This window comes from Sphingomonas sp. NFR04 (assembly GCF_900114095.1).
Lineage (GTDB): Bacteria > Pseudomonadota > Alphaproteobacteria > Sphingomonadales > Sphingomonadaceae > Sphingomonas.
Window position 1 is genome coordinate 1 of record NZ_FORV01000003.1, and the last position, 115,343, is coordinate 115,343.

Sequence of the window (115,343 nt, forward strand, 5' to 3'; positions counted from 1 at the left end):
CTTCGGTAATCACATCATCGGCTGTGCCGATGGTCTGCTGCCGATACGCACCATCCCCTTCGTAGCTGCGTACCAGCCATCGCCCGCCCCGCTTCGCCTTGCGGTAGCCAAGATGCGTGTCCGGATCGAGCAGGCGCCAGTGTACACCCGGCGTCAAATTCGCCCGCGATGCTCGAGTGGTGATTGGCGTTTCTCTCAGGTTTTTCGGCATGTTGGACCTGAAAACTTGTCAAATATACGTCAAATATACGTCAAATATACGTCAAATATACGTCAAATATACGTCAAATATACCCCTCCGGATCGCTCTGCACAAGCGCGCACTTATTTCGTTAACATATTGATATACATGGATGTAGTTGGATGGCCATGGACGTCAAAATACCTGAATTTGTCTCTCCGAAGGCAGAGTCCACAGGTTCGAATCCTGTCGGGTGCGCCATCTTTTCAATGACTTAGCGAAGCATCGCGACGGCCGTACGGAAAATGTACGGAAAACATCGTCGGATGAATTCGTTCGTCATGAAACCATACATGATTCCTTCACTGGCAAGTAAGCTCCTGATTCGCCTTCGCGGCGGGACATTAGCGTACGTACACAGAGCGGGTCGCTGGCCCCGCGCGTTGGGCTGCGTCGATCAGCATCCTGTTGTGAGCCAGTCGACTTCGGCGGGGCGGTCGGCGCGCAGTTCAAGGCATTCGCCGATCGGCCGGGGCTGCTCCGCGCCGCCGACAAGGGGATGCTGTTCCTCGACGAGATCGGCGAGCTCGGCGTGGACGAGCAGGCGATGATCCTGCGCGCGATCGAGGACAAGCGCTTCCTGCCCGTCGGGTCGGACAAGGAAGTCGCCTCGGACTTCCAGCTGATCGCCGGCACCAACCGCGACCTCGGCCGCGCCGTGGCCGCGGGCACCTTCCGCGACGATCTCTATGCGCGGCTCAACCTGTGGACCTTCCAGCTGCCCGGCCTCGCCGAACGCCGCGAGGATATAGAGCCCAATCTCGACTATGAACTCGATCGCCACGCCGAGCGCGAAGGGGCCCGGGTCAGTTTCAACAAGGAAGCCCGCCAGCGCTACTTGGCCTACGCCACCGGCCCAGACGCGCGCTGGCCCGGCAGTTTCCGCGACCTGGCCGCCAGCGTCACCCGCATGGCGACGCTGAGCCCGAAGGGGCGGATCGACGGTGCGTGCGTGGATGCGGAGATCGCCCGGCTGACGCGGCTCTGGTCGGGGCAGCGCGACAAGGAAGGCGACGTTCTGACGGGCTTGTTGTCGCCCGAAGCGCTGGCGGAGATCGATGCCTTTGATCGGGTACAGCTCGCAGCCGTCGTCCAGACCCGCCGAAGCAGCCGCTCGCTTTCGGAGGCCGGACGCGCGCTGTTCGCCGCCTCGCGGTCGCGCCGCAGCTCGGCCAATGATGCCGATCGGCTGCGCAAATATCTGGCGCGGTTCGGCCTGGAGTGGTCGGCCGTCGCGGGGTGATGGTGCGTCGGGTACAGTCCCCCGGAGACGAATCCCCGGGGGAATGCAGCAGCTTCGTTACAGGCGCAGCGAGACGCCCGCGACGAGCTGGCGGCCCAGCAGGTCGTAGCCCATGATCGTGTTGCCGCGCAGCAGGCCGATGCGGCTGCGGCTGTCCGGCACGATCGGCGGGTCGCGATCGAACAGGTTGTTCGCCGAGAGGCGGAAGGTCATGCGCTTGTTGATGTCGAAGGTCAGTGCCAGGTCGAACCAGTCATAGGCCTTGATGCCCGGATAGGCATCGCGCTTGTCGCCTTCGGGCAGCGCCGGGATGCCGGTGCTGGCCGGGGCATAGGCCGTCATCGGCATGCCGCTGCGATGCCGCCAGTTGAGCGACACGCTGGCGACGCGACCCGGCGCCATCCAGGTGGTGCGGAATTGGTGGGCCCAGGTAGGCATGCTCTCGCCGCAACCGCTGCCGAAATAGCCGGTGCAGTCGCGCGGCGTGATATCCGGCGCGCCCTGGCTGCCGACCAGCGTCATCAGCGTGCCGTTGAAGCTCATGTCGAGCGAACCGACACTGCCCAGGCCGACATTATACTGGCCCTGGAAATCCCAGCCGTGCGACTTGGACTTGTAGCCGTTGGTCGAACCGCGCGAGACCCAGCCGGCTGCCGGGTTGCCGGCCGGCGAACTCGACAGCGTGCCGTCGGCGTTGCGCTTGATGCCGCGGCAATAATAGTCGTTGCCGGTGGTGAGGCAGCCGTTGAGCCAGTCGAGCGGGTTGAAGAACTCGAGCTGGTCCTGCAGGTCGATCAGCCAGCGATCGACCGACACGGTGAGGCCCGGCACGAAGCGCGGGCGCAGCACCACGCCGAAGGTCTTGCTGTAGGCCGTCTCGGGGCGCAGCGCGAAACCGCCCTCGCGGACCGTGCAGGCATCGTTCGGGCAGATCAGCGTCGTGCTGTTGTAGAGGTTGGTCGCGAGGCCGGTGCGGGCGCACTGCTGCGGCGACCAGGACGGCGCGACGCGCGGGCCGTTCGGGTTCGACGCATCGATCTGCGGCGCACAGGGATCGGCGTAGAAGCCTTGGTTGAACGAGATGTTCGACGCATTGGCAGCCGCGCCGACGCCGGGTGCCGCCTGCGACTTGTTGATCGACGCGCGGAAGGTGATGTCCTCGATGGGCGCCCAGATGCCCTCGATCTTCCAGGTGCCGAACTTGTCGTTCAGGCGGTTGTACTTGGACAGACGGTAGCCGCCGTTCAGCTGCAACAGGTTGGTCCAGGACTGGTGCTCGACCAGCGGCGCCTGGATCTCGATATTGCCTTCGAGGATGTTCTGGGTGGCCCGAACGTTGTCCCCGCTGCTGTTGTTTTCGCGGAAGATGTCGTTGTAGTCGGTGCGATCCATCTCGTCGCGATATTCGGCGCCGATCGCGACCGCCACGCCCTGCTCGGCGAGCGGCGAGGTGATGCCATATTTGCCGAGATCGCCGCTCACCGTGCCGACGAACTGCAGCAGGCGCGGGATGCGCTTGGCGATGCCGCCGGTTGCGCCGCCGAACAGATAGTTGTTCAGCGCCGAATCATTGTTGAACGGCGCGAAGGCATTGAACGGCACGCAGGACGGATCGCTGCCGTCGATCACCGAGCGGCAGGTCGGGCGACCGTTGACGTTCACCACGTTGAGCGAACGATTGATGTTGTCGAAGCGTGCAAACGGCACGTCGATCGTGTCGAGCTGCGCGCGCGACAGCATGCCCGCGACGTCATAGGACCAGACATTGTCGAGCACCCGCCCGCGCACGCCCGCGGTGACGCGGTAGCCGGCGTTGATGAATTCCTGGCGGACCAGCGGCTGCGAATCGAAGCGATAGCGCACGTCGAGGGGCGCAAACTGCCCTGCCACACCCGCGTTTGCGCCGCACAGCGTCTGCGCCTGCGAGGCGGAGAGGAAGGGGTTGTCGCAGTTCACCTGGAACGGGACCGTCCCATCGCCATAGGCGGAGTAGGAATAGTTGCGGTTGAGCTGGGTGTTGTACGACTTGTCGCGATACCAAAGCACGTTGCTGTAGAGCTCGATGTGGTCGCTGATCTGCGCGGTGAGGAAGCCACCGGCATTGACGCGGTGGAATGGCCGCTGGAATGCCCAGTCGTCATATGGGTTGGCCGAGCTGCCGGGACCGCCGCTGTTGATCGGGATGAAGGTCCCGTTGCCGTTGGGGTTGTTGACGTACTGCGTACCGTTGATCCCGCCCGGGATGATCGTGCCCGCCGGCGTGTAGCTGGCGCGCGAGCAGGCGAGCGGCGAGGTGCGGCTGCTGGTGATCACTTCGCAGACCGCGTTCGAGCGGTCGCGCAGGCGGACCAGGCTCGACTGGCGATAATCGGCGAAGGCCGAGATGTTGACCTTGCCGTCGAACAGGTTGGTGCCCGCGGCGATGCTGACGTCGGCGCGGCCGCCATCGTTCTTCATGCCCAGCGGCGCGGCGAAGCCGGCGCGCTCCGCCGCATCGGTCACGGCGCTGCTGCGGTTGTCATGGTTGAAGAAGCTGTAGTTGCCGTCGATGCGGATGCCGGTGAAGTTCTTCTTCAGCACGAAGTTGACCACGCCCGCGACCGCGTCCGACCCGTAGACGGACGAGGCGCCGCCGGTCAGCACGTCGATGCGATCGACCAGCGCGTTCGGGATGATGCCGACGTCGACCGAGTTGGGCAGGCCGATGCGCAGGCCGTCGATCAGCATCAGCGTGCGCTCATAGCCCAGGCTGCGCAGCTTGATGCGCTGACGGCCTTCGGAGTCGCTGAAATTCTGCTCGGAATTGACCTGCACCTGCGGCAGGCGGTTGGTCACTTCCTCGATCGTGGTCGCGCCCTGCGCGGCGATCTCGGCGGCAGTGGTGGTGACGATCGGCGCGGCCGAGCGGTTGTTCGGCCGGACGATGCGCGTGCCGGTGACGACGATCGGGCCGCCCGCGGCGTCCTGGTCGGGTGCGTCGGCCAGCTTGGCCGACGCGACCGGATCACCGATCGAGACCGGCGGATTGTCATTGGTCTGTGCGGCGGCAGGCACCGCCATCAGCGCGGCCACGCAACAACTGCTGGCCCAAACTCCCCGTAGCATCATGAACAAGTCCCCTCTTGCTGGCCAAGGCTCCGGAGACATCCGGCCGATCGGGACCGCCATGCTCTCGGGAGCGCGGCTGCGCGGTGTTCGCGTCTGGGGTCCCAAGCGGCCTTACCGGGCTTGGTTCCAAGAAGGTGTCATGCTGGTTTCATCTGGGCAACAACCAGGTTACCTAAAAACGCAATTTGATTGCGATAATTCGCAAAGCGTTGCCGAAAGGTTACATTCTGGTTTCTATGCAAACGATTACGGGGCGTCGCACGGACGCCCCGTGGCTTCGTCAGCGCGCCAAGCGGCCATAGGATGGGGGTCGATCCGCCTTGGCGGCGCCGAAGCGGGAGGGCTTGGCGCCCATGGTGAAGACCAGTTCGCCACCTTGTGCCAAATCGGCATGACCGATCCAGTTCCGGCTCCAGGGCTTTCCGTTCCAGGTCACTGATTGGACATAAGGCCGGTCCGCCGCATTGCCGACCGCGCGGATGCGCAGGGTACGCCCGCCGCCCAGCTGCATCTCGGCACGATCGAACAGCGGCGAGCCGAACACATAGATCCCGCTCACCGGATCGACCGGATAGAAGCCGAGCGCGCTGAGGATGAACCAGGCGCTGGTCTGACCGCAATCGTCATTGCCGATCACGCCGTCCGGATCGGCCTTGTACATCTCGTTGCACAGGCGGCGGACCATCGCCTGGGTCTTCCACGGCGCGCCGGCATAGGCATAGAGATAGGCGACGTGCTGGTTGGGCTCGTTGCCATGGGCATATTGCCCGACCAGGCCGGAAATGTCCGGCGGCGCGTTCCTGGGCAGCGTCGAGGGCGCGGTGAACAGCGCATCGAGCTTGGCCTCGAACTTCTGGTCGCCACCGAACAGGTCGATCAGGCCGTACACGTCGTGCTGGTTGAGGAAGGTCGCCTGCCAGCCGTTCGCCTCGGTGTAATCGCGCTGCTTGTCGGGGTTGTGGCCGAGCTGGATCGGATCATAGTCCTTCCACCAGCTGCCGTCGGCGAAGCGGGGTCGCGCAAAGCCGATCTCGGTGCTGATCACGTTGCGATAGTTCTGCGCGCGCTTGCGCAGTGCCGCCGCATCGTCGTGCGCGCCGGCCGCTTCGGCGAGCACCGCCATCGCCCAATCGTCATAGGCATATTCCTGGGTGCGGCTGACCGATTCCCAGATCTTGTCGGCGGGCACATAGCCGAGATCGTAATAGAAGCCGCGGCCCAGCGTGCTGTCGATGTCCGGGAAATTGCGATCGAAGGCGCGCGCGCGGATCTTCGGCCAGGCCGCGGCATAGTCCGCCTGGATCCCCTTGTTGCGCGCTTCCGCCAGCACCGACACGGCGTGCCAGCCGATCATGCACGCGGTCTCCACCCCCTGGAGCGGCCACACCGGTGGGCCATAGGGGCTCTGCTGCGTCTGGCGGACGAGGTCCCGGGTGAAGCGCGCCGCCATGTCCGGGCGGATCAGGGTGAGCAGCGGGTGCAGCGCGCGGTAGGTGTCCCACAGCGAATAGGTGCTGTAGGCGGGCGCGTCACCGGTCGTCTGGTGGACCTGCCGGTCGAGCCCGACATAGCGGCCGTCGCGATCGGTGAAGAGCGTCGGCGAGAGCGAGGCATGATAGAGAGCGCTCGCCATGATCGTGCGATGTTCGGGGGTGCCGCCCTCGACGCGGATGCTGTCCAGCTCGCGCGCCCAGGTCCGCGCCGCCGCCGCGCGGGTGGCGTCGAACGCCCAGCCGGGCGCTTCGGCCGCGAGCGCCGCCTTGGCGCCGGCCACATCGACCGCGGAGATGCCGGTCTTGATCTCGATCGGCGTGGCACCGGCATCGTCAAAGAAGAAGGCTACCTTGAGCCGCTTGCCGGTGACGCCGGTCGCGCCCGCCGGCGCGGGTGCGTCGTCGTCGCCGAAGAACTGCACCCGGCTCGGCTTGCGCGACAGCTGCAGTGCGAAGTGGATGTGCCGTCCCTTGGCCCAGCGATTGACCTTGCGGCTGCCGGTGAGCAGCCCGTCCGGCGAGAGCGCCAGCGACGCGTCCTCGACGAGCGTGCCCTTGTCCCAGCTGTCGATGATCGCATGCGCGAAATCGATCAGGATATGCCCTTCGCCCTTGGGGAAGGTATAGCGATGCTGGCCGGTGCGCTCGGTGACGGTCAGCTCGGCGAGCACCCCCGATTCCAGCCGGACGCGGTAATAGCCGGGCTCGGCATGCTCGTCCGAATAACGCTGGCGATAGCTGCCCTCGGGCTTTTCCAGCGTGCCCGGCGCGAGCTTGAGCGGCCCGCGGCTCGGCACCACCAGCACGTCGAGCATGTCGCCGATTCCGGTGCCGGACAGGTGGGTGTGCGAGAAGCCCAGCAGCGTCGCATCGTCCTTGTGGTAGCCCGAACAGGCGTCCCAGCGGCTGTTGTCGGTATCCGGCCCCAGCTGAACCATGCCGAAGGGCAGCGCCGGGCCGGGGAAGGTATGGCCGTGCCCGCCGGTGCCGATGAACAGATCGGGCCGCGCGGCCTCAAAGGCGGCGGACCAGGCGGTGCGCGGCAATGCTGCAGCGATCGCGGCGGTACCGCTGCCCAGCAGGAGTTGGCGGCGTGTGGCGATGGTCATCGTCATCGGCTCCGAATGCGAGGAATTAATAGCGGCGGGCGAGCAGCGCGGGGCGGCGGCGCTCGAGATCGAGGATCAGGTCGCCGAACAGCCCGTTGGTCCAGGCGAACCAGGCGCGGGTGAACTTGGTCGGATCGTCCTTGTTGAAGCTCTCGTGCATGAAGCCGGTGCCGCCATGCGTGGTCTTCAGCCAGGTGAGGCACTGGGCGATCACGGCATCGTCATCGCTGTTCAGCGCATGGGTGATGATCGACATCGGCCAGATCATGTCGAGCCCGATATGCGGCCCGCCGATGCCCTTCGCCGCCTTGCCCTCGAAATAATAGGGATTGCGATCGCTCCACGTGAGATCGGCGGTGCGGCGGAACAAGGGATCGTCGCGGCGCGCCGCGTCGATCATCGCCAGGCCCGAGAGGCTGGGGACATTGGCGTCGTCCATGAAGATCCAGTTGCCGAAGCCGTCGATCTCATAGGCCCAGACCTTGCCGCCCTTGCCGTCGGGCACCAGCGCGTGTTCGTGCAGCGCCTTCTCGACCTCGTCCGCGAGCGCTTCCGCATCCTTCGCCGCCGCTTCGTCGCCGCGCGTCTCGCGGTGCAGTTGCGCGACCTTGCGCAGCGCCGAGACCGCGAAGAGGTTGGACGGGATCAGGAACGGGTAGACGCAGGCATCGTCCGAGGGGCGGAACATCGAGTGGATCAGCCCGATCTTGCGCGTCGGCGCGCCGTATCCGCCCATCGGCACGCTGTCGGTCGGCGCAACCGCCTGGCGCTGGAAGTGGTACGGCCCCGGGCCCTCCTTCCGCTGCTGCACGCGGAAGGTGGCGACCGCCAGCTTGGCGCCCTGCGACCAGAGATCGTCGAATGGCGTCTTGTCGCGGGTGTGCGTCCAATAGGCATGCGCGATACGCATCGTGTAGCAGAGCGAATCGATTTCCCATTTCCGCTCGGCGACGCCCGGCTTCATGTCGGTCACGTCGACCTGCGACCATTCTAGGCTCGACTTGGCCTTGGGGTCCTTCTCGAACGCATTGGCATAGGGGTCGACCAGGATGCAGCGCGCCTGGCGCTGGATCAGCCCGACGAACAGCCGGCGCAGCGCCGGATCTTGGCCCGCGAGATGAACATAGGTCTGCGCCTGGGCCGAGCTGTCGCGCAGCCACATCGCGTCGATGTCGCCGGTGATGATGAAGGTGTCGGGCCGGCCGTCGAGCGTGCCGATCTCCACCGTGGTGTCCAGCGTGTTCGGGTAGCAATTCTCGAACAGCCAGGCGAGTTCGGGATCGGCGATGCGCGCCTTCACCCGCGCGATCTCCGCCTCCACCGCCTTGCTGACGAAGCGGCGCTTGGCCACCGGCGGGCGCTTGCTGACGAACCCGGCGGCGGCGCGCGCGGCACCCGGCAATGCGGCGGCGGCACCCAGCGCCGCAGCGCCTGCCATCAGGGAACGTCGATCGAAGTGCATCTTGTTCTCCCCCGCGCTCACTTGGGCGCGCTCATCGAGAAGGGCGCATCGGCCTTGCGCGCGCCCCAGTTTTTGTTCGGTGTCGGCCCCATCACGAAGCGCAGCCTGCCGCCCGCCTGCAGCGCCTCGCGTGACAGCCAGGGCTTGGTGTAGGCGCGGCCGTTGAGCGTGGCGGACTGGATGTAGACATTCTCGGCGCTGTTGTTGGTCGCCTCGATCGTCAGGACCTTGCCGCCCGGCATGGTGAGCCGGACATTGCGGAACAGCGGGCTGCCGACGGCATATTGCCCCACGGTCGGCGTCACCGGATAGAAGCCGAGTGCCGAGAAGACGTACCAGGCCGAGGTCTGGCCATTGTCCTCGTCGCCGGGATAGCCGTCCGGCGTCGCGGCATAGAGCTTGCGCATCACGTCGCGGACATGGGCCTGCGTCTTCCACGGCGCGCCGGCCCAGTCGTACAGATAGATCATGTGCTGGATCGGCTGGTTGCCATGGGCGTACTGGCCCATGTCGACGATCTGCATCTCGCGGATCTCGTGGATCACCTGGCCGTAATAGCTGTCGTCGAAGATCGGCGCGGTGGCGAAGACTGAGTCCAGCCGGTCGACGAACTTGGCGTCGCCGCCCATGAGGTCGATCAGGCCCTGCACGTCCTGCATCACCGACCAGCTGTAATGGAGCGCATTGCCCTCGGTGAAGGCGTCGCCCCATTTGTACGGATTGAACGGCGTCTCCCACGACCCGTCCTTGTTGCGGCCGCGCATCCAGCCGCTCTCGGGATCGTAGAGCTTCCGGAAATTCTGCGCGCGCTCGGCATAGAGGCGGGCATCGTCCTTCTTGCCCAGCGCCGCGGCGAGGCGCGACAGCGAGAAGTCGGCGGTGGCATATTCCAGCGTGCGCGCGGCATTCTCGTTGATGCCGACGTCATAGGGCACATAGCCGAGCTGGTTGTAATATTCGACGCCCTCGCGACCGACCGCGCCGACGACATTGCCGTTCTTGTCCTTGGGGCGGCCCTGGCTGGTCGTCGCGTTCTTGACCATCGCCTCGTAGAGCGGCTCGATGTCGAACCCGCGCACGCCGTTGAGGTACGCGTCGGCGATCAGGTTCGCCGAGTTGGAGCCGATCATCACGTCGCGGTAGCCCGGGCTCGCCCATTCAGGCAACCAGCCGCCTTCCTTATAGGTGTTGACCAGGCCCTGCATGATCTCGCCGTCACGCTCGCGGTACATCAGCGCGAACCAGGGGAAGACCGCGCGCCACGTGTCCCAGAAGCCGTTGTCGGTGTACATCGGGCCCGGATGCACCTGCCCGTCATAGGGGCTGTAGTGCACTTGGCGGCCTTGCGCATCGATCTCGTAGAACATGCGCGGGAACTGCAGCATGCGGTAGAGCGCCGAATAGAAGGTGCGGCGGTTGTCGAGATTGGGATCGGTGACGCGGACGCGGCCGAGCTCCTTTTCCCATGCCGCCTTGGCCTTGGCCTTGGTCTGCTCGAAGCCGTCGCCGCCGATCTCGCTGGCGAGGTTCCGCTCGGCCTGCTCCGGGCTGATGAAGGACGAGGCGACCTTCACATGGACCTGCTCGCCGGCGCGGGTGGCGAAGCTCACCACCGCGCCGACATGGTTGCCCTCGCGTTGCGCGTCGGCGGTCAGCTGCCAATTGTCGTCCCAGCTGCGGCTGACCGCGAAGTCATGGTCGAACTCGGCGACGAAATAGTTGCGGAAATTGCCCGGCACGCCGCCATGATTGTTGCGCACCCAGCCGCTGATCCGCCGCCGCGCCCGATCGATGGTGACGCTCGATCCGCCGGCGAACGCGTCGAGCACGATGTGCGCGTCATCCGCCTTGGGGAAGGTGAAGCGGAACTGCGCGGCGCGCGCGGTGGGCGCGGCTTCCGCGGTCACGTCATAGTCGGCGAGATAAACGCGGTAGCTATACGGGTGACTTTCCTCGGCCTTGTGGCTGTACCAGGAGGCGCGCTCGGCCTCGCGGATCCGCACCGGGCCGGTTTCCGCCATCAGCGAGAAGGCGGCATAGTCGTTCATCCACGGGCTGGGCTGGTGGGTCTGCTTGATGCCGTTGATCTTGTTGTCATGGTACATATACCCCCAGCCGCTGCCGGGCTTGCCGGTGACCGGGGTCCAGAAGTTCATCCCCCAGGGCACGGCCACCGCGGGATAGGTGTTGCCGTAGGACAGCTCATAGGTGGAATCGGTGCCCATCAGCGGGTTCACCAGATCGACCAGTGCCTCGCTGCGATCGGATTGCTGCGCAACGGCAGGCAGCGTGGTGACGCTGGCGAGGAGCGCGAAGGCGGCGGCGCGGAGCGGCTTGGCGGAGAAAAGGGGCACGAAGGTTCCTTTGGCTGGGCGCGGCGTCAATGGGTGCGGGTGCGGCGAAGCGGCTCGGGCGCCACGCCTTGGTTGGTGAGCGTGACCGGCTGGATGGTGCCGTCCGGGTTGAAGGTCATGCGGTCGATGGCGAGTTCGCGATGCTCGCCCTGCTGGTCGGCAAGCGGGCGGCGGTGATAGGCAATGTACCAGCGATCGGTGCCGGGCACATTGACCACCGAATGATGCCCCGCCCCGCGCGCGATCTTCGGATCTTCCTGGAGGATGGTGCCGCGCGGCGTGAACGGACCCGTCGGGCTGGGTCCGGTCGCATAGGCGACGCGGTAATCGGAGCCGGTCCATTCGCCTTCGGACCACATCAGATAATAGACCCCCTTGCGCTGGATGACGAAGGAGCCCTCGACATAGCCCGGCGGCGTGATCTCCTTCCAGGTCGAACCGTCGGGATAGGAGAGCACGCGGCGCAGGTCCTTGCTCAGCCGCACCACGTTGCAGTGCCGCCAGCCGCCATAATAGAGATAGACCTGCCCGTCGGTATCGCGGAACACGAAGGGGTCGATCGGCTGCGCGCCATTGTGGAATCCGCCGATCAGCGGCTTGCCGAGCGCATCGCGGAAGGGCCCGCCGGGCTTGTCGCTGACCGCGAGGCCGATGCCGCCCAGTTCCTGGTCGCTCTGGATGTCGTTGGCGGAGAAGAACATGTAGTAGCGCCCCTGCGCCTCGATCACCGAGGGCGCCCAGATCGCATAGGCCGCCCAGGAAATCCGCGTCACGTCGAGGACATGGGAGTGCTTGGTCCAGTGGACGAGATCGGGCGAGGAAAAGGCGTTGAAGAAGGTCTGGTAGGCGTAGGACGGGCGCACCGTCTTGCGCTTGCGGGCCTCTTCCTGTGCGGGGGTGAAGCGCCGGGTCCGATCGGGCGCGCCGTCATCGGCGGAATAGGTGGGGTAGATCCAGTATTGGCCGTCGAACACGCGGATCTCGGGATCGGCATACCAGCCGCGCACGATCGGGTTGGACGCGGCGGCGGCGAGCGGCGCCATCAGGGCCAGAAGGGCAAACGCCCGGCGGAGCTTCGATCGCATGAGCCTCTCCTTGGCCGATCCGCAGGGTGAAAAGCGGATAAAAAAGGTGGCGGGGCGGCACATGGCCGCCCCGCCAGAGGGGGGTTTGATCAGAACTTGTAGGCGAGGCCCAGATAGGCGCGGCGCCCGGTATATTGGTTGCTGATGAAGCGCGCGTCGGTGTCGTTGCCGAGATGCGCCCGCTCCTCCGACTTGGTGAGGTTGATCACCGAGGCGGTCAGCTGGAGGTTCTCGAAGAAGCTGTACGAGGCGTTGAGGTCGATCTGCTCGTACGGATCCGAATAGACGTTCAAGCCCGACTGGATGCCGCCGACCCGCGTACCGCGACGGTTGTACGAGGCGCGCAGCAGCAGCTTCTTGTTTTCGTAGAAGATCGAGCCGTTGATCTGCGTCTTGGCGCTGCCCACCAGCGGGGAATCGCCCACCTTCTTGCCGTCCAGCGTGATCTCGGCGACCGAGGTGTCGTTATAGGTGAAGTTCACCTGCGCGCCGAGACCGAAGGGCAGCGTGTGCTGCGCATAGAGTTCGACGCCCTGCGACACGGCGTTGGAGCCGTTCGCCTGGGTCGAATATTGCTGCACGGTCACGTTCTGGCCGGCGACTTCGCTCTGGATGTCGAGCACCAGCGGCACGATGAAGTCCGACACGTCCTTGCGGAACAGCGTGCCGCCCAGCACCGAGCCACGGTGGAAATACCATTCCACGCCGACGTCATACTGCCAGGCCTTGAACGGCTTCAGGTTGAAGTTCCCGCCGCCGCCGAACCAGCCGGGCAGCGCGCCGAACTGGGCACGGTCATAGACGAACGCGTCCGAGTTGAAGGTCAGCGAGCGGGCGCCGGCGAGATCGCCATAGCCCGGCCGCGCGATCACCTTCGATGCCGCGCCGCGGATCAGCAGGTTGGGGGTGACGTCCCACGAGATGTTGAAGCTCGGCAGGAAGTCCGTGTAGCGCTTCGATTCGTCGTTCGGGCTGAACACCTTCACTTCGCGCTGGGACTGCGGCAGCACCAGGCAGTTGCCGTCGGGGCCGACCGGCGGCGGGGTGAACGGATTGCCGTTGGTGTTCTGGCAGTAATCATTCTCGTAATAGATCACGTCGGTCGAGACACCCGACTGCTTGGTGTTCACCACGCGCAGGCCGATGTTGCCGCGCACATTGTTCATCTTGAAGTTCGCCTGGGCGTAGCCCGCCCAGATCCGCTCCTTGATGTCGTAGCGGTTCTCCGGCTCGGGCACGCGGACGGGGCCGTTATAGGTCTTGTTCAGATAGGCCAGGTAGTTGTCCATGTTGAACGCCGGGAAGACGCTCGTCGAGAAACCGCCGGCGATGTTGCCGATCGGCTGGCTCTGGAAGAAGGCCGGCTGGGTCACTGCGGCGCCGGCGGTATCCTGGTAGCGCAGCGTGCCCGCCGCATCCGAATACCATTCGAACCGCCCGGTCTGGCGCTCCACCTTGGCATCGCGCCACTTGGCGCCGACCTGGATCGAGTCGATGAAGCTGTCGAAGCGGCGAGTGAGGTCGATCTGGGCATATTTCTGCTCGATCGCGCTGTTGGTGTAGCCCGAGCCGGTCGAGCCGAGATCGACCTGCGAGATGCCTTTCATCAGATTCTGCTGGAGCTCGGGCGAGAACTGCATCGCCACCGATTGGTCGGTGAAGCCCCATTGGCTCAGCATGTTGCCGTTGACGCGATTGACGAGGCCGTCGCCGACCACCAGCCGCGGCTTGGCCTGGGCGTAGAACTGGAAGGAGGGGCCGCCGGTGGCGCGGGTCTTGCCGCCGGTGAACGACACGGTCAGCCGATCGCGGGTGAAGTCGCCGTGCAGGTCATAGGTGTTGGAAACGGTCTTCTGGCGCGCATAATAGCTCTGCATCGCCGGCGTTTCCATCGTGCAGGGCGAGGTACCGGTACGGCAGGCGGTGCCGTCCTGCGGCACCTGAAAGGTCGCCGAAGTGAGGATCGTGCCGCTCTTGTCGAACTTGCCGCCGGTGAAGAAGTCACCATAGCCCCATTCCGGAATCTTGATGAGGTTGGAGACGTTGTCGCCGTTGAGCTGGAAACGGAAATAATTGGCGGTGAGGTTGAAGCCCTCGAACGGCTGCCACTGCGCCGTCGCCTGGATGCCCAGACGCTTGCGCTTTTCGATCAGCACCGTCTCGTCGACCGACTGCGGCGCCCAATAGCCGTTGTAATGCGTTCCGCCCTGGGTGGTCACGCCGTCGTTCCAGTAGGAGATGGCGTCGTCATTGGCGTAGGTCTTGCCGTTGACGTCGGTCGCCTGCTTGGTGTTGTTCGCGTCGGTCCACCAGTGCCAGCTTTCGGTGGCGGCGCTCAGCGTACGATTGGTGCGCACCTGGTAGGTCGCCCCGAGCAGGAAGCCGATGGTCTTGTCTTCATTATGCCACGAGAGCAGGCCGGAGACGCTCGGCTCGACCTTCTTGGTCACGTCCGAATAGGTGCCCTCGACCTGGACGTTGCCGGACCAGGGCTTGAGGTCGAACGGGCGCCGCGTGTGGTTGATGATTACGCCGCCGACGCCGCCTTCGTCGAGCCGGGCCTCGGAGGATTTGAACACCTCGACGCTGCCGATCAGGTTCGCCGGGAGCAGCAGATAGTTGAAGCTGCGCGACGGATCGCCGGAATCGGCGGAGGCGATGAAGTTGCCGTTGAGTTCGGTCAGCGTCAGGTCGGAGCTGAGGCCGCGGATGCTCACCCGGCTGCCTTCGCCACCGTCGCGCTCGATCACCACGCCCGGCACGCGCTGCAGCGCGTCGGCGACGTTCTTGTCGGGGAACTTGCCGACGTCCTCGGCGGTGATCACGTCGACGAACGCGTTGGCATCGCGCTTCTGCGCCAGGCTGGTCTCGATCGAGGCGCGATAGCCGGTGACGACGATATCGCCGTCGCTGTCGCCGGGCGCGGCGTTCTGCGGTGCCGACGTGTTGCCGGCCTGCGGCTGCGTCGTCGCAGCCTGGGCAAGGGCCAGCCCCGGCAGCGCGGCGCACAGGCTGGTGCCGAGCATCAGCTGGGCGAGCAACCGCTGGCGCGCAGACGCCGACGTACGAAACAGATTCCCGTAGGACACAATCCTTCTCCCTCTTTCACCGATGGCCCCAGGCCCCAGTCGGTTCTTTGTGACCGCGCTGTCAGTTTCTGGTCCGCGGTTCTTGCAGAGGGTTTCGCAATAGAAAAACAAATTGTCAATTAAATGCGGATGCGCCGTTGTGGCTTTTCAGCAACGGCCAGCAACAAACTGTGTTTGCTGTGCAAACGTTGTCATTAGACGCATGAAGCGGTGAAGCAGCGGGAAGTAGAAGGCGCCGATGTGCGCACATATCCTCCCCCGCCAGGGGGAGGTGGCAGGCCGCAGGCCTGACGGAGGGGGAGGCAGCACGCTGGTCGAGAGGTTCTGGCATCCTCCCCCTCCGTCGCCTGCGGCGCCACCTCCCCCTGGCGGGGGAGGATAAGGAGGAGTGCTAGCCCGCCACCAGCCGGTAGCCGACTCCCGGCTCGTTGAGGATCAGCTGCGGCCGGCTGGGGTCCGCCTCCAGCTTCTGGCGCAGGTTGCGCACCACGATCCGCAAATAGTCGAGCTGCTGGACATGCGCCGGGCCCCATACCTCGCGCAGCAGCTGGCCATGGGCGATCACCCGGTCGGGATGCGCCGCGAGCAGCGCCAGCACGCCATATTCCTTGGGTGCGAGGTGCACCGGCGCGCCATCGCGGCGGACGCGGCGGTGGAGGAGGTCGATTTCCACCGCCCCGATCGTCAGCTGCTCGCGCTCGGCCGATCCGGCGACGCGGTGGCGGAGCGCCGTGCGCAGGCGGGCGAGCAGTTCCTCGGTATCGAACGGCTTGGTGCAGTAATCGTCGGCGCCGAGGTCGAGCGCGGCGACCTTCTCGCTCGTATCCGTCCGCGCAGAAACGACGATCACCGCCGCCCCGCCCGCCTTGGCCTGCTGGATCAGCTCGATGCCGTCGCGATCGGGCAGGCCGAGGTCGAGCAACACGGCGTCAGGCTTGTCGATGCCGAAGGCGGCGATCGCCTCGCGCGCCGTCGCCGCCTCGATCACCTGGTGTTCTGCGCGGGTAAGCGCCCCGCGCAGCAGCCGCCGGATATGGCTGTCGTCCTCGACGATCAGGACCTTGGTTGCGCTCGCCATGGCTTCGCTTAGCGAGCGCCGCCCTGCCGGTCGAGCGCGAGATTGAGCGCAAACACGTTGACCCGCGGCTCGCCGATAATGCCGAACAGGCGGCCCTGCACGCTGGCCTCGACCAGCTGCGCGACGCGATCGGGCGCGATGCCCCGCGCCTTGGCGACGCGCGCGACCTGGAAGCGCGCGGCCGCCGGGCTGATCTCGGGATCGAGGCCCGAGCCCGATGCCTGGAGCAGGTCGGCCGGGACGTCGGCGCCCAGGCGCTTCTGGTCGGCGGTCACCCGGTCGATCAGCTTCTTCGAGGCCGGGCCGAGATTGGAGCCGCCGGAGGCAAGCGAGTCATAGCCATTGCCTGCCGCCGAGGGCCGGCCCTGGAAATAGCCGGGCCCGGCGAAGCTCTGCCCCAGCAGCATCGAACCGCGCAGCTTGCCCACATCGTCGCGCACCAGCGAGCCATTGGCCTGGGCCGGGAAGAGCAGCTGCCCGGCGCCGGTCACCACCAGCGGATAGACGATCCCCAGCAGCGCGGCGAAGATCAAGGTGAACAGAAGCGTGGGACGGAGGCCGGAAACGAGATCGGAACGCATGGCGATATCCTCCTCAGAAGCGGGTGGAGACGCCCAGATAGACCTGGGCATCGGGGGTGGTCTGGTTCAGGCCGAAATTGGCACCGAGATCGAGCTGTAGCGTCGGGCGCAGCAGATAGCTGGCGGCGACGTCGGCAGAGGTCTGGGTGACATGGCCGGCGGGGTCGAAGTTCCGGGCAACCCAGAACTCGCCGATCAGCGTGAACCTGGAGGTGACCGCCTTGCCGAGATTGGCGGTACCGACCAGCTGGGCATGATGGCCATGCCCATCGCTGTCGGCGAGCACGTCGCCTTCGGGGCCGAAAGTCAGCGTGAAGCCGTTGGGCAGCGCGATATTGATTGGCACCGCGAAGCCGCCCTCGGTTTCGCCATTGCCGATCCCGGTCTTCGCGGTGGGGATCTTCACGAAGGGCAGCAGCGCGATCTGCACCTGCCCCGCCGGATTGGTGAGCCGCTGCTTCAGCCGCAGCGTGAGGTCGCCGACGCCGTGGAGCGTCTGGGCGCCCTCGGCGGTGCGGGTGCGGACGGTTGCATAGGGCGCGATGCTCGCCTCGATGTCGGTCGAGCCGGTCAGGCCGTATTTGAGCGTCGGGTTGGTGTAGAGGATCGTGTCGACGCGGGTGTCGCCGGCATCGGTGCGGGTCCAGTTGCCGAGATCGGTCTCCAGCTGGACCATTCCCTGCGGCACGGTGCAGGCGAAGTTCGACTTGGTCGGGCGGTCGGTGCACAGCGGCGGCGCCGTCGTCGCCAAGGCGGCAGGCACGCTGTCCTGCGCGAAGGCCGGTGCGGCCATGACGGTCAGCGCCGCGAACGAGAGAAAACTACGGAACATGGTGGTTGAAGTCCTCAGGCGAGGTGAAGGCCGGCGACGGCCAGATCGATGAGCTTGATGCCGATGAACGGTGCGACGAGGCCGCCCAGGCCGTAGATGGCGAGGTTGCGGGCGAGCAGTTGGCCCGCCCCCATCGGCTTGTACGCCACGCCCTTGAGCGCCAGCGGCACCAGGAACGGGATGATGATCGCGTTGAAGATCACCGCCGAGAGGATCGCGCTGTTCGGGCTCGACAGGCCCATCACGTTGAGCACGCCAAGGCCGGGATAGAGCGCGACGAACATCGCCGGGATGATCGCGAAATATTTCGCGACGTCGTTGGCGATCGAGAAGGTGGTCAGCGCGCCACGCGTCATCAGCAGCTGCTTGCCGAGGCCGACGATCTCGATCAGCTTGGTCGGATCGCTGTCGAGATCGACCATGTTGCCCGCCTCGCGCGCAGCCTGGGTGCCGGTGTTCATCGCCACGCCGACATCTGCCTGGGCGAGTGCGGGTGCGTCGTTGGTGCCGTCGCCACACATCGCGACGAGCTTGCCGCCCTGTTGTTCCTGGCGGATCAGTGCGAGCTTGTCCTCGGGGGTGGCTTCCGCAAGGAAGTCGTCCACGCCCGCCTCGGCGGCGATGGCGGCTGCGGTGAGCGGGTTGTCGCCGGTGATCATCACCGTGCGGATGCCCATCCGGCGCAGCTCGGCGAAACGCTCGCGCACCCCTGCTTTCACCACGTCCTTCAGCGCCACCGCGCCGAGCAGGCGACCGTTGCGAGCCACCGCCAGCGGGGTCATGCCGCCGCGGGCAATGCAGTCGGTGATGCGCTTGAGTTCGGCGGCACCGGCAGCGTCCGGATCCATCTTGAGGATGGAGTCGACCGCGCCCTTCAGGATCACCGTCTCGCCCTGGCGCACGCCCGAGCTGCGCGTCTGCGCGGTGAAGGGAATGACCTCGGCCGCGGCATCGAGCCTGGTGTCGAACGCGAACTTCTCGCGACCCAGCGTCACGATCGAGCGGCCCTCGGGCGTCTCGTCGGCGAGGCTGGCGGTGAGCGCGGCCTCGGCCAGCGTGCGTTCTTCCACGCCGGTCAGCGGATGGAAGGCGCTCGCCTGGCGGTCGCCGATGGTGATCGTGCCGGTCTTGTCGAGCAGCAGCACGTCGACGTCGCCCGCTGCCTCCACCGCGCGGCCCGACTTGGCGAGCACGTTGAAGCGCACCAGCCGGTCCATGCCCGCAATGCCGATGGCCGAGAGCAAAGCCGCGATGGTCGTCGGGATCAGCGTGATCAGCAGCGCCGCCAGCACCGCCACCGGGATCACCCCGCCGGCATAGGTGGCGAAGGCCGGGATCGTGCCCACCGCGATCAGGAAGATGATCGTCAGGCCGACGAGCAGGATGGTCAGCGCGATCTCGTTGGGCGTCTTCTGCCGCTCGGCGCCTTCGACCAGCGCGATCATCCGGTCGAGGAAGCCCTTGCCGGGGTCTTGCGTCACGCGAAGGATGATCTTGTCCGAGATGACGCGCGTGCCCGCAGTAACCGCCGAGCGGTCGCCGCCCGCCTCGCGGATCACCGGCGCGCTTTCACCGGTGATCGCGGCCTCATTGACCGAGGCGACGCCCTCGACGACTTCGCCGTCGGCCGGGATCAGGTCACCGGCCTCGACCAGCACGAGATCGTCCCGCTGGAGCAGATGCGCCTCGACCTTGCGCCAGGTCTCGCCGACGCCGGTGAGCTTCTTGGCCTCCAGTTCGGACTTGGTGGCGCGCAGCGACGCCGCCTGGGCGCGGCCGCGGCCCTCGGCCAAGGCCTCGGCGAAGGTGCCGAACAGCACGGTGAGCCACAGCCAGACGATCAGCTGGACCTGGAATCCCACCGGCAGCGGCTCGCCGCCGAGCGCCAGCAGGACCGTGAGCAACAGTGCCGCGACGGCCGTGGTGAACAGGATGGGATTGCGGATCAGTTCGCGCGGGGAAAGCTTGCGGAACGCGTCCCCGATGGCCGGGCCGATCAGCTCGGCCGCGAAGATGGACTTGGGTGCAGACATTGCTTGTCGTCCTCAGAAGAGCTGGCCGCGGAGCAGCGTCACGTGATCGGCGATCGGCCCCAGCGCCAGGCTCGGCAGGAAGGTGAGCCCGCCCAGGATCAGGATGATGCCGACGAGCAGCCCCACCCACAGCGGCCCCGTGGTCGGGAAGGCGCCGACGCCACCGGCCACCTGCTTCTTGGCGGCAAGGCTGCCGGCGATCGCCAGCACCGGCACGATCACGAAGAAGCGGCCGAGCCACATCGCGATGCCCAGCATGGCGTTGTAGAAGGGCGTGTTCGCCGAGAGACCCGCAAAGGCCGAGCCGTTGTTGCCGGTCGCGGAGGTGAAGGCGTAGAGGATCTCCGAGAAGCCGTGCGGGCCGTTGTTGGCGATCCCGGCCAGCCCGGCCGGCAGCACCGAGGCCAGCGCAGCGCCGCCCAGGATGCACAGCGGCAGCACCGCGACGGCGAGCACCGCCAGCTTCACTTCGCGCGCCTCGATCTTCTTGCCGACATATTCCGGCGTGCGCCCCACCATCAGCCCGGCGACGAACACCGAGAGGATGGCGAACAGCAGGAAGCCGTAGATGCCCGCGCCGACGCCGCCGACGACGATCTCGCCGAGCTGGATGTTGAACAGCGGAATCAGCCCGCCCAGCGCCGTGAAGCTGTCGTGCATCGCGTTGACCGCGCCGCAGGAGGCTGCCGTGGTGACGACCGCGAACAGCGCGCTGCCGACCACGCCGAAGCGGGTTTCCTTCCCCTCCAGATTGCCGCCGGCGACATGGAGCGCGTGGAGTGCCGGGTTGCCGGCAGACTCCGCCGCATAGGTTACCGCGACGCCGCCGAGGAACAGCACCGCCATCGCGGCGAGGATCGCCCAGCCCTGGCGGGTGTTGCCCACCGCCTTGCCGAAGGTCCAGGTGAGGCCGACGCCGACAAGAAAGATCGACAGCATCTGCACCAGGTTGGTCAGCGCGGTCGGGTTCTCGAACGGGTGCGCCGAGTTAGCGTTGAAGAAGCCGCCACCGTTGGTGCCGAGCATCTTGATCGCTTCCTGGCTGGCGACCGGGCCGAGCACGATGGTCTGGCGCGCGCCTTCCAGCGTGGTCGCGTCGACGCTGCTGGCCAGCGTCTGCGGCACGCCGCACGCGACGAGGAACAGCGCATAGACGAGGCAGGCCGGGATCAGCAGGTAGAGCGTCACGCGGGTGAAGTCGGCCCAGAAATTGCCGATCCCGCGCGACTCCTTTCGGGCGAAGCCGCGGAACAGCGCGAACGCAATGGCGATCCCGGTCGCGGCCGAGGTGAAGTTGTGGACCGCCAGCCCCAGCGCCTGCGACAGGTTGGAGAGCGTCGATTCGCCCGCATAGCCCTGCCAGTTGGTGTTGGTGGCGAAGCTGATCGCGGTGTTGAACGCGCCGTCCGCGCCCATGCCCACAAGACCGCGCGGGTTCCACGGCAGCACCGCCTGCAGGCGCAGCACCGCGTAGGTGAGCAGCGCGAGCGCAAGGTTGAACAGGATCAGATGCAGCGCATAGGTGCGCCAGCCCTGCTCGGCATTCGGATCGATGCCGCCGATGCGGTAGATGCCGCGCTCGACGGGACCGAGCACGCGGTGCAGCGGCGTACGGCGGCCTTCGTAGAGCGCGAAGAGCCACAGGCCCATCGGCTTGGCGGCGGCCGCCAGGATGGCGACGAACAGGGCGATGAAGCCCCAGCCTTGGAGTGTCATGCGGCCCTCAGAAACGCTCGGGCCGCAGCAGCACCGCGACCAGGTAGAGGAGAAGCGCGAGTGCGGTCGCGCCGGCGAGCATCAGGTGCAGGCCCATCGCTCAGGCCTTCACGCACAGCTGGACGAAGGCCAGCGTCAGCAGGAACAGCCCGCCGAGCGCGGCGAGCCAGAGGATGTCGGACATGGGGTTGGCCCTTGTTGCATGCCGCCGGGTGGCGGTGTGGCACGCGATCTAGGTCCGGGGCGCGTTAAGCTTCGACGGCGAATGCCGGGGCCGGGCATTAAGATTCCATATAGTCGGGCGGTCCGCCGTGGCGTTCGGCCGCAGGTTCGGCGTATCGGGAGGGCCATGTTCCTCCTCGGATAGGATGATCGCGAATGGATTGCGGGTCGCCGCCAGCCACACACCACCGTCATTCCCGCGAAGGCGGGAATCCATTCGCCTGTGCGCTGGAGGCAGGAACCGCGGCATCAGCGCCAATGGATCCCCGCCTTCGCGAGGGTTTACCCATCCGACCAAGGCTCGACCATTGAACGACCGCCCCAATCCCGATGCGCTGCTGCGCGAAGCCCGGCGCGAGGCGCGCGGACGGCTGAAGATCTTCCTCGGCGCGGCCCCCGGCGTGGGCAAGACCTTCGAGATGCTGCGCGAGGGCGCCGAGCGGCTGCACGGCGGCAAGGATGTCGTCATCGGCGTGGTCGAAACGCATGGCCGCGCCGAGACCGAGGCGCTCGTCGCGCCCTTCGAAGTCCTTCCCCGCAAGGCCGTCGAGCATCAGAGCCACCGGCTGGACGAGATGAATCTCGACGCGATCCTCGCCCGCCGCCCGGCGCTGGTGCTGGTCGACGAACTCGCGCACACCAACGCCCCCAGCTGCCGCCACCCCAAGCGCTGGCAGGACGTGGAGGAGCTGCGCGACGCCGGCATCCATGTCTACACCACGCTCAACGTCCAGCATGTCGAAAGCCTCAACGACGTGGTGGCGAGCGTCACCCGGGTGCGGGTGCGCGAGACGGTGCCCGACGCGATCTTCGACGATGCCGAGATCGAGCTGGTAGATCTGCCGCCCGACGAGCTCATCGACCGGCTGAAGGAAGGAAAGGTCTATGTGCCCGCCGAGGCGAGCCGCGCGCTCGCGCATTTCTTCTCCAAGGCGAACCTGTCGGCCCTGCGCGAAATGGCGCTGCGCCGCGCCGCGCTCAGCGTCGACCGGGCAATGCTCGATCATCTCGATGCGCTGGCGATGCCCGGCACCTTTGCGGCCGGCGAGCGCGTGCTGGTGGCGGTCAGCGAACTCCCCGGCGGCGACGGGCTGGTCCGCGCGGGCAAGCGACTGTCCGACGCATTGAAGGCGCCGTGGCAGGTCGTCTTCATCGAAACCCCGCGCGCCGAACGCTTTCGTCCCGAACAGCGCCACCGCGTCGCCGAGACGCTGCAGCTGGCCGGAAGCCTGGGCGCCACCGTCGCCACGGTGCCCGCCGCCACCGTGATCGACGGGCTGCGCACCCATCTCACCGGCATGCGCGCGACTCAGCTGGTGATCGGCCGCTCGCGCCGCAGCTGGTGGTTCGAGCTGCGCCATGGATCGGTAGTGGAGTCGATGCTGCGCGCCAGCCAGGGCGTGGCGGTCCATGTGCTACCTTCGACCGAGGAAGGGGCGCGGGAGCGCCGCGCCCCGGCCCTCCCCGCGCTCGGTCGGTGGCAGGAGCATCTGGTCGGTATATTCGCGGTAGCGTTGACCGTGGTGCTCGGCCGGGTGACGCTGCCGCTGATCGGCGCAGGCGGCACCGACCTCCTCTTCCTGCTGCCGGTGATCCTGATCGCCTTCCGCTCCGGTTTCGGGCCGGGCGTGTCGACCGCGATGATCGGAGGCCTCGCCTACAACTTCTTCTTCCTGCCGCCGCTCTACACCTTCACCATCGGCGAGCCGCAAAGCGTGCTCACCTTCTTCGTGCTGACCGGCATCGCGCTGTTCACCGCCAACCTCACCGGCCGCCTGCGCGCACGGGCGACGCTCGGCACGCGGAGCGCGCAGGAGAATGCCGCCGTCGCCGCCTTCGGCCAGGCACTGGCCCGCGCGTCCGACACCGAAAGCACCAGCCGCGTCGTCTGCGAGGAGATCGCCCGGCTGCTCGATGTGTCGGTGCTGCTGCTCGTCCGCCGCGACGGCACGCTGACCCGGATCGCCAGCTGCCCCGAGGATGCGCCGCCGATGGGCGCGGTGGATCATGCCGCGGCCGAATGGGCGTGGAGCAGCGGCGAGGCCGGCGGGGTCGGCACCGGCACGCTCATCGCCGCCGACTGGCAGTTCCACCCCTTGCGCACCAGCCTGGGCGTGCTCGCGGTGATCGGCCTAGCCGCCCCAGACGGCCGCGAGCCGATCACCCCCGATCGCGCGCTGCTGCTCTCCACCCTGCTCGGCCAGGCGGCACTGGCGCATGAGCGGCTGCGGCTGGAGCAGGATGTGCGCGAGGTCTCGGTGCTGCGCGAGCGCGACCGGCTGCGCGCTGCCCTGCTCTCCTCGATCGGGCATGACCTGCGCACGCCGCTCACCTCGGTCGCGGCGGCGGTGGATGCGCTCGCCCATGCCCACCCGCACGAGCCCGCCACCGCTATCGCGCGCGCCGAGGTTGCCCGGTTGCGGCGCTTTCTCGACAACCTGATCGACATGGTGCGCATCGATGCCGGCGCGGTAGCGCTGAACCTCGAGCCGATCGACCTCACCGATGCCGCCGCCGCCGCGGTGCACGACCTGCGCGACGTGCTGGCCGGCCGCGCGCTGGTGCTGCGCGTGCCGCCCGACCTGCCGCTCGTCCGCGCCGATCCGCGGCTGCTCCACCACATCCTGCTCAACCTCCTCTCCAACGCCACGGTGCATGGCGGGGACGGCCCAATCGAGATCCTCGGCGAGCGCCGCCCCGATGCGGTGCGGCTGGCGGTGCGCGACCATGGTCCCGGCCTGCCGCCGGGCGAGGAAGCGACGATCTTCGAAACCTTCGCGCGCGGCACCGGCAGCGATCGCGCGGGCGGCAGCGGGTTGGGGCTTGCCATTGCCAAGGGCTTTGCCGCCGCCATGGCCGCGCCGATCCGTGCCATGGATGCCGAAGGCGGCGGGGCGCTGTTCGCGGTCGATCTCCAGCCGGTCTGAACGGATGGCACGGATATAGGATAAAACATCCAAATCAGACCCCGTGCCTCCGGATCGGACTTGCCATGCCGCGCGCCAGCCAACATGGTGGCAACACAGTTTTACATCGAAACGCAGGGCGTGGGGGCAAGCGAGATCGATCTGGCGACGCGGTTCGCCCAACTCTTCGCGTGCAGCGAAGCGGTCGCGGCCGAGCTGGCGGCGGCGGCGATGCTCCGTCGCTGCCCGCAAGGCGCCACCATCGTTCACCAGGGCGAGCGGCTGGCGCGGGTGCTGGTACTCCTCGAAGGCCATGTCCGCGCCGCGATGGTGACGCTGGACGGCCGCGTGCTCCAGATCGCCGAGCATCATCCCGGCGACATTTTCGGCGGCGTCGATCCCGCCCGCGAGCAGGCGAGCGACTGCACCGCCACCATGCCGACCGTGATCGCCAGCTTCGCCACCGCGGATTTCTATGCGTTCGCCGAGCGCCATGCCTGTGTCGGCATCGTGCTGGCCCGCACGATGGTGCGCCAGTTCGGCGCGCTGAGCCAGCTGGTCTCGGCGCGGCTGACGCTTTCCGCCAACGGTCGCGTCCATGCCGAGCTGCTGCGGCTCGCCCGCGAGCAGGACGGGCGCTGGATCCGCCCGCTGCCCGTGCTGTCCGACTTGGCGCTGCGTGTGCAGACCGCGCGCGAGACCGTCTCCCGCGCCGTCTCCGCGCTCGAACGCCGCGGCATCGTCCAGCGGCACGAGGAGGGGCTGGAGATCATCGCCCCCACCCGGCTCGAAGCGCTTATCGTTTGAACCTGGGCTTGAGCGCGTAGACGGTCGTCGGCGCCTGGCCGACCAGCGCCATCTCGCCGACCAGCTCCGCCCGACCCGCATCGGCCTCGCAGGCGGCAAGGCTGGCGGCGAAGGCTTCGCTGGCGAAGGTGGCGCCGGCGGTGGTCACCCCCAGCATCCGTTCGGCAAGATCGAAGGCGCCGCCCAGCAGCACCGGCGCGCCGGTCACCGGATCGTCGATCGACGTGGCGAGGCCGATATGCAGCGCCTGGCGGAACGGCCCGCTTGCGCTGAGCGTCGCCGAGAGGCGCACCGCCGCGGCGTACGCGTGGCTGGTGCCCTCGAACGCGATCAGCAGCCGCCGCGAGGTCCAGCGGATGGCGAGCGTCGGGGTGTGGCACAGCGCCTGGCGCAGCGCCGGCAGGCGCCCGGCGACGTCGCGGTCGAGCGCGGTGAAATCCTCGCTCTCGCCGCCGAGCAGGTCGACCGCGAGCACCGAGATCACCTGCGGCGCGGTGCGATCCGCCCCCTGCGGGCCCGAGGGCGCGCGCAGCGGCAGCAGATGCTGGCGCCGCCCCGCCTTGCGCCACAACCCGCCGGCATGCGCGCTCTGGCCGACCTCGTCGACCGAGGCGGGGCCGAGCAACAGCTGCACCGCTTCGGACTGGAGCAGCCCGGCATGCATCGCCGCGCGGCCCATCGCGACGAGATCGGCGAGCCGGACCGAGGGCATGAACGCCGCCGGGCTCGCCTCGCCCATTTCCTGGACGCTGGCGGCCTCGGCCAGCGCCGCCTCGAAGCGCGTCACCCAGCTTTCACCATGTGGGCGCACCGAGCGATCGACAAATGCCGCGACGTCGCCGGGCAGCACCACGTGCAGCTCGGCACCGCGCGCGATCAGCCGCTCGGCGATCAGCAGGTCGGCGCCGGCGGCGAGCGCGCCATAGCCGAAGCCCACCCGCTCCTGCTCCAGCAATACATCGATCGAATCGGAGAGCGCCGCCACGTCCTCGGGCAGCCGCATATGGCCGGCGAAATGAAGGCTGCGCGGCGGGCGATAGGCATCGAGCCATGCCGCCGGCGCGTCCTGCTCGGCGAGGATCACGCCGAACTGGCGCAGCGTCGAGGCATGGTCCTCCCAGGCGAGCGGCGCAGCGCCGATCGCGCGGGCGAGCGCGGTCTCGGCGGCGTCGCGGTCGCCGGCGAGCAGCAAGGCCTCGGCCTCGGTCGCGCCCAGCCAATAGGGGGTTTCGTCGGGTACGCCGGCCTGGAGCAGGTCCTGCACGTCGGCGGCGAGCGCCCGGCTGCCCGCCGTGTCGCCGGCGATCAGCGCGAGCGTCGCGGCGTTGATCAGGGGGTATGGGGCAGGCGCCAGTTGCGCCGCCGCGCCATAGGCGGCCGCCGCCGCGCGCGCATGCGCACGGCGCGGCTCGCCCTGGAGCAGCAGCGCCTCGTCCTTGAGCAGCCGCCCCTTGAGGCTGAGCACGGCCGGATCGTCCGCGACGCGGTCGAACCCCGCCTCGCGGAACATCTGCCAGGCGCGATCGAGCGCACCCGCGCGCGCCTGTGCAGTGATGGCGAGTACGCGCGACATCATCCGATCCGACTCATTCCCATTCCCAGCGATACTCCCTCAGCTCTTTTAGCAGCCGTGCTTCTCAGCCTCAGCCATCGCCCTTGTTCTCTACAGAAGGATCGATGATCGTCGGCAGACGACGGCTACCCTGCAGAAAATCGACATATAGGTTCAGTCCATCGCAGGTCTGGCCGTGCTCGGGATTCGTGACATACTCCACAAAGAATCCAACGGCGGCCATCCGCCCGTTGTTGTCGAGCAAGGGGAAAGCGCGACGATATTTCCCATCGGGATATTCGCGCTTCGTGCTGACGTACATGCTGTTCGGCGTATATTCCCAGTAATTGCCGATCAGCTTCAGAATGACGCAGCAGGGCTGACGGACGACGAAGTCGAGCTGAGTCGGTGGTGGCGTGGTCGCGCGCGCACCTGCCTGAATGTTCGGCGGCGCGATGACGAAGTCTCGAACGATCTTGGTGAAATCATCATCAGCCGTTACAGGCTTACCATCACCGACACGATCAACCTCTTCAAATCCTTCAATATGAAACTGAAGATCCGTCAGCGGCACCCCACCCGTGCTGCTGGTATAGATTTGATATCGCTTGACCAGGTTGATGCTGGAAGGCGGGTAAATAGATAGCGGATATTGACCAATCATAGTTTGCCCCTTCGCATGTCGGCCATCTCGGCCTCCATTTCGTGCAACTTAGTGGCGAGTTCTTGATTTTCCGTATCCATACCCGTCATTGTACGTAGCTCCGAAATTGCGTGACGCATTCGAGCTACGCCCTCACCCCCGTTCCCAGCCCGCGCCTCCGCCTTGGCCAGAGCGCGCTCCGCCCAGACTCGCAGCCGACGATTTCGGGCGTTACGCGGATCGGCCGAAACCATCCGGTCGAGCAAGGCCACCTGTTCCCGGCGTAGCTTCAATAGCGCACCAACATCGCCCGCTTGGCGCTCCGCATCCGCCAGCCAACCCTGCCGATTGGCCACTTCAAGCCACAACGTGTTGTCATCCGGATTTCGCCGCACCACCGCTTCCGCGGCATACAGGGCTTCGGCGCACAGTTTGACCGCCGGCTTCACGGCCCGTTGCGCCATCCGCAGCGAGCAGAGGTTGCCCGCCGAATAGGCTATCTCCTCGGCGCTCCGCCGGTCCGCCGAATTGATCGCCATCAGTCGATGGGCCAATGCAGCATAGGCTTCGAAGTGGGTCTCTGCGCTGACGAGATCGTTCGCGTTGAAGTGGAGCAGCCCCAGATAATATTCGCTCTGCGCGTGCGCGAAGACGAGGTCGTAGACATTTGGCGACCGCGCGACGAGTGCCCCGGTGACACGATTCGCCTCGACAAACGCGGTACGCGCGCGGGCGACATCCTTGGCCTCCAGCGCATCCTCGCCCATCGTCATCAGCGCGCGGGCGCGCCGTGCGAGCATGTCGGGCGGCAGCGTCGCCAGATCCTGCTCGCCATAATAGCGCAGGGCGCGTTCATTGGCCGCGCGGAGCACGTCCAGCCGCCCGACCTCCTTCAGCCGGTCACGCAGATCGGTCAGCATGAACTCAACCAGCCCCTCCGCCTGGGCACGCCGAGCCTCCGCCTCCCCGCGGGCCCGCACGGCCAGGATCGTCAATCCCGCCATGGCTAGCAGCAAACAAACCGCGAGGGCCGTGACGGCCGTCACGCGCCGCACCCGCGCCTGCGCGTCGCGCTGCACCAGCGCGTCGAGCGGCACCCCCACCGCGCCGGCGACCAGCTTGAGCAGCGCCAGCCGCCTGCCGTCCTTGCCCTCGCGGAAATCGGCGGCGAGCGGCTCGGTCTCCGCGCCCTCGGCGGTGCGCCGCAGCGGCAGCGGCAGCGCCTCGGCTGGCTCGCCGTCAAACAGCGCGGCGAGCACCGGGCGATCGGGATGGAGTTCGCGGAACAGCGCAATCTCGCGCGCCACCCATTGCGACGCCGCGGCCGCAGGCGTGCAGATGACGATCAGGCAGGCGGACTCGGCCAGCGCCGCGCGCACCTCGGCGCTGAGGTCGCTCGCGGCGGAGAGTTCGTCGAGGTCGCGGAAGATCCGCCCCAGCCGCCGCGGCACCGGCCCGAACGCGGCTTCGCCCCCGACCAGCTTGGCGGGGATGCGATAGCGCTCCAGCGCGCGATGCAGCCAGCGCGCGCGGGCGCGATCGGCATGGTTGTAGCTGATGAACGCGCCGTACCGCGCGCTCGCCCCCGTTTCTGTCGTTGTCACGCGGTCCCTTCCCCGGCCGCGATTATCTCAGAGCGCCGGAAGACCGGCAAGCCCTCGATCCCACCACCGGCAGGCAGGTGCGAGGCTCTGACAAGCCCCGCACCTTCCTCACCTCAGGCGACTGCCGCCGTCCGCCGGCGCCGCAGCATACCGCCGATCATGCCCAGCCCGGCGATCAGCATCGCCCACACGCCCGGCTCCGGCACCGCCGCCACCGACTGGGCGACGTATCCCGGCAGGTCCTTGTCCTGGAAGCCGAACACGTAGAACTGGTTGGCGCCCGCCACGCCCGGCACGAAGTCGTTGTCGTTGGCGAGGTACAGCGTGTGGTAGGTCCCGCCGTTATAGGCCACGTCCTGGCCGAAGCTGACGCCTTCGATCTTGGCAGGCACGCCGGCGCCATCGACGCCCTGCTTGGCCAGTTCGTTCACCAGATCGAGGAAGGGCGTGGAGGACTTCGCCACCGCCTTGTCCAGCGCCGCCTTGCCGCTGAGGTTGGTGATGTCGGCGGCGCCGTTCAGGTCGATCAGGAACAGCTGCTTTACCTTTGCGGTGGAGCCGTCGCCCAGACCCTTGCCGTCGCGCTCGTCGACCAGGAACTGGTGGTCGTTCACCGCCACGATCTCGCTCACGCCCGAGCCGTTGGTGAGCTTGTAGCCATATTCGTGGGTTTCGCCGGTCGCGATGTCGATGGTGACGATCCGCACCAGCTTGCCCGCCTTGTCGGCGTCTTGCTCGAGTGCTGCCTGCATGATGCCGACCAAAGTCTTGCCGTCCGGCGTGATCGCCAGGCCTTCCATGCCCTTGTTGGCGACGCGACCGACCGTGTTGCCGCCGATCTCGGTGTCGCCGTGCGGCGAGAGGGTGGCGACGTCGAGGTTGGTCGGCAGCGTGAAGGTCTTCACCAGCGCGCCGGTCGCGCGGTCGAACTGGCGGACATAGGGGCCGTATTCGTCGGAGATGAACACGCTCTTGCCGTCATTGGAGACGCGGATCGCCTCGGGATCGAAGCGGGCGTTGGCCGGGTTGGCGGAGGTGCCGGCGCCGTAATTGTCCGAGCGGCCGCTGAAATAATACTGGCCCGCGCTGTTCACCACCGGCGCGCCCGAGCCGAGCGGCGTGCCGTCGCTCTTGGTGCCGAGCCCGGCGCCGCTGCCATAGTTGAGCGCAGTCGGGCTGTAGAGCAGGGTCGTCTTCTGCAGCTGCGGGGTCAGCGTGAAGGGCAGCGCGCCGCCGGCCGAGGCGGTGAGCGTCATGTTCAGCGTCTGGAAGCGGCTGATATAGGAGGTCGTGTCGTCGATCAGCCCGTTATACGCCGTGGCGTTGGGCCCGCGATCGGGCACTGCGAGGAAGGTGTTGCCGCCCGCATAGCTGAGCCCCGAGCCGATGCCGCCGAGGATGTTCGCGGGCAGGCCGTTCTCCAGCGTGTAGCCGAGACCCGACAGGTCCTTGCCGGTGCCCGCGGCGCTGCCGGTCAGCTGCCCTTGGGCCAGCAGCACCAGCTGAGCATTGGCCGGCGCGATGACGGCGCAGGAAAGCGCGAGTGCGATACCCGTGTTGCGAAGCATGTTGGTCCCCCCTGAACGCGCCACCACCGGCGCCAAGCTCTTGTTAACCATGCCGCATGACGCTTCCGCGACAGGCTGTCCCTCCGCCGGGGTTGCGGGCGGGCACGGCGAGGCATAGCTGGAGACCCATGACCGACTCCGTCCTTGCGATCGCCGATGCCCAGCTCGATTCCAGCGTCGAGCGCCTCGCCGCGCTGATGCGCGTGCCTTCCATCTCCACCGATCCGGCCTATGCCGCCGAATGCCGCCGCGCCGCCGAGCAGCTCGCCGCCGAACTGGCGGAGCTCGGCTTCGAGGCGCGTGTCGCGGATACGCCGGGCCACCCGATGGTCGTCGCGCACCATGACGGCGACGGGCCGCACGTGCTGTTCTACGGCCATTACGATGTCCAGCCGGTCGATCCGATCGCGCTGTGGACGCGCGACCCGTTCGATCCGTGGATCGACGCCCGCGCGGACGGCTCCAAGACGATCGTCGGCCGCGGCGCCTCGGACGACAAGGGCCAGCTGCGCACCTTCGTCGAGGCGTGCCGCGCCTGGAAGGAAGCGGAGGGCCGCCTGCCCTGCCGCGTCACCATCCTGTTCGAGGGCGAGGAAGAATCGGGCTCGACCAGCCTGGAGCCGTTCCTCCACGCCCATGCCGAGGAGCTGAAGGCCGATTTCGCGCTGATCTGCGACACGCTGATGTGGGACCGCGACACCCCCGGCATCACCATCGGCCTGCGCGGCATGGCCGCCGGCCAGGTGACGGTGCGTGGGCCATCGCGCGACCTCCACTCGGGCCTCTATGGCGGCGCGGCGCGCAACCCGCTCCAGCTGCTCGCGGGCATCCTCGGCGAGATGAAGGACGCCGATGGGCGGGTGACGCTCGACGGCTTCTATGACGGCGTGCCGGACACCGATCCGACCGTGCTGGAGAGCTGGAACAAGCTCGGCTTCGATGCCGGCGAATTCCTCGGCGAGATCGGCCTGCACGTGCCCGCAGGCGAGACGGGCAAGACCGTGCTCGAACAGGTCTGGTCGCGCCCGACCGCCGAGATCAACGGCATGTGGGGCGGCTATACCGGCGAGGGCTTCAAGACGGTGATCCCGGCCGAAGCCCATGCCAAGGTGAGCTTCCGCCTGGTCGGCACCCAGGATCCGGACCAGGTGTGGGAAGCGTTCCAGGCCCATGTCCGCACCCGCCTGCCCGAGGATTGCACGGCCGAGTTCGTGACGCGCGGCCCCGGCAGCTTCGCCATCAGCCTGGCGAGCGACAGCGGGCCGCTGGCGGCGACGCAGGGTGCGCTCGATGCCGAATGGGGCAAGTCCGCGCTGCTCGGCTGCGGCGGCTCGATCCCGGTGGTCAACTCGATCCGCTCGATCCTCGGTATGGACAGCGTGATGGTCGGCTTCGCGCTGCCCGACGACAATATCCACTCGCCCAACGAGAAGTACGAGCTGAAGAGCTTCCACAAGGGCATCCGCTCCTGGGTGCGCATCCTCGGCGCGCTGGGCGAGACGGCCCGGGCCGAGCAGGCGACGGTCGCCGCCTGACAGGCATTGACGCCAGCGAACGGAAGCGGGATAGCAGACCCATGGTTCCCCTTTCGTTCGCTGGCCATGACTTTCGCGCGCTGCCCGAGGGCGCGCTCTACTGGCCGGCGCGGCGGGCGCTGCTCGTCGCCGACCTGCATTTCGAAAAGGCGAGCTGGTTCGCGCTCGGCGGGCAGATGCTGCCCCCCTATGACTCGCTGGCGACGCTGTCGGCCCTGACCGCTCTTGTGGAGCGGGTGGCGCCGATCGAGCTCTGGTGCCTGGGCGATAGCTTCCACGACGTCGAGGGCTGCGAGCGGCTGCCGGCGCAGGCCCGCGCCATGCTCACCGCGCTGACCGGCGGGCTCGCCTGGCACTGGATCACCGGCAATCATGATTCGGTGCTGGTCGATCATTGCGGCGGCGTGGTGCACGAGGAAGCCGAGGTGGACGGTCTGGTGCTGCGCCACGAGGCAGAAACGCGCGAGGCCCGGCCGGAGCTGTCCGGCCATTTTCACCCCAAGCTGCGGCTGACGGTGCGTGGCCGCCATGTCGCTCGCCGCTGCTTCGTCGCGACCGGCACCAAGCTGATCCTGCCGGCCTTCGGTGCGCTCACCGGCGGCCTGGACGCAGGGCATCCGGAGATCGTCCGCGCGGTGGGCCCCGGCGCCGAGGCGCTGGTGGCGACGGAGCGCAAGCTGCTGCGCTTCCCGCTGGCAGCCTGAGCCCCGCCCCCCGTTCAGCAGGCGATCAGAAGCTCGCCCATTCCGACGCGTCGACCGTGCTGCCGCGCACCTCGGCGACCGACTTGGCCCGCGGCGCGACAGGTGCCGCGGCGCGGCGAACAGCCGGGGCGGACGAGACCGCACGCTGGCCGCCGGTGTTGAAGCGCAGTGCCTGCCCCTTGAGCGCGCCCACTTCCGAATTGAGGTTGCGGGCCGCGGCGGACGTCTGCTCCACCATCGCGGCATTCTGCTGCGTCATCTGATCGATGCTGCCAATGGCGGTAGCGACCTGGGTCACCGTCGAGGCCTGCGCCTGGTTGTCGGTGGCCATCGTCTCGAGCAGCCCATGCACCTCGTTCACGTCGCCGACGATTGCACCGAGCGCCTGGTCGACGCGGCGAACCATTTCCGCCGCCGCGGTCACATCGGCCTGGGTGGCGGTGAGCTGATCGCGGGCGCGACCGGCTTCCTCTTCCGCCCGCATCGCCAGCGCCGAGACGAGATCGGCGACGACGGCGAAGCCACGCCCCGCCTCGCCCGCACGGCCCGCCTCGACGGCCGCGTTCATCGCCAGCACGCGGGTCTGGAAGGCGATCTTGTCGAGCCCCTCGATCACATTGTCGATGCCCTTGGCGCTTTCGGAAACCCGGGTCATCGCCTGCATCGCCTCGTCGGCGACGCTGCGGCCGGAATCGACCACGCCGATGGCGCCGTTCGCCCGCTCCACCGTCTGCACGGCGGCCGTCGCGGTGTTCTTGATGCGCTGGTTCATCTCGGTCACCGCAGCCGAAGTCTCTTCGAGGCTGGCGGCAGCGCCTTCGGTGCGACGCGCGAGGTCCTCGCTGGCCTGGGCGATCTCGGCCGAGCCGGTCGAAATCGTCTCGGCGCTTTCCATCACCGAGGCGATCAGGTCGCGCAGCGCGGCGATGGCGGCGTTGAAGTTGTCGCGGACGACCGCATATTCGGGCGCGAACGGCGTGTCGATCGAGGCGGTGAGATCGCCGGCCGCCAGGCGCTTCAGGCGCTCCTCCAGCGTCTCGACGACGAGCTGCTGCGCCGCATCGTTGACCGCCTTCGCCTTGGCGCTTGCAGCCTGCTCGACCGCCGCCTGCTTGAACACGAGCACGGACTTGGCCATCGCGCCGACCTCGTCGCCGCGATCGGTGCCCGGCACCTCGGCCGCGTGATTGCCGCCAGCCAGCGCCCGCATCGCATCCTGCAGTCGCGCCAGCGGTCGCACGATCTGCGTCTTCGACGTCCAGAATGCGGCGCCCAACGTCACGAGGATGGCAGCAACGGCAGACAGCAGCAGCATGGCGCGCAGCGACAAGGAAGCGTCGGTCAGGCCGCTCGAAATCTTCTGGGCATCCGCCACGCGGCGATCATTGATCGCCATGAACGTGCTGATCATCTGCCCCGCCGTCTCGTCGGCGCTCGCGAGCGCGCGACGTGCGGCGTCGTTGTCGTTTCGGAGGCCTAGAGCGATGACCTTCTGAAGCTGCGCGTGAAGGTCATCAAGCCGCGCACGCATCGGCGTCAGCGCGGCGGCTTGGCCGGTCTCCTTCTTCGCCACCTCGTCGAGGAAGGCGGAGGCCTTGGTGTAGGATGTCTTCTCGTCATCGGCGGCCGCACGTGCGGCGGCAGACCCGCCGTCATAGGACATGGCCTTGTAGCCATCATACATCATCGCGGTCGCGAGCCGCGAGGCGCGAACGAGCTTGACCGTATCCGGCAGCTGGTTGTCGACGATGTCGCTATAGCCTGTATCGGCAGTCATAAGATTGCGGCCGCCGACCCAGGCAACGCCCAGAGTGACCAAGGCCAGCGCCGCCAGGAGCAGCAGGATCTTGAGCTGAATCTTCAAATTCGAAAAGGCAATCACGGCGAAACCCCAGAGCTGAGCAGGTGCTCATGTCCATCCATCCCCCGCCGGCTTTATAGAACCGGCGAGGTAGAGGACGCGGGTTATTCCCGTGGAATCACACTGATTTGCGTAAACCGCCTACCCTTTCACCAGACGGCGCGATAGAACAAGGGTGCGGTCGGCAGCCAGATCAAGGGGGCTATGCGCCCTCTTGATTCGCGATACTTCTATGAGCACTTCACCTCGCCCGAGCCGATCTTGCTCACGTCGCACTTGGCGCCGCCGCGCAGCTCGACATCGCCCGAGCCCAGGATCGACACCGAGGCCTTGCCCGGCACGTTCGCCCGCACGCTGCCCGAGCCGGCGATCGAGATGTCGGCGCTGCCCGCGCTGAACTGCTGCCCCTTGAGGTCTCCCGAGCCGGCGACCGAGACATCCATCTTGTCCGCACGCCCGGCCAGCGTGATGTCGCCCGACCCGGCGATCGAGAAGGATGCCTCCTGTGCCGTCACCGATGCGAGGTTCAGGTCGCCCGAGCCGGCAACCACGCCGTCGAACTTGCCCTCGGCGCGATCGACCAGCATCGTCCCCGAACCCGCCACCGTGGCTTCGGTAAGCCGCGGCAGCACGACGTGGATCTTGGCCGAGCCGCCCTTGTCCCAGAACATGCCAGCCTTGCCCTTGCGGCCGATATTGAGCGTCTTGCCGTCGAGGCGGATGTCGAGCTGGTCGAGCACTGCAGGATCGCCCTCCGCCGTCACCGAGAAGGTCGTGCCCGTGCGCACGTCGACATCATCCGAACCCTTGAGCACGACGCCGGTGAAATCGCGCGCGGCGAAGCTGCGGCTGGTGCCGGTGCCGCTTGCTTCCACCTTGGTACCCTTGCCTTCCCAGCTGGTGTGGCACGCCGTGGCGAACGGCAGCAGGGCGAGGGCGAGCATCGGACGCATAAGGAACCTCCCGGATCGTGTGTTGCCCACACAATACACGATCCGGGCGTAACGAAAAGGGGGCGCGAGCCTGTGGCTCCGCCCCCTTTTGATCCGACCCTTCGGTTCCACGCCTTAGGCGGGAACCTTGTCCTTGTTGTGGATCGCTGCGGCCTTGCGCAGGATGTCCAGGATCTTTTCCAGTGCCGCCGGCTCGTCGATCTCTTCCATTGCCGCCAGTTCGCGGGCGAGGCGGCTTGCCGCGCCTTCGAAGATCTGGCGCTCGGAATAGCTCTGCTCGGGCTGGTCGTCGGCACGGAACAGGTCGCGGACCACTTCGGCGATCGACACGAGGTCGCCCGAATTGATCTTGGCTTCATATTCTTGGGCGCGACGCGACCACATGGTACGCTTGACCTTGGGCTTGCCCTTCAGCGTATCGAGCGCTTCGCGAAGCGTCTTGTCGCTGGAAAGCTTGCGCATGCCCACGCTCTCGGCCTTGTTGGTCGGCACGCGGAGCGTCATCTTCTCTTTTTCGAAACGCAGGACGTAAAGCTCGAGCTGCATTCCAGCAATTTCCTGCTTTTGCAGCTCGATCACACGGCCCACGCCGTGCTTGGGGTAAACGACATAATCGCCGACATCGAAGGACAGCGCCTTGGCAGCCATGTGCGAGGAACCTTTCGTGAATTACCGGCCCCGGTTGTATTGCGGATCCCGCCCAAGCGCGCAGAGCGCGGCGGACGAGGGAACACGGGGCATACGCTAGCGTCTCCGGGCGAAGGCGAGTCCTTGCCTTCGTCGCGCGCTATTTAACACGCTCGTAATAAAATTACCAGTGAAAGGTCATGCGAAAGGCGCATAAATCCATGCGCCCTGCACCATTTCGGGGCCATCGCACGCGGCGGCAGGCGCCGCGCAGGGCTCAATCGCCCGAGCCGGGGTTCGGCGAGAAATATTTGTCGAACTTGTCGGCCTCGCCCTTCATCGCATCGGCATCGGCCGGGGCTTCCCCCTTGGTGGTGATGTTGGGCCACTGCTCCGAATAGGTGCGGTTGAGCTCCAGCCACTTTTCCAGGCCGTTCTCGGTATCGGGCAGGATCGCCTCGGCCGGGCATTCCGGCTCGCACACGCCGCAATCGATGCATTCGCTGGGGTTGATGACGAGCATGTTCTCGCCTTCGTAGAAACAGTCGACCGGACAGACCTCGACACAGTCCATGTACTTGCACCGGATGCATGCGTCGGTGACGACATAGGTCATTGGGAAAACGGTCCTTGGTTGCGAACGATCAATGCGGGGGCCCTGCTATGCGCGTGCGGCGCGCACGTCAATCATCGGACAGAGGCTGAACGTCCCGATCGGTAACGAGATCCTCATAGCATAGCCGCGCCTCGCCCGGCGGGCCGCGCCGGATCGGCAGCGCCTCGACACGCAGCACGCGCACCTTGCCCTGGATCGGGAAGGCGAGAATCGAGCCCACCCGTACCGATGCGGCGGAGCGCTCGACCCGGCGGCCGTCGATCCGCAGCAGCCCCTTCTCGCACAAGGCCTGCGCCGCGCTGCGCGTCTTCACGATCCGCGCGTACCAGAGGTAGCGGTCGAGCCGCATCGCCGGGCCGTGTGCAGACGGCTCAGCCATTGCGAAGCGCCGCCAGCACCGCGAAGGCATTGCCGGGCACCGCCACAGGCTTGGGCTTGGCGAGCGGAGTGAGCCCCTGCCAGATCCAGCGCTGCGGCGCATCGGCGTCGCCGCGCGCGGTGCGGAAGCCGAGCTGCGCCATCAGCCGGGCGATCGTTTCCGGCTTGAGGCCGATCGAGGTGGCGAGCGCCGGATCGGGGGCGAAGGGCTTGCGGCCCTGCCGCGCCTCGTGCGCCGCGCGGGCGATGCGCTCGACCAGATCGACCCGGATCGCCTGCGCCCCGAAGGGACGGAAGCCGTGCACGAGATCGGCACTCCTGGCATCGCGGGGCAGCACTACCGCGGCATCGGGCGGACCGCTCTCCAGCCCCATCAGCGCGCGGCGGCGGGCAGCGGCACGCGGCTTGAGCAGCGAGGGCGCGAACACGTCGAGCGTGCCGATGGTCATGCCGATCTTGCGGAGCCGATGGCGCGCGGGCCCGTCGAGTGCCTCGAGCATCGATCCCGCCGCACGCCGCGGCAGCAACCCGCCCTGTTCGAGCAGCGCATTGGCGAGCGCACGCAAGGGGGCGCCCGCCGCTTCTTCCCGGGTAATGGCGTCGAGCCTGGCGAGCACCGGCAGATCGGCCCCGACCCGCTCGGCGAACCAGCGCTCCAGCCGCGCCTGCACGCCCGCCTTGGCCTGCGGATCGAGCACGTCGAGCGCGCGATCCAGCTGCACGCGCGGGCGCACCAGGTTCGCGCCAGGCTTGAGCAGCGCGATGTCGTGCCCGCGCCAGTGGATCGCGGTGCCGAGCTGCGTCAGCTCCGCATCGGGTGCCTCGGCCAGCGCCGCACCGCGCCGCCGATATTCGCCCGCCAGCCGTTTCTCGGCAGCGGCGAGCAGCATCCGCTTGTCGCCCGCGCGCGCCTCCGCGGCGACGGTGAAGCGGAAGCCCTGCAGCGTGCCCAGCGGATGCTCCTCGACGCTCACCTCGCCTTCGGGCCCGATCGTCACCGGCAGGTTCGAGGCATCGGCACCGATCTGTCGGAGCAGCACCGTGGTGCGCTTGTCGACGAAGCGCTGGGTGAGGCTGGCGTGGAGCGCGTCGGAGAGCTTTTCCTCGATCGCCCGCGTCCGCTCGGCCCAGTGCGCCGGCTGCTCCAGCCAGTCGGCGCGGTGGGCGATATAGGCCCAGCTGCGCGCCGCGGCGATGCGTCCGGCGAGCGTCTCGACATCCCCGCCCATATTGTCGAGCCGCTGGATCTCGTCGGCGAACCATTGGTGCGGCACATGCCCGCGCCCCTCGGAGAGATGCCCGAACAGCCGCCCGACGAACCGCGCATGCGGATCGACGCCCAGCTTACGGAAATCGGGCAGCCCACACGCCGCCCACAGCCGCGCGACCATGCGCGGGTGCCGCACCCGATCACGGACCCAGCTTTCCTCGGCCAGCCGCTTGAGCACGGCGAGATCGGTCGCCTGGGGGGCCGCGCGCAGCACCTCGGCCTCGGGCTTTCGCTCGAGGCTGCCGATCAGCGCATCGATGCTGTCGAAATCGGGCTCGCCCTCGCGCCAGTAGAGATGCTCGAGCCTGGGCACCTGGTGCCCTTCGATCGCCAGCACTTCCTCCGGCGTGAACGCGCTGGGTCCCTCCGCGTGCAGCGCGCCGAAGGTGCCGTCCTTCTGGTGGCGCCCGGCGCGGCCGGCGATCTGCGCCATCTCGGCAATGGTGAGGCGGCGTTGGCGGCGGCCATCGAACTTGTGGAGGGAGGCGAAGGCGACATGGTGGACGTCCATGTTGAGCCCCATGCCGATCGCGTCGGTGGCGACGAGATAGTCGACCTCGCCCGCCTGGAACATCGCCACCTGGGCGTTGCGGGTGCGGGGGGATAGCGCCCCCATCACCACCGCGGCGCCGCCGCGCAGTCGCCGCAGCGCCTCGGCCACGGCATAGACTTCCTCGGCCGAGAAGGCGACGATCGCCGACCGGCGCGGCAGGCGGGAAAGCTTCTTGGCGCCGGCATAGCTGAGCGTCGAGAAGCGCGGGCGGCCGACGATCTCCGCCTCGGGCACGAGCGCCTTGAGCATCGGCCGCAGGCTGTCCGAACCGAGGATCATCGTCTCCTCGCGGCCGCGGGCGCGCAGCAGCCTATCGGTGAAGACATGGCCGCGTTCCGGATCGGCGCCGAGCTGTGCCTCGTCCAGCGCGACGAACGCGGTCTCGCGCTCCAGCGGCATGCTCTCCGCCGTGCAGCAGAACCAGCGCGCCTTGGGCGGCAGGATTTTTTCCTCGCCGGTGATCAGCGCGACTTCCGTCGGCCCCTTCATCCGGACGACGCGGTCATACACTTCGCGCGCTAGGAGCCGCAGCGGGAAGCCGATCATGCCGCTGGCATGGCCGCACATCCGCTCGACCGCGAGATGGGTCTTGCCGGTGTTTGTGGGCCCGAGCACTGCCGTGACGGGGGAACGCGCGAACTGGCTCATGTCAAAATCCAAGATCGGCGCGCGCGCGGCATTAGGCAACTCCTTGGCGCCGCTTTTCCACGACTTCGTGACGGTTGCGCCCGATCCGGCCATTTCGCCGCATGCGCTGCACGGGTCGGCGTGTGCGGTGTCACCGGGTGGCAAACTTAATTTGACTTTAAGAGCATGATTCCAGAGTGATTCAATGGACGCGCCGCTTCTTGCCGCGCGCAATCGGGTCTTAGGGGCAGCACGGCTTGTTCTTTCGCGACGATCATGGCTCGGGCCTTGCCGGCGGTGGCGGCGGTCTGGCGCGCGCGATCCCGGCCGTTGTCCCCACGCGGATCGGCAAGCGCCTGGCAACGCTCGACCTGGTGCCCGATCTCGGTGCCGATATCGGCTCGCCCACCTGGTTTCGCGGCGCTGCGACCTGCGCCGCGCTCTGCGCCGCCACCTGGATGCTGTCGCCGGGCTTCGACCGGCCGATCGCGGGCATTGTCCCCGCGCCGCTGACCGGCGAGGCCGAACAGGCGCAGCAGGCGCAGGCGATCGCGCCGCTGGTCAAGGGATCGCGCACCGGCGTGCATGTCGCGGCGACGAGCTTGGTCAAGCCGCTCACCGACACACCCGAGCGCCCGATCATCGAGCATGAGGCACGGCTCGCCAGCGGGACGATGCTGCGCGGCGTGCTGCAGCGCTCGGGCGTGGGCGAAGCCGATGCCGGGATCGTCGCTAGCCTGGTTTCCGGCGCGATGCCGCTCGGCCAGATCCAGCGCAATACCGTGCTGGAAATGACGCTCGGCCGCCGCGTCGACAAGTCGCAGCCGCGCCCGCTGGAGAAGCTCGCCTTCCGCGCCGCGTTCGATCGTCGGATCGAAGTGGTCCGTACCGGCGCTGCGCTCGCCATCAAGTCGATCCCGATCGCGATCGACCATACGCCGCTGCGCGTGCAGGGGCAGATCGGATCGAGCCTCTACCGCTCCGCCCGTGCCGCCGGCGCGCCGGCCAAGGCGGTGGAGACCTTCCTGCGCACGCTCGCCAGCCGCGTCTCGGTGTCGAAGCTGGGATCGGGCTGCAAGTTCGACCTGATCCTCGGCCAGGCGCGCGCCGCTACCGGCGAGGTCCAGTATGGCCAGCTGATGTACGCCGGCGTCACCGGCTGTTCGAACGGCGTCCAGCTCGCCCCCTGGGAGAGCGACGGCAAGACCGAATGGTTCGACGCCAGCGGCACCGGCAGCAAGACCGGCATGATGACCATGCCTGTGAACGGCCGCTTCTCCTCCGCCTTCGGCATGCGGATGCACCCGATCCTGGGCTTTACCCGGATGCACAAGGGCATCGACATCGCCGCGCCCTATGGCTCGCCGGTGTTTGCCGCGGTCGACGGGGTGGTGCGCGTGGCCGGCGGCGCCTCGGGCTATGGCAACCTCGTGCGGATCGATCATGGCGGCGGTTTCGCCACCGGCTATGCGCATCTGAGCAAGGTGATGGTCCGCCCGGGTCAGTCGGTCCGCAAGGGCCAGCAGATCGGCCGCAGCGGCAATTCGGGGCTGTCGACCGGCCCGCACCTCCATTTCGAGACCACACGCAACGGCCAGGCGGTCAATCCGCGGGCGGTGTCGTTCACTTCGGTGCGGCGCCTCGCAGGCGGTGCGCTGGGGGCGTTCCGGGCGAAGCTGCACGGCCTGATGGCAGTGCCCGTCGGTCACGGTGTCCAGAAGGACGCGGCGGAGTAAGCTACTTCGGGGGCAACAAGCCCTGTGTCATCCCCGCGACGGCGGGGATCCATTCGCCGTGCGGCCAAAGCAAGAACCGCTCCGACTCAGCCAATGGATTTCCGCCTTCGCGGGACTGACGGTGGTTGCGAGGGCAGGGAGTTCTACCGCCCCTGCGCGCGCCAGCGGCGGATGGTGCGTTCCAGCATCGCCTCCTCGCCGCCGACCTCGCGCCACAGCGCGGAGAAGAGCGGGTCGTCCGACGCCGGGCGCTTGGCGGGATCGAGATCGTCGAACAGCAGCCGCACCGGCGTCGCCACGCCCTCGCCCACCGCGATGCACTCGCGATTGCGCAGCGCAGGGATCGCGTCGAGGAACCCGCGTGCGCCTTCCGGCATCGCTGCGCGGACAAAGGCCTGGTCGCGCTCGTTGTTGAGCCGCATCGACAGGATCGTGCCGCACTGGGAGAGCACGCCCTCGGCCAGGTCCGACGGGCGCTGGGTGATCAGCCCCAGCGACACGCCGTATTTGCGCCCTTCCTTGGCGATGCGGCTGAGGATCCGCCCCACCGACGAGCCATCGGCGTTGCGCTCGTTGGGCACATAGCGGTGCGCCTCCTCGCAGACGAGCAGCACCGGCCGCTTCGCCTCGCCGCGCGACCAGATCGCGTAATCGAACACCATCCGGCTGAGCACCGCGACGACCACGCTCGTGATTTCGTTCGGCACCCCGGACACGTCGATGATCGAGATCGGCTTGCCGTCGCCGGGCAGGCGGAAGATGCGCGACAGGAACGCCGCCATCGTGTCCGCCACCAGCATGCCGGAGAACATGAAGGCGTAGCGCGGATCGCCCTTTACCTCGTCGATCTTGCTCTTGAGGCGGAGATAGGGCGCCGTATCGGTCGCCTTGTCCATCTTGCCCATCTCGAGGCTTAGCACGTTGGTGAGATCGGAAAGCAGGTACGGCACCGGCGCGTCGACGGTGAGCTTGCCGATCTCCTGCCCGATCCGGTTCTTGGAGCGCGCGGCGAGCAGGCACTTGGCGAGGATGTCGGCATCCACCTGGCGATCGCTGCCCGCGCTGGTGAGGAACACCTCGCAATGCTCCTCGAAGTTCATCAGCCAATAAGGCAGCTGCAGGTTCGATACGTCGAACAGCGCGCCATTGTGCTGGAAGGCGCTGCCATATTCCCCATGGGGGTCGATCATCACGACATGGCCCTGCGGCGCCAGTTCGCAGATGCGGTGCAGGATCAGCGCTGCGGACGTCGACTTGCCGGTACCCGTCGAGCCGAGCAGCGCGAAATGCTTGCCGAGCATCGCGTCGACATAGAGCGCGGCGCGAATGTCCCTGGTCGGGTAGACGGTGCCGATCTCGATATGCGGACGCTCGTCGGCGGCATAGATCTGGCGGAGATCGGCGGTGGTGAGCGGGAAGACCTCCGCCCCCGGGCTCGGGTAGCGGGTGACACCGCGGCGGAAGCGGTAGAGCTTTCCGGTCAGCTTCTCCTCGTCGCCTTCGCCGAGGAAGTCGATCGCGGCGGAAACGCGCGCGCCCGAGGGATCGAGCCGCGCCGTCCGGATGCTGGCGATCAGCCAGGCGCTGCCGACGCGGATCTTGACCTGCCCGCCGACCTGTCCCGCATTGGCGAGCGCGGCATCGCCGCTGGTTGCCAGCGCATCGAGCTCCGCGAGATCGAGCAGCACCTGGCTGGACGCGCCGGCAATCTCGAACACCGCACCGATCGCGCGCACGGCGCCGGGCATGCGGCCCGCTGGCAACCCGCCGCCACCCGTCGCTTCTCCCTCGAACCCACCGACGCGAAACTGGCCTTCCATCGTGCATCCCCCAAAAAGGCGGGAGCAGCATGCGCAGACGGGGGTAAATTTTGGGTGAGTGCGCTCAGAAGCGGCGCCAGAGCGCTCCAGCGCCCCAGCCGAACAGGAACGAGACACCCACCGCCACCAGCCCATAGGCGATGGCGTTGCGGTCCGCGCTGGTCGCGACGAAGCGCTCGAAGCCCGATTTGCGGATCTCGATCGGGCGCACCGCCGCCGCCAGCACGCGGCCGTCGCGGATCAGGAAGGTCTCGGCGGTGAAGCGCCCCACCGGCACGCGCGCGGGGATGGTGAGCCGCGCGCGATAGAGCACACCGCCGGTGATCTCCACCGCGCCCGGCGCCTCGTAGAACAGGCCGTTGCGGCGCTTGAGGTCGACAAAGCCGCCGTCGAAGCGCTGCTGGATCTGCGGGGTGGCACCCGAGGCGGGGGAGAGCTGCAGGCTGTCCAGCCCCAGCTCGTAGATCGCCCGAGTCCGCTCGTCGACCAGCTGGCGGATCGGCCGGGACGAGGCCATCGCGTAGAAGCTGGGTGCCGAGCGATAGCGCATCTGCGCGGCGTTCACCCAGATGCCGGCGACCTTCGACTTTTCGCGAACCACCACCGATTCGGTCGGTCCCTTGATCACCACGACGATGTCGGCCGGCCGCTCGCCCTCGCCCGGCGCGCGACCGCCGGGATAGAGGATCGCGCCGAACAGCAGCAATTCGGCGCCGGTGAAGCTGTAGGCGATCTCGATGTCGCGCTGCGATACGTCGGGCACCAGCTCGGGCTTGGCCTGCCCCATCATCAGGGGTGCGAGCAGCGCCAGCGCCCCCGCCCGCTTCACGCCGCGGTCACCGAGTAGATCTCGTCCGGCCGCCAGGCGAGACCCAGCAGCATCCGCGCCGCCACCGCGAGCACGATGACGGCGAGCAGCAGCCGCAGATATTCGGGCTTGGCCTTGGCGGCAAAGCGCGCGCCGAGCTGCGCGCCGATCACCGAGCCGAGCAGCAGCAGGATCGCCAGCACGATGTCGACCGCCTTGGTCGTCGTCGCATGGACCATCGTCGCCACCGCGGTGGTGAACAGCGTCTGGAACAGCGAGGTGCCGACCACCGTCTGCGTGCCCATGCCGAGGATGTAGAGCATCGCCGGCACCAGGATGAAGCCGCCGCCCACGCCGAGCAGCATCGTCAGCACGCCGGTGAACATGCCCAGCAGCAGCGGCGCCAGCGGCGAGATGTAGAGGCCCGAGGCATAGAAGCGCCAGCGGAACGGCAGCGAGGCAACCAGCGGATGGTGCCGCCGCTTGCGCGCCTTGGGCGGCCGCGCCCCGCGCGAGACGCGGATCGCGCCGACCGATTCCTTGCCCATCAGCCCGCCGATCGAGCCGAGCAGCACGACATAGAGCACGCCGATCACCACATCGATCTGCCCGCTGGCCTGCAGCAATTTGAACAGCCACGCACCGATCAGGCTGCCGAGAATGCCGCCGGTGACGAGCACCGCGCCCATTTGCACGTCCACGCCCTTGCGGCGGAAATGCGCGAACACGCCGGAGACGCTGGCGCCGGTCACCTGGCTCGCCGCCGAGGCGGCCGCGACGGTGGGCGGGATGCCGTAGAAGATCAGCAGCGGCGTGGTGAGAAACCCGCCGCCCACGCCGAACATGCCCGAGAGCAGGCCCACGCCCAGCCCCAGCGCCACGATCACGAGCGCGTTGACCGACAGGTTGGCGATGGGAAGGTACAGATCCATGCGCCCCTAGGCCTAGCCGGTTTGTGCGGGCATGCGAAAGGGAGAAGGTGGGGTTTCGCGCGGCGTTCGGCTCAGAAATCGCTGCCCAGGGTGAGCGCCACGCCCGAACCAGGACGAGCGCTGCCGGCGATCCGCTGTCGCCAGTCGAGCGCGATGCGCGCCTGCAGGGCGCCGATCGGCACGCTGGTGACCAAAGTCGGGCCGACATCGAGCCGCTGCACGCCCCGCTGCGCGGCGCCCCAGCTGCCGATCCCGGCCGCCAACGCCGTTGCGGGGCTACCGGCGATGGTCCGGGTCAGCCGCAGTGCACCATCGGCATAGGGCTCCAGCCGGGCGCGGAGGATCGCACCGGCCTGGCCATATGCTTCGAGGCGGAAGCCTGCGCGTTCGCGGTAGAGGCCCGCCACCGCCCCCAGCCCCGGCCCGCCATGGACGCCATCCAGGCCGAACCGCTCTTCGACGGCAATCCGCACGGGTACGCCGGCCGGCTGCCACTCGAACCCGAGCGCGGCTTCCGCTCCCCGCCCGCGCAGCGGCCCGGCCAGGCGCCCGATCGCCGCGAGCCTGCCGCGCCCGTCCAGCGAGCGAGCCACCCGAAGGCCATATTGGCTGCCGCCGAGCTGCCCCGCCCCCGGCGCTGCGCCAATGCCTTGGCCGGGTCTCAGCACCAGCCAGGTGCTGCCATTCCACCGGCGCGCTACGGCGCGAACCGCCGAATCCAGCCGTTGTCCGGGAAAGGCCTGTGCCGCTACCGGCGTCGACTCCGCGCCGGCGCCCTCGGTCTCGAACGTTGGCGGCGGCGCGCCATCGGGGCCGAGGCTCGGCAGGAGCGGCCGCCGCCCTGCCACGGCCGCGGCGGCGAATTGCCCATTTGCCCGCGGCGCCGGCCGGAGGCGCAGCACAGCCCGAACGGGTGCGTGCACGAACGGCCCTGGCGCGAGGCGAACCGCCAGGATCGCGCGGCCGGGCATCGGAGGTGTGGCGATGGAAGCCGTGTTCGCCGCTTGCGGCCACAGCAGCGCACATCGTAGTCCGATCCAGCCCAGCCCGACCGCACCGACGAACCGCAGCGGTCGGCCGCGGCCCGCGCGGCTCATGCAACAGCCGCTGGAGAATCGATCGCCATGCTGGGAAACTGGTGCGCCGTCTTGTCCCATCGCAGCGGCGCGCCGGCGAGCAGGCCGACATAGATCCACAGCGCCCGCCGCGCGGCGAGCAGCCCGATATAATTGCCGACCACCATCCGCGGTGCCGCCCAGCAACCCTCGCGCCAGCCGTGGAGCCGCGTTACCAGCGCAGTGCGCATCGTCAGCCGCCAGCCGAGCAGCGACAGGTTGAGCGCCACCAACCCCTCGAGCAGCGGGTCTCGGGCCGGTGGCAGCTTGCCGATCAGCGCATGGCAGAGCGCCGAAAGGCCCCAGCAGACCAGCGCGGCATAGGCGATGGCGAGTACCGGCATCGCGAGCGTCACCCGGCGATCGCGCATCCGCATCCAGTGATCGCCCAGGTCCCAGGCCCGACCCCAGCCGGTGCGATCCCAGCCGGCGAGCGCAATGCCGGCCATCCATCGCGCCTTTTGCCGCACCGCCGCCGATATGGTCGCCGGGAAATAGGCGCGAACGGCCACCGGCGGACCACCCGGGCATTCGGGCACGCGCACGAACGCGCAGCGCGTGCCCAGCGCCCGCAAGCTCAGGCCGAGCTCGTAATCCTCGGTGAGGCTCGTCGCGTCAAAGGGCATGCCGCGCGCCGCGGCGATCCGGCGCAACACGTCGCAGCGGATGGCGCATCCCACCCCGGCGAGCGGCAGACTGGCGCCCAGCATCTGCCGCACCAGCAGAGTCGCGCCATGCGACTGGGCGAACTCGTCGAGATAATGGCCAGAAACCAGTCGCGACCCAGGCTGGCAGAGCGGCGTGACGGGCAGCTGAACGGCGCCATGCGTGCCGATCCATCCGGTATAGACGGCGAGTTCCTGCGGGTGCACCACGTCTTCCGCGTCGTGCAGCACCACCGCCGTGAAGGCTTCGCCTTCGGCGGCTTCGTCCCGCTCCAGTGCCGCCCAGAGCGTGTTCAGACAATCGGCCTTGGTCGTCGGGCCCGGGCGTGCCCCGATCACCAGCCGCACGCGCGAATCGTCCGCTCCCAGGGAAAGCACCGCCGCGATGGTTGCGGGATCGTTGGGATAGGTGCCGACATAGATGCGGTAAGCGCCGTTTCCCCATCGGCTGCGCATCGACCGCAACATCGGCGCGATCACCGCCGACTCGTCCCAGGCGGGCACGAAGATGGCAAATCGATGTGCCCCTCCCTTGGGCGCGGCAGAAATATAATGTCGACGCTTCCCACGTCTTGCGAGACAATTGCACAGGAACAGCACATCGACGACGAAATCATCCGCCCCGCCGATTGCAAGAAATATCGCCGCGAATAAGGTCAGTTCGCGCGTAGCGGCGTCGAGTATATTCAGAGCCATCGGCATTCCCCCCCGGGCGATGCATCCGAATCGGACACCGGCATGTTTGCGAGGAAATGCAGCTGGAGCAACCTGAACGTTTCAGGAACTGGCAAAAGAAGGCCGTAAATCCCTGCCTCACACGGGATTTTGCGCAAAGGATTGCACCATTTCGGTGCAAATTTTGCGGGAACCCTGGCGCTCGCGCGACGTTCTGATCGCGCAACAGATCCCTTGGATAACCCGCAACCTGGAACGGCCGCATCGACAAGATCGATGCGGCCGTTTTTTTATTACCAGTAGAAGCCGGGCACGACCCGGATCACGGCGCCACGTCGCGTATCGACGAGCAGAACATCGTTATAGTGGCGGACCCACTGCTGGCCGAAACCCGGACGGGGCAAGTGATAGCGCCAGGGATCGCCGATCACGTAGCGCGGGCCGTAATAGACGGTGCCGATCCGCGCGCCCGGCTGGAAGCGATAATAGCGGAACGGCGCCCGCCACTCGCCGCGCGCATAGAGGCCACGGTTGCGGTCGCGCCAGCTGCGCCAGTCATTGTCGGCCCAGCGACGATCGCGGTCGCGCAGGTCCTCGCGATATTCGCGGTGCGCATCGCGCAGGTCGCGGCGCTCCTCGTGGATGCGGCGCGGATCGCCCGACCATTGCGCACGGCGCAGGTCGCGCTCGGCATCGCGGACATCGCGGCGGTCGTCGCGCAACTCGGCACGCGACTGGGCCATCGCGCTTGCCGGCACCAGCAGCGCAGGGGCTGCGATCGCCGTGAGCAGGGCGATGGGAACGAGCTTCTTCATATGCTTCTCCATCCTGATCGAACCCGCCGGTCCGAAGGCCGGCTTGGCAGGATCTATGAACAAGCATCGCTGAACGTTGCGCGAACGATCCGGTCAGCCCAATGAAAGAAACTTACGGGCCGGTGTTGCCGCCGCCCGGGGCGCCGCCCGCGCCCGGCGCGCCGACCGTGCCGATATTGCCGAACAGATCGGAGAAGAAGCTGCGGCGACGACCCAGCGTCGGCGTGGTCTTGCCATAGGGATCGATCGAGGCGGCGAGCTCCACGCCGGTCTGGTCGATCGAGGTGACGTTGCCGGCCTGGTCGAAGCGGATGCGCAGCGTCGTCTGGCTCTTCGCCTTCGGGTTGCGGAAGGCGAAGTTGCTGCTGTCGCGCGAGACGTAGAACCACTCGCCTTCGTTGAACTGGCTGGTGAAGCTGGGATGGCCCAGCGTCTGCATCACCGAATCGCGGGTATCGATGCCCGGCTGCACCGAGGCGACCAGATCGTGATCGACGACATAGCCCTGATGCGTCCGCACCGGCGTACAGGCGGTGGTGCCGAGCACGACCAACAACGCGGCGGTGCCGAGCGTGCGAACGGGAAGCGACATCAGGATCTCCAGGCAAACACGAACGGCCCCCGGATTGCATCGCGGGCCGAAGGCCTCAATATGCGGCAAAATGCGGCCAAACAAGGTCGCGACAGCGGAAGGCACGAACAACGACGATGCGAATGCTCCAGCGGCTCTTCGGCAAGCCCGATCGCGGCACCGCCCCACAGCTCTATGCGGGCGTGGTCGCGCGCGGCCGTGCGCCGCATTGGTACACCGATGGCGCGGTGCCGGACACGGTCGACGGCCGGTTCGACATGATCGCGGCCGTGCTGTGCATGGTGCTGTTGCGGCTGGAGGAAGAGCCCGCCGGCATCCCCACCAGCACCGCCGTGGCGGAATGCTTCATCGACGACATGGACGGCCAGCTGCGCGAGATCGGCATTGGCGACATCATCGTCGGCAAGCATGTCGGACGGATGATGGGCATGCTCGGCGGCCGGCTCGGCGCCTATCGTAGCGGGCTGGCCGAGGGCGATCTCGGCCCGGCGCTGGTCCGCAACCTCTATCGCGGCGAGGCGCCTGCGCCCGCCGCCCTCACCCATGTCGAGGCGCGGCTGCGCGCCTTTCGCGATGCGCTGGCGGCACTGCCGCTGGCGCGGGTAATCGCAGGAGAGCTTCCCGAATGACCGACGTAGAATTTCCCCGCCCCCACCGGCTCGATCAGATCGGCGCCGGCGAGAGCGATGTCCAGATCACCGCCGACGAGGGCGAGCGCGCCGCGCTCAGCCGCCGCTTCGGGCTGAAGACGATCGAGAAGCTGGAGGCCGTCTACCATCTGCGCCGCGATGCGCAGGGCGTCGTCGCCCGCGGCCACCTCTCCGCGCGGCTGACCCAGGCCTGCGTCGTCACCGGCGATCCGCTGCCCGCCAAGGTCGAGCAGGATTTCGCGATCCGCTTCGTCCCAGAACCGACGACGACGGGCGAGGACGAAGTGGAGCTGACCGAGGACGAATGCGACACCGTCTTCTATTCGGGCGGCACGATCGACCTGGGCGAAGCCGCGGCGGAGACGATGGCGCTGGAGCTCGATCCCTATCCGCGCAGCCCCCGCGCCGCCGAGGTGCTGCGCGAGGCCGGGGTGAAGAGCGAGGAAGAGGCCGGGCCGACCAAGGCGCTCGCCGGCCTCAAGGATTTGCTCGCGAAGAAATGAACCGGTGCGGGCGGGCGCATAGCAACCCGCCCGCCACCAGCAGGCCGATCGCCAGCACCACCAGCGATCCCGCGGCGAACGACTCGCCGCGGACGACGAAATGGCCGATCGGCGTGCGCCAGTCGCGCAGCCCCGCCCAATAGGGCAGCACGAGCAGGCCGCGCAGGACGAACAGCAGCGCGAGAAGCGCCAGCCCCAAGCGATGCACGATCGTGCGCGCGGGCATCCAGCAGGCTATGGCCAGGGCGAGCAGCACGACGGTAATCCCCAGCGTCCCCACCGGCGCCGGCCAGCTTCCCGCCGCCCGTGACGCGACGATCGATGGCGGTGCGCCGAGCCACACCATCCAGGCAGGACCAACCGCAAAGGCGAGGACATGGGCTGCGGCCCCTGCGGCCAGCCCTGCGCTCGCCAGCCGGAAAGGCAGGCGCGCGGAAGCGTCCGTACTATTCATATAACACACACTAGCCGCTCGCGGTGGCTTCGCAAGCTCTAGCGTCCGATTCCCCGCGCCAGCAGCTGCGCGACCACATCGGCGATCGCCTCAGGGGGCGTGCCTTCGTCCCACACGCTGTAGCGCAAGCCGAGAAACACGTTCATCCCCATGATCGCCCAGGCGTGGATCTCGCCGACATCGTCGCGTACCTCGCCGCGCTCGGCGGCGGCGCGCAGGCGGGCGGCGATGCGCTCGGCGGTGCTCGCATAATGGTGGCGGAAGCTGGCGGGGTCGACGAACTCGGCCTCGTCGACGATTCGGTAGATTTCCTTGTGCTCGCGGGCGAAGCGGATGAAGGCGAGCAGCGCCGCGCGCTCGGCATCGATCTGGTCGCGCGCGCCGCGCAGCGCCGGGCCGACATGCTCGCGCACCTGGTCGCTCATGTCGCGGACCAGCGCGCGGAACACCGCGTCCTTCGAGTCGAAATAGGTGTAGAAGCTGCCCAGCGCCACACCGGCACGCCGCGTGATCCCGCTGATCGAGCCTTCGTGAAAGCCCTTCTCGCCGAACTCCGCCGCGGCGGCGTCGAGGATCGCGCGCAGCGTGCGACGGCCCCGCTCGGTACGCGGCACCTTCGCGTCGCTCGCCGGCGCATCCGCCTCGGGAATGGAAGTGGCTGGAATGCCACGCTCGCCCGCCATGCTCCGCCTCCCCTTCACATCCCAAGTTGAAACCCGGTTCAGGTTTCAGTATAGCGTCCTGCAACGGCTTACAACCCGCGTTCAAAGATGGGTTGCACCAGGGGAGGATTACCATGTCACGGCACGATTCCGTTCGTATCGTCCTGCTCGCGAGCGCCGCACTGCTCGCCGCCACGCCCGCCTTCGCCCAGGACAGCGAAGCCGCCGGCCAGACCGCCGAGGCCCCGCAGCAACAGCAGGAGGGCGAGATCATCGTCACCGCCCGTCGCCGCGCGGAGAGTCTGATCGACGTGCCGATCGCCGTCACCGCGATCAGCGGCGCGCAGCTCAATGCCCAGGGCGCGCTCGACATCACCGACATCGCCCAGTCCGCGCCGAACGTCTCGCTCGAAGTATCGCGCGGCACCAACAACACGCTCTCGGCCTTCATCCGCGGCGTCGGCCAGCAGGATCCGGTCGCCGGGTTCGAGGCGGGCGTGGGGCTCTATCTCGACGACGTGTACCTCAATCGCCCGCAGGCGGCGGTGCTCGACATCTATGACGTCGAGCGGATCGAGGTGCTGCGCGGGCCGCAGGGCACGCTCTATGGCCGCAACACGATCGGCGGCGCGGTGAAATATGTCACCAAGCGGATCGGTGCCGACCCGACGCTGCAGCTGCGCGGCAGCTATGGCTCGTACAATCAGGCCGATCTGGTGGTGAGCGCCAGCGCGCCGATTGGCGATACCGGCCTCAAGATCGGCGCCGCGGGCGCGCGATTGAGCCGTGGCGGCTTCGGCACCAATCGCACCACGGGGCTGGACAATTACAACAAGGACCTGTGGGCCGCGCGCGGCACGGTGGAATATGAACCGAGCAGCAGCGCCTTCTTCCGCGTCTCGGGCGACTATACCCATGACAAGAGCAACAGCCGTGGCGGCCACCGGCTGATCCCGGGCATCGTCAGCGGCACCCCGGTGCTGGCGGATGTGTTCGATTCGCAGGGCGGCCTCGTCAACCCGCGCCAGGACGTGAAGGCCTGGGGCGTGACCGGCCTCGCCGAGCTGCGCCCGGCCGACTGGCTGACCTTCCGTTCGATTACCGCCTATCGCAAGGACGACAGCGCCACGCCGATCGACTTCGACGCGCTGCCGGCGGTGCAGGTCGACGTGCCCGCCTTCTACAACAACAAGCAGTTCAGCCAGGAAGCGCAGCTGCTGGTGAATACCGGCGGGCTCTCCGGCCTGCTCGGCGTCTATTATCTCGACGCCAAGGCGCGCACCGTGTTCGACGTGCGCCTGCCCGGCGGCGTGACCGCGCTGACCTTCGGCGATGTGAACACCGATACCGTCGCGGTGTTCGGCGACTTCACCTATGATCTCACGCCGATGTTCAGCATCTCGGCGGGCGGGCGCTACACCTGGGACCAGCGCCAGTCGCGCGTGCTGCGCCAGACCTATCTCGGCGGCGGCTCGCCCTATTTCGGCGGCGCGGGCGTGCTGGCCGCCACCACCTCGGATTTCCGCGGCAGCGCCGACTTCAAGAAGTTCACGCCGCGCGCCTCGGTCAGCTTCAAGCCGAGCAAGGATCATACGCTCTACGCCAGCTGGTCGAAGGGCTTCAAGGGCGGCGGCTTCGATCCTCGCGGGCAGACCAGCGCCTGCCGCACGCCCAGCGGCGCCACCTGCACGCCGGCGCAGGTCTATGACTTCATGTCGTTCGACCCCGAGACGGTCAGCAGCTACGAGCTCGGCTACAAGGCCGCGCTGTTCGATCGCCGGCTGACCTTCGCGCTCGCGGCCTTCCATGCCGATTACACCGACGTGCAGGTGCCGGGCTCGATCGGCACGACGATCAACGGACAGCAGACCTTCATCGGCATCACCACCAATGCAGGCAAGGCGCGGATGCGCGGCGTGGAGTTCGAGGGCAATCTGATCGCCGCGCGCGATCTCGGCACCCGTGGCGGCACGCTCAACCTCAACTGGTCGGTCGGCTATCTCGATGCGCGCTATCTCCGCTTCATCGATTCGCGCGGGATCGACGTCGCCAGCCGCCGCCGCATCCAGAACACCCCCGATTGGACGGCGAGCGGCACGATCGGCTATTCGGTGCCGGTCGGCAGCGACGGCCAGGTGGCGGCGAGCTTCACTGCCTCCTACCGCAGCGCCTCGCAGCAATTCGAGCTGCGCACGCCGGTGCTCGACCAGCCGGGCTTCACGCTGTTCGACGCCAATGTGAACTGGGACATCAACAAGATGTTCTCGATCGGCGTCCACGGCCGCAACCTGTTCGACAAGCGCTACATCGTCTCCGGCTACAATTTCCTCGCGCAGAACCCGGACACCGGCGATTTCCTGCGCACGCCGGCAGGCGCCTATGTGCCGACGCTGGGTACCGAGGGCGTGCTGACCGGCTATTACGGCAACCCGCGCCAGGTGTTCGTGACCGGGACGGTGAAGTTCTAGGGGACGACGCCAGCCACGGGATCCTCGTCATTCCCGCGAAGGCGGGAATCCATTGGCCTGTGCGCTGAGGGAAGGAACCGCGGCACCTGCGCGAATGGATCCCCGCCTTCGCGGGGATGACGAGGATCTCCAGACTTCCCTCGGAACAACGAGGGCCGCTAGGCAGCGTTCACCATCTCTGGCCGAGGACCCACCATGCCCCCGCACCCCACCCGCCCCGCAACCCCACGCGGCCTCGTCCTCGCGATGCTGCTGCTGGTCTATATTTTCAACTTCCTCGACCGGCAGATCCTCTCGATCCTCGCCCAGCCGGTAAAGGCGGACCTGGGGCTCGACGATGGACAGCTCGGCATGCTGGGCGGCTTCGCCTTCGCGCTGCTCTATTCCACCCTCGCCATCCCGCTGGCGATGCTCGCCGACCGCACCAGCCGCAGCTGGGTGATCGCGGTCTCGCTCGGCATCTGGAGCGCCTTCACCGCGCTGTGCGGCACGGCGCAGCATTTCACGAGCATGTTTCTGTACCGGCTCGGCGTCGGCGTAGGCGAGGCGGGCGGGGTGGCGCCCAGCTATGCGCTGATCGCCGACGCCTATCCGGCCGAGCGCCGGTCGCGCGCGCTGTCGATCTATTCGCTGGGCATCCCGCTTGGCTCGGCGGGCGGGGCGCTGCTCGGCGGCTATATCGCGCAGACGGTGGAGTGGCGCACCGCCTTCCTCGTCGTCGGGCTGCTCGGACTGGCGATCGCGGTGCCGTTCAAGCTGCTCGTCCGCGATCCGCCGCGCGTGGCCCCCGCGAAGGACGCCATTCCCTTGTCGCACGTGTTCGGCATCCTCGCCGCCAAGCCGAGCTTCTGGCTGCTCGCCTTCGGCGCGGCGGCGGGATCGATGTGCGGATACGGCGTCGCCTTCTGGCTGCCGAGCCTGATCCTGCGCAGCTTCCGGCTCGACCTGGCCCAGGTCGGCCAGTTCTTCGGCGCGCTCGCGCTCACCGGGGGCGTGGCGGGCATCCTGCTCGGCGGCTGGCTGGGCGACCGGCTGGGCCGGCGCGATCGCAAATGGTACGCACTGGCGCCCGCCATCTGCTACGTCCTCGGCCTGCCGCTGTTCGTGGCCGGCGTGTTGGCGCAGAGCTGGCAGGCGGCCTTCCTGCTGTTCCTGGTGCCGCAAGCCTTGGTCTATGTCTGGCTGGGGCCGGTACTCACCGCCGTCCAGCATCTCGTGCCGCCGCAGATGCGCGCCACCGCCTCGGCCTCGTTCCTGCTGATCAACAACCTGATCGGGCTGGGTCTCGGCAGCTGGGTGATCGGCCTGCTCTCCAAGCAGCTGACGCCTGCGTACGGCGCCGCCGACGGCCTGCGCTACGCGATCGCGGCGGGCCTCGGCCTCTACCTCGTCGCCGGCATCCTGATGGCGCTGGCGAGCCGCCGGCTGGCGGCGGACTGGGTCGAATAGCGGCCCGATTCCCGCTTCCCCATAGTTACTTCTATAATAACCACATGAGCTATACCCCGACCGACCTCGTCAAAGCCGAGAAGAATGTGGTGCTCGCCGAGCGTCACATTGCCGCCCAGCAGGAAGTCCTCGCCATGATGCGTGCCGCCGGCACCGACACCAGCGGCGCCGAGGAGCTGCTCGCCAAGTTCGAAGCCGATCTCGGCCGTGCCGAGCGCATCCGCGACTGGATCGCCAGCGGCCTGGGCGAGCGCGGCCGCGAGCAGCAGCGCGTCGCGGCCTGATTACCGCTCGCGCGTCGCCGCGAACTTCACCTTGTTGTAGCGCTCGGCGATATAGCCGACTTCCCAGGCCGACTTGGCGAGGAAGACGGGATTGCCGTCGCGATCCTTGGCGAGCGCGCCGCGGTTGAGGTCCAGGAACTCCTTGAGCGCGGCGGCATCGTCCGACGCGACCCAGCGCGCGGTGTCATAGGGCGAAGGCTCGAGCACCGCGCCCACCTTGTACTCCGCATCCAGCCGGCTGAGCAGCACGTCGAGCTGCAGCTGGCCGACCACGCCGATGATCCAGTTCGATCCGATCTCCGGATAGAAGACCTGGATCACGCCCTCTTCGGACAGATCGTCGAGCGCCTTGCGCAGCTGCTTGGTCTTGGTCGGGTCCTTGAGTGCCACGCGGCGCAGGATTTCCGGCGCGAAGTTGGGCAGCCCGGTGAAGCGCACCCCCGCCCGCTCGGACAGCGTATCGCCCACCCGCAGCGTGCCGTGGTTGGGGATGCCGATGATGTCGCCCGGAAAGGCCTCGTCGGCCAGCTCGCGCTCGCGGGCGAAGAACAGGATCGGCGAGTGGATCGCGATGGGCTTGCCATGGCCGGTGGGCGTCAGCTTCATGCCGCGCTTGAAGGTACCCGAGACCAGCCGCATGAACGCGATGCGGTCGCGGTGGTTGGGGTCCATGTTCGCCTGGACCTTGAACACGAAGCCGGTCACCTCGTCGCGGCTCGGCTCGACCGGTGCGGGCTCGGCGGGCAGCGCATGCGGCGGCGGGGCGAATTCGGCGATCGCGGCGATCAGCGAATCCACGCCGAACTCCTTCAGCGCCGAGCCGAAGTACACGGGCGTCATGTCGCCGTTCCGGTACGCTTCGCCGTCGAACGTCTCGTAGCCAGCCTCGGCCAGCTCCACGTCTTCGCGCAGCTTGGCGAGATTGGCGGGCGAGACGATCGCATCGAGCTGCGGATCGTTGACGCCGCTGGTCTGGATCACCTTGCCATGGAATTCGCGGCTGTCGCCCTCGGGGAGCAGCAGGCGCTTGGTGGCGAGGTCGTAAATCCCCTCGAACGTGCCGCCCATGCCCACCGGCCAGGTCATCGGCACCACGTCGAGCTGGAGCAGCTCGGCCACTTCGTCCAGCGTCGCGAACACCTCGCGGCCCTCGCGATCGACCTTGTTGACGAAGGTGATGATCGGCACGTTGCGCAGCCGGCAGACCTCGAACAGCTTGCGCGTCTGGCTTTCGATGCCCTTGGCGACGTCGATCACCATCACCGCCGAGTCCACGGCGGTCAGCGTGCGGTAGGTGTCTTCCGAGAAGTCCTCGTGGCCCGGCGTGTCGAGCAGGTTGAAGGTGATGCCTTCGCGCTCGAAGGTCATCACCGAGCTGGTGACCGAGATGCCGCGCTGCTGCTCGATCTTCATCCAGTCCGAGCGCGCACGCCGGGCCTGGCCGCGCGCCTTCACTTCACCGGCAAGGTGGATTGCGCCGCCGAACAGCAGCAGCTTTTCGGTGAGCGTGGTCTTGCCCGCGTCCGGGTGCGAGATGATAGCGAACGTACGACGATCGGAGGGGGACATGCGGGTGCTTCGAACGGGAGGGGAGAATCGCGACGCCTTAGTCGGTGGCGGGGTTTTTATCCAGCAGGGAGTAGACGTCGCGCGCGCCGTGCAGGACGCGGAGGATCGTCAGCCGCTCGCCGGTTACACGGTAGTACAGACCATAGCCGCGATAGCTGCGGCGTCGAATGTCCTTCGTGCGGATGCCTTCCACCAATGGGTACCCAAGCGGGGCATCGAGCAAGGCTTCGCCCGCCGCAGTGAGTCCTTCGATGAAGCGCAGCGCCGTGGGAAGATCGTCGGCGGCAATGTGCAGGAGGATTTCGGTCAGATCATCCCGTGCGGTCTGCGACCATCGGAGAATCATGCCGCAGAGCGCTTGCCCAGCTGGCGATGCAAATGGTCGACCAGTTCGTCGGTGCCGAGGAGCCGGCCGGCCTCTTCATCGGCCGCCCCAGCTTCGATTGCAGCGTCGAGCGCGTCCAACTGCCGACTGTACTCGACGACGAGGCGGGCGCCCTCCTCCAGCAGCGCATGGCGCGATGCGAAGCGACCGCTGGCGACGAGATCGGCCACTCTTTTTTCGAGTTCTGGGCCGAGATCGACGTCCTTTGCCATGCGCAGAAGATACGCCCTCCAGCTTCACCTCGCAACGCCGACTCGATCCAGAAGCGTGACATCCATCGCGAAGCGCCGCGTCTCGCCCGGTGCCAGCCGCTGGATGCCGGGCTTGTCCCAGATCTCGCCGTCGAAGCCGGCCGGGTCGGCGATCCCCCACCAGGGCTCGACGCAGACGAAGCGCGCGCCGGGTTTGGTCCAGATGCCGAGCAGGCCGGTATCGGGGAAGCGGATGCGCAGCTGCGGGCCGTCTTCCGCGCCGTACAGCAGCCCGCGACTGGATAGCTGGTCCCAGATCAGCGCATCGGCGGTGAACAGGTCGTCGGAGAGTGGCAGCTTCTGCCCCTCTACCGGGCTTGGCCGCCGATCGGGCGCGATCCCGCCCTCGCCGATGTAGCGCAACGCGGAAAACTCGGGCGCGTCGAACAGGATGCGGTGGTCCGCACGCGCACGCCCATAGGGCAGCGGCCAGGCAAAGGCAGGGTGGAAGCCGAAGCTGGCGGGCATGTCGCGCGTATCGCGGTTGGTCACCGCGATCTCGATCCACAGCGTGGTGTCATCCAGCCGATAGGTGGCATCGAGCGTGAAGGCGAAGGGATAGACGGCGCGGGTCTCGGCATCGTCCTGCAGCCGGAAGGTCGCCCGATCCGCGCCGTGTTCGACCAGGACGAAGTCACGACGCCGGGCGAAGCCGTGCTGCGGCAGGCTATAGTCCTGGCCATCCAGCCGATAGCGATCGCCCACCAGCCGCCCGACGATCGGAAACAGCAGCGGCGCGTGGCCCGACCAGAAGGCGGGATCGCCATCGGTCATCAGCTCGCGCCCGGCAGGGTCGCGCAGCGACGAGAGCTCGGCCCCGTGCGGGTTGATCGCGGCGGTCAGCCGCGCGCTGGCAATCTCGATCATACCGTCTCCCCTGGCAGCCTGTCCGCCCTACAGGCGCGCCGCCGCCAGGGGAAGCCGTCAGAAGCCCCAGCTCAGCCGCACCGCGCCGCCCAGGTCGCTTGGCATCGCGGCGATGTTGCCCGGCTGGCGGCGGAGGAACAGGTTGCTGCTCACATCGCCGTCCGCGAAGCGCCAGTGATAGCGGAGCTCGTAATCGATCTCGCGGCCGACGGGCGCGAGGTTGATCCGCTCGCTGCTCCAGCTGGTGACGCTCAGCGTCCCATAGTCCCAGCCCTGCGGCAGGGTGAGGCCGATGCCGCCGCGCGCAACCCGCAGCGGCTGGGCGACCCGCAGGCCGATCGAGTCGCTGCCGAACAGCCCGTCCTTGCCGATGTCTGCCGCCCAGGCATTGGTGCGGATCAGGCCCGCGCCCTGGATGCCTTCGCGCAACCGCACATTGGTCCAGCCCTGGCGGAGCGACCCGCCGAGGCTGAGGCCCAGGCCCAGATCCCAGCGCACGCCCAGATCGGCGAACAGGCTGGTCGCCCGCGCCGCGCCGAGGCCCGCGCTGAACCGCGCGCCGAGCACGGTATTGTCCTCGGAAAGGCGGGTGACGCCGACACTGGCGTTGAGCCCGCCGAAGCGACGGTCCACTGCTACGGTGCTGCGATCATAGCCGAAGCGCAGCCAGCGCGCCTGCAAGGCCGCCGCGTCGCCCGCGCGCTGGCTCAGCACGTCGCCCACTTCGCTGGCGACGGTCAGCCCCCAGCGGCCGATCGCCTGGCGCACCGCCGCCGATCCGCCGACATCGGTATCGAAGCCGGCATTGCTCAGCGGATCGCGCGCGATCAGGAAGGCGGGATCGTCGCGACCCGCGAGCTGCGCGGTCAGCACGTTGCCGGTCTGCGAGGCGCCGAAGGCAAACTGCGCCTTGGCGCCCAGGCGGCCGCTCACCGTCGTCGCCAGCATCCGCGCCACGCCCGCGTCGCGGCTGGTGATGCCGAGCCGTTCGATCCGCACCGAATCGACGGTGGGGACCAGCGACACGGCAACGCGCATCTGGTCGCCGCCTACCGAGAAGCTGCGGTCCCGCGTAGCCATCAGCGCCGGCAGGTTGCGCGACAGGCTCTGGCGCTGGAAGCTGTTGGTGATCGTCGTCGCGTAGGCGCGGCCGAACGAGTCGAGCGCCGCCATGCCCAGCGCACCCTGGCTGGCATCGCCCATCGGGCCGCTCAGCGTGCCGTTGATCGTCGGCGAAATCACTGCGCTCGTTCCTGCCACCGACATGGTGCCGACCGGCTGGAACGCGCGGGTGAGATCGAGCACGCCGCGGCCATAGATCGCATCGACGCCCGCATCGCCCGCGTCGCGAGCGGTGGCATAGAGCAGGTCGACGATCTGCTTGCCGGTCAGGTTCGGAAAGGCCTGGGCGAGCAGCGCGATTGCGCCGGTGATCTGCGGCGCCGAGAAGGACGTGCCCGACCAGATATAGGCGGTGTTGTTAGCATCGGGCGCGCGCACGCCCTCGCCGACGGCGGCGAGATACACGCTGGCTGCGGAGCCGGCGCGGTTGGAGAAGCTGGAGATTGCATCGCTGGCATTCACCGAACCGGCGATGATCACCAGCCCGCGTGAAATCGCCGCATTGGTCGCCGCGCTGGTGAAGGCGTCCGGATTCGCCGCGCCGTCATTGCCGGCAGCGATCACCACGATCACCCCCGCCGCGGTTGCGCGGTCGATCGCGGAGGCGAGTGCCGACGACGCAGAATCGCCGCCGAGCGAGATGTTGACGACGCGCGCCCCTGCCTGCCGGCCGCGGTCGAGTCCCTGGGCGATGGCGGTGTCGGAGAATTTGCAGGTGCCGGTGTCCGTGCCGTTGCAGGTGCCGGGTTGGTCGGCGCGCTCGACGACGAGCTGCGAATTGAACGCCACGCCCTGCGTGCCGGAATCGTTGCGCCGCCCGGCGATGGTGAAGGCCACCGCGGTGCCGTGGCCGCCGACATCGTCGACCGTCCCGTTGCCGCCCGGATCGCTGGAGCTGGCGAGAATACGGCAGGTGCCGGTGCCGAGCCCGCCCGAACAGTCGCCGAACTCGGCGCTCTGCACGTCGATGCCCGAATCGATCACGCCCACCTTGATGCCGCTGCCGGTCGCGCCATTCTTGTAGGCGATCAGCGCGTTCATCGAGACGGCGCCCACCGTCGTGCGATACTCGGTCGTGTCGTAATTGGTGGTCGGCACCGGCGTGGGCGTCGGAGTCGGCGTGGGGACGGGCGTCGGAGTCGGCGTGGGCGCCGGTGCCGGTATCTGCGCGGGCGCCGGTGCGGGCGCAGGCGTGCTCGCGATACCGCCGCCGCCACCGCCGCTGCACGCGCCCAGCGCCACGAGGCCGCCGAGCGCCGCCGTGTGCATCCATCCTACGCGCAATGCCACTCGCATACCGAAACCCTCGTGTCAGGAGGGTCTCCACGTACGCCCAGAGTGGTTTTTTTTGGGTTTACCCGCGCGCCGGGGATGTCCGGAAACCGCGCGGCGTGCTCGGCGCTTGCGGCGGCGGGGGGCACCTCCTACACGCGCCGGCGATGCTCGCCTCGCTCTCGCACGTCCGCAACTGGATCTTCGATCTGGATAACACGCTCTATCCCGCGAGCGCCAACCTGTTCGCGATGATCGACGCGCGGATCGGGGAGTATGTCCAGCGCCTGCTCCATTGCTCGCCCGAAGAGGCGCACAAGGTGCAGAAGGCCTATTTCCACGCGCACGGCGCCACGCTGTACGGGCTGATCCAGGAGCACGGCACCGACCCCCACGACTATCTCGATTATGTCCACGACGTGGACATGAGCGTGCTGGAGCAAAATGAGGCGCTTATCGAGGCGCTGGCCCGCCTTCCCGGCCGCAAGCTGATCTTCACCAATGGCGATGCGCCCTATGCGCAGAAGGTGCTCGACAAGCTGGGCCTGGGCGAGACGTTCGAGGCAATCCACGACATCCACGCCACGAGCTACCGCCCCAAGCCCGAGCCCTCGGCCTATCAGGGCCTGTGCGAAGCCTATGGCCTCGATCCCCACGCCTCGCTGTTCGTCGAGGACATGGCGCGCAACCTGGGGCCGGCCAAGGCGATCGGCATGACCACTGTCTGGATCGACAATGGCTCGGAACAGGCGCCGGACGCCGACCGCAGCTTCATCGACTACACCATCACCGATCTCGGAGCCTGGCTCCACAGCATCTTGGAGAGCTGACATGACCGATCTCGCCGCGACGATCGACGCCGCCTGGGAAGACCGCGCGAACCTGAGCTTCGCCACCGAAGGCGCGGTGCGCGAAGCCGTGGCCGAAGCGCTGAACCTGCTCGATCGCGGCGAAGCCCGCGTCGCCGAGCCGGTGGACGGCGGCTGGCAGGTCAGCCAGTGGCTCAAAAAGGCGGTGCTGCTCAGCTTCCGCCTCAACGACAATGTCGTGGTGCCCGGGCCCGAAGGCACTGCCTGGTTCGACAAGGTGCCGTCGAAGTTCACCGGCTGGGGCGAGGCCGCCTTCCGCGACGCCGGCTTCCGCGCGGTGCCGGGCAGCATCGTCCGCCACGGCGCGCACATCGCCAAGGGCGCGGTGCTGATGCCCAGCTTCGTCAATATCGGCGCCTATGTCGGCGAGGGCACCATGGTCGATACCTGGACCACCGTCGGCAGCTGCGCGCAGATCGGCAAGAACGTCCACCTCTCGGGCGGCGTCGGCATCGGCGGCGTGCTTGAGCCGCTGCAGGCCGATCCGGTGATCATCGGCGACGGCGCCTTCATCGGCGCGCGTTCGGAAGTGGCCGAAGGCGTGCGCGTCGGCGAAGGCGCGGTGCTGTCGATGGGCGTCTATCTCGGCGCCTCGACCAAGATCGTCGATCGCGCGACCGGCCAGGTCTATCGCGGCGAAGTGCCGCCCTATGCGGTGGTGGTGCCCGGCACGCTGCCCTCCGAGGACGGAAAGCCCGGCCTCTACTGCGCGGTGATCGTCAAGACGGTCGACGCGCAGACCCGCAGCAAGACCGGGATCAACGAGTTGCTGCGCGACTGATTGTTGCAGGGGCCGTTACAAAGGCGGCGGGAATGCGGAATGCCGACATGCTTTCGCCCCACTCCCGCCGCCACGGCCAAGGTGTATAGCGACCACGTCGACGGCCCCGGATTCCCCGGATTCGCCCCTTCCTGAGTGTCCCGCGCGCCATGCTGTCCACCACGTCCGCTTCGCCCGTGCGCCGGCTGCGCGTCTCGCTGCGCGGGCGTACGGTCGCGATCCTGCTGGCGCTGGCGATCGAGCTGCTGATCGCGCTGATGCTGCTGTGGATGGTGCCGCGGGTTACGCCCAAGGAAAAGCCGAAGACGGTGGTGTTCGGCATCGAGGCTTCGGAAGGCGAACAGGCTCCCGCCCAGAAGGACGCCGCCAAGGCCCCCGAAAAGGCCCGCAGGCGCGCCGGCGAAAAGGCGGAGGCGCAGCAACCCACGCCGCCCACCGCCGCGCTGCCCCCGCCCCCGGTCACGCCGCCCGTGTCCAGCGGCCCGCCCAGCTTCATCGTGATGAGCCGCCGCGACTATGCCGCGACCGACATCGCCAAGGCACCCGCCGCGCAGTCCGGCGACCAGGGCAATACCCAGAGTGCCGACGCCGGCGGCGGCAGCGGTGCCGACGATACGCCGCGCGCCGGCACGGGGCCGCATGGCGAGACGCTGTATGCGGCTGATTGGTATCGCCGCCCGACCAATGCGCAGCTCTCCCCCTATCTGCCGCAGCGCGCGCTGGGCCGCGAAGGCTGGGGCGAAGTCGCCTGCCGCACGATCGAGCGTTATCAGGTGACCGATTGCCAAGAGCTTGGCGAATTCCCCCGCGGGTCGGGCTATGCCGGCGCGGTGCGCCAGGCCGCATTCCAGTTCCGGGTGAAGGCGCCGCGGGTGAACAGCCGGTTGCTGGTCGGCAGCTGGGTGCGGATCCGCATTACCTATTCGCAGCGCGAGGGCGGCGATGGTGGGGACGCCGACTAGCCGACCAGCAGGAGCGCGCTGATCCCGCGCACCCTATGTTGCCCGTTGTACGGATACATACCGCACATCGTATGGGTTTTGTTTGGCATTGATATGTGCGAGAGCGCTGCCCCACGAGCCGGGATGGCCCGACTCAGGCACAGCGCAGGTCAGGTGGCAGCAATGATTTGGGTTCCGATTCTCCTGGGCACGTTCAAGCTGGTCGTGTTCGGCACGGGCATGTTCTTCGCCATCAAGTGGCACTACGACCAGGGCAAGAAGAAGAAGGAAGAGGACGCCCGCCGCGCCGCCGAGGCCGCGCTCGAAGAAACCGAGTAACGCGCGAGCGTCAGTCCGCCGCGGGCTCCTCCGCCGCGAGGCGCGCCAGCCAGGCCTGGGCTTGCTTGGGCTCGCCGACCGCCGACGGCCCGACCGCGCCGCGGGCGGCGAGAAATTCCTGCTGGAGCGCGTACGGCGGCAGGCCAAGCCGATCGCGCGCGGCGTCGATTTCCTCGCCCAGTTCGGCCAGGTGATCGAGGGTCGGGCGGATCGCTGCGCGGGCGTGCCGGTCCTTCTGGTGGTCGAACAGCCCCCATTTGCCCGCCGCGGTGCGCTCCAGCGCTTCGATCAGCGCGGCGCGATATTCCGCCTCGAGTTCGATGCGCCGGGTGTCGAGCTTTTCGAGGCGATCCGCTTTTGCCATGCGGGGGCTGTATCGGGGACGGGCGCACGGAACAACCTCTAGCCCCTCCTCCTTGGAGGAGGGGTTGGGGTGGAGGGATTCCAGAACGCGCGTTGGTCTCGGTGAGACACAGCCCCACCCCAACCCCTCCCCTGAAGGGGAGGGGCTTAACACGTCAGCCGAACGCCTCTTCCGCACCCCCGGCCGTGCGGAAGCGGAACGCCATGCTGTGCCGGTACGTCTCCCCCGCCTCCACCCGGGCGCTCGGGAAGCCCGGCTGATTGGGACTGTCGGGAAATTTCTGCGGCTCCAGGCAGAGCCCGCCGCGCTTCGGATACACGCCGCCACCGGTCCCCGGGGCGCCATCGGCGAGGTAGTTGCCCGAGTAGAACTGCACCCCCGGCTCGGTCGAATGCACCTCCAGCACGCGACCCGACTCGGGATCGAACAGCGTCACGATCCGGCGCTCGAAGCCGGCCGGGCCATCCAGCACGAAGTTGTGATCGTAGCCCTGCCCGAGCGCGAGCTGCGCATCCGCTGCATCGATGTCGCGGCCGATCGGTTTCGGGGCTCGGAAGTCGAACGCGCCGCCGTCCACCGGCGCCAGTTCCCCTGTCGGCATCAGCGCCTCGTTCACCGGGGTGATCGCGCTCGCGGGAATTTGCAGCAGATGGTCGAGCACCGTCGACCCGCTGCCTTCCCCGGCCAAGTTGAAGTACGCATGCTGGGTCAGGTTGACGACGGTCGCCCGGTCCGCCGTGGCGGTGAAGCGCACCGCGAGCCCGTCGTCCTCCAGCGCATATTCCACGCGGGCGACCAGATCGCCGGGGAAGCCGTTCCAGCCATGCGGCGTGTCGAGCCGGAAGGTGACCGCGCTGTCGCTGCGCACCTCCACCGTCCAGAATTGCTGGTCGAACCCGTCCGGCCCCGAATGGAGGCTGTTGCCATTCTCGTTGGTGGTCAGCTGGAAAGTCTCGCCGTCCAGCGTGAAGCGGCCGCCGGCGATGCGATTGGCGTAGCGCCCCGCCACCGCGCCATAATAGCGCGGCGGCTGGCGGCGATAATCCTCGAGGTCGGCATAGCCGAGCACCACGTTCTCGGCGCGGCCGTGCTGATCGGGCACCTCCAGCCGATGGAGCGTCGCGCCCAGGGTGAGGAACTGCGCGCGGAACGCCCCGCGCGCAATCTCGACGACCTTGATCACGCTCATTGGCCCGGGCAGACCGAATTATTGGGATCGGACACGATCTTCGCCTCGGCCAGCGAGAGCGTGAAGGGCCCGTTCGCCTGCAGCACGATCGGCGCGTTCACCTTGGTCACGTCGACTCCGTTCTTCTGATAGCATTTCAGCAGCACGTTGACGGTCTGCCAGCCGCTCTTGCCGGTAAACAGGCTGGTCGCGTCGATCGTTCCGGTGTTCTTGCCGCCTTCCATCGACAGCCGCACCGGACCGGTGGGCGCCGCATCGACGCGGTAGACGAGGCGCAGCGACAGGTCGCCATTGGTCTCACGGCTGAGGTCGAGGTCGCTGCCGCCGATCCGCAGCGTCGCCGGTCCCGCGGGCCAGGTGAGCTGCTGCGCGCCTTCCTGCGTCGCCGGGCCGTCGACGGTCTTGCGGGTGATCTTGCTGTCGGTGGCGAAGGAGAAGGGTGCCGGCGCGACCCCCTTGGCGAAGAAAATGCTGGTGTTGGCCAGCGAAGCATCCACGCCCGAGACTTCGCTGAGCGCACCAACCGTGCCCGGCTTGGCATAGCTGAGCCCATAGCCGAAGGCGAAGAGCGGGTCATAGCCCGGCTCGCCGCGGTTGAGGGTGAACTGCCCGGCGGTCTTGGGCCAGCTGAACGAGAGTTTGCCGGTGAAGTCGCGGCGCGGCTTGCCGGCCTTGTCGCCGATCAGCACGTCCGCCACGCCCGCACCTTCGCTGCCCGGCAGCCAGGCGGCGACGAAGGCGTCCGAGGCGTTGAGCTCGGGGTTCACCCAGAGCGGACGGCCCGACAGGAACACCGAGACGACCGGCACGCCCGCCGCCTTGAGCTTCTTGAGCAGCGCCAGCGCCTGCTTGTCGCCCGGCTGGAATTCCAGCGTGCGCACGTCGCCGCGCATCTCGGCATAGGGCTCCTCACCGAACACGACGATGGCGACATCGGGCTTGCTCGTGAAGCTGCCGTCGGCAGACAGCGTCGCGGTGCCGCCGCCTGCCTTCACCGCCGCCTGGATGCCGGCGAAGATCGTCTCGCCATTGGGGAACATGTCGTTCGGATTGCCGTCGCCCTGCCAGCTGAGCGTCCAGCCGCCCGATTGCTGCGCCATCGAATCGGCGCCCGGCCCTGCGACCAGTACATTGGCGCTCGCCTTCACCGGCAGCACGCCGCTGTTCTTGAGCAGCACCAGCGATTCCGCCACCGCTTGCCGCGCGATCGCGCGATGCTCGGCCGCGCCGACCAGATCGGCCTTGCTCTCATAGGGGCGGGCGGCGTTGAACAGGCCCATCTGCACCTTCACGCGCAGGATGCGGCGCACCGCATCGTCCACCCGCGCCATCGGGATCGTGCCGTCCTTCACATGCGCGATGGTCGATTCGTAGAGCCCCTTCCAGCTATCCGGCGCCATCGCCATGTCGAGCCCGGCGTTGAACGTCGCAGCGCAATCGGTAGGCGTGCAGCCCGGCACCTGGGCATGGCCGTTCCAGTCGCCGACGACGAAGCCGTCAAAGCCCATCCTGCCCTTCAGCACATCGGTGAGCAGCGACTTGTTGCCGTGCATCTTCACGCCGTTCCAGCTGCTGAACGAGGCCATCACGGTCATCGTGCCGGCATCGATCGCGCCCGGATAGCCGGCATTGTGGATGCGGATCAGCTCGTCTTCGGAGACGCGGGTATCGCCCTGGTCCTGCCCGCCGAAGGTGCCGCCGTCGCCGAGGAAATGCTTGGCGGACGCCGCGACATAGCCCTTCTGGAGCCGGTCCTTGGTGCCCGGTGCGCCCTGCAGGCCGCGGATCATCGCGCCGGCATAGCTGCGGACGACCTCGGGTTCCTCCGAATAGCCCTCATAGGCGCGGCCCCAGCGCTCGTCCTGCGGGACGGCGAGCGTCGGCCCGAAGGCCCAGTCGATCCCGACCGAGCTCGTCTCCTCGGCGGTCGCGCGGCCGATCTTCTCCATCAGCGCCGGGTCGCGCATCGCGCCAAGGCCGACATTGTGCGGGAAGAGCGTCGCGCCGACGACATTGTTGTTGCCGTGGACCGCGTCGATGCCGAACATGATCGGGATCGCGACATGGGCACCCTTTCGGGCGAGCGCGGCCTTCTGGAAGGCCTGCGCCGTCGCCAGCCACGGCCCGCGCGGGCTGCGATCGGGCGCGCCGAGCGGCGGCGAGCTGCCGCCCGCAAGGATCGAGCCGAGCGGATAAATCGCCAGATCCTCGGGCTTGATGGCGCCGATATCGGCCTGGATCATCTGGCCGACCTTCTCCTCCAGCGTCATCTTCGCCATCAGGTCGGTGACGAACTTCTCGGTGGCGGGATCGATCAGGCCCTGGCTCTTCGCCGCCGGCCACTTTTCGGGATGGGCGAAACCGGACAACGCTGTCGGCGCCTGCTGCGCGCACGCGGGCGCGGCGGCGAGGATGGTGGTTGCCAATAGCAGCTTCAGGCCTGCGGACATGTCTCTCTCCCCTAACGGTGTTGGGGTGGCGATACCGCAGGACCCGCGCCCAAGTCCATGCGCCGGCCAAACTTTGCGCGCGCTAGTTGCCCTGTGCTTGCAAGGCCATCGCGATCGGCCCCATCGGCCCGGCCTGGTCGCCGAGCGCTGGCGACACGATGTACGGCGCAGGCGGCACCGTCAGATAGCCGGCAATGCTCTCGCGCAGCAGCGGGTCGATACGGGCAAGCAGGTGCGGCTGGCGCTGCATCACCCCGCCACCGATCGCGATCCGCTGCGGCCCGGCGGTGGCGACCATGGTGTGGCAAAGCAGCGCGATCGCCGAGGCGACGCGGTCCCACACGACATGGTTCTCGCCGACGCTGTCGACCGGCTGGTCGCCCAGCGCCGCGCGAACGCCGGTGCCCGAGGCGAGGCCCTCGATGCAGTCTTCATGGAAGGGGCAGCCGCTCGGCGCGGTGTCGGCCGGCAGGCGCGGCACGCGGATATGGCCCATTTCGCAATGGCCGATGCCACGCGTCGGCTTGCCATTGATCACCAGCCCCACGCCCACGCCGGTGCCGACGGTGACATAGGCGAAGTCGCTGAGCCCCTGCCCCGCGCCCCAGCGCATCTCGGCGAGCGCCGCACCATTGACGTCGGTGTCGAACGCCATCGGCACCGCGAAAGGTGCGGCCAGGCGGCGGGCGACGTCGGTGCCGCTCCAGCCAGGCTTCGACGTGGTGAGGATATGGCCGAACTGCGCATTGGCGGGGTCGAGGCACACCGGCCCGAAGCTGGCGATACCGAGCGCGGCAAAGCCCTGCGTGCCCCACCAGCCGCCCAGCACCGCTTCCAGTGCCGCGAGCGTCTTCTCGGGCGCCTCGGTCGGCACGGTCTCCTGCGCGAGGATTCGATCGGGCCCGTGCGCGAGGGTGAGGATGCACTTGGTGCCGCCGAGCTCGATGCCGGCTACGGGAAGCGTTGCGGTCGACATCAGCGGCGGACGCCCCGCGCTGGCTGGTTTCCCATGCGATCGATCGCCACCGACATTCCTCCCCGACGGGCCGGCAGCACGCCGGTCTGTTCCTGAACCATCGCGCCACGCGCGCGGCCCTTCCTCTGCCCCGCGCGGCCGCAAGGCACAAGATTAAAGTTATTCAGTTGATTTAATGAACGGTCAAGCCATGGCGGTGGCGCCGTCAGCACTGTCCTTCCACAGGGCGCTGCTCTTCGGCAGGAGGAAATAGCTGAACGGCAGGATCGCCGCGCCCACCGCCGGCGCATCCGCGGAAAGCTGCGCCCGCGCGATCGGCGCCAGCGCGGGCGCGTCGCCTCCCTGCTCCGCCAGCAGGGCATTGGCGCGTTCAGCCAGCCGGTCGACATGGCGGCGGGGCAGGCGACCACCGATCAGCACCGCTTCGGGGTTGATCAGGCAGTTCACCGCCAGCAGCGGCGCGACCAGCAGCCGCGCAGCCTCCTCGATCCAGGCATCGACCACGGCTTCGAGCCTTGGATCCCCGCCGTCGCAGGTCAGCATGTCCTGCACGCTGTACCCCGCCGCCTCGAGCGGCGCCGCGAGACCCGAAAGCGAGACATGCGCCTGGATCTGGCGGACCACGCCGTCGGGATCGCGGTGCGTCAGGAAGCCCAGCTCGCCGCTACGCCCGCTCGCGCCGCGGAAATAATTGCTGTCGATCACCAGTCCGCCGCCCAGCGCCGACGAGATCAGGATGTAGAAGAAGCTCGAATGCTGGAGGCCCAGGCCGAGTTGCAACTCGCCCATCGCGGCGGCAGCCGCGTCGTTCTCGACGAACACCGGCACGTCCAGCGGCCAGGAAAGCAGCTCCGCCAGATCGGTCTGCTCCCAACGACGATACGCGTCGGGCTTGCCCGGCAACTCGATCAGGCCGAGATCGTCCGGACTGGCGACGCCGAGGCCGACGATCCGGGCGGGATCTACGCCTGCCGAGGCGAGCAGCATCTCCACCTCGCCACGATAGAAGTCCGCTACCTGCTCGGGCAGTGCGAAGTCGATCTCGCGGCTGGCGCGGGCGACGGTTTCGCCAAGAAAGTCGACCAGCACCAGCGTGACATGGTCGCGATCGATGTTGAGGCCCAGCGAATAGCAGGCCTGGGGATTGATGATCAGGTTGGTCGGCGGCTGGCCGCGCCCGCCGAAGCGTCGCCCGGCCTCCTGGATCAGCCCGTCGGCGAGCAGCCGCTTGGTGATGTTGGCGATCGCCGCGGCGGTGAGGCCGGTGATCCGGGCGAGATCGACCCGCGTCAGCGACCCATTGGCACGAATGGCATGGAGGGTGACGCGCTGGTTATGGTCCGCGGCGCGTTCCAAATTGGTCCCGGAAAGGCGGATTGGAGGGCGGCCGCTACTCATCTTGATTGCGATAACAGTCGATTTGCGGCCACGGTGCAAGCATGGAACCGTTCTCGCCGGTTGAATTGCAAAATTTGGTGAATAAAACCCGGTCGCCGACTTGGTTTGCCCGGTGCAGTTTTGGGGAAGATATCCGATGCGCAGTTTCACCCATGCGATGCTGGCCGGTGCCGCGCTGCTCGCCATTTCCGTCGTCCAGGCGGCCGAGCCGGACAATGCCGGGCCCTATAACGCCAGCTTCCTCGCCGGCGGAATCGGCATCGACCGACCGCTGAGCGGTGCCGACGCACTGCTCCGCTCGGGCGCGCCGGTGACGCTGTCGGCCTGGGTGAAGCCCGATGTCGTGCCGCAGGGCGTGGCGACGCTGATCGCGTTCGGCGATCCCGCCGGCGATTGCCGCTGCCTGGGCCTGCGCAACGGCGCGCTGCACTTCTTCGGCAGCGGCAATGCGGTGAACAGCACGCCCAAGCTCGTCGCCGGGCGCTGGAGCCATGTCGCCGCGGTGATCGAGGGCGGCCGGGTGCGGCTCTATCTGGACGGCAAGCAGGTCGGCGAAGGCGCGCTCAACGGATCGACGGTCGCATCGCGCATCGCGCTGGCGCCGGTCACCCCTGGCCAGCCGCACTTCGGCGGGTCGCTGGTACAGGCGCAGCTGCGCGGCGTCGCGCTGGGCGCGACCGAGGTGCAGGGCGAGGCCGCCGCCCCGCCCGCCTTCGAGCTGGTCCAGATGTGGCAGGTCGGCGTCGGCTGGAATCTGCAGAAAACCGCCAATATCGGCATGACGCGCCAGCAGGATCCCTGGACGCTGCCGCAGAGCGACACCGCCTATACGCCCCCGGTCGCCAAGCCGGTGCCGGCATTGCCAAGCCTCGCCCCGGCGGGGCCGCTGCGCTGGCAGATCAACGGCTGGCAGCTCGCCGCAGCCCCTGGGGTGCCTGCCGACGGTGCGGCACTGTCCAGGCCCGGCAAGCCCGAAGGCACCTGGTACGCGGCCACGGTGCCCGGCACGGTGCTGACCACGCTGGTCGATCGCGGCGTCTATCCCGATCCCTATTATGGGCTGAACAACCTCAAGATCCCCGAGAGCCTCGCCCGGCAGGACTATTGGTACCGCACCAGCTTCACCGTGCTTGCCGAAGCGGCCGGCAAGCGGCTGACGCTGGTGTTCGGCGGCATCAACTATGCCTCCGAAGTGTGGGTCAACGGCCAGCGCCAGGGGGAGACGCGCGGCGCCTTCATCCGCGGCCAGTTCGAGATCACGCCTGCCGCCGGCGAAAACGTCGTCGCCGTGCGCGTCTCCCCTCCGCCGCACCCCGGCATCCCGCACGAGCAGTCGATCAAGGCCGGTGTCGGCGAGAATGGCGGCCAGCTCGCGATCGACGGCCCCACCTTCGTCGCGACCGAAGGCTGGGACTGGATCCCCGGCATCCGCGATCGCAATACCGGCATCTGGCGCCCGGTCGAGCTGGTCGCCACCGGCGACGTCAAGATCGGCGACCCGCATGTCGTGACCGACCTGCCGCTGCCGCGCACCGACAGCGCCGATGTCTACATCACCGTGCCGTTCGAGAATCGCGCCGCCACCGCCCAGCAAGTGACGGTCCGCGCGGCGTTCGACGATGTGACGGTGGAGAAGACCATCACCGCGCAGCCCGGCCGGGGCGAAGTCCGCTTCACGCCGTCCGAGTTCCGTCAGCTTACCGTCCGCAATCCGAAGCTGTGGTGGCCGAACGGCTATGGCGACCCCGCGCTGCACGATCTGAAGATCGACCTCGCCGCCAGCGGCCAGCCGAGCGACACGCGCGCCCTCCGCTTCGGCATTCGCGAAGTGAGCTACGATCTCTCGCTGTTCGACCATCTCGGCCAGCTTCGCCGGGTGAACGTGCAGACCACCGACGGCGGCCTGGCCGGCCAGCAGCTGATCGACGTGCGCCACGAGGCGCTGAAGCGCAGCCCCACCGGCTGGGCGGAGTCGCTCACGCCCGCAGGCGAAACCTCCAAGGCGGTCACCGCGATTCCCGACGAGACCCTGCCCGAGCCGCATCTCGTGCTCCGCGTCAACGGCGTGAAGATCGCCGCGCGTGGCGGCAACTGGGGCATGGACGATGCGATGAAGCAGGTCAGCCGCGCGCGGCTCGCCCCTTATTTCCGCCTCCAGCGCGAGGCGCACATGAACATCATCCGCAACTGGATGGGCAACAACGACGAAGAGGAATTCTACGAACTCGCCGACGAGAACGGCATGATGGTGCTCAACGATTTCTGGCAGTCGACCCAGAATTTCCAGGTCGAGCCGGACGATGCCGCACTGTTCCTCGCCAATGCGCGCGACGTGGTGGCGCGCTATCGCAACCATCCCTCGATCGTCGTCTGGTTCGGCCGCAACGAAGGCGTGCCCTATCCCACGCTCAACGAGGGGCTCGACAAGCTGATCCGCGAGCTGGACGGCACCCGCTGGTACACCGGCAGCTCGAACGAGGTGAACCTGCAGGGTTCGGGCCCGTACAACTACCGCAAGCCCGAAGGCTATTTCACCGATCTCGCCACCGGCTTCTCGGTCGAGACCGGCACCCCCTCGCTTTCCACGCTGGAGTCCGTCGCCGCGACGATGCCGGCCAAGGATCGCTGGCCGCTGTCGGACACGCTTGCCTATCACGACTGGCATTTCGGCGGGAATGGCGACACCAAGACCTTCATGGCCGCGCTCACCGGCATGTTCGGCCAACCGCTGAGCTTCGAGGATTTCGAGCGCAAGGCGCAGATGATGAACCTCGAGACGCACAAGGCGATGTTCGAGGGGTTCCTGGGCCATCTCTGGACCAAGAACAGCGGGCGCCTGCTGTGGATGACCCACCCGGCCTGGCCGTCCAACACCTGGCAGATCTACAGCTGGGATTACGATACCCAGGCCTCCTATTACGGCGCCAAGAGCGCGGCCGAGCCGGTGCACATCCAGCTCAACCTGCCGGACAACCGCCTGGTGGTGCTCAACACCACCCGCGACGATCTGCGCGGGCTCACCGCCAAGACGCGCGTCGTCAGCCTCGACAATGTCCAGCTGTTCGCCCGCACCGACAAGGTCGACGCGCGCGCCAACCGGGTGACCACGCTGGACGACGTGCCGCTCGACCGGCTCTATGCCGCGAGCCCGATGCTGCTCGTCGAGCTGACGCTCACAGACGCCAAGGGCACCCAGCTCTCGCGCAACTTCTACTGGCGGGGCCGAGACGACACCGCCTATCGCGCGCTGGAGAGCCTCGCCTCGGTGCCGCTGGACGTGCAGGCGAGCACGCCCAAGGTAGAGGGCGAGGACAAGGTGATCGCCGTCACCGTATCGAACAAGAGCAACGTGCCGGTGCTCAACGCGAAGCTCACGTTGGTCGATGCCGAGGGCAAGCGCATCCTGCCGGCCTTCTACAGCGACAATTACGTCTCGCTGCTGCCGGGCCAGCACCGCGTGCTGAGCGTGCGCTATCCGGCGAGCGTGACAGCGGCGGCGCACCTCGCGGTGCGGGGGTGGAACGTCAACGCGGCGAACGTCGCGGCGACGGGGAAGTAAGTCAGCGGCCGGCGGACTGCAGGTCCGCCGGCGTGCTGCCCGAGGCCAGGTACAAGGCCACGCTGTCTGCCAGCCGGGCGCTTTTTGCCTGAACCAGCTGCACCGACGCCTGCGACGCCGCCGAGGAGGCGTTGAGCAGCTGGAGCGTGCCGAGCGCGCCCAGCTCCACCTGCCGCCGCGTCATCGCCAGCGTGCGGCTCGCCGCCGCATCGGCACGGGACGCGGCATCCAGCGCCTCGGCATCGGTGCGCAGCCCGGCGATCGCATCGTCGACGTCGAGGAACGCCTGCAGCGCCGTCGCCCGATACTGCGCCTTCGCCTCCTCCAGCGCCGCTTCCGCCGCACGCTGCTGGTGCTTGAGCTGGCCAGCATGGAAGATCGGCTGGGTGATGCCGCCGACGATCGAGAAGAACGGGTTGCCGTCCTGGAACATGTCGAGGAACTTGGTCGCCGACCCGCCCGCATTGCCGCTGAGCGTGATCGACGGCAGTCGCGCCGCGATCGCCGAGCCGACATCGGCAGCGGCACCGCGCACCTGCGCCTCGGCCGCGCGCACGTCCGGACGCGCCGCGACGATGTCCGCCGGAAGCGCGACCGGCAGGCTGGCGGGCAGCTGGAGCTCGGCGAGCGCCGGCAGGTCGCCGGCGGTGCCCGGCGCCTGGCCGGTCAGCGTCGCGATGAGCCCGGCCTGGTGCTGCGCCTGGCGGAGCAGCGGCGGTAGCGTCGCCTCGATCGTGGCGAGCGCAGTCTGCTGCGCGCCCACGTCGGCCTCTCCGATATCGCCGAGCTTGCGGCGCTTCTCGAGCAAATCGACCAGATCACGATTGTCGCGGATCGCCGATTGCGTCGCCTCGATCTGGGCCTGCAGCGCCGCATGCTGGATCACCGCGAGCACCAGATTGGCGACCGCGGTGGCCTGCGCCGCATGCAGCCGGTGCGCCGCCACCTCGGTCGCCGCGCGTGCCGAACGGACCTTGTTGCGCCCGGCACCGAACAGATCGAGCGGATAGGCGACGCTCAGCTGCGCGGTGTGCAGCGTGTAGAGATAGTCATTCTGGTCGGCGAGCGGACCGGACAGCGCCTTCGAGATCCGCGTGCGCTGCGCCTGGTAGCTTGCGTCCACCTGCGGCCCGGTGCTGCCCGACGCGGCCCTGGCCAGCTCCTGCGCCTGGCGCAGATTGGCCTCGGCAGCGGCAAGGTCGTTGTTGTGCACCAGCGCATAGGCGACGAGCGAATCGAGCTTGGCGCTGCCGAAGCCCTGCCACCAGTTGGGCACCACCGCCGCACCGGCGACGAGCTGCTGGGCCGCACCGCTCGAAGGGGCGATCGTCTCCGGCGCCTGCGCCGGCGGCGTCGGCACCGGATTGGTCAGGTCGTGCGGGCCCACCGTGCAGCCGGCGAGCAGGACGAGCGGAATCAGCGAATGCCGGCGCATCATGCCTGCTCCATCGGGGTGCCGTCGACATGGTGGCGACGGACGGTGTGGCCATGTGCGCCCTGATGGCGCGAGAATTTGAGGATCAGCGGCGGCAGCACCAGCAGGATCAGCAGCGGCGCCAGCGTCATGCCGCCCACCACCACCAGCGCCAGCGGCTTCTGTACCTGGCTGCCGATCCCCGTGGACATCGCCGCGGGCAGCAGGCCGATCGCGGCGGCGAGGCAGGTCATGATCACCGGGCGCAGCGAATGCTTCACCGTCGCCGCCATCGCGGTCGTGTGATCCATGTCCTCGTTGACGTTCTGGTTGAACGTACTGACCACCAGAATGCCGTCCATCACCGCAATGCCGAACAAGGCGACGAAGCCGATCGCGGCGGAGATGCTGAACGCCGTCCCCGTCAGCGCCAGCGCCAGCACGCCGCCCACCATCGCCATCGGGATGACGCTGAACGCCAGCAGCGTGTCCCGGATCGAGCCGAAGTTCGCGAACAGCAGCACCAGGATCAGCACCAGGCTGATCGGCACCACCACCTCCAGCCGGTTGACGGCGTTGGTCAGGTTGCCGAGCTCGCCCGCCCATTCGAGATGGTAGCCCGGCGGCAATTGGACGTGCTTCGCGATGCGCGCCTGCGCCTCCCCGATGGTGCTGCCCAGATCGCGCCCGCGGACGCTGAACTTGATCGGGACATAGCGTTCCTGATGCTCGCGATAGATGAACGACGCACCCGAGGTGAGCTTGACCGTCGCCACTTCGGACAGCGGCACCTGAATGATGCCGTTCCCGGTCGGCGACGGTGCGCCGATCTGGATGCGGCGGATCGATTCGATGTCGTCGCGCTGCGCGGCATCGAGCCGGGCGACGATCGGGAAGTGCCGGTCGGTCGACTTCTCGTAGAGGTCGCCGCTCGACTGGCCGCCGACCGCCGCCGCGACGGTGGAGTTGATGTCGTCCGGCGTCAGGCCGTAGCGGGCAGCCGCCGCGCGATCGACGTCGATCCGCACCGTCGGCTGGCCGAGCGAATCGGAGATGCCAAGATCGGCAACGCCCTTCACCTGCGCCATCTGCGCCTTGATCTGGTTGGCGATCGATTCGAGCGTCTCGAGATCGCTGCCATAGATCTTGAGCGAGTTGGAGCTCTTCACCCCCGACGACGCCTCTTCGACGTTGTCCTGGATGTACTGCGAGAATTCGAACTCGACGCCGGGGTACTTCGCCTGCAGCCTGGCCTGCAGCTCGGCGGTGAGCTTCTCCTTGGTCACGCCGCTCGGCCAGCTGTCGAAGGGCTTTAGCGGCGTGTAGAATTCCGCGTTGAAGAAGCCGGTGGGATCGGTGCCGTCATCGGGGCGACCGTGCGTGGAGACGACGCGATCGACCTCGGGATAGCTGGCGATGATCTTGCGGATGCCGTTCACCGCATCCTCGCCCGCTTCCAGTGAGATCGATGCCGGCAGACTGGCACGGATGTAGAGATTGCCCTCTTCGAGGTGCGGCAGGAACTCGACGCCGAGCACGCGGATCGTCGCGAAGGAGCCGAGCACCAGCAGCCCGGCCAGCGCGAAGGTAAGCACGCGATTGGCGATGGCGAAGGCAATGGCGGGCTCCAGCACGCGGCGGATCTGCCGCACCACGAACGTGTCGACCTCCTTCAGCTTGTCCGGCAGCAGCAGCGCGGAGAGCACCGGCGAGACGGTGAACGCCGCGAGCAGGCCGCCGGCGATGGCATAGGCATAGGTCTTGGCCATCGGGCCGAAGATATGGCCTTCCACGCCCGTAAGCGTGAACAGCGGCAGGAAGCTGGCGATGATGATCGCGGCGGCGAAGAAGATGCCGCGGCTCACATCGCTGGAAGCGTGCAGGATCGCTGAGAAGCGGTTGGCGGGGCTCGCATGGATCCGCCCTTCGGTGATCGCCTGCGATCGGTCCGCCAGCCTTCGGTAGATCGCCTCCACCATGATCACCGCCGCGTCGACGACGAGGCCGAAATCGAGCGCGCCGAGCGACAGCAGGTTCGCCGATTCGCCCTGGATGACCAGGATCAGCACCGCGACCGACAGCGCGAAGGGGATGGTGATCGCGACAATCAGCGCGCTGCGCAGGTCGCCGAGGAACAGCCATTGCAGGATGAAGATCAGCAGCACGCCTTCGAGCAGATTGTGCATCACCGTCTTGGTGGTGACGCCGATCAGGTCCGAGCGATCATAGATGCGCTCGATCTTCACCCCAGGCGGCAGCACGCCGCTGGTGTTGATCTCCTCGATCTCGGCCTTCACGCGGTTGATCGTCGGCAGCGACTGGGCGCCGCGCTGCATCAGCACGATACCCATGACGATATCGTCGTCCTGGCCCTCGCCGGCCACGCCGAGGCGCGGCAGGTTGGCGATCTTCACCTGGCCCACGTCGCGCAGCAGCACCGGCGTGGTGCCGGCGGTGCCGACCAGCACGTTGTTGATCGCGTCGACCGACTGGATCAGGCCCACGCCGCGGACGATCGCCGCCTGCTCGCCGAAATTGACCGTCTGGCCGCCGACATTCGAGTCGCTCTTGCCGATCGCGGCCAGCACCTGCGGCACCGTGATGCCGTGTGCGGTTAGCTTGTCACGATCGAGCTGGACTTCGTAGGAGCGCAGCTTGCCGCCCCAGCCGGTCACGTCGATCACGCCGGGGATGCGCTTGAAGCGGCGCTGGAGCACCCAGTCCTGGATGGTCTTGAGGTCCATCACCGAATAGCCGCTCGGCCCGGTGAGGCGATAGCGGTAGATCTCGCCGATCGGGCTGGTGGGGGAGATCAGCGGCTGGGCGTTGTTGGGCAGGTTACCGAGCTGCGAGAGGCGACCGAGCACCATCTGCTGTGCCTGCTCGTGCGTCACGTCATAGCTGAACTGGATCTTCACGTCGGACAGGCCGAACAGCGAGATTGAGCGCACCGCGGTGAGGTGCGGGAGCCCGGCGATCGCCACCTCGATTGGCGTGGTGACGTTGCGCTCCATCTCCTCGGCGGAGATGCCGTCGCTCTGCGTCACCAGCTCCACCATCGGCGGCACCGGATCGGGATAAGCCTCGATGTTGAGGTTGAGGAAGCCGATCACGCCCGCCGCGATCATGCCGATCAGCAGGGTGAGCACCAGCATCCGCTGGCGCAGCGCCATTTCGACGAGGCGGTTCATTCGCCGAGACCCGCCTCGTTGACGAACAGCGCACCCTTGGCGACGATCCGGTCGCCGGGGGCGAGGCCGCTGAGCACGCGGGTAAGCCCGCCATCGGTCTCGCCGATCTGCACCGGGCGACCATAGATAAGGCCGTCGTTGGCCTTCACCCAGACGCGGGTGGTGTCGCCCTCATGGATCACGGCGACGGCGGGCACGAGCACGCCCTTGCCGCTGTCGACGGGGCGGCGGATCGTGAACGACGCGAACATCTGCGGCTTCAGCTCGCCATTCGGATTGGCAATCGTCGCGCGCACCGGCAGGCGGTGCGTGGTGGGATCGAGGCCCGCGGCGACATTGTCGACCGTCGCGGTGAATTCGCGCCCGGGCAGCGCCGGCGTGGTGACCACCACCTGATCGCCGACGCGGATGCTCGCGGCCTCGCTCTCCGCCAGCTGGGCGACCAGCCAGACGCGCGCGGGGTCGGTGATCGTCATCACCGGCGTCGCGTTGCCGCTGCTCAGGAACTGGCCCGGCGCGACGTTGCGATCTGCGATGATGCCGGAGACCGGTGCGCGGTACACCGTGTAGGCGGAGGTGCCGACGCCTTCGGTCCTGCCGAACAGCGCGAGCCGGTCCTGCGCGGCGCGCTGGGCCGATTCGGCCTGGCGCGCGGCGGCCTGGGCGGCAACGAAGTCCGCCTGCGCCTGGAGATAGTCCTTCATCGCGCCGCCGGCGGTCTCGGTGATCGCCTTCTGCCGGGTAACATTGCCCTGCGCGATGCGCAGCGCCTCGGCAGCGCTGGCGCGCTGGGCACTGGCGCTGAGCAGGGTGTTGCGCGCGTCGATCAGCTCGGGCGAGGCGATGCGGAGCAGCGGCTGGCCGCGCGTCACGCGCTGGCCGGGCTCAACCAGCACCTGGAGGACCTGGCCCGAAAAGGGCAGCACGATCGGCGTGCTGTGATCGCCATCCGCCTGGATCGAGCCGCTGGCGCGGACCAACTCGACATTGGCGCCGCCCTGGACGGTGGCGAACTGCAGCTGTCCCAGCTGCTGCTGGGTCGGACGGAAGGCGCCCGGCGGCACCGGCGTGTCGGGGACGGGCTTGGGGGCCAGCGCGGCCTTCACAACCATCGCCAGCACGAGGATCGCGACTACCGCAACCACGATCGCCCCAACCAGCAACCCTTGCGAACGCGTCGTCATCCGGCGCGCTTCGGGCAGGGTGTTGCTTTCCAAATTATGTCCAGTCACCAGAACCACCTCTCGGGTGCAATATAGCAGACACACATCCGTTGCGGTCGATGCTGCAGCGCGCCATTAGAAGCGTCGGCTGACAGCAAACTTACGGGAAGATGAAATCGTGCGCGTGCTGATGATCGAGGACGACCAGCCGCTTGCGACTGCGCTGACCGAGGCGCTGAAGCGGCGCGGGGTGCAGAGCGATGCGGCGTCGAACCTTACCGACGGCCGGCAGATGCTTGAAGCTGCGCGCTATGCCGCGCTGCTGCTCGACCTCGGGCTGCCCGACGGCGACGGACTCGCGCTCATCCGCAGCCTGCGTGCGCAGAACGATCCGATCCCCGTGATCGCCGTCTCGGCCCGCAGTACGCTCGACGCACGGATCGCCGGGCTCAACGCGGGCGCCGACGATTATGTGGTGAAGCCCTTCGATGTCGGCGAACTCACCGCGCGGCTCCACGCGGTGCTGCGCCGGCAGGGTGCGCTGGCCGGCGCCGAACTTCGCTTCGGCAATGTCCGTTTCGACACGGTGTCGGGCGACCTGACGGTGGGCGATGCCGCCGTCCTGCTCACCGCCCGCGAGCGCCAGTTCGCCGCGCTGCTGCTCCGCCGCTTTGGCCAGGTGGTCAGCAAGCAGCTCGCAGAGGATCAGTTGTACGGCCTTACCGAGCCGGTGGGCTCGAACGCGCTCGAGGTGCAGGCCTACCGGCTGCGGCGCAAGCTGGAAGCCGCGGGCGCGACCCTGCGCATCGAGACCATTCGCGGCGTCGGCTATATGATGCGCGACGTCGTCGCCTGATGGCGGCCCTGCCCGCATTCCGATAGACCCGCGCAATGACATTCTGGCCGCGCTCGCTGATCGCCCGCATCCTGCTGCTCGAACTGGGCGCGATCGCGATCGCCGCGGTGGCGCTGCCCATGCTGCTTACCTCGTTCCTCCGCACCGAGGCGCACCGCTACGAACAGCGCATCCTCGCCGAGCAGGCACGGGCGATCGCCGATGGCGTCCGCCCTGGCGCAACCGGCCCGATCGTCCGGCTCGATCCGGCGATGGTCCGCCTCTACGCCTCGCCCTATGACGGCCGCGCCTTCGTCGTCGCCGATGGCGCCGGCCGGACGCTCGCCGAAAGCCCCTATGCCGACCTCGTGCCCTGGCGAGACGCGCCGCGGGCTGCCGAGCAGGTACCGTTCCGCGCAGGCGCCTTTGTGGGCGTCAGCCAGCCGGTACGGGTCGGCGCCGCCCGCATCTGGGTGATCGTGACCCAGGACCGCACCGGCCCCGGCGCGATCCTCGACGACGTCATCCACGGCTTCATCCGCCGCTATGATCCGGTGCTGATCTCGATCCTGCTGCTGCTGCCGCTGATCAACAGCGCGCTGATCGCCCGGCTGTTCTTCGCGGTGCGCGACGCCTCGCGCCAGGCCGCGGCGATCGGCCCGCACAATCTCGACGTCCGCATCGAGGAGGCGGGGCTGCCGCTGGAGGTGGCGCCGCTGGCGCACGCCACCAACGATCTTCTGGCCCGGCTGCAGGCAAGCTTCCGCAACCAGTCCGAATTCGTCGCCAATGTCGCGCATGAGCTGCGCACGCCGCTCACCGTACACCGGGTAGAGCTGGAGGGTGTGGAAGACCCCATGCTGCGCGCCCGGCTTCGGGATTCGGTCGATCGCCTCGGCCATGTCGTCGCCCAGCTCCAGGACCTCGCCACGCTGGAGGCGACGGCCGACGACAGGTTCGAGACGTTCGACGCGCGCCACCTCGCGCAGGAAACGATCGGCCTGCACGCCCCGCAGATCCTGGCGGCGGGCGATACCATCGCACTCGACGCGCCACCTGCGCCGGTGCCGGTGCGCGGCAATCCAGTGCTGGCGGGTCTCGCGCTCGCCAACCTGATCACCAACGCCAGCCGCCACACCCCGCCGGGCACCGCGATCGAAGTGCTGGTAGCACCCGACGGCGTGCTGCTGGTCCGTGACGACGGGCCCGGCATTGCCGCTTCCAATCCGCAGGACGCTACCGAACGCTATTGGCGCGCCGACCACCAGCGCTCCGATGGCGCCGGCCTCGGCCTGTCGATCGTCCGCCGCATCATGGACGTGCATCAGGGCCAGCTGACGGTGCAGAGCCGGCCGGGCGAGGGCACCTGCGTCTCGCTCCGCTTCCCCCTCGCTGCGGAGGCGGCAGCTACCAGCCCGTCGTGATCCCGATCCGCACGTTGCGCGGCCGCAGAGGGGTCAGCTGGTCGCGCAGGCCGAGGCTGAACGGATTGCCGAACGCGAACTGGTTGGCACGGCGATCGGTGAGGTTGTTCAGCGTGACGCTCAGTTCCGCCTTGCCGAGGCGCAGTGCGGCAAAGGCGTCGGCGGTCCAGTAGCGCCCTTGGCTCACGTCCAGAAAGTCGCCCGTGCCGAGCACCGAGCGACCGGTATAATCGGCCGAGAGCCCGATCCGCGGCTGCGCGGGTGCGGCTTCCCACGCATAGGATAGCCCGGCATGCGCGGCGAAGGGCGGGGTTTCGGGCAGGCGCCGGTTGTTGCGCTTGGACAGGTCGGCGATCGGCCCTTCGACATGGTTGTCGGTGAACAGGAACAACGCCTGCGCGCGCAGCCCGCGCACCGGCACCCAGTCGAGATTGCCCTCCAGCGTGACGATCTTCGCGTCGCCGATATTGGCGGTATAGGGCTGCCCCAATCGCGTGATCAGATCGGCCTGGACATTTTCCCACCAGGCTGCCGAGACGCTACCCGACGCAGCGAGCCCGGTCGGCCCGCGCCGCAGCTTGCGGATGCCCGTATCCACCACCGTGATCGCATCGGACTTGTAGTCCGCCACCCGGCCGATCCCCGGCGCGACGGCGAGACCGCCGGTCCGGTAGCCGGTCTGGAAGCGTGCGAACAGCGCGAGGTCCGATGCCAGCCGCCACGAGGCGGCGACGGTGGGATCGAGGCGCTGCGTCAGCCGTCCCTTGACGAAGTTGGTCGGACGGGCCTGCGCCGAGGGATCGCCATCGGTGCGCGCGCTCGAATAGCGCCCTCCGGCCGTTACCGACAGGCTGGGCGTGAGCGCAAAGGTCGCCTCGCCAAAGCCGGAGACGGCATTGGTGACGTTGGTGACGCCGACGATGCTGACGTCGCGCCCGGTCTGGGCGACGCTGCGGGTAAGCACGTCGCGATCGCTCACCACCGTGAAGCCTGCGACCCAGCTGTTGCCGTTGGGCAGCGAGCGCGACAGCCGCGCCTCTTGGCTGAGCAACTGCTTGTCGTGATTGGCGCGGTAGATCGTCCGCGGACCCAGCACCGCGCCGCGCGCACTCCGGGGCGTCGCGTCGAAGATCTCGCGCGTGTCGTAGCCCGTAATGCCGCTCGCCGAGACGAAGCGGAGGCCGCTGTCCCAGTCCTTGCTGACCACCAGCCGCCCGAACAGCAGCCGGTTGTCGAAGGGCTGGGCAAGCAATGTGCGGCGCGCCAGCATGCCCTCGGCACGCTCGGCATATTGGCCGTCGGCAGCGTCGATCCACTGCCCCGCCCCGCTCGCCTCCACCTGCCAGCCATTGCCGGGCGCGACGCGAACCGCCGCGCGCAGACCGCTGGTGTTGCTGCGGTTGACGTCCCGGATCCCGCGATCCTCGTCGCGGAGATAGCCGCCGTCGCGGACGTGATAGCCCACCAGCCGCACCCCGGCTTCGTCCTGCAGCAGCGGCAGGTTGAGCATGCCGGCGAGATCGTAGCCGGGCTCGGCGCCGCCCGTCGCGGTGATGCCGGCGGTAGCGGCCGTTGCGACGTCGTGCAGGTTCACCGCATTGGAGGTCAGGCGGATCACGCCGCCGATCGCGCCCGAGCCGTACAGGGTGCCCTGCGGCCCTTCGAGCACCTCCACGCTGGCCATGTCGTAGAGCCGCAGCCCCGGCTCGGGGCCCGAATAGTTGAGCTGGACGTCGTCGAGATAGACGCTGGTCGGCGCCTGGGTGCTGCCGTTGAAGCTGCTGTCGGCGATGCCGCGGATGAACACCTTGTTGCGCCCGGCGCCGAGTTGTGTGCTCTGCAGGATCGGCACCTGGTGTGCGGCATCGCTCAGCGTGCCGGCGGCAGTGCCTGGCAGTGCGCTGCGGTCCGCGACCTGGGTCAGGCTTCCCGGGTAGCGGAGCAGCGTGATCCGCTGCTTGCTGGCGGTGACGACAATGTCGGGATCCGGCGTCGGCGGGGGCGGCGGGGCGACCGTGGACGGAGCGGGCGTCGGCTTGCGCACGGTGGGGAGCGGCGCGCGTTCGATCCTGTAGCCGCCGCCGGCAAGGCGTCGGGCGCGATACCCCGTGTTCCTCAGCAACTGCTTCAGCGCGGCGTCGATGCTCAACGCGTCACGAACGGCAGACGTGCGGACAGACCGCAGCCCTACGTCGGTGCTGACGATGTCCGCGCCGGTCTGGCGCGCCAGCTGGCCGATGGCGACGTCGAGCGTGGTGGCCGGAAGCGTGATCGTGCTGCGTTGTGCGCGTGCAGGCACCCCGGGCAGCGCCAGGGCGAGCGCGAGACTAAGGGGCGCTAGGCCCCTGCTCCGCCAGAATCCACTGCCCCCCGTCACGACGCCACGTCGCCCCGATCAATTCGGCAAGGCGCGGCACATCGCGGCCGGCGACGCCCGAGAAATGAACGACACCGGTGAACGGCCTTTCCGACAGCGTGCCCCGCAGGGCGATATCGGTGCCGTAAAGCCGTTTCAGCGAGCCTGCAACCTGGCGCATGGGTTGCCCGGCGAAGCTCAGACGTCCGCTGCGCCAGCCGCCGACCAGGGCCGGGACGACCTGCGTGCGCGCGACCTCCCCACCATCGTCGCGCGCCGACAGCGCGTCACCGGAGCGCAGCGTCACCGCAGCGCTGCCCGGCTGGAACGCCACCGATCCCTCGGCAACGGCGACGCTCATCCGACCGTCGAGATGCGTGACGTTGAACACCGTGCCGAGGTCCTGCACCGCAACGTCCCCCACCTTGAGGGTGAACGCCGCCGCGCTGTCGTGGCGGACATGGAACAGCGCCTCGCCGCGATCGAGCGTCGCGACGCGCGGATTGGCATGATCGAGCGTCAGCTGGCTGCCGCCGCTCAATTCGATCCGGGTGCCGTCGCCAAGCGCCACCGTCCGCCGTTCCCCGTCGCGGGTGGCGACCTGGTAGGTCTGCGCGCGCGGCTGGATCGTCGGCACCACCGCAAGTGCGAGCGCGGCGGCGGCCGCGGCACCGCCCGCCCACCAGAGCCAGCGGCGCGGTACCGGAGCATTGTCGTTCTCTGCAGCCAATGCGGGTTCGGGAAAGCGTACCTCGGCGATCAGCCGATCCGCCGCCGCGACCCGATCATAGGCTGCGGCATGCGCGGGGCTTTCCTCGAGCCAGGCGACGAACGCCGACCATACGGCCTCGTCTGCCTCGGCCAGCCGCAGCTGCCAGGCAATCGCCGTCTCGATCGCGTCTGTCGTCTCAACCTGCACGGTCGGAACCCCTTTCAGTATCGAGACGATGCCCGCCCGCCAAACCCGCACCACCGGAATCGAGCCGTTCCTGAATTTTCTTGTAGGCGCGTTGCAGCAATTTTTCGACGCCGCTCACCGTGATCCCCAATTGCTCGGCGATCGCGCGCTGCGGCCGCTCCTCTATCCGGAACAGGCGGAGCGCGGTTGCCATGCGCTCGGGCATCTCGGCAATCGTGTCTTCCACCGCCTGCCATTCGCTGCGGGCGACGAGCGTGCGCTCGGCATCCGGCACTTCCTCGGCGCCGGGCTGCGTCTCCATCCAGCCCGCATCGCGGCTGCCGCGGCGACCGGCGGCGATGCGCCGATCGGTGGCGAGATTGGCGGCCACGCGGAACAGGAACGCCGCAGGCTGGGCGATCGGCTGTTCGGCCAGCTGGTCGATGCGCAGCCACATGTCCTGCAGCGCATCCTCGGCATCGTCGCGATTGCCGAGCCGCGCGGCGAGCAGGCGCAACAGCATCGGCCGCTGCGCCAGGAACACCGCCTTCAGCCCCTCGTCACCCACGCCCTTCCGATCCCCGCGAGGGTCAGGCCGGAAACGCCAGTCCCTCGGCACCAGCCATGTCGGCGATCGGCAGCCGGTGCAAGGCCTTGGCTTCGACAATGCGTGCCGCGGCGATACTGTCGCCAGCGCGCTCGCCAGCGCCCGGGTGGCACATCACCAGATGCATGGGCCCCGGGCGGCGAAGGAAGCGCGGGAACAACGCGGCATAATCGCCGCGGAAGTCGTAATGGCCGGCAAAACCGCGATTGGTGCGCAGCCCCAGCGCCGCAGCCGCCTTTCGCAAGCCCCGGCTGTGCCAGGCACTGCCGATCGCCTTGCCGGTAAAGGGACGTAGCAGGATCGCGAGCGGGCTGTCGGTGCAGTCCCGCACCCAGGCGCCGGGGGCGCGCGCAACGGTTTCGGCGAGCACCAGGTCGCGGATGCCGGGCAGCGCATGTGCGTGCTGGTGACCATCGACAAAGTCGGGCGGCCGCCGCATCGCCGCGAAGAAGGCGTCGAACTGCGCGGAAATCTCCATCGCCACTTCGTCGAGCGGGGTCGCCCAGCGCCGCGCCACGCGGGTGAGCGGGTCGATCGCCGGCATTCGCCCGCCGGGCGCGAAGCGTGGCATCGCCGTGCGCGGCGCCTCCTCGGTCAGCGTCAGGTGCAGCCCGACTTCGACATGCGCCGGCAGGTCCGCCAGCAGCCGCGCATCCTCGGCCCAGCCGGGCATCACCGCCATGCAGCTGATCGCGTTGATCTTGCCGGCCTGGGCGAGGGTGACGATCGCGGCGCTGATTGCCGGAGAGTAGGCGAAATCGTCAGAGCAGAGAATGAGACGGGACAAGCACCGGTCCTTCGAGATGCTGATACTGGCGCTCGCGGATGCGGTTGCTCAGCAGGCGACGGCGCTGCAGCCGGCGCGCGAGGAACGTGTAGAAGAACCAATCGCCTGCGGTCGGCGCGGCGGCCGAGTAGAGCAGCCGTTCGAACAACGTCCAGCGGATCGAATCGCGGTCGCGCTCGCGGGGGCTCGGCGTGCACCAGAGCTCGCCCGAATAGCCCATGCGACCCTTGCGCATCACGCGGTGGATCACCTCGTGATCCTCGAGCACGAAGTTCCAGCGTGCGGCATCGAAGCCACCGGCCGCGCGCAGGCTGCGCGTGCAAAAGGCCTGCCCGGCACCCCCCGCATGACATTGCCGGGGCAGCAGCCGGGCGGCGGTGAGGAACTGCCGCGCCTCGATGATCCGGGCGCGCTCGTCGGTCTCGGGAGCGATGAAATAGGCGCCGGCGACGACATGACCGGGGCGTAGGAGGATCGCCTCGGCGGCCGCGAGATACTGCGGCGGGTAGATAGTGTCGGCATCGCAGGTCGCGACCCAGCGGGTGCGCACCCAGGCCAGCCCGGCACGCAGCGCGGCGACCTTGCCCGGGGTGCGCTCGGTAATCAGCAGATAGTCGAGCTTATAGGCCCGGCAGAAAGCCTCGGCGACGTCGGCGCTCCCGTCGGTCGAGCCGTTATCGACCAGTACCAGCGTGAATCGCGTCGTCTGCTGGGCGAGGCTCTCGATCGTCGCCGGAAGATAGTCGCGCTCGTTGAAGAACGGGATCAGCACGGTCCATTGCAGGTCCGGGCCTTGCGGCTGTCGGTCGAACGGGTCCTTCGAAAGATCCAGAAACATCGCTGCGAGCATCCCATCGGTTCGAATGGGCGCAGGGGACCGCCGCCAGAACCACGACGGCAGCTAAGTGCTTGCCGCCGGCCGGTTCCTGGCTTGACCAGTTCCTCCCCACCCGATCGAAAGACGATGTCTTCGCGGCCGATCCACACTGGCCGCCAAGAAAAATTTTGAAGTCGTTAAGCCTGATCGCTGCGACGATATGACGGCGAGATTCCACACCGGGGATGGTAGAAATTTCGCGCATGACGGGGGCGTCTCCGCCGATTAGTTGGTCTGTCCCGTGGAGCATTGGACCCCCGTTCGCACCGCCCGTCCGGCACGGGCGTGGCCCCCTATCGCACGGGGACTGCTGCTGTTTGCGGCCGTGGCGGTCGTGCTGCGGGCGCATGATTTCGGCAACCCGGTGATCCATGTCGACGAGCAATATTATCTGCTGGTCGGCGACCGGATGCTGCACGGTGCGCTGCCCTATGTCGACTTCTGGGACCGCAAGCCGCTCGGGCTGTTCCTGCTGTTCGCGGGCATGCGGCTGCTGCCGGGCGACGGCATCCTCGCCTATCAGCTCACCGCGACGCTGTTCGCGGCACTGACCGCCGGGTTCATCGCCCTGTCCGCACAAAGGCTCGGCGCGCGAACGCTGGGCGCCGCGGCGGCGGGCTGCGCCTATCTGCTGTGGCTCGGCTATCTGAGCGGGCGCGGCGGCCAGTCGCCGGTCTTCTACAACCTGTTGATGGCCACGGCGGGATGGCTGACGCTGCGGCTGCCCGCCCTCGCCGACGCGCGCAACCGGCGGGGGATCGTGCTGCAGGGCGCAGCTGCCTGCCTGCTCGCGGGGCTGGCGATCCAGACCAAATATACGCCGCTAGTGGAAGGCGCGTTCTTCGGGCTGGCGCACCTCTGGTACCTGCATCGTGCCGGGGGGAAGCGGCCGCTGCTCGGCGGTGCAGGGGCGCTTTGGGCACTGCTCGGCCTGGCGCCGACGCTGGGCGCGATCGCCTGGTATCATGCCCAAGGGCCCGCCGCGTTCTCCAGCTTCTGGTTCTCCAATTTCGCGTCCGTGGCACTGCGGCGCAGCTATCCGGCGGCCAAGATCGTCGATCGGCTCGCCGGCACCACCGCCCAGCTTTCGCCCCTCCTCGTCTGCGCGGCCCTCAGCTGGCATTGGCAGCCGGCAGCACATCGTGCCGAGTTGCGGGTCGTGTTCGGCTGGCTCGCGGCGGCGCTGATCGGCTTCGCGATGATCGGGGCGTTCTTCGATCATTACGCGCTGCCGCTGCTGGTGCCCTTCGCGATCGTTGCCGCCCCCGCCCTCGGGCACTCCCGGATCGTCCTAGGCGCGAGCGTCCTCGCCGCGGCGATCCTGTTCGTCGTTCACGGGCAGATCGAGCCCGACGACCGCGCCACCGCCCGCGCCGCGGCACGGATCGTCGCCGCGCATGCCGGCCAAGGCTGCCCCTATGTCTTCGCCGGCGATTCGGTGCTGTACCTGCTCGGCCATGCTTGCGTGCCGACCGCCTATGCCTTCCCGTCGACGCTCGCCTATGAAGCCGAGCAGGGCGCGACCGGGATCGACGAGGCCGCCGAGGTCCGCCGCATCATGGGCGCGCGCCCGCCCGTGGTGGTAACGATGGACCCGCCGCTCGCGCCCTGGAACCGGCAGAGCCACGCCGTGATGGCGCCGCTGCTCGCCCGCGACTATCGTCTGGAACTACGCGCATCCCGGGAGGAGAGCCATCTCCTCGTCTATGTCCGCCGCGATCTGGCGCGCTAGGGCTTTACACGGCGCCCCGGCTTCGGCTTGGGTGGGCGCACGTAGAAGCGAAGAGGTTCCGATGAAGCGCATCCTGTTGGTGGTCTTGGCCGCGATCGTGCTGGTCGGAGGCGCCGCCTTCGCCTTCACCCGGATCAAGCCGAGCGGCATTCCCGTGGTACGCGCCGTCGCCGTCGCGACGCTGCCGCACGATAGCGGCGCGTTCACCGAGGGCCTCTTCTTCGACAAGGGCGCGATGTACGAGAGCACCGGCCAGATCGGCGAATCGGTGATCCGCAAGCTCGATCCCGCCACCGGCAAGGTGCAGCAGGAAACCTCGCTGCCCGCCCCCTATTTCGGCGAGGGCATCGTCGCCTGGGGCGACAAGCTGTTCCAGCTCACCTGGCAGGACAAGACCGGCTTCATCTACGGCCTCGACAAGTTCGAGCCGCGCGGCACCTTCTCCTATACCGGCGAAGGCTGGAGCCTGACGCGCAACGACAAGGGCATCATCATGAGCGACGGCACGCCGGTGCTGCGCTTCCTCGATCCCAACACCATGCAGGTCACCTCGACGCTGCGGGTGACCGCGAACGGCTGCCCGGTGGCCAATCTCAACGAGCTCGAATGGGTCGACGGGCAGATCTACGCCAATATCTGGCAGACCAACCTGATCGCCAAGATCGACCCCGTCAGCGGCAAGGTCACCGGCTTCCTCGACGTGAGCGACCTGGGGCCGAAGGACCGCGGCACCGACAATGTGGCGAACGGCATCGCCTATGATGCGGGCGCCAAGCGGCTGTTCGTCACCGGCAAGCGCTGGCCGCAGCTCTATCAGGTGAAGGAAGGCGATGCGGTCGCCAAGTCGTCCGAGGCGGCGAAGCTGACGAGCTGCAGCCAGCAGTAAGCAGCGCCCTCCCAAACCCTTGCCCCTTCCTCTCACCCCGCTATCACCGGCGGGCCAAGAACAAGGGGGAGGATCCATGGCCAGTCTGTTCCGTCTGAAACCCATCACCGCCGCGGAGGACCAGCCGCACGGGCACCAGCTCGCGCGAACGCTCAGCTGGTATCATCTGGTAGCGCTGGGCGTCGGCGCGATCGTCGGCACCGGGATCCTCACCCTGATCGGCGTCGGCGCGGACCGGGCGGGACCCGCCGTGATCCTGTCCTTCGTCGTGGCGGGGGCGATCTGCGCCTGCGCCGCGCTCGCCTATGCCGAGCTGGCGACCAGCATCCCCACCTCGGGCAGCGCCTATACCTACAGCTATTTGGCACTGGGCGAGATCGTCGCCTGGGTGGTCGGCTGGAGCCTGCTTGCCGAGTACACCCTCGTCGTCGCCACCGTCGCGGTCGGCTGGTCGGGCTATGCCACACCCTTCCTGCTCGGCATGGGCGTGCCCGCGGAGCTCACCCATGGCCCGCAGATGGTCGCTGGACAGGTGGCGCATTGGGGCGTCAACGTGCCCGCGCTGTTCGTTGTCTGGCTGGTCGCCGGGCTGCTGATCCTCGGCACGCGCGAGAGCGCGACGCTCAACGCCATCCTGGTCGCGGTGAAGCTGGTCGCGCTGGCCGTGTTCGTCGCGGTCGCGCTACCCTATTTCGATGCCGCCAATTTCGATCCGTTCGCCCCCTTCGGCTTTGCCAAACATGCGAGCGGCGGGGTCGAGCGCGGCATGATGGCCGCCGCCGCGATCATCTTCTTCGCCTTTTACGGCTTCGATGCGATCTCCACCGCCGCCGAGGAAGCCAAGAACCCCGGCCGGGACCTGGCGATCGGCATCGTCGGATCGATGGTGGCCTGCGTCGCCATCTACATGATCGTGGCGCTGACCGCAGTGGGCGCGCTCCACTATACCCGCTTCGCCGACAGCCCCGAGCCGCTGGCGCTTATCCTGCGCGAGATCGGCCAGCCCGGCATCGCCAAGTTCCTGGCGCTCAGCGCCATCGTCGCGCTGCCGACGGTGATCCTCGGCTTCCTGTTCGGCCAGAGCCGCATTTTCTTCGTGATGGCGCGCGACGGCCTGCTGCCGAAGTCGCTCGCGAAGGTTTCGCGCCGCGGGTCGCCGGTGCGGATCACGCTGTTCACCGCCGCCATCGTCAGCGTCTTCGCCGCCTTCCTGCCGATCGACGAGATCGCAGCACTCGCCAATGCAGGCACGCTCACCGCCTTCGCCGCCGTGGGCCTGTGCCTGCTGGTGCTCCGCCGCCGCGCTCCGGAGCTCGTCCGCCCGTTCCGCACCCCCGCCGCCTGGGTCGTCGGCCTCGGCGCGATCTTCGGCTGCTTCTACCTGTTCCTCAGCCTGCCGACCAAGACGCAAGCCTGGTTCGGCTGCTGGAACCTCTTGGGTCTCGTCGTCTATTTCGCCTATGCCCGCCGCAACGCAGCAAAGGGTGACGCATGAGCGGTTGGACGATCGGAATCATCGGCGGTTCGGGGCTCTACGATGTCGAGGGCATCGAGGGTGGCGAATGGGCGGACGTGGCGAGCCCCTGGGGCCAGCCGTCCGACGCCTGCTTCGTCGGGCATGTCGGCCATGTGAAAGTGGTGTTCCTGCCGCGCCACGGCCGCGGCCACCGGATCAGCCCATCGGACCTCAACGTCCGCGCCAATATCGACGTGCTGAAGCGGCTGGGCGTGACCGACGTGCTCGCCGTCTCCTCGGTCGGCTCGCTGGCGGAAGAGCGCGCGCCGGGCACCTTCACCATCGCCGACCAGTTCATCGACCGCACCAAGGGCCGTACGCCCAGCTTCTTCGGCTCCGGCATGGTCGCCCATGTCTCGATGGCCGATCCGGTCTGCCCTCGCCTCTCCGCGCTGGCCGCCGAGGCGGCGCAGGCGGCGGGCGCCACGACGCATGTCGGCGGCACCTATCTGGCGATGGAAGGCCCGCAATTCTCGACGCGCGCCGAGAGCAACCTCTATCGCAGCTGGGGCTGCGACATCATCGGCATGACCGCGATGCCCGAGGCCAAGCTCGCCCGCGAGGCGGAGCTGCCCTACGCGCTGGTCGGCATGGTCACCGATTATGACTGCTGGCGCGAAGGCGAGGAAGCGGTGGACGTGGCGCAGGTGATCGCCCAGCTTTCCAGCAATGCCGAGAAGGCTCGCAAGCTGGTGATGCATCTGCTGCGCAACCTGCCCGAGGAGCGCGCGCCCTCGCCGATCGACACCTGCCTCGACATGGCGCTGATTACCGCCCCCTCGGCACGCGATCCGCAGCTGCTGGCGAAGCTCGACGCCGTTGCCGGCCGGGCGCTCGGCTGATGGCGCCCGCGATGCTCGCAGCGGCGGCGCTGCTGTTCGCCGTCCCGGCCATGGCGCAGGAAGCCCCGGCAGATCCCTCGCAGGACCTCCGCTGGCAGAGCGCCCAGTCGCTCGCGCTGGCCAGCCGCAGCTCGGCACAGGGCTGGCGCGTGCTCGAAGGCGGCCTGCGCTGGCGGCGGGTGAAGGGCGACGGCTCCGGCCAGCACCCGAGCGTCAGCGACATGGTGACGCTGCATTATGCCGGCACCTTCGTCGACGGGACCGAATTCGACAGCTCCTATGGCGGCCCGCCCGCGCACTTTCCGCTCGATCGGCTGATCCGCGCCTGGCAGATCGCGGTGCCGCTGATGGGCGTGGGCGACACGATCGAAATCGCGGTGCCCGCCGAGCTTGGCTATGGCTTCCAGGGCAAGGGGCCGATCCCCGGTGGCGCAACGCTGCTGTTCAAGATCGAGCTGCTCGGCATCGGTGGTTGAGCGGGACAAGGCCGCGCGGATGTCCTGCGCGGCCCTGTTCCACAAGCACCTGCGGCTGCGCAGGCCGGTCGCGTGCCGCAGGTCCGCGTCGCGCCTAGAATGCGCCATCAGCAGCCCGGCGACGATCGCCACGAAAAACGCGCGCGCAATGCCCGGAACAAGAGCCGGGATCGGCGTGTCGAGTTCGAGAACCGCCTTGCCATCCCCACGCAGCCAAAGCCGGCGATGAGCATCGCCCAGGCTGCCGGCTCCGGCACGGGCGCAAACGACGCGAACGAGGCGGACGCGTGTGCGGCATTGTACGCCTGATAGATCTGCGCTGTAGACATATGATAGCTGGGGTTTGCCAGCACGTTGAGGTTCAGGTTCCAACCGATCGCGTCGAAAACCGCCAGATCGGCTGCTGTCACCACGTCGTTCACGCCATCGCACGAATAGGGATTCATCATCCCGATGAAGCCGGTGCAGCCGCCAACGACCTTCCAGTGCGACGCCTGCCAGCCATCGCCGTAATATTCCCCGGTAGAGAAATAGGCGTTGCCGCCGAACGCCGTTGCGCCGCCATCGATCGAGAAATAGGCGGGCACGTTGAATTGCCAGTCGAGCTGGCCCGGCGCCGAATAACGGAACAGGTCCATGCCGTACGCGACCGTGGCGTCATTGATATGCCAGGTCGGGCCCGCCGCGGTATCGAAGGTGTCGACGCCGCTGGTAAAGCCCAGCGCATGCCCGATCTCGTGGATGGCAGTGCCGATGAAGTCGTAGCTTCCCGCGCTGATCCCGTCCGAGGGATTGAAGTCGAACGACTGGGCGCTGGAGAAGATGATCTCCGCATCCAGGCCGCTCACATTGTTCACCAGCGCCTTGAGATTGGCGCTGGTCAGCGCGACCGTGCTGCCGATGTTGCTGCCGTCGGGGGGATTCCGGCTGCCCGACGTGGCGATCCCGTCATGATGGGCCGGATCGTCATAGGCCGGGATCAGCACCGAGGGCGTGCCCGCACTGCTCAGCGGCTGGAAGTGGCTGACAGCCTGTGCATCGAGTGCGCTGTTGCCGGTGACGGCCAGCGCATGCTGGTAGCTGGCGATCGTGATGCCGTCGAAATAGCGGAAGCTCGTGCCCCCCAGATCGTCCGGATCGAGCGCCTGGAAACCGACATTGATATTGATCGTGGCGTTGTTGGTGAGGACCGACTCCCAATAGCTGGCCGCAATTCTGAACGCCGCGTCGGCCGGCGATCCCGCAACCCCACCAATGTCGTGCAGTACGATGTGCGTCTGCGCCCGAACCGGCGCCGAAAGCGCGAGCAGCGCCGCCGCGCCGCAAGCGAGTAGCCGTATCTTCCCAGCAAACATCCGAGCCCTCCCCCAACATCCAGCGCGATCGCTAGGCGTGCAGTCTGCCTCGCGGCGGCGACGGTGGGGAAGCGGAGCTAGGTGCGAAATGGACGGATCGGCACGCAGCGCGCACGAACGAAAACGACCCCGCTTCCGGAAAAGCGGGGCCGTTCGACCTACGATCGCAGGCGGTTAGGCGAAGCGGACCTGCCGCGAGCGGTTGCGGTAGCGCATCGCGCCGCCGATCGCGCCGAAGCCGAGGATCAGCATCGTCCAGCTTTCCGGCTCGGGCACCGAACCCCCGGCGGCGATCCAGGCCTGGGCCACGTCCTTGGTGCTGAACTTGTACCCGCCATTGGCGAGGACATCGACGTTCACGTTCCAGCCAATCGCGTCCATCAGGGCGAGATCCGCGGCGGTGACCACGTCCATCTGGCCGCCGCAGGTATACGGATTCATCACGCCGATATAGCCGCTGCAGGTGTTGTTCGCCTTCCAGTGCGAGGCCTGCCAGCCATCGCCGTTATTCTCGCCGGTCGAGAAATAGTCCTTGCCCTGGAAAGCGGTCGCGCCCCCGTCGATCGAGAAATAGGAATCCTGGTTGAACGCCCAGTTGAGCTGCCCATCGCCGCTGTAGCGGAACATGTCCGCTGCATAGGCCCACCAGTAATTGTCGGTCTTGAACCCGGTACCGACCGAATAGTCGAAATCGTCCGCCCCGCTGAGGAAGCCCAGCGCGTGGCCCATTTCGTGGATGGCGACGCCGATGAAGTCGGCGGTGCCGGCCTTGATGCCATCCGTGGGATTGAAGTCGAACGCGAACTGGTTGGAGAACTGGATCGTCGCATCGACCGAGGCCGCCGCCGCGCCCAGCGCCTGCGCATTCGCGCTGCTGAGCGCCATGCTGTTGCTGATCGGCTTGCCGTCGGGCGTGAGGCGGGTCCCCGTAGCGGCGACGCCGTCGAGGGTGGCCGGCCGGGCATAGTTCGGCACGATCGCCGATACGCTGCCGGTAGGACTCAGCGGCGCCAGATGCGAAAGGACGGTCGCATCGAGCGCGCTCGTGCCGGTCGCGGCAAGGGCGCCGTAATAGCTGTCGATCCCGACATTGGTGAGCAGCGTGCTGCTGGTACCGCCCAGAATATTCGGCCCGAGCTTGGCAAAGCCTACGTCGAAGTGCAGCGTCACGTTGCTGGTGAGGACGCTCTCCCAATAGCTCGCGGCGATCTTGAAGCCGAGCTCCGCCGGGGAGCCCTTCACGCCGCCAATGTCGTTGAGCACGATCTTGGTCTGCGCGGCCGCAGGTTGTGCCGCAGTAATCGCCAGTCCGAATGCCGTCGCAGTCGCGAGCAGCGCCTTGATCTTCGTCGTCTTCATCCGAACCCCCATTTTGGTCGATGACTTCGATCGCACCGAATCCCGGTTTACCGATCGTTAACCAAAGTGATGGAGCCGACGGCATTGGGTCAAGCAGGAAATGTTACAATTTTTCGTTTTGTTGAAACCTTGTGTCGCAGCATCATCACATATATTCACGAACGTGAATACTATAGGAGACACAAAAAAACCGGCGCCCTCCCTGGAGAGGACGCCGGCCTTGTACTTGATACGACGGATCAGGCGGCGAGCTTGCGCAGCACGTAGTGCAGGATGCCGCCGTTGAGGAAATATTCCAGCTCGTTGACGGTATCGATCCGGCAACGGGTGAGGAAGGTTTCCGACGAGCCATCGGCGCGGGTGAGCTTCACTTCCACGTCCTGGCGCGGGCGGAGACCCGCGACGCCGGTGATGGTGAAGGTTTCCGAGCCGTCCAGCTTCAGCGTCTCGCGGGTCACGCCTTCGGCGAACTGCAGCGGCAGCACGCCCATGCCGACCAGGTTCGAGCGGTGGATGCGCTCGAAGCTCTCGGTGATCACTGCGCGCACGCCGAGCAGGTTGGTGCCCTTCGCCGCCCAGTCGCGCGACGAGCCGGTGCCGTACTCCTTGCCCGCGACGATGACGAGCGCGGTGCCGTCGGCCTTGTGGCGCATCGCTGCGTCGTAGATCGGCATCACTTCGCCGGCATATTTGGTCATGCCGCCTTCGACGCCCGGCACCATCTCGTTCTTGATGCGGATGTTGGCGAAGGTGCCGCGGACCATGACTTCATCGTTGCCGCGGCGCGCGCCGTAGCTGTTGAAGTCCTTCTTCGACACCTGGTGCTCCTGGAGGAACACGCCGGCGGGCGAATCCGCCTTGATGCTGCCGGCGGGCGAGATGTGATCGGTGGTGATCGAATCGCCCAGGATCGCCAGCGGCTTGGCGTCGACGATGTCCTGCACCGGCGCCGGGGTCATCGACATGCCCTCGAAGTACGGCGGGTTGTGGATATAGGTCGAGCCGGTCGGCCAGCTATAGGTGTCCGACACGGTGACGCTGATGCCCTGCCAGTGGCTGTCACCCAGATAGACGTTGCCGTAGCGCGAGCGGAACATCTCGTCGTCGATGTTCGCGTTGATCAGTCCCTGGATTTCCTCGTTCGAGGGCCAGATGTCCTTGAGGAAGACCGGGCCGTTGGTGCCCTGGCCGATCGGCGTCTCGTACATGTCCTCGGTCACCGTGCCCTTGAGCGCATAGGCGACGACGAGCGGCGGCGAGGCGAGGAAGTTGGCGCGGACGTCCGGCGAGACGCGGCCCTCGAAGTTGCGGTTGCCCGACAGCACCGAGGCGGCGACGATGTCGTTGCCGTTGATCGCGGCCGAGATCGGCTCCGCCAGCGGACCCGAATTGCCGATGCAGGTGGTGCAGCCATAGCCGACCAGATTGAAGCCGATCGCGTCGAGATCCTCGGAGAGGCCGGCCTTGTTCAGATAGTCGGTGACCACCTGGCTGCCCGGCGCCAGCGAGGTCTTCACCCACGGCTTGCGGGTGAGGCCCAGCGCGCGCGCCTTGCGGGCGACCAGGCCGGCGGCGATCAGCACTGACGGGTTCGAGGTGTTGGTGCAGCTGGTGATCGCGGCGATCACCACGTCGCCGTCGCCGATGTCATGGTCGCGACCCTCGACGCTCACGCGCGCGGGCTGCTCCTTCTTGTACACCTTGGTCAGGTCGCCGTTGAACACTTCGTCGACGCTGTCGAGGCTGACGCGGTCCTGCGGGCGCTTCGGGCCGGCGAGCGACGGACGCACGGTCGACATGTCGAGCTCGAGCGTGTCGGTGAAGATCGGCTCGGGGCCGCTGACGTCGTGCCACATGCCCTGCGCCTTGGCATAGGCTTCGACCAGCGCGACATTCTCGTCGCTGCGGCCGGTGAGGCGCATGTAATCGAGCGTCTTGTCGTCGATCGGGAAGAAGCCGCAGGTCGCGCCATATTCCGGCGCCATGTTGGCGATGGTCGCACGATCGGCGAGCGTCATGGAATGCAGGCCGGGGCCGTAGAACTCGACGAAGCGGCCGACCACGCCCTTGGCGCGCAGCATCTGGGTCACGGTGAGCACCAGGTCGGTCGCGGTGATGCCCTCGGCCAGCTTGCCGGTGAGCTTGAAGCCGACGACTTCGGGGATCAGCATCGACACCGGCTGGCCGAGCATCGCGGCTTCCGCCTCGATGCCGCCCACGCCCCAGCCAAGCACGCCGAGGCCGTTGACCATCGTCGTGTGGCTGTCGGTGCCGACCAGCGTGTCCGGGTACGCGATCGTCTCGCCGTCGGGCGCGACCGACGACCAGATCGACTGGGCGATATATTCCAGGTTCACCTGGTGGCAGATGCCGGTGCCCGGCGGGACCACCGAGAAGTTGTTGAGCGCCTTGGAGCCCCACTTCAGGAACTCGTAGCGCTCGGCATTGCGCTCATATTCCAGCGCGACATTGTCTTCGAACGCCTTGGGGGTGCCGAACTCGTCGACCATCACCGAGTGATCGATCACGAGGTGCACCGGCACCAGCGGGTTGATCTTGGCCGCGTCGCCGCCGAGCTTGGTGATCGCGTCGCGCATCGCGGCGAGGTCGACCACGCAGGGCACGCCGGTGAAATCCTGCATCAGCACGCGCGCGGGGCGATACTGGATCTCGCGGCTGGGGGCCTTGGGGTTTTGCTGCCAGTCGACGATCGCCTGGGCGTCCTCGGGCGTGACGGTCACGCCGTCGTCGAAGCGGAGCATGTTCTCCAGCAGCACCTTCATCGAGAAGGGCAGGCGGCTGATGTCGCCGAGCTTCGCCGCCGCCTTGGGGAGCGAGTAGAAGCTGTAGGTCTTGCCGGAGACGGTGAGCGAGTCACGCGTGCCGAGCGTATCGTTGCCGATGGCGGTCATGAGGCGCGGGGTCCTTTCCCTGATCTGGTCCGCCGGGCGCTCGGTGGACGCAGCCCATTATAGGCCGCGCGGGCGCACCGTCGGGGTGCTGCGAATGCGAAGATTCGCGAGGGGCCTTAGCGCGGTGCGGCGGGGAGGGAAAGGGGAGGTTGGTAGGGGGCCGGGTGGTGGTAGCGGTAACCGCCCTGGCGGCAAATTTAATACGTCCGCCGCCCGCCCCACCCCAAAAGCGGTTCTTCAAAGTGCAAGCAGACTAGAAACGTGTACGGATCGACTAAAAAAGCGCCTTGATTGCAAAACTTGCGTAATGATATTGACCGATCTTACGACTAGCCAGAATGACGAAAGCCCTTTCGGAGACAGGTTGATGCGATTCAAGACGGGCGCGATCGTCGGTTTGAGCATGCTCGTCAGCGCTTGCGGCGGTGATAGCGGCAGCGTGTCCTCGCCGCTGGCGGTCGCAACGACGCCCACACCGGTGCCGAGCCCGACACCATCGCCAACGCCCACGCCTACCCCCGCGCCAAGCAGCGGCGGGCCGCTGACCAACCTCGTCGCCAGCCAAATCTTTGTGACGACCACCGCGGGTCTTCAGTCGCCGTTGAATCGCCCCGGGCGTGTCAGTGGGTCGACGAACCTGACCGGGCCGACGTCCGGCGCGCTCTTCCGGTATGACAGCGCAACCCGCGGCTATTTTTACGACGTTCGGAATTCCTTGATGGCGCCGGACTTCGAAGCGGGCTTCCTGCCTAGTGACGTCGTTGCTTCGCAATCGGATGCGCGAACCACCTATTATGATGCGCCCAGAGACCCGCTCGCACCTCCCGGCACATCTCCGCGCAATCTGTTGACGCTATTCAATGTCGGACCAGCGAATGATCTGCTGGCACTCAGTTATTCAAGCTTCGGCCTGGCGGACTTCACTTATATTGATGGCCCACTAACCGGACATGATTATCGCGCCTTTGCCTATTATGCGGTGACGACTCCCGATGCCGACGTTCCTCGCACCGGCACATCGACCTATACGGGTCGCGTCATCGGGGAGGGAAACCCTCAGATCACCGATTTGGCGCCGCGATATGCTGTTACCGGCACGATTCAGGTGACGATCAACTGGGCAACCCGCACCTTCACCGGTAGCGTGACCTTGGTGGGCAATGACGGCATCAACAGCAATATTGCACTTGGGACGCAGTCGATTGTCCAGGATGGGACGCCGGCCGCATTGGGACGCTTTGCCGGAGCCTTTCCGGGCCAGGGATCGCCGACGGGATTTCTGGGACTGCTCGCCGGCCCCGCAGCGGAAGAGCTGTCGGGCAGCCTGACGACGAAGGTTTCCGTGACCACGTCCGCGGGCAATGTGGCCGGGATCGACATCGTGGCATCGTTCGGCAGTCGCCGATAAACGGCGACATTCCCCAGGCTAGGCCGTTCAATGCAGGCCATTCGGCCAGCCCGGCCGGAAGCGCCTGTCATGCGGCCTCACCCGGGCGACGTTCCGCCTTGCCCCCATTGCCGTTTCGCGCCCCGCTGCTAGCGTCGCGGGCATGACCTATTGGCGCTATTTCGCCCTCGACCACCTGCTCGCCGCCGAGCATCCGATGTCGGACCGGCAAGGACGAGTTGCTGTTCATCATCACCCACCAGAGCGAGGAGCCGTGACTGAAGCAGATCCTCGCCGAGTTGCACCTCGCCAAGGGGTGGTCCGGTGCGGCAAGCTGATCGAGGCATATAAGGGTCTGCCGCGGGTGAGCCGCGTCCAGGCGGTAAGGCGCTGACCGCTGAGATCGGTGCTTGACGCCTTGCACACCCAAATCATGCGCTATGATGTACAGCAATGAACGACATTGCACACCGAGTACGAACCCTTGGCTTGGGCTTCACCGACAGGATAGAATCCTGGCGCCTTGGTTTCGCGCTGGAGTACATTGACTTCAACGAACTGCCGCTCGCGTTCGAGACGCTTTACACGTACATAGACGAATATTCAGAAAAGATAAGCTCAACCGAATTTCGCGAGCTGAACGAACTTTCTCAGCTTTTAAACACACCGCTGAATTCAGTAACCCGGGGCGGACTGACCGACTTGATTTCCGATCAGGATTGAAACGCATGAGGCCTCTTAGAAATATGCCATCCGCTTTCGATCGCTACGAGAAGATGGGCGGCGTACTGGATTTCGCGGTATTTGAGGATTCGGGTGGCGCGGAACAGGAAATAACACCTGCTATTCCACAGGCGCTAAGGCATGCCAGCACGTTCGACGAGACAAGGCTGCAAGCTTTGGGCTGCAGGCTGATTAGTCACGCAGAATTTTTCGGCGAATGGTATGATCTCGAAAGCGGGGCACTGCTAAGGGCGGGCAGTTACAGGACTGTTGACGGATCAACGATACGCAACCCAACATTCACTAGCCTGGACGATCTCAATATCGTTTCGGGGAGCACCCCGATCCCCGAAGTAGGATTAGGTGGGCAGTTCGCATATAGCTTTGCTTGGGGACTCGAGGGCAAACCAAGCGAGATCCAGAATCTCTTTGACGAGATCATAAATTTCATTCTGCCTATGGGCGAACAAGTTTCGATCATGGACTGGAGCAGCCCCTACCTACCGGAGGTCTCTGACTATTTCAGCGATGGAATTGAATGGTGGGGAGTTTTCCTGTTTACCGTATACGTGCCTGGACTACGGCAACTCACGATTATAGCAGGTTCGACCACGGACTAGGCCAGACCGCGTCCGGCACGATATGGACCGGCCCAGCCGGTTTAGCACAAGCGGCTGGTCGTTCAGTCGGATGTTGACGCCACCCCACCCCATTGCCGTTTCCCCCCCCGCTGCTAGCGTCGCGAACATGACCGAAGGCATGACCTATGGGCGCTATCTCGCCCTCGACCAGCTGCTCGCCTCCCAGCATCCGCTGTCGGACCGGCATGACGAGCTGCTGTTCATCATCATCCACCAGACAAAGGAGCTGTGGCTCAAGCAGATCCTCGCCGAGCTGCACCTCGCCAAGGGGCTGGTGCGCGACGGCAAGCTGATTGAAGCCTACAAGGGCCTTGCGCGGGTGAGCCGCATCCAGGCGGTGATGACGATGAGCTGGGACGTGCTCGCGACGATGACGCCCAGCGACTATACCCGCTTCCGATCGGTGCTCGGCGGCAGCTCGGGCTTCCAGTCGGACCAGTTCCGCGCGGTCGAGACAATGCTGGGACTGCGCGGCGGCGGGGTGCCGGGGCCGCTCACCGATGCGGCCGGTGCGCTGCCCAGCCTGTGGGACGATGCCAATGCCGCGCTCGCCGCCGCCGGGTTCGCCCTGCCCGAGGCCGTGCTGCACCGCGACTGGCCGACGCCCTATCAGCCGAACGACGACGTCCGTGCCGCCTGGGGCCAGGTGTACCGCGACACCAATCGCTACTGGGACCTGTACCAGCTGGCCGAGAAGCTGGTCGATATCGATGATGCGATGGCGACCTGGCGACACAAGCATGTCCTCACCGTCAGCCGGGTGATCGGCGGCAAGATGGGAACGGGCGGCACGCCCGGGGTGAGCTATCTCGAATCGACGCTCGCCAAGCGCGCCTTTCCCGAACTCTGGTCGCTCCGGACCGACCTGTGAGCAGCTTCAAGCACCTGTTCCAGCGGTCGCTGGCCGCCGCCCCCGACCGGCTGCACTTCGCCGCGCACAGCCATCACCTCTGGCCGGACGCCTCGTGGCTCGGCCAGCAGGCGGCGTGGGAGGATGCCGCGCGACTCGCCGACCGCAAATGGGGCCGGGTGATGGACGAAATCTGGCCCGCAGCGCAGGCGCATGTCGCCGCCGAGCTGCGCCTGCCCGATCCGTCGACGGTGGTGTTCGCGTCGAACACCCACGAGCTGCTGCTGCGGATCGTCTCCGCCATGGCGCCGCGCCGGCCGCTGCGCATCCTCGCTACCGACGGCGAGTTCCACAGCTTCCGCCGCCAGTCGCTGCGCTGGGACGAGGCGGGCACGGCTGTAGTCACCCGCGTGCCGATGGGCGAGATCGTCGCCACGGCGCAGGCGGGCGGGTTCGACCTGATCGTGGCGAGCCATGTCCAGTTCGGCACCGGCCGTATCTTCGATGGCCTTGCCGAGCTTGCGGCGCTCGCCCGGCCCGAGGGGCCGTGGGTGCTGATCGACGGCTACCACGGCTTCATGGCGGTGGAGACCGACCTGTCGGCGGTGGCGGACCGGGTGTTCTATGTCGCGGGCGGGTATAAATACGCGATGGCGGGCGAAGGCGTCGGCTTTCTCCATGCGCCGCCGGGGTTCGGGCCACGGCCGGAGATCACCGGCTGGTATGCCGAATTCGAGGACCTCGCCCTGCCGCCGGGGCAGATCGGCTATGCGCCCGACGCCCGCCGCTTCCTCGGCGCGACCTTCGATCCCTCCGGCCTCTACCGCTTCGTCGCGGTGCGCGAGATGCTGGCGCGCGAGGGGCTGACGACGGCGGCGATCAACGCCCATGTCGCCCCGCTGCGGGCGCAGTTGCTGGCGGACTTCCCCCTCGACGCCGAGCGGGTCAACCCCGCCGCGCCGGATGCACCGCAGGCGCGTTTCGTCGCGCTGCGCAGCGCCCATGCGGCGGACTGGCAGAAGGCGCTGCTGGAGGACGAGATCGTCACCGACGTGCGCGGCGACGTGCTGCGGATCGGGCTGGGCCTCTACCAGGATGCCCGCGACGTGGCGCGGCTGCGCGAGGCCCTCGCCGCGCTTTGATCAGGCGGCGGCGAGCGGCGCCAGGCCGAGGCGACGGATCTCGATCGCCGGGCAGCGATCCATCACCACCTTGAGCCCGGCCGCCTCGGCGCGGGCGGCGGCTTCATGGTCGATCACGTCGAGCTGCAGCCACACCGACTTGGCACCCGCCGCAATCGCCGCGTCGACGACCTCGCCGGCATGTTCGGACTTGCGGAAGATGTCGACCATGTCGATCGGCACACCGATCTGGCTCAGTTCGCGAAAGACGAACTCGCCATGGATATGCTCGCCGGTAATCTGCGGATTGACCGGGATCACGCGGTAGCCATGGCGCTGGAGCAGCACCATCACGCCATTGCTGGGTCTATTCGGGCGATCGGACGCGCCGACCATCGCGATGGTGCGCGTTTCCTCGAGCAGGGTGCGGATGTCTTCGTCACGCGTCAGCGGCATGCATCACCTCTTTAGCCATTCATAGACCGAATCGGCGAGCGTTACAAAGGATCCGGAAGACTCCGTATCGCCAGCGGCGGGGGGCGTGCCTGCATCCGAAGCGGAGCGGATTTCCATCGCCAGCGGGATGCGGGCGAGGAACGGAATGCCGAGCGCGCCCGCCGCCTTCTCCGCCCCGCCGCTGCCGAACGGATCGGAGACGCCGCCGCAATGCGGGCAGCAATAGCCGGCCATGTTCTCGACCAAGCCGACGATCGGCACCCCGGCCTTGTTGAACAGGTCGATGGCGCGGGTCGCGTCGATCAGCGCGAGGTCCTGCGGGGTGGAGACGATCACCGCGCCCGCCGGCTTGTGCTTCTGGATCATCGTCAGCTGGACGTCCCCGGTGCCGGGCGGCAGGTCGAGCACGAGCAGCTCGGTATCGCCCCAATCGGCATCGACCATCTGGCCCAGCGCGCCGCCCGCCATCGGCCCGCGCCAGGCGATCGCCTGCCCTTCGGCGACGAGCCCGCCCATCGACAGCATCTTGAGCCCGAACGGCGTCTGGATCGGCAGCAATACTTTGTCACGCGCCTGCGGCTTCACGCCCTCGACCCCCAGCAACTTGGGCTGTGAGGGGCCGTAGATATCGGCATCGACCAGCCCGACCTTAAGGCCGCGCCGCGCCAGCGCGATGGCGAGATTGGCGGCGACCGTCGATTTGCCCACCCCGCCCTTGCCGCTGGCGACCGCGAGGATCCGCCGGGTGCGGCGCTCGCTGGTGAGGAGGACGCGCACTTCCGACACGCCGGGCAGCGCGGCGGCGGCGCCGCGCACTTCGGCTTCTAGCGCGTCGCGGGTCTCGGGCGCGAGGCCGGTCACGTCGAGCACGACATTGGCGCGGCCCGCCTCCAGGCGCACGGTGGCGCGGCCGGCGGAGACGGGGGCGAGGGCGGCGGAAAGGTCCTGCGGGTCAGTCATCCCGCGGCACATAGGTACACAATCGTCCGACGCCACTGTAAATCCGCGCCGCCCTGCTTATAAAGGTCGGCATGGTGAATAGTTCTGGCCGTGACGCGCTGTCCGGCACCTTCCACAACGAGCCGCCGAAAAGCCCCTGGGGCGGCGGCTCGGACAAGGATGACGGCAATGGCGGGGGCCCGCGCAACCCGTGGTCCGTCCCGCCCGAGGGCCGGCGTTCGCGCACCGGCTCGCCCAGCGCGCTCGACGAGCTGTGGCGGCGCGCGCGGAGCGGCGGTGGTGGCGGCGGCCTGCCCGGCGTGCCCACCGGCGCGCGGCTCTGGCTGCTGATCCTCGCCGGCCTGCTGGCGGTCTGGGTGCTCTACACCTCGATCCACCCGATCGGGCCGCGCGAGAAGGGCGTCGTCACCTTCCTCGGCCGCTATTCGGGCACGCTCGATCCCGGCATCCAGTTCACTTTGCCCGCCCCCTTCCAGCTGGTCGACGTCGTCGATGTCGGCAACATCCGCACCGAGAATTTCCCCAACAGCGGCGAAAACCTGATGCTGACCGGCGACCAGAACATCGTCGATCTCGCCTATTCGGTCCGCTGGGACGTGCGCAGCGCCTCGGCCTATGTATTCCAGATCGCCGATCCGCGCGACACGGTGCGCGCGACCGCCGAGAGTGCGATGCGCGCGGTGATCGCCAACACCACGCTCAACGAGGCGATCGGCGAGGGCCGCTCGAAGATCGAGGCCGAGGCCCAGGTCGCGATGCAGAAGATCCTCGACGAATATGGCGCGGGCATCCGAATCCAGGGCGTCGCGATCCAGAAGGCAGCCGCGCCGGCGCAGGTCGACGACGACTTCAAGGCCGTCACCGCCGCGCAGCAGGAAGCCGAATCGAACCGCAACAACGCCAATGCCTATGCCCAGCGCGTGATCGCCGCGTCGCAGGGCGAGGCAGCCGAGTTCGACAAGATCTACGAACAGTACAAGCTGGCGCCTGAAGTGACCAAGCGCCGGCTCTATTACGAGACCATGGAGGCCGTGCTGGCCAACACCAACAAGACGATCGTCGAGGCACCGGGCGTGAACAGCTATCTGCCGCTGCCGGCGCTGCGCCGGGGTACCGCGCCCGCCGATGCGCAGGACAAGGGAGGCGCCAAGTGACCGCCTGGGCCCGCAACCCGATCGCGCTCGTCGTGGCCGTGATCGTGGTGCTGATCGTGCTGATGAGCACCGTGGCGATCGTGCCGGAGACCAAGCAGGTCGTCGTGCTGCGGCTGGAGAAGCCGTATCGCACGGTCAACGCCTACAAGGATGGCGAAGGCTTCGGCCGCACCAATGCCGGCCCGGTGTTCCGCATCCCGTTTGTCGACCGGCTCGTCTGGGTCGACAAGCGGATTCTCGACGTCGACTTGCCCGACGAGCCCGTGCTGTCGACCGACCAGCTGCGGCTCGAGATCGACGCCTATGCCCGCTACCGGGTCACCGATCCGCTGCGCATGGTGGTGACCGTCGGCACCGAGGAGCGGCTGCGCGAACAGCTCCAGCCGCTGCTGCGCTCGTCGCTCCGCAACGAGCTGGGCAAGCGCCGGTCGAGCACGCTGCTCAGCCCCGAGCGCGGCCAGGTGATGGACAATGTCCAGGATTCGCTCCAGCGGCTCGCCAGCCAATATGGCGTCCAGATCGTCGACGTGCGGATCAAGCAAACCGAGCTGCCCTCGGGCTCGCCGCTGACCAGCGCGCTGACCCGCATGGCAACCGCGCGCCGCCAGGAGGCGGAGACGATCAAGGCGCAGGGCCTGAAGGACGCGCAGATCATCCGCGCCAACGCCCAGGCGCAGGCGGCGCAGATCTATGCGGCGGCGTTCAACAAGGATCCGAAATTCTACGACTTCTACCGCGCGATGCAGTCGTACCGGACCACCTTCCTGAGCCCCGATGCCAAAGGCGAGAGCCAGATCATCCTGTCGCCGAACAACGAATATCTGCGGGAGTTCACCGGGCAACGATGATGCTGTCCGTCCGTTCATATTCAAATCAGGTTCAGCCGCGCTGGGTAGAAGCGCGATTTGAGACGAACACCATTCCTTTCGAGAGGAAATGACCCCGTGCGTTACGCCTACGCCTTGACTACCGCGATCCTGCTGGGTGGCGCTGCCACCGCACTGTCGCTCAACCAGCCGGCCGGCGCGCAGACCGCGCAGAACGAGCCGGGCACCATCCAGGCGATGGCCCCCAAGGCCGGCGCGCCGATGAGCTTCGCCGACCTCGTCGCCCGCCTCCAGCCCGCCGTCGTCAACATCTCGACCACGCAGCGCGTGAAGGTGAACGCCAATCCGTTCGCCGGCACGCCGTTCGAGATGTTCGGCCAGGGCCAGGGCCAGTCGGTGACGCGCGAGGCCCAGTCGCTGGGTTCGGGCTTCATCATTTCGGCCGACGGCTATGTCGTCACCAACAACCACGTCATCTCGGCGGGCGCGCAGGGCGCGGTGGTCGAATCGATCACGGTCACCTTGGCCGATGGTCGCGACTTCAAGGCCAAGCTGATCGGCCATGATGCGCAGTCGGATCTGGCGGTACTCAAGATCGACGGCACCGCGCTGCCCTTCGTCAAGTTCGGCGATTCGGCGCGCGCGCGCGTGGGTGACTGGATCCTGGCGATCGGCAATCCGTTCGGGCTGGGCGGCACCGTCACTTCGGGCATCATCTCGGCGACGCACCGCGTTACCGGCGCCGGCGCCTATGACCGCTTCATCCAGACCGATGCCTCGATCAACCGCGGCAATTCGGGCGGCCCGATGTTCGACCTCAACGGCAACGTGATCGGCATCAACTCGCAGATCCTGTCGCCCACCGGCGGCAATGTCGGCATCGGTTTCGCGATTCCCGCGGAAGAGGCCAAGCCGATCATCGACAAGCTGATGAAGGGCCAGACGATCACCCGCGGCTATCTCGGCATCGCGATGCAGGATCTGACCAAGGATCTCGCGGCCGGCTTCGGCCTGCCGTCGGACCGCGGCACGCTGGTGGCACGCGTCGAGCCGGGCCAGCCGGCGGAGAAGGCGGGCATTCGCCAGGGCGACGTGATCGTCAAGGTCAATGGCAAGGACGTCACCCCCGAGCAGACGCTGTCCTACATCGTCACCAACGTGACTCCGGGCACGCGCATCCCGGTCGAGCTGATCCGCGACGGCAAGCGCCAGACGGTGAACGTCACCGTCGGCACGCGCCCACCCGACGAGCAGCTCGCCCAGTTCGATCCGAACGATCAGGACGGCGCAGAGGGTGACGATGGCGATGACGGCAGCAGCGCCGCGACGGCGCCCACTGCCCTGCTCGGCATCGGCGTCACCCCGCTGACTCCGCAGATCGCACGTTCGATCGGCGTCGATCCCTCGATCGGCGGCGTGGTGATCCTGGGCGTGAACCCGAGCAGCGACGCGGCCGGCAAGGGCCTGCAGCGCGGCGACGTGATCATCTCGATCAACCAGCAGCCGGTCCGCACGCCTGCCGATCTGACCAAGGCCGCCGCCGCCGCCAAGGCCGCGGGCCGCAAGCAGGTGGTGCTCTACGTCCAGCGCAAGAACATCGGCAACTATATCCCGATCGGTCTCGCCGCGAACTGATCCGCCGCAAAAGCGGCTGACCAGGGCCCGTTTCTTCCCTATGCCGGCTTCCCACAAGAGGAGCAGGAAATGGCGGAAGAGACGGGCCTTTTCGTTGGTGCAGCCGGGGACGCGCGGATCGAGTTGAACCTGCGCCGGGCCAATCGCCACGGACTGATCGCCGGCGCGACGGGCACCGGCAAGACGGTGACGCTGCAGGGCCTGGCCGAAGGCTTCTCGGCCGCCGGGGTGCCGGTGTTCGTGGCGGACGTGAAGGGCGATCTGGGCGGACTCGGCATGGCCGGATCGCCGCTCGCCAAGCCGCATGCCGCCTTCGCCGCCCGGGCGCAGGCGATCGGCGACAGCGGCTGGAAATACCAGGCGATGCCGGTGCAGCTCTGGGACCTGTTCGGCGAGCAGGGCCACCCGATCCGCACCACCGTCTCCGAAATGGGCCCGCTGCTGCTCGCCCGGCTGATGGACCTCAACGAGGTGCAGGAAGGCGTGCTGACCATCGCCTTCCACGTCGCCGATGCCGAGGGGCTGCTGCTGGACCTCGACGACCTGCAGGCGATGCTCGCCCACTGCGCCGAGCGTGCCGAGGAGCTGAGCACCACCTACGGCAATGTCTCGAAGCAGAGCGTCGGCGCGATCCAGCGCCAGCTGCTGCAGCTGCGGGCCCAGGGCGGCACGCACTTCTTCGGCGAGCCCGCACTCAGCATCCAGGACTTCCTCGCGCAGGACGATAGCGGCCGCGGCGTGATCAACATTCTCGCCGCCGACAAGCTGATGGCGAGCCCGCGCCTCTATGCCAGCTTCCTGCTCTGGCTGCTGTCCGAGCTGTTCGAGACCCTCCCCGAGATCGGCGATCCGGACAAGCCGGTGCTCGTCTTCTTCTTCGACGAGGCGCATCTGCTGTTCGACGACGCCCCCAAGGCCCTGCTCGAGAAGATCGAGCAGGTGGTGCGGCTGATCCGATCGAAGGGCGTCGGCGTCTATTTCGTCACGCAGAACCCGATCGATATCCCCGAGGATGTCGCCGCGCAGCTCGGCAACCGCATCCAGCACGCGCTGCGCGCCTTCACCCCGCGCGACCAGAAGGCGATCCGCGCCGCCGCCGAGACCTTCCGGGCGAGCCCCGGGCTCGACGTTGCGACGGCGATCACCGAGTTGGCGGTGGGCGAGGCGCTGGTGTCGCTGCTCCAAGCAGATGGATCCCCCGCACCGGTATTGCGCACGCTGATCCGCCCGCCCGCCTCGCGCGTCGGCCCACTCGCGGCGGACGAGCGCAAGGTGCTGGTCGAAACCGATGCGGTCGGCGACAAATACGATGCCGCGATCGACCGCGAATCCGCCGAGGAACTGCTCGCCGCCAAGCGCGCCGAGGCGACCGCCGCCGCCGCCGAGAGCCAGGCCCGCAACGCCGCCGAAAAAGCCGCCGCGACGCAAGCGAAGGAAGACGCCCGCCGCGCCAAGGAGGAGGAACGCGCCCGCATCGCCGCCGAGCGCGAGGCGGCGAACAACCCCCTCAACCGCGCGATCCGCTCCGCCACACGGTCGGCCTCGTCCGCGGCGGGGCGTGCGGTGGCGAACGAGGTCAGCAAGGCGGTGTTCGGCAGCAAGGGCGGCGGCGGGGTGCTGGGGCAGGTGGTGCGTGGGGTGCTGGGCGGGCTGTTCCGCGGCTGATCGGCGGGAAAAGCCTGTCTTTTCGCGGCCGCCGGTGCCACCATGGCGGCAATGCGATGGCGAGGGTGCCCATGCTGATCCGGAGCGACTGCGGCCGAAAGCCGCAGGGACGGTGGTTGCGCGCGCCCTCCTCCCCGCCCCCCGTCATGCCCGCGAAGGCGGGGATCCATTGGCGGTGGTCTGTCGGTTCTTTCCGCGACCGGCACGGCGAATGGATTCCCGCCTTCGCGGGATTGACGGTGATTTTCCTGGGCGAGCTCGCCCGAAACCCTATCCGGAGCCTCTAGCGCATGGCTACTGCCCCTGCCCGCGCGCCGCTTGAACTCACGCTGCGCGGCGTGCTGCTCGGCGGCGCGATCACATTGCTGTTCACTGCCGCCAATGTCTATCTCGGCCTGAAGATCGGCCTCACCTTCGCCACCTCGATCCCCGCCGCGGTGATCTCGATGGCGATTTTGCGCTTCTTCCCCGGCTCGACGATTCTCGAGAACAATATCGTCCAGACCGTCGCGAGCGCGGCGGGGACGCTGGCCGCGATCATCTTCGTGCTGCCGGGGCTGGTGATGATCGGCTGGTGGAACGGCTTCCCCTATGTCGAGACCGCCGCGATCACGATGTTCGGCGGCATCCTCGGCGTGATGTTCTCGGTGCCGCTGCGCCGCGCGCTGGTCGTCGACTCGCCAGACCTGCCCTATCCGGAGGGCCGCGCCGCCGCCGAAGTGCTGCAGGTCGGCGCCGGCAGCCGCGAGGGTGCGGAAGAGAGCGCGCGCGGGCTGAAGGTGATCGTGGTCAACGCGCTCGCCTCGGCGGGCTTCGCGCTGGTCACCCGGATGAAGCTGGCGGCCGAGGAAGGCGCGCTGTTCTTCAAGGCGGGCGCGGGCTCGACCGGGATCATCGGCGGGTTGCAGTTCGCGCTGATCGGCGCGGGGCACCTGATCGGCCTCACCGTCGGCATCGCCATCCTGGTCGGCGTGGCGATCGGCTGGTGGATCGCGCTGCCGATACTCAGCGCCGGCATGCCCGGCGCGGCGGAGGCGGTGGCCAACACCGTGTTCCGCAGCGACGTGCGCTTCCTCGGCGCGGGCACGATCGGGATGGCGGCGATCTGGACGCTGCTCAAGATCATCGGGCCGGTGATCGGCGGCATCCGCTCCTCGCTCGCCGCCTCGGCGGCGGCGCGCAGTGGCGCCGACGTGGCAATCGGCGAGCGCGACCTGCCGATCGGGATCGTCGCCGTCGTGACGCTCGGCATGCTGCTGCCGATCGGCTGGCTGCTGTGGAGCGTGCTGGCAGCCGGCCCGCTCTCCGCCTCGGCGGGGCTGCTGGTCGCGGGATCGCTGGTGTTCGTACTCGTCGTCGGGCTCGTGATCGCCTCGGTGTGCGGCTACATGGCGGGCCTGATCGGCGCGTCGAACAGCCCGGTGTCGGGCATCGGCATCCTCTCGGTCGTCGCCGCCTCGCTGATGCTGGTGGGGCTGTATGGGCGCAATCTCGATCCCGGCACGACCCAGGCGCTGATCGCCTACGCCCTGATCGTCACCGGCATCGTGTTCGGCGTGGCGACCATTTCCAACGACAATCTCCAGGACCTCAAGACCGGCCAGCTGGTCGGCGCGACGCCGTGGAAGCAGCAGGTCGCGCTACTCTTCGGCGTGGTCTTCGGCAGCCTCGTCATCCCGCCGGTGCTGAGCGTGCTGAACGCCTCGTTCGGCTTTGCCGGCGTGCCGGGCGCCAGCGCCGATGCGCTGCCCGCACCGCAGGCGGCGCTGATCTCGTCGCTCGCCAAGGGTGTACTGGGCGGGGATCTGCGCTGGGACCTGATCGGCATCGGTGCGCTGATCGGCGCGGGCGTGATCCTGGTCGACGAGCTTCTGGCGCGCACCACCAAGTTCCGTCTGCCGCCGCTCGCGGTGGGCCTCGGCATCTATCTGCCGATGGGCGTGACGCTGACCGTGGTGGTCGGCGCGGTGATCGGCTGGTTCTACGACCGCGCCGCCGAACGCGCCCGCGACCCCGAGTTCGTCAAGCGGATGGGCGTGCTGATGGCCACCGGCATGATCGTCGGCGACAGCCTGTTCGGGGTGCTCTACGCGGGGATCGTGTACGAGACGGGCAGCGAGTCCCCGCTGGCGCTGGTCGGGCCGGGCTTCGCAGGCGTGGCGCTGGCGGGGGGCACGGCGCTGTTCCTGGCGATCACGGCGGGGCTGTATCTCTACACGCGGCGCCAGGCGCGGTGATTCTCTGATCCTCCCCTGTAAGGGGAGGTGGCGCGCGCAGCGCGACGGAGGGGTGTCAGCGCTGAAATGGCGCCACCGACTTTGGCGGGGACACCCCTCCACCACCGCCTGCGGCGGCGGTCCCCCTCCCCCTCCGGGGGAGGATCTTTAAGCCTCAGCCTTCCAGCAGCTCGCCGATCTTGCCGGCCTGGATCGCGGCGAATGCAGCGCCCAGCGCCTCGCGATACCGCGCATCCTCGGCCACCCGCGCGGGGAAGACCTGCCGCAGCGCCAGCACCGCCTCTATCGGCGCCGCATCGGTCGCCGCCGTCGCGAGGACATCCGCCAGCGGGTCGGTGATCTTCTCGCCGGCCTTCGCCTTGGCCGCCAGGAACGCGATCCACGCCGCCACCGGCACCGCCAGCCGCTCCACGGAGCGCCCGGCATCGAGCGCCGCCGCCGTCGTGTCGAGCAGCCGATAGGGCAGCTTCTGCGACCCATCCCAGGCGATCTGCGCCAGCAGATGCCGGATCGCGGGATTGCGGAACCGGTCCAGCACCGCATCGACATAGCCGGGCACGTCCAGCCCATCGACCTGGCCCAGCGAGGCCGCGATATCCTCATGCGCCAGCCGCGTCACGAAGCCGCCGAGCACTCCGTCCGACATCGCCTCGAACACCGTCTCGTGGCCGAGCACCAGCCCGATATAGGCGAGGCTCGAATGGCTGCCGTTGAGGATGCGCAGCTTGGCCTGCTCATAGCCGCGCACGTCGCTGGTCAGCGTGACGCCCGCCGCAGCGAGGTCCGGGCCATCCTCCATGTCGAAGCGCTGCAGCACCCACTGGGTGAAGGATTCGCGCTGCACGGCGGCCTTGTCCTCGACGCCGAGGTCACCCGCCACCTTGGCGAGGAACGCCGCGTCGCTGGCCGGGGTGATCGAATCGACCATCGAATCCGGGAACGCCACTTCCGTAGCGATCCAGTCGGCGAGGCCCGCATCCCATTCGCGCGCCAGCGCCACGCAGGCGGCGCGGAGCTTGCCGCCATTGCCCGTCATGTTGTCGCAGCAGAGCATCGCGAAGGGCGGCACACCCGCCGCGCGGCGATCGGCGAGGCCGGTGACGATCCAGCCGATCACGCTCGCCGGCTCTTCCGGACGCGCTAGATCGTGGACGATGTCGGGATGGCCCATGTCGAGCGCGCCGTCGCCGCCCAGGCAATAGCCCTTCTCGGTCACCGTGCTGGTGGCGATCCGGACCTCGGGGCTGGCGAGCAGCGCGCGGAGGCGGGCGCCCTCGCCCGGGCCGACCGCATCCGAGTGCGCCGCGACGATCCGCGTCGAAGGCTCGCGGTCGATCACCGCCAGCGTGTAGAGCCCGTCCTGCGCCTTCAGCGCATCGGTGGTGGTGCCGCTGCGCAGCGACACCGCCGCAATGCCCCAGCGCGGATCGCTGTCCAGCACCTTGTCGATGAACGCGGCCTGATGGGCGCGGTGGAAGGCGCCGGGACCGAAATGGACGATGCCGGTGCGGATCGCGGCCAGGTCGTGGCCGGGGCGGAGGATGCCGGCAGGAAGGCCGGCGAGCGTCGCGCGCGAAAGCGTGGTCATATGGTCAGGCCAATCAGACCCGACGGGTAAAGTCAATCGCGCGCGGGGTTGCGCAGGCCCGGCGGCAGCAGCGGCCCTTCGAAATTGGCGCGCTTGTCGCGAAGCCCACGCGGCAGGAAGAAGCGCACCTGCCGGTTGGGGAAATCGATCTCGACCCGGCGGAAGCTGCGCATCGCATCCATGCCGAGCATGATCGCCGGCCGCCTGGTGAGCCCGAAGCGCTTGAACGGCTCGGCCTCGGCAAAGGCGACGGGCAGCGCATCGAACGCGACGTTGCTCACCCGCATGTCCGGCACATGCCCATATTGCGCCAGCGTCTTGCCGCCATCGACGCTGGTCAGCTCGATCGTCTGCAGCACGCCCACGCTCTTGCCGACCTTCCGGCGCAGCGCCTCGTTGCCCATTGTCACCTGCGAGCCGGTGTCGAGCACCACCTGCACGCGGGCGTTACCATAATAGGCGTCGGTGACGATCAGCTGGCCGAACTGGTCCTTGGCGGAGACGACGATCTCGTCCGCATCGTGCTTCTCGTGCCGCTTGCGCTTGACGCTGGGGCGTACCGCCATGGTCGCGGTGTCGAAGTCGATCGTGACCTCGTGATCGCGCAGCGTGTCGATGCCGAGCAGCCCGGCCGCGCCGATATTGGCGGCATCGAAGGCAGGCGCGACGATCTGGTGCGCGGTGCCGATCGATTCGATCTTGAGATCGGGCACGATAACGGTCGTGGCGAGGCTGCGCCCGGTCATCGAGGTGACGTGCACCGACGCCCCCGCGGCGAGCCCCAGTCGCGCCGCCAGCTCGCGCGAGACCACCGTGCGCTCGGCGCCGGTATCGATGATGAAGTTGTACGGCCCCTGCTGGGTGATCGCGACCGGTACGGTGAGCCGCGCATTGGTCTCGCCCAGCGCCAGCTGGATCGCATCGGGCTGGCCCGCGGCAGGCGCCGTCTCGGGGTCCGTCCGCACCGTCGCCGGCCCGCTCCCCAGCAAACCGAGCGGCAAGGCCCAAAGGACAAGCGAGGACGAGACTCCGAACATGTGCGGAACATACGCCTGTCGATGTTGCGCAGCAATCCCGCAAAAGAACGGGGTCAGTCGAGCCGCATCGCCTCGGCAGCAATCGCCTCCGCTTCTTCGAGCAGCGCGTCTTCGGTGGTGCCTTGCGCGACCGATTCGCGACCGATCATGATCAGCACCGGCACGGCCATCGGGCTCACCCGTTCCAGATCGACGTGCAGCATCCGCGCGCCCGCCTCGTCGAGCAGCCGCGCCAGGCGACCGACATCGGTCATCTTCGCGCGCGCATCTTCCCAGGCGGCGCGCAGCAGCAGGTGATCGGGCTCGTATTTGCGCAGCACGTCGTAGATCAGGTCGGTGGAGAAGGTGACCTGCCGCCCGGTCTTCTTCTTGCCGGGATGCTGGCGCTCGACCAGCCCGCCGATGATCGCGACTTCGCGGAACGCCCGCTTGAGCAGCGCCGAGCCCTGCACCCAGTCGACGAATTCATGTTCGAGAATGTCGGGCGAGAAGAGCGGTCGGGGATCGGTGATCTTCTCCAGCCCATAGACCGCCAGCGCATAGTCGTTGGCGACGAAGCCCAGCGGCTTGAGCCCCATCGCCTCCATCCGCCGCGTGACCAGCATGCCGAGCGACTGGTGCG

At 67.8% G+C, this 115,343-nt stretch carries 90 protein-coding genes and 1 pseudogene (1 of these 91 running past the window's edge); 33 read left to right on the forward strand and 58 right to left on the reverse strand.

All coding sequences use genetic code 11. The features are described 5' to 3' along the window. Positions 1-211 (reverse strand): annotated as a pseudogene (locus tag BM009_RS22785) (integrase); the annotation flags it as partial. 418 nt (positions 212-629) lie between these two features. Between BM009_RS22785 and BM009_RS10020 the strand changes: the two are divergent. Beyond that, positions 630-1,484, forward strand: coding sequence for a sigma 54-interacting transcriptional regulator (locus tag BM009_RS10020; RefSeq protein ID WP_302847364.1), 855 nt, complete (start codon positions 630-632; stop codon positions 1,482-1,484). 57 nt (positions 1,485-1,541) lie between these two features. On the opposite strand, the gene BM009_RS10025 is transcribed toward BM009_RS10020, so the two are convergent. The 12 genes from BM009_RS10025 to kdpF form a co-directional block, all read right to left on the reverse strand. Further along, a complete protein-coding gene (locus BM009_RS10025) occupies positions 1,542-4,556 on the reverse strand; it encodes a TonB-dependent receptor domain-containing protein (protein ID WP_254772239.1) in 3,015 nt (1,004 codons plus the stop codon). Positions 4,557-4,872: 316 nt separating this feature from the next. After that, the gene (locus BM009_RS10030) at positions 4,873-7,194 is read right to left on the reverse strand and encodes a GH92 family glycosyl hydrolase (RefSeq protein ID WP_093296535.1); all 2,322 of its coding nucleotides are present in this window, start codon (positions 7,192-7,194) and stop codon (positions 4,873-4,875) included. A gap of 25 nt (positions 7,195-7,219) precedes the next feature. After that, entirely contained in the window at positions 7,220-8,656 is a 1,437-nt protein-coding gene (locus BM009_RS10035) for a glycoside hydrolase family 125 protein (RefSeq protein ID WP_093296537.1), read from the reverse strand. 17 nt (positions 8,657-8,673) lie between these two features. After that, positions 8,674-11,010, reverse strand: coding sequence for a GH92 family glycosyl hydrolase (locus BM009_RS10040; protein ID WP_093295891.1), 2,337 nt, complete (start codon positions 11,008-11,010; stop codon positions 8,674-8,676). Positions 11,011-11,036: 26 nt separating this feature from the next. Beyond that, a complete protein-coding gene (locus BM009_RS10045) occupies positions 11,037-12,095 on the reverse strand; it encodes a glycoside hydrolase family 43 protein (protein WP_093295893.1) in 1,059 nt (352 codons plus the stop codon). An 89-nt stretch (positions 12,096-12,184) separates the two neighbouring features. Then, entirely contained in the window at positions 12,185-15,184 is a 3,000-nt protein-coding gene (locus tag BM009_RS10050) for a TonB-dependent receptor (RefSeq protein WP_254772240.1), read from the reverse strand. Between the two features lie 391 nt (positions 15,185-15,575). After that, positions 15,576-16,262 carry a response regulator gene (locus BM009_RS10055; RefSeq protein WP_093295894.1) on the reverse strand — a complete coding sequence of 229 codons (687 nt, stop codon included), beginning with the start codon at positions 16,260-16,262 and terminating at the stop codon, positions 15,576-15,578. 8 nt (positions 16,263-16,270) lie between these two features. Beyond that, a complete protein-coding gene (gene kdpC / locus BM009_RS10060) occupies positions 16,271-16,843 on the reverse strand; it encodes a potassium-transporting ATPase subunit KdpC (RefSeq protein WP_093295896.1) in 573 nt (190 codons plus the stop codon). Between the two features lie 13 nt (positions 16,844-16,856). Next, positions 16,857-17,675: a transporter gene (locus tag BM009_RS10065; RefSeq protein WP_093295898.1), complete on the reverse strand. Its 819-nt coding sequence runs from the start codon at positions 17,673-17,675 to the stop codon at positions 16,857-16,859. A gap of 14 nt (positions 17,676-17,689) precedes the next feature. After that, positions 17,690-19,708, reverse strand: a complete 2,019-nt coding sequence (gene kdpB, locus BM009_RS10070) for a potassium-transporting ATPase subunit KdpB (protein ID WP_093295899.1) — start codon at positions 19,706-19,708, stop codon at positions 17,690-17,692. Positions 19,709-19,720: 12 nt separating this feature from the next. After that, positions 19,721-21,424 carry a potassium-transporting ATPase subunit KdpA gene (gene kdpA, locus BM009_RS10075; RefSeq protein WP_093295901.1) on the reverse strand — a complete coding sequence of 568 codons (1,704 nt, stop codon included), beginning with the start codon at positions 21,422-21,424 and terminating at the stop codon, positions 19,721-19,723. Between the two features lie 7 nt (positions 21,425-21,431). Next, positions 21,432-21,521, reverse strand: a complete 90-nt coding sequence (gene kdpF / locus BM009_RS10080; RefSeq protein WP_093295902.1) for a K(+)-transporting ATPase subunit F — start codon at positions 21,519-21,521, stop codon at positions 21,432-21,434. A 433-nt stretch (positions 21,522-21,954) separates the two neighbouring features. Here kdpF and BM009_RS10085 point away from each other — a divergent pair, with 433 nt between their 5' ends. Next, the gene (locus BM009_RS10085; RefSeq protein ID WP_175487978.1) at positions 21,955-24,573 is read left to right on the forward strand and encodes a sensor histidine kinase; all 2,619 of its coding nucleotides are present in this window, start codon (positions 21,955-21,957) and stop codon (positions 24,571-24,573) included. Between the two features lie 84 nt (positions 24,574-24,657). Beyond that, the gene (locus BM009_RS10090; protein WP_093295905.1) at positions 24,658-25,359 is read left to right on the forward strand and encodes a Crp/Fnr family transcriptional regulator; all 702 of its coding nucleotides are present in this window, start codon (positions 24,658-24,660) and stop codon (positions 25,357-25,359) included. Here the strand turns inward: BM009_RS10090 and BM009_RS10095 are convergent. The 4 genes from BM009_RS10095 to BM009_RS10110 all read right to left on the reverse strand — a co-directional run bounded on the left by BM009_RS10095 (position 25,349) and on the right by BM009_RS10110 (position 30,726). Next, positions 25,349-26,935 carry a tetratricopeptide repeat-containing protein gene (locus BM009_RS10095; protein ID WP_093295907.1) on the reverse strand — a complete coding sequence of 529 codons (1,587 nt, stop codon included), beginning with the start codon at positions 26,933-26,935 and terminating at the stop codon, positions 25,349-25,351. The two genes, BM009_RS10090 and BM009_RS10095, sit on opposite strands and share 11 nt — an antisense overlap. A 67-nt stretch (positions 26,936-27,002) precedes the next feature. Continuing rightward, entirely contained in the window at positions 27,003-27,575 is a 573-nt protein-coding gene (locus tag BM009_RS10100) for a nucleotide synthetase (RefSeq protein WP_093295908.1), read from the reverse strand. Then, positions 27,572-29,158, reverse strand: a complete 1,587-nt coding sequence (locus tag BM009_RS10105) for a toll/interleukin-1 receptor domain-containing protein (protein WP_093295910.1) — start codon at positions 29,156-29,158, stop codon at positions 27,572-27,574. Before BM009_RS10105 ends, BM009_RS10100 begins: the two co-directional genes overlap by 4 nt. A gap of 113 nt (positions 29,159-29,271) precedes the next feature. Further along, positions 29,272-30,726, reverse strand: a complete 1,455-nt coding sequence (locus tag BM009_RS10110; protein ID WP_093295911.1) for an esterase-like activity of phytase family protein — start codon at positions 30,724-30,726, stop codon at positions 29,272-29,274. A 128-nt stretch (positions 30,727-30,854) separates the two neighbouring features. Here BM009_RS10110 and BM009_RS10115 point away from each other — a divergent pair, with 128 nt between their 5' ends. Together BM009_RS10115 and pdeM are read left to right on the forward strand one after the other, a co-directional pair. Then, positions 30,855-32,261, forward strand: a complete 1,407-nt coding sequence (locus tag BM009_RS10115) for a M20/M25/M40 family metallo-hydrolase (protein ID WP_093295913.1) — start codon at positions 30,855-30,857, stop codon at positions 32,259-32,261. 41 nt (positions 32,262-32,302) lie between these two features. Next, positions 32,303-32,965: a ligase-associated DNA damage response endonuclease PdeM gene (gene pdeM, locus BM009_RS10120; protein WP_093295914.1), complete on the forward strand. Its 663-nt coding sequence runs from the start codon at positions 32,303-32,305 to the stop codon at positions 32,963-32,965. Between the two features lie 25 nt (positions 32,966-32,990). On the opposite strand, the gene BM009_RS10125 is transcribed toward pdeM, so the two are convergent. From BM009_RS10125 to BM009_RS10150, 6 genes are all read right to left on the reverse strand, one after another. Next, a complete protein-coding gene (locus BM009_RS10125; protein ID WP_093295916.1) occupies positions 32,991-34,847 on the reverse strand; it encodes a methyl-accepting chemotaxis protein in 1,857 nt (618 codons plus the stop codon). A gap of 209 nt (positions 34,848-35,056) precedes the next feature. Further along, a complete protein-coding gene (locus BM009_RS10130) occupies positions 35,057-35,779 on the reverse strand; it encodes a head GIN domain-containing protein (protein WP_093295918.1) in 723 nt (240 codons plus the stop codon). A 114-nt stretch (positions 35,780-35,893) separates the two neighbouring features. Further along, positions 35,894-36,427 carry a CarD family transcriptional regulator gene (locus tag BM009_RS10135; RefSeq protein ID WP_066722729.1) on the reverse strand — a complete coding sequence of 178 codons (534 nt, stop codon included), beginning with the start codon at positions 36,425-36,427 and terminating at the stop codon, positions 35,894-35,896. A gap of 256 nt (positions 36,428-36,683) precedes the next feature. Continuing rightward, positions 36,684-37,022, reverse strand: coding sequence for a ferredoxin FdxA (fdxA, locus tag BM009_RS10140; protein ID WP_093295919.1), 339 nt, complete (start codon positions 37,020-37,022; stop codon positions 36,684-36,686). Between the two features lie 67 nt (positions 37,023-37,089). Continuing rightward, on the reverse strand, positions 37,090-37,401 hold the full coding sequence (locus BM009_RS10145) for an RNA-binding S4 domain-containing protein (protein ID WP_093295921.1): 312 nt from the start codon (positions 37,399-37,401) through the stop codon (positions 37,090-37,092). Continuing rightward, positions 37,394-39,871, reverse strand: coding sequence for a helicase-related protein (locus tag BM009_RS10150; RefSeq protein ID WP_093296540.1), 2,478 nt, complete (start codon positions 39,869-39,871; stop codon positions 37,394-37,396). The genes BM009_RS10145 and BM009_RS10150 overlap by 8 nt, the downstream gene beginning before the upstream one ends. Before the next feature lie 236 nt (positions 39,872-40,107). Here BM009_RS10150 and BM009_RS10155 point away from each other — a divergent pair, with 236 nt between their 5' ends. Next, the gene (locus tag BM009_RS10155; protein ID WP_093295922.1) at positions 40,108-41,586 is read left to right on the forward strand and encodes a M23 family metallopeptidase; all 1,479 of its coding nucleotides are present in this window, start codon (positions 40,108-40,110) and stop codon (positions 41,584-41,586) included. Between the two features lie 143 nt (positions 41,587-41,729). Here the strand turns inward: BM009_RS10155 and BM009_RS10160 are convergent, their stop codons facing one another. The 7 genes from BM009_RS10160 to BM009_RS10190 form a co-directional block, all read right to left on the reverse strand. Beyond that, positions 41,730-43,334: an ATP-binding protein gene (locus BM009_RS10160; RefSeq protein WP_175487997.1), complete on the reverse strand. Its 1,605-nt coding sequence runs from the start codon at positions 43,332-43,334 to the stop codon at positions 41,730-41,732. Between the two features lie 136 nt (positions 43,335-43,470). Continuing rightward, positions 43,471-44,193, reverse strand: coding sequence for a TIGR02186 family protein (locus BM009_RS10165; RefSeq protein WP_093296541.1), 723 nt, complete (start codon positions 44,191-44,193; stop codon positions 43,471-43,473). A gap of 38 nt (positions 44,194-44,231) precedes the next feature. Then, positions 44,232-45,146, reverse strand: a complete 915-nt coding sequence (locus BM009_RS10170; RefSeq protein ID WP_093295926.1) for a sulfite exporter TauE/SafE family protein — start codon at positions 45,144-45,146, stop codon at positions 44,232-44,234. A 71-nt stretch (positions 45,147-45,217) separates the two neighbouring features. Next, entirely contained in the window at positions 45,218-46,243 is a 1,026-nt protein-coding gene (locus BM009_RS22960) for a hypothetical protein (RefSeq protein ID WP_254772241.1), read from the reverse strand. Then, positions 46,240-47,622, reverse strand: coding sequence for a glycosyl transferase family protein (locus BM009_RS10180; protein ID WP_093296544.1), 1,383 nt, complete (start codon positions 47,620-47,622; stop codon positions 46,240-46,242). Before BM009_RS10180 ends, BM009_RS22960 begins: the two co-directional genes overlap by 4 nt. A gap of 272 nt (positions 47,623-47,894) precedes the next feature. Continuing rightward, positions 47,895-48,416 (reverse strand): RcnB family protein, encoded by a 522-nt coding sequence (locus tag BM009_RS10185; RefSeq protein WP_093296546.1) that lies wholly within the window; start codon positions 48,414-48,416, stop codon positions 47,895-47,897. Positions 48,417-48,528: 112 nt separating this feature from the next. Beyond that, a complete protein-coding gene (locus tag BM009_RS10190; RefSeq protein WP_093295927.1) occupies positions 48,529-49,008 on the reverse strand; it encodes an outer membrane protein assembly factor BamE in 480 nt (159 codons plus the stop codon). 116 nt (positions 49,009-49,124) lie between these two features. Between BM009_RS10190 and BM009_RS10195 the strand changes: the two genes are divergently transcribed. Continuing rightward, entirely contained in the window at positions 49,125-49,637 is a 513-nt protein-coding gene (locus tag BM009_RS10195) for a ubiquinol-cytochrome C chaperone family protein (protein WP_093295929.1), read from the forward strand. After that, on the forward strand, positions 49,634-50,161 hold the full coding sequence (locus BM009_RS10200) for a YceD family protein (protein ID WP_093295930.1): 528 nt from the start codon (positions 49,634-49,636) through the stop codon (positions 50,159-50,161). The genes BM009_RS10195 and BM009_RS10200 overlap by 4 nt, the downstream gene beginning before the upstream one ends. Here the strand turns inward: BM009_RS10200 and BM009_RS10205 are convergent. Then, complete coding sequence (locus BM009_RS10205; RefSeq protein WP_139216596.1) at positions 50,136-50,615, reverse strand: hypothetical protein; 480 nt, start codon at positions 50,613-50,615, stop codon at positions 50,136-50,138. The genes BM009_RS10200 and BM009_RS10205 overlap by 26 nt on opposite strands. 38 nt (positions 50,616-50,653) lie before the next feature. Beyond that, positions 50,654-51,298 carry a TetR/AcrR family transcriptional regulator gene (locus BM009_RS10210; RefSeq protein WP_093295933.1) on the reverse strand — a complete coding sequence of 215 codons (645 nt, stop codon included), beginning with the start codon at positions 51,296-51,298 and terminating at the stop codon, positions 50,654-50,656. Positions 51,299-51,411: 113 nt separating this feature from the next. Here BM009_RS10210 and BM009_RS10215 point away from each other — a divergent pair, with 113 nt between their 5' ends. The 3 genes from BM009_RS10215 to BM009_RS10225 all read left to right on the forward strand — a co-directional run bounded on the left by BM009_RS10215 (position 51,412) and on the right by BM009_RS10225 (position 55,478). Continuing rightward, positions 51,412-53,745 carry a TonB-dependent receptor gene (locus tag BM009_RS10215; RefSeq protein ID WP_093295935.1) on the forward strand — a complete coding sequence of 778 codons (2,334 nt, stop codon included), beginning with the start codon at positions 51,412-51,414 and terminating at the stop codon, positions 53,743-53,745. 195 nt (positions 53,746-53,940) lie between these two features. Next, complete coding sequence (locus BM009_RS10220) at positions 53,941-55,194, forward strand: spinster family MFS transporter (protein WP_093295936.1); 1,254 nt, start codon at positions 53,941-53,943, stop codon at positions 55,192-55,194. A gap of 44 nt (positions 55,195-55,238) precedes the next feature. Continuing rightward, positions 55,239-55,478, forward strand: coding sequence for a hypothetical protein (locus BM009_RS10225; RefSeq protein WP_093295938.1), 240 nt, complete (start codon positions 55,239-55,241; stop codon positions 55,476-55,478). On the opposite strand, the gene BM009_RS10230 is transcribed toward BM009_RS10225, so the two are convergent. From BM009_RS10230 to BM009_RS10250, 5 genes are read right to left on the reverse strand one after another with little or no spacing between them, the layout of a single operon-like run. Further along, positions 55,479-57,047 carry a peptide chain release factor 3 gene (locus BM009_RS10230; protein WP_093295940.1) on the reverse strand — a complete coding sequence of 523 codons (1,569 nt, stop codon included), beginning with the start codon at positions 57,045-57,047 and terminating at the stop codon, positions 55,479-55,481. 37 nt (positions 57,048-57,084) lie between these two features. Beyond that, positions 57,085-57,393, reverse strand: a complete 309-nt coding sequence (locus BM009_RS10235) for a type II toxin-antitoxin system RelE/ParE family toxin (protein ID WP_093295941.1) — start codon at positions 57,391-57,393, stop codon at positions 57,085-57,087. Beyond that, complete coding sequence (locus BM009_RS10240) at positions 57,390-57,644, reverse strand: ribbon-helix-helix domain-containing protein (protein WP_093295942.1); 255 nt, start codon at positions 57,642-57,644, stop codon at positions 57,390-57,392. The genes BM009_RS10235 and BM009_RS10240 overlap by 4 nt, the downstream gene beginning before the upstream one ends. 24 nt (positions 57,645-57,668) lie before the next feature. After that, complete coding sequence (locus BM009_RS10245) at positions 57,669-58,550, reverse strand: aldose 1-epimerase family protein (RefSeq protein ID WP_093295944.1); 882 nt, start codon at positions 58,548-58,550, stop codon at positions 57,669-57,671. A gap of 57 nt (positions 58,551-58,607) precedes the next feature. Then, positions 58,608-60,941 carry a S8 family peptidase gene (locus BM009_RS10250; protein WP_302847363.1) on the reverse strand — a complete coding sequence of 778 codons (2,334 nt, stop codon included), beginning with the start codon at positions 60,939-60,941 and terminating at the stop codon, positions 58,608-58,610. A gap of 170 nt (positions 60,942-61,111) precedes the next feature. Between BM009_RS10250 and BM009_RS10260 the strand changes: the two genes are divergently transcribed. From BM009_RS10260 to BM009_RS22590, 4 genes are all read left to right on the forward strand, one after another. Further along, positions 61,112-61,774: a pyrimidine 5'-nucleotidase gene (locus BM009_RS10260; protein ID WP_093295945.1), complete on the forward strand. Its 663-nt coding sequence runs from the start codon at positions 61,112-61,114 to the stop codon at positions 61,772-61,774. 1 nt (position 61,775) lies between these two features. Continuing rightward, complete coding sequence (gene dapD / locus BM009_RS10265; RefSeq protein ID WP_093295947.1) at positions 61,776-62,594, forward strand: 2,3,4,5-tetrahydropyridine-2,6-dicarboxylate N-succinyltransferase; 819 nt, start codon at positions 61,776-61,778, stop codon at positions 62,592-62,594. A gap of 149 nt (positions 62,595-62,743) precedes the next feature. Beyond that, positions 62,744-63,556, forward strand: coding sequence for a hypothetical protein (locus tag BM009_RS10270; RefSeq protein WP_093295948.1), 813 nt, complete (start codon positions 62,744-62,746; stop codon positions 63,554-63,556). Between the two features lie 162 nt (positions 63,557-63,718). Further along, the gene (locus tag BM009_RS22590) at positions 63,719-63,874 is read left to right on the forward strand and encodes a hypothetical protein (protein ID WP_175487979.1); all 156 of its coding nucleotides are present in this window, start codon (positions 63,719-63,721) and stop codon (positions 63,872-63,874) included. Positions 63,875-63,884: 10 nt separating this feature from the next. Here BM009_RS22590 and BM009_RS10275 read toward each other — a convergent pair whose 3' ends face one another. From BM009_RS10275 to BM009_RS10295, 5 genes are all read right to left on the reverse strand, one after another. Then, the gene (locus BM009_RS10275; protein ID WP_093295950.1) at positions 63,885-64,238 is read right to left on the reverse strand and encodes a hypothetical protein; all 354 of its coding nucleotides are present in this window, start codon (positions 64,236-64,238) and stop codon (positions 63,885-63,887) included. 154 nt (positions 64,239-64,392) lie between these two features. After that, a complete protein-coding gene (locus BM009_RS10280) occupies positions 64,393-65,427 on the reverse strand; it encodes an aldose epimerase family protein (protein WP_093295951.1) in 1,035 nt (344 codons plus the stop codon). Next, a complete protein-coding gene (locus BM009_RS10285; protein WP_093295953.1) occupies positions 65,424-67,877 on the reverse strand; it encodes a glycoside hydrolase family 3 protein in 2,454 nt (817 codons plus the stop codon). Before BM009_RS10285 ends, BM009_RS10280 begins: the two co-directional genes overlap by 4 nt. Positions 67,878-67,959: 82 nt before the next feature. Next, positions 67,960-68,853, reverse strand: coding sequence for an ROK family protein (locus tag BM009_RS10290; RefSeq protein ID WP_093295954.1), 894 nt, complete (start codon positions 68,851-68,853; stop codon positions 67,960-67,962). A 183-nt stretch (positions 68,854-69,036) separates the two neighbouring features. Beyond that, on the reverse strand, positions 69,037-70,209 hold the full coding sequence (locus tag BM009_RS10295; RefSeq protein WP_254772242.1) for an ROK family transcriptional regulator: 1,173 nt from the start codon (positions 70,207-70,209) through the stop codon (positions 69,037-69,039). Between the two features lie 178 nt (positions 70,210-70,387). Here BM009_RS10295 and BM009_RS10300 point away from each other — a divergent pair, with 178 nt between their 5' ends. Further along, entirely contained in the window at positions 70,388-73,810 is a 3,423-nt protein-coding gene (locus tag BM009_RS10300; protein WP_254772243.1) for a glycosyl hydrolase 2 galactose-binding domain-containing protein, read from the forward strand. Between the two features lies 1 nt (position 73,811). Here the strand turns inward: BM009_RS10300 and BM009_RS10305 are convergent, their stop codons facing one another. Genes BM009_RS10305 through BM009_RS10315 form a run of 3 tightly spaced genes read right to left on the reverse strand, consistent with a single transcriptional unit; the run spans position 73,812 to position 79,599 of the window. Then, positions 73,812-75,245 carry an efflux transporter outer membrane subunit gene (locus tag BM009_RS10305; RefSeq protein ID WP_093296549.1) on the reverse strand — a complete coding sequence of 478 codons (1,434 nt, stop codon included), beginning with the start codon at positions 75,243-75,245 and terminating at the stop codon, positions 73,812-73,814. Further along, positions 75,245-78,415, reverse strand: coding sequence for an efflux RND transporter permease subunit (locus tag BM009_RS10310; RefSeq protein ID WP_093295957.1), 3,171 nt, complete (start codon positions 78,413-78,415; stop codon positions 75,245-75,247). The genes BM009_RS10305 and BM009_RS10310 overlap by 1 nt, the downstream gene beginning before the upstream one ends. Beyond that, a complete protein-coding gene (locus tag BM009_RS10315) occupies positions 78,412-79,599 on the reverse strand; it encodes an efflux RND transporter periplasmic adaptor subunit (protein ID WP_093296550.1) in 1,188 nt (395 codons plus the stop codon). The genes BM009_RS10310 and BM009_RS10315 overlap by 4 nt, the downstream gene beginning before the upstream one ends. Before the next feature lie 157 nt (positions 79,600-79,756). Between BM009_RS10315 and BM009_RS10320 the strand changes: the two genes are divergently transcribed. Together BM009_RS10320 and BM009_RS10325 are read left to right on the forward strand one after the other, a co-directional pair. Then, a complete protein-coding gene (locus BM009_RS10320) occupies positions 79,757-80,434 on the forward strand; it encodes a response regulator transcription factor (protein ID WP_093295959.1) in 678 nt (225 codons plus the stop codon). Positions 80,435-80,469: 35 nt separating this feature from the next. Beyond that, positions 80,470-81,837: a sensor histidine kinase gene (locus tag BM009_RS10325; RefSeq protein WP_093295960.1), complete on the forward strand. Its 1,368-nt coding sequence runs from the start codon at positions 80,470-80,472 to the stop codon at positions 81,835-81,837. Here the strand turns inward: BM009_RS10325 and BM009_RS10330 are convergent. Genes BM009_RS10330 through BM009_RS10350 form a run of 5 tightly spaced genes read right to left on the reverse strand, consistent with a single transcriptional unit; the run spans position 81,821 to position 87,323 of the window. After that, positions 81,821-84,136 (reverse strand): TonB-dependent receptor, encoded by a 2,316-nt coding sequence (locus tag BM009_RS10330; protein WP_254772244.1) that lies wholly within the window; start codon positions 84,134-84,136, stop codon positions 81,821-81,823. The two genes, BM009_RS10325 and BM009_RS10330, sit on opposite strands and share 17 nt — an antisense overlap. Before the next feature lie 28 nt (positions 84,137-84,164). Further along, complete coding sequence (locus tag BM009_RS10335; RefSeq protein ID WP_093295962.1) at positions 84,165-85,112, reverse strand: FecR family protein; 948 nt, start codon at positions 85,110-85,112, stop codon at positions 84,165-84,167. Further along, a complete protein-coding gene (locus BM009_RS10340; RefSeq protein ID WP_093295963.1) occupies positions 85,102-85,659 on the reverse strand; it encodes an RNA polymerase sigma factor in 558 nt (185 codons plus the stop codon). The genes BM009_RS10335 and BM009_RS10340 overlap by 11 nt, the downstream gene beginning before the upstream one ends. A 22-nt stretch (positions 85,660-85,681) precedes the next feature. Next, a complete protein-coding gene (locus tag BM009_RS10345) occupies positions 85,682-86,485 on the reverse strand; it encodes a ChbG/HpnK family deacetylase (RefSeq protein WP_093295965.1) in 804 nt (267 codons plus the stop codon). Then, entirely contained in the window at positions 86,460-87,323 is an 864-nt protein-coding gene (locus BM009_RS10350) for a glycosyltransferase family 2 protein (RefSeq protein ID WP_093296553.1), read from the reverse strand. Before BM009_RS10350 ends, BM009_RS10345 begins: the two co-directional genes overlap by 26 nt. Positions 87,324-87,687: 364 nt before the next feature. Here BM009_RS10350 and BM009_RS10355 point away from each other — a divergent pair, with 364 nt between their 5' ends. The 5 genes from BM009_RS10355 (at position 87,688) to BM009_RS10375 (ending at position 92,814) form a co-directional block, all read left to right on the forward strand. After that, entirely contained in the window at positions 87,688-89,094 is a 1,407-nt protein-coding gene (locus BM009_RS10355; protein ID WP_254772245.1) for a hypothetical protein, read from the forward strand. A gap of 61 nt (positions 89,095-89,155) precedes the next feature. Then, positions 89,156-89,980 (forward strand): glutaminyl-peptide cyclotransferase, encoded by an 825-nt coding sequence (locus BM009_RS10360; RefSeq protein WP_093295966.1) that lies wholly within the window; start codon positions 89,156-89,158, stop codon positions 89,978-89,980. 76 nt (positions 89,981-90,056) lie between these two features. After that, on the forward strand, positions 90,057-91,475 hold the full coding sequence (locus tag BM009_RS10365) for an amino acid permease (protein WP_093295968.1): 1,419 nt from the start codon (positions 90,057-90,059) through the stop codon (positions 91,473-91,475). After that, a complete protein-coding gene (locus tag BM009_RS10370) occupies positions 91,472-92,338 on the forward strand; it encodes an S-methyl-5'-thioadenosine phosphorylase (RefSeq protein ID WP_093295969.1) in 867 nt (288 codons plus the stop codon). Before BM009_RS10365 ends, BM009_RS10370 begins: the two co-directional genes overlap by 4 nt. Further along, the gene (locus BM009_RS10375) at positions 92,338-92,814 is read left to right on the forward strand and encodes an FKBP-type peptidyl-prolyl cis-trans isomerase (protein ID WP_093295970.1); all 477 of its coding nucleotides are present in this window, start codon (positions 92,338-92,340) and stop codon (positions 92,812-92,814) included. Before BM009_RS10370 ends, BM009_RS10375 begins: the two co-directional genes overlap by 1 nt. A 107-nt stretch (positions 92,815-92,921) precedes the next feature. Here the strand turns inward: BM009_RS10375 and BM009_RS10380 are convergent, their stop codons facing one another. The 3 genes from BM009_RS10380 to acnA all read right to left on the reverse strand — a co-directional run bounded on the left by BM009_RS10380 (position 92,922) and on the right by acnA (position 98,440). Further along, positions 92,922-94,169, reverse strand: coding sequence for an NF038122 family metalloprotease (locus BM009_RS10380; protein ID WP_093295972.1), 1,248 nt, complete (start codon positions 94,167-94,169; stop codon positions 92,922-92,924). 174 nt (positions 94,170-94,343) lie between these two features. Next, positions 94,344-95,528, reverse strand: a complete 1,185-nt coding sequence (locus tag BM009_RS10385; protein WP_093295974.1) for an NF038122 family metalloprotease — start codon at positions 95,526-95,528, stop codon at positions 94,344-94,346. A gap of 239 nt (positions 95,529-95,767) precedes the next feature. Beyond that, the gene (acnA, locus tag BM009_RS10390; RefSeq protein WP_093295975.1) at positions 95,768-98,440 is read right to left on the reverse strand and encodes an aconitate hydratase AcnA; all 2,673 of its coding nucleotides are present in this window, start codon (positions 98,438-98,440) and stop codon (positions 95,768-95,770) included. A gap of 367 nt (positions 98,441-98,807) precedes the next feature. Here acnA and BM009_RS22220 point away from each other — a divergent pair, with 367 nt between their 5' ends. From BM009_RS22220 to BM009_RS10420, 5 genes are all read left to right on the forward strand, one after another. After that, entirely contained in the window at positions 98,808-99,848 is a 1,041-nt protein-coding gene (locus BM009_RS22220; protein ID WP_175487981.1) for a HupA family protein, read from the forward strand. A gap of 432 nt (positions 99,849-100,280) precedes the next feature. Continuing rightward, entirely contained in the window at positions 100,281-100,550 is a 270-nt protein-coding gene (locus tag BM009_RS10405) for a MafI family immunity protein (RefSeq protein WP_139216599.1), read from the forward strand. 5 nt (positions 100,551-100,555) lie between these two features. Further along, positions 100,556-101,170, forward strand: coding sequence for a hypothetical protein (locus BM009_RS10410; protein WP_093295980.1), 615 nt, complete (start codon positions 100,556-100,558; stop codon positions 101,168-101,170). A 127-nt stretch (positions 101,171-101,297) separates the two neighbouring features. Next, positions 101,298-102,062, forward strand: coding sequence for a tryptophan 2,3-dioxygenase (locus BM009_RS10415; protein WP_093295981.1), 765 nt, complete (start codon positions 101,298-101,300; stop codon positions 102,060-102,062). Beyond that, positions 102,059-103,183 carry an aminotransferase class V-fold PLP-dependent enzyme gene (locus BM009_RS10420; RefSeq protein WP_093295983.1) on the forward strand — a complete coding sequence of 375 codons (1,125 nt, stop codon included), beginning with the start codon at positions 102,059-102,061 and terminating at the stop codon, positions 103,181-103,183. The genes BM009_RS10415 and BM009_RS10420 overlap by 4 nt, the downstream gene beginning before the upstream one ends. On the opposite strand, the gene BM009_RS10425 is transcribed toward BM009_RS10420, so the two are convergent. Beyond that, a complete protein-coding gene (locus BM009_RS10425; protein ID WP_093295984.1) occupies positions 103,184-103,618 on the reverse strand; it encodes a CoA-binding protein in 435 nt (144 codons plus the stop codon). 3 nt (positions 103,619-103,621) lie between these two features. Continuing rightward, the gene (locus tag BM009_RS10430) at positions 103,622-104,578 is read right to left on the reverse strand and encodes a P-loop NTPase (RefSeq protein WP_093295986.1); all 957 of its coding nucleotides are present in this window, start codon (positions 104,576-104,578) and stop codon (positions 103,622-103,624) included. A gap of 71 nt (positions 104,579-104,649) precedes the next feature. Here BM009_RS10430 and hflK point away from each other — a divergent pair, with 71 nt between their 5' ends. The 5 genes from hflK (at position 104,650) to BM009_RS10460 (ending at position 112,096) form a co-directional block, all read left to right on the forward strand. Continuing rightward, positions 104,650-105,732, forward strand: a complete 1,083-nt coding sequence (gene hflK / locus BM009_RS10435; RefSeq protein WP_093295987.1) for a protease modulator HflK — start codon at positions 104,650-104,652, stop codon at positions 105,730-105,732. Beyond that, positions 105,729-106,580, forward strand: a complete 852-nt coding sequence (gene hflC, locus BM009_RS10440; RefSeq protein ID WP_175487982.1) for a protease modulator HflC — start codon at positions 105,729-105,731, stop codon at positions 106,578-106,580. Before hflK ends, hflC begins: the two co-directional genes overlap by 4 nt. A gap of 96 nt (positions 106,581-106,676) precedes the next feature. Continuing rightward, positions 106,677-108,194, forward strand: a complete 1,518-nt coding sequence (locus BM009_RS10445) for a Do family serine endopeptidase (RefSeq protein ID WP_093295989.1) — start codon at positions 106,677-106,679, stop codon at positions 108,192-108,194. A 69-nt stretch (positions 108,195-108,263) separates the two neighbouring features. Then, complete coding sequence (locus tag BM009_RS10450) at positions 108,264-109,859, forward strand: helicase HerA-like domain-containing protein (RefSeq protein WP_093295990.1); 1,596 nt, start codon at positions 108,264-108,266, stop codon at positions 109,857-109,859. Between the two features lie 290 nt (positions 109,860-110,149). Further along, positions 110,150-112,096 (forward strand): OPT family oligopeptide transporter, encoded by a 1,947-nt coding sequence (locus BM009_RS10460; protein WP_093295993.1) that lies wholly within the window; start codon positions 110,150-110,152, stop codon positions 112,094-112,096. A gap of 154 nt (positions 112,097-112,250) precedes the next feature. Here the strand turns inward: BM009_RS10460 and BM009_RS10465 are convergent, their stop codons facing one another. The 3 genes from BM009_RS10465 to BM009_RS10475 form a co-directional block, all read right to left on the reverse strand. Then, positions 112,251-113,684, reverse strand: coding sequence for a mannitol dehydrogenase family protein (locus tag BM009_RS10465; protein WP_093295995.1), 1,434 nt, complete (start codon positions 113,682-113,684; stop codon positions 112,251-112,253). Between the two features lie 32 nt (positions 113,685-113,716). Next, positions 113,717-114,649 (reverse strand): retroviral-like aspartic protease family protein, encoded by a 933-nt coding sequence (locus BM009_RS10470; RefSeq protein ID WP_254772246.1) that lies wholly within the window; start codon positions 114,647-114,649, stop codon positions 113,717-113,719. A gap of 125 nt (positions 114,650-114,774) precedes the next feature. Continuing rightward, positions 114,775-115,343: the 3' portion of a ligase-associated DNA damage response DEXH box helicase gene (locus BM009_RS10475; protein ID WP_093295998.1), read on the reverse strand. 1,843 nt of this gene lie beyond the right edge of the window; 569 of the gene's 2,412 nt are visible here — the last part of the coding sequence; the start codon falls outside the window, past its right edge — the gene reads right to left on this strand; the stop codon is at positions 114,775-114,777.

Excerpts from the sequence above, each read along its gene's own strand:
- BM009_RS10045 (WP_093295893.1), bottom strand. The coding sequence starts at position 12,095 with ATGCGATCGAAGCTCCGCCGGGCGTTTGCCCTTCTGGCCCTGATGGCG.
- BM009_RS10375 (WP_093295970.1), top strand. The coding sequence starts at position 92,338 with ATGGCGCCCGCGATGCTCGCAGCGGCGGCGCTGCTGTTCGCCGTCCCG.
- BM009_RS10260 (WP_093295945.1), top strand. The coding sequence starts at position 61,112 with ATGCTCGCCTCGCTCTCGCACGTCCGCAACTGGATCTTCGATCTGGAT.
- BM009_RS10135 (WP_066722729.1), bottom strand. The coding sequence starts at position 36,427 with ATGGCTGCCAAGGCGCTGTCCTTCGATGTCGGCGATTATGTCGTTTAC.
- BM009_RS10235 (WP_093295941.1), bottom strand. The coding sequence starts at position 57,393 with ATGATTCTCCGATGGTCGCAGACCGCACGGGATGATCTGACCGAAATC.
- BM009_RS10030 (WP_093296535.1), bottom strand. The coding sequence starts at position 7,194 with ATGACCATCGCCACACGCCGCCAACTCCTGCTGGGCAGCGGTACCGCC.
- BM009_RS10195 (WP_093295929.1), top strand. The coding sequence starts at position 49,125 with ATGCGAATGCTCCAGCGGCTCTTCGGCAAGCCCGATCGCGGCACCGCC.
- BM009_RS10225 (WP_093295938.1), top strand. The coding sequence starts at position 55,239 with ATGAGCTATACCCCGACCGACCTCGTCAAAGCCGAGAAGAATGTGGTG.
- BM009_RS10310 (WP_093295957.1), bottom strand. The coding sequence starts at position 78,415 with ATGAACCGCCTCGTCGAAATGGCGCTGCGCCAGCGGATGCTGGTGCTC.
- BM009_RS10290 (WP_093295954.1), bottom strand. The coding sequence starts at position 68,853 with ATGTCGACCGCAACGCTTCCCGTAGCCGGCATCGAGCTCGGCGGCACC.
- BM009_RS10285 (WP_093295953.1), bottom strand. The coding sequence starts at position 67,877 with ATGTCCGCAGGCCTGAAGCTGCTATTGGCAACCACCATCCTCGCCGCC.
- BM009_RS10230 (WP_093295940.1), bottom strand. The coding sequence starts at position 57,047 with ATGTCCCCCTCCGATCGTCGTACGTTCGCTATCATCTCGCACCCGGAC.
- BM009_RS10275 (WP_093295950.1), bottom strand. The coding sequence starts at position 64,238 with ATGGCAAAAGCGGATCGCCTCGAAAAGCTCGACACCCGGCGCATCGAA.
- kdpF (WP_093295902.1), bottom strand. The coding sequence starts at position 21,521 with ATGGGCCTGCACCTGATGCTCGCCGGCGCGACCGCACTCGCGCTTCTC.
- BM009_RS10430 (WP_093295986.1), bottom strand. The coding sequence starts at position 104,578 with ATGACTGACCCGCAGGACCTTTCCGCCGCCCTCGCCCCCGTCTCCGCC.
- BM009_RS10115 (WP_093295913.1), top strand. The coding sequence starts at position 30,855 with ATGACCGACTCCGTCCTTGCGATCGCCGATGCCCAGCTCGATTCCAGC.
- BM009_RS10150 (WP_093296540.1), bottom strand. The coding sequence starts at position 39,871 with ATGAGCCAGTTCGCGCGTTCCCCCGTCACGGCAGTGCTCGGGCCCACA.
- BM009_RS10205 (WP_139216596.1), bottom strand. The coding sequence starts at position 50,615 with ATGAATAGTACGGACGCTTCCGCGCGCCTGCCTTTCCGGCTGGCGAGC.
- BM009_RS22590 (WP_175487979.1), top strand. The coding sequence starts at position 63,719 with ATGATTTGGGTTCCGATTCTCCTGGGCACGTTCAAGCTGGTCGTGTTC.
- BM009_RS10200 (WP_093295930.1), top strand. The coding sequence starts at position 49,634 with ATGACCGACGTAGAATTTCCCCGCCCCCACCGGCTCGATCAGATCGGC.
- BM009_RS10250 (WP_302847363.1), bottom strand. The coding sequence starts at position 60,941 with ATGCACACGGCGGCGCTCGGCGGCCTCGTGGCGCTGGGCGCGTGCAGC.
- BM009_RS10350 (WP_093296553.1), bottom strand. The coding sequence starts at position 87,323 with ATGTTTCTGGATCTTTCGAAGGACCCGTTCGACCGACAGCCGCAAGGC.
- BM009_RS22960 (WP_254772241.1), bottom strand. The coding sequence starts at position 46,243 with ATGAGCCGCGCGGGCCGCGGCCGACCGCTGCGGTTCGTCGGTGCGGTC.
- BM009_RS10415 (WP_093295981.1), top strand. The coding sequence starts at position 101,298 with ATGACCGAAGGCATGACCTATGGGCGCTATCTCGCCCTCGACCAGCTG.
- BM009_RS22220 (WP_175487981.1), top strand. The coding sequence starts at position 98,808 with ATGCGATTCAAGACGGGCGCGATCGTCGGTTTGAGCATGCTCGTCAGC.
- dapD (WP_093295947.1), top strand. The coding sequence starts at position 61,776 with ATGACCGATCTCGCCGCGACGATCGACGCCGCCTGGGAAGACCGCGCG.
- BM009_RS10185 (WP_093296546.1), bottom strand. The coding sequence starts at position 48,416 with ATGAAGAAGCTCGTTCCCATCGCCCTGCTCACGGCGATCGCAGCCCCT.
- BM009_RS10130 (WP_093295918.1), bottom strand. The coding sequence starts at position 35,779 with ATGCGTCCGATGCTCGCCCTCGCCCTGCTGCCGTTCGCCACGGCGTGC.
- BM009_RS10190 (WP_093295927.1), bottom strand. The coding sequence starts at position 49,008 with ATGTCGCTTCCCGTTCGCACGCTCGGCACCGCCGCGTTGTTGGTCGTG.
- BM009_RS10145 (WP_093295921.1), bottom strand. The coding sequence starts at position 37,401 with ATGGCTGAGCCGTCTGCACACGGCCCGGCGATGCGGCTCGACCGCTAC.
- BM009_RS10325 (WP_093295960.1), top strand. The coding sequence starts at position 80,470 with ATGACATTCTGGCCGCGCTCGCTGATCGCCCGCATCCTGCTGCTCGAA.
- pdeM (WP_093295914.1), top strand. The coding sequence starts at position 32,303 with ATGGTTCCCCTTTCGTTCGCTGGCCATGACTTTCGCGCGCTGCCCGAG.
- BM009_RS10035 (WP_093296537.1), bottom strand. The coding sequence starts at position 8,656 with ATGCACTTCGATCGACGTTCCCTGATGGCAGGCGCTGCGGCGCTGGGT.
- BM009_RS10425 (WP_093295984.1), bottom strand. The coding sequence starts at position 103,618 with ATGCCGCTGACGCGTGACGAAGACATCCGCACCCTGCTCGAGGAAACG.
- BM009_RS10315 (WP_093296550.1), bottom strand. The coding sequence starts at position 79,599 with ATGACGACGCGTTCGCAAGGGTTGCTGGTTGGGGCGATCGTGGTTGCG.
- BM009_RS10360 (WP_093295966.1), top strand. The coding sequence starts at position 89,156 with ATGAAGCGCATCCTGTTGGTGGTCTTGGCCGCGATCGTGCTGGTCGGA.
- BM009_RS10240 (WP_093295942.1), bottom strand. The coding sequence starts at position 57,644 with ATGGCAAAGGACGTCGATCTCGGCCCAGAACTCGAAAAAAGAGTGGCC.
- kdpC (WP_093295896.1), bottom strand. The coding sequence starts at position 16,843 with ATGCGTTCCGATCTCGTTTCCGGCCTCCGTCCCACGCTTCTGTTCACC.
- BM009_RS10110 (WP_093295911.1), bottom strand. The coding sequence starts at position 30,726 with ATGCTTCGCAACACGGGTATCGCACTCGCGCTTTCCTGCGCCGTCATC.
- BM009_RS10160 (WP_175487997.1), bottom strand. The coding sequence starts at position 43,334 with ATGCCCGGCGCCGTGCGCGCGATCGGTGCGGTGTTCGAGATTGCCGGC.
- BM009_RS10365 (WP_093295968.1), top strand. The coding sequence starts at position 90,057 with ATGGCCAGTCTGTTCCGTCTGAAACCCATCACCGCCGCGGAGGACCAG.
- BM009_RS10305 (WP_093296549.1), bottom strand. The coding sequence starts at position 75,245 with ATGCGCCGGCATTCGCTGATTCCGCTCGTCCTGCTCGCCGGCTGCACG.
- BM009_RS10465 (WP_093295995.1), bottom strand. The coding sequence starts at position 113,684 with ATGACCACGCTTTCGCGCGCGACGCTCGCCGGCCTTCCTGCCGGCATC.
- BM009_RS10450 (WP_093295990.1), top strand. The coding sequence starts at position 108,264 with ATGGCGGAAGAGACGGGCCTTTTCGTTGGTGCAGCCGGGGACGCGCGG.
- BM009_RS10170 (WP_093295926.1), bottom strand. The coding sequence starts at position 45,146 with ATGGATCTGTACCTTCCCATCGCCAACCTGTCGGTCAACGCGCTCGTG.
- BM009_RS10100 (WP_093295908.1), bottom strand. The coding sequence starts at position 27,575 with ATGATTGGTCAATATCCGCTATCTATTTACCCGCCTTCCAGCATCAAC.
- kdpA (WP_093295901.1), bottom strand. The coding sequence starts at position 21,424 with ATGACACTCCAAGGCTGGGGCTTCATCGCCCTGTTCGTCGCCATCCTG.
- BM009_RS10165 (WP_093296541.1), bottom strand. The coding sequence starts at position 44,193 with ATGGGGCAGGCCAAGCCCGAGCTGGTGCCCGACGTATCGCAGCGCGAC.
- BM009_RS10215 (WP_093295935.1), top strand. The coding sequence starts at position 51,412 with ATGTCACGGCACGATTCCGTTCGTATCGTCCTGCTCGCGAGCGCCGCA.
- BM009_RS10055 (WP_093295894.1), bottom strand. The coding sequence starts at position 16,262 with ATGGCGAGCGCAACCAAGGTCCTGATCGTCGAGGACGACAGCCATATC.
- BM009_RS10270 (WP_093295948.1), top strand. The coding sequence starts at position 62,744 with ATGCTGTCCACCACGTCCGCTTCGCCCGTGCGCCGGCTGCGCGTCTCG.
- BM009_RS10280 (WP_093295951.1), bottom strand. The coding sequence starts at position 65,427 with ATGAGCGTGATCAAGGTCGTCGAGATTGCGCGCGGGGCGTTCCGCGCG.
- BM009_RS10380 (WP_093295972.1), bottom strand. The coding sequence starts at position 94,169 with ATGTTTGCTGGGAAGATACGGCTACTCGCTTGCGGCGCGGCGGCGCTG.
- BM009_RS10065 (WP_093295898.1), bottom strand. The coding sequence starts at position 17,675 with ATGTTCCGTAGTTTTCTCTCGTTCGCGGCGCTGACCGTCATGGCCGCA.
- BM009_RS10095 (WP_093295907.1), bottom strand. The coding sequence starts at position 26,935 with ATGATGTCGCGCGTACTCGCCATCACTGCACAGGCGCGCGCGGGTGCG.
- BM009_RS10090 (WP_093295905.1), top strand. The coding sequence starts at position 24,658 with ATGGTGGCAACACAGTTTTACATCGAAACGCAGGGCGTGGGGGCAAGC.
- acnA (WP_093295975.1), bottom strand. The coding sequence starts at position 98,440 with ATGACCGCCATCGGCAACGATACGCTCGGCACGCGTGACTCGCTCACC.
- fdxA (WP_093295919.1), bottom strand. The coding sequence starts at position 37,022 with ATGACCTATGTCGTCACCGACGCATGCATCCGGTGCAAGTACATGGAC.
- BM009_RS10180 (WP_093296544.1), bottom strand. The coding sequence starts at position 47,622 with ATGGCTCTGAATATACTCGACGCCGCTACGCGCGAACTGACCTTATTC.
- hflK (WP_093295987.1), top strand. The coding sequence starts at position 104,650 with ATGGTGAATAGTTCTGGCCGTGACGCGCTGTCCGGCACCTTCCACAAC.
- BM009_RS10300 (WP_254772243.1), top strand. The coding sequence starts at position 70,388 with ATGCGCAGTTTCACCCATGCGATGCTGGCCGGTGCCGCGCTGCTCGCC.
- BM009_RS10220 (WP_093295936.1), top strand. The coding sequence starts at position 53,941 with ATGCCCCCGCACCCCACCCGCCCCGCAACCCCACGCGGCCTCGTCCTC.
- BM009_RS10385 (WP_093295974.1), bottom strand. The coding sequence starts at position 95,528 with ATGAAGACGACGAAGATCAAGGCGCTGCTCGCGACTGCGACGGCATTC.
- BM009_RS10405 (WP_139216599.1), top strand. The coding sequence starts at position 100,281 with ATGAACGACATTGCACACCGAGTACGAACCCTTGGCTTGGGCTTCACC.
- BM009_RS10245 (WP_093295944.1), bottom strand. The coding sequence starts at position 58,550 with ATGATCGAGATTGCCAGCGCGCGGCTGACCGCCGCGATCAACCCGCAC.
- BM009_RS10370 (WP_093295969.1), top strand. The coding sequence starts at position 91,472 with ATGAGCGGTTGGACGATCGGAATCATCGGCGGTTCGGGGCTCTACGAT.
- BM009_RS10210 (WP_093295933.1), bottom strand. The coding sequence starts at position 51,298 with ATGGCGGGCGAGCGTGGCATTCCAGCCACTTCCATTCCCGAGGCGGAT.
- BM009_RS10460 (WP_093295993.1), top strand. The coding sequence starts at position 110,150 with ATGGCTACTGCCCCTGCCCGCGCGCCGCTTGAACTCACGCTGCGCGGC.
- BM009_RS10410 (WP_093295980.1), top strand. The coding sequence starts at position 100,556 with ATGAGGCCTCTTAGAAATATGCCATCCGCTTTCGATCGCTACGAGAAG.
- kdpB (WP_093295899.1), bottom strand. The coding sequence starts at position 19,708 with ATGTCTGCACCCAAGTCCATCTTCGCGGCCGAGCTGATCGGCCCGGCC.